Source organism: Bradyrhizobium sp. ORS 86 (assembly GCF_045571475.1).
GTDB lineage: Bacteria > Pseudomonadota > Alphaproteobacteria > Rhizobiales > Xanthobacteraceae > Bradyrhizobium.
Window position 1 is genome coordinate 7216752 of sequence record NZ_CP120699.1, and the last position, 113725, is coordinate 7330476.

Genomic DNA, 113725 nt, shown 5'->3' on the forward strand with positions numbered 1-113725 from the left:
AGGCCTACAAGGACAAGGTCAATTCGTTCACGCTCTACCAGGGCATCGTGATCGGCATCTCCGGCCTGCTGGCGCTCGTGCTCACGATATTGTTTGTGGTCAAGGGCAGCATCATGTTCCCGGCCGCCGCGGCGCTGGCCTGGGCGGTGCTGGTCTATATCGGCGTCGACTTCGGCTTCTGGGGCAAAGTGCTCGACATGTCGAACAACGCCGAGCGCGTCTGGCGCGCCGGCGGCGAGGCGATGCTGGCGGCGACCCTGCTCGTGTTCCTGTTCGCGTATCTCAACCTCAGTCGATGGCATGTGCGCTATTCGCACATCACGATCGGCTGGCTCGCCTTCCTCGGCTCGCTGGTGGCGCTGGCGCTGTTTGATCCGGCGGTCGCCTCCGGCATCGCGCGCATGTCGCTCGTGATGATCGCGTTCGCCGGCTTCGCCCTGATCGTCTATCTCTCGACCCACGGCTTCGACCGCGCGGTGCTGCTGATCCCGACCTGGTTCCTGCTGGTGGTCTGGGTGATCGCGGCCGGCATGACGGTGGCGGGCTCGGTTACCAACGACATCGTCGGTCCGGCCTTGCTCGGCGGCCTCGTGCTGATCGTCATGCTGATCGGATTCACGGTCATGCAGCACGCCTTCGCCGGCGGCGGCGCCACCACCGGCGTGGTCTCCGATGTCGAGCGCCGCGCGCTGGCGCTGACCGGCTCCGGCGACCTGATCTGGGACTGGGACGTCTCCGCCGACAAGGTGTTCACCAGCCCCGAGACCGAAGCCTTGCTCGGGCTGAAGCGCGGCACGCTGGAAGGCCCGGCCGCCAAATGGCTCGAGGTGCTGCACCCGCTCGACCAGGACCGCTTCCGCGCCGCGCTCGACAGCGTGCTCGACCAGCGCCGCGGCCGCCTGGTGCAGGATTTCCGGCTGCGCACGCCGGACGGCCACTTCATGTGGTTCGCGCTGAAGGCGCGACCCGTGGTCGGCTCCGACGGCGAGGTCTCGCGCGTGGTTGGCACGCTCACCGACGTCACCGAGTTCAAGAACTCGGAAGAGCGGATGCTGCATGACTCCGTGCACGACAATCTGACCGGCCTGCCGAACCGCAAGCTGTTCATGGATCGGCTCAGCGCGGTGGCGAACCTCGCCAAGACGATGCCGAACCTGCGGCCGACGCTGATGGTGATCGACCTCGACCGCTTCAAGCAGGTCAACGATTCCGTTGGCATCGCGGTCGGCGATTCCATCCTGCTCACGCTGGCGCGGCGCCTCACCCGCATCCTCAAGCCGCAGGACACGCTGGCACGGCTCGCCGGCGACCAGTTCGGCCTGATCCTGTTGTCCGAGCAGGACGCGGCGCGGATCACCAATTTCGCCGAGACCATCCGCAAGACCATCCGCGCGCCGATCGCGTTCAACGACCGTGAGATTTTCCTGACCGCCTCGATCGGCCTTGCCTTGTCCGATCCGCAGGCGCCGCTCACCGACGAGATCATCAAGGACGCCGAGCTCGCGATGTATCACTCCAAGCGAATCGGCGGCGACCGCATCGACGTCTACAAGCCGGCGATGCGCGCGCGGAAGACCGACCGCCTGACGCTGGAGAGTGATCTGCGCCGTGCCATCGAGCGCCAGGAGATCACCATCCTGTACCAGCCGATCGTGCGGCTGGAAGACCGTTCGATCGCGGGCTTCGAAGCGCTGGCGCGCTGGGATCATCCCAAGCTCGGCCGGATGTCTCCGTCCGAGTTCATCAACGTCGCCGAGGAGATCGGCCTGATCGTCGATCTCGGCATGTTCGTGATGGACCAGACCGCCCGCCAGCTCGCGGTGTGGCAGCGCGCGATGCGCGCCCGCGAGCCGATCTTCGCCTCCGTCAACGTCTCCTCGCGGCAATTGCTGCGCCACGATCTGATCCATGACATCCGCACGGTGCTGTCGCGCTCCACCGTGGCGCGCGGCACGCTGAAGATCGAATTGACGGAATCGCTGGTCATGGAGAATCCGGAGCACGCGGCCCAGATGCTGGCGCGGATCCGCGAGCTCGGCACCGGGCTGTCGCTCGACGATTTCGGCACCGGCCACTCCTCGCTGTCCTATCTGCAGCGCTTCCCGTTCGACACCATCAAGATCGATCAGTCCTTCGTCCGCACCACCAGCCGCGGCACACGTCCGGTGATCCTGAAGTCGATCATCGCGCTGGCGCACGATCTCGGCATGGAGGTGGTGGCCGAAGGCGCCGAGACGGATTCGGATGCGGTCGAGCTCTACCAGCTCGGCTGCGAATACGCGCAAGGCTTCGCCTTCGGCGAGCCAATGGATGCCGACGCCGCGACCCGCCTGCTGACCGAGGAACGGATGGAAGCGGCGAGCTAGGCTCGGGCGGAGGCACTCCGCCGCCGCTTTCGCGGACGTCATACTCCGCGAAAGCGGAGTATCCAGTACGCTGCAGCTTGTCCGTATTGCCCTGACATTTCTGGAAGACTGGATCGCCCGCTTTCGCGGGGCGGTGACGACCTAGGGAGTTGCCCCTCTCGCGCCCCGCGGTATGCGCTTGAACTTGACGCTCTTGCCGTCGGCCTGACGCGTGGCGATGTAGCCGCCGTCGAGACAGGCCTCGCGCTGCGGCATCTTCTCCTGCGGGCTGCGCAAGCTGTCCCACCACGATGCGCGCCGCGCGGCGCGTGGCAGCGACGCATCGATGATCGCCTCGATCTCGTCGAAGGTCAGCACGAATTCGGGGAGATGCTGCTTTTTCAGGTAATCGCGCAGCGCGTCGTAGTCGTTCACAGCGGCCTCGATGGCAGGATTCGACGTTCCAGCGACCACCGGTTAACTCATTCGGCGGGCGTTGTCGCCATTTTAGGCGATAACACGATTTCCGGAGGGCCATCGGCATCGGCATTAACCATTGTGGGTTATGGCGGTAGGCGGCCACCTGGTGTACGCTGATCATGGTGGGCGCTCATTCATCAACGGCAGCGGGGTGTCGCCATGCCATTGTTGGAATTGCCGCACTGGTTGATCATTTCCGGAATCCTTCTCGTGGTGATTGGACTCGTTGGCCTGGCCTTCAGGCCAAGGACGGACGCCGAACGCGAACCCGAGCTGCTTCCGGGTCACCTCGACGCCTGGAAGGCCGAGCAGCATCGATCCTCGGAAGACCAACACAAAAGCGCAGCTTGACCGCTGACGCGAAGACACTCCGCTGTGCAGCGAGCAGCGGACCACGCTTGCGCCGAGGTCGTTCGGGCGAAAGCCGAAAGCTGATGTCGTGCCAGACCCAGTCGTCCTGGCGAGTGTCGGGCCACCTGTCGCCACAGGGTCGAATTGGGGAAGAGGATTGTGGCTCCAGCATCGCGCGACAACTGACATTTGGGGTAATGGGTCCCGGCCCCCGTGCGCAATCGCGCACTCGGCCGGGACGACGGTGGGGGGATAGATCTCGCTCGATGCCTCAGACCGTCATCATCGACCCGCTCCGTGGTCATCCCGCGCATGCGGGGGATCCAGTACGCTGCGGCCTATCGGATCAATCACTGCTGCCTCTGGAATACTGGATCGCCCGCCTGCGCGGGCGATGACAGGCGTGGAGATATGGCTTTACGTTCTCGCGACATGAATAGTCCGAGCTTTGCATTTCGTTCCGCCCTCTCTTGGACAGAGGGCGCAGGGAAAGCCGGGTGCCGATCGCACCCATGGGCCCCGAGCATTGGTAGAAAGCTCGGGGGTAGGACCACAGGTGTAACCGGAGCAAGCCCGGCTTTCCCTGCGCGATGGGTTACGGCTTATACGTGCTCGCCCCGGCGAGACTGGGCTTGGTTGTCACCGCCGTTGCAAGACGCAATTGCGTCTTGCAACAGGACACCTGCCACTAGGGCGTCAGGCCTGCACGATTTCGCCGTCCGCCTTGCATGCGCTCGTCAGTCACACGCTCGGCGTCCACCGCATCCCGACCCGGCACTCGTGACGATCGCGAAGCGCCCCTCAGGCGGGTGAGACGGGGTTATTCATACACTGAGTTGCACTTCTTGAAAACCGAAATATTTTTTCGTGAGGATCTTGCGCCGTCGGGCAACTCAGTGATTGGCATGTGAGGAAGGCACCGGCAGGCGGGTTCCCCCTCCCCTCATGTCCGCCGAAGCCTGGCAAAGGCGGATGCGGGAGGAGGGAGCCCTTCCGCTAGTGCTTACCTCACACGAGCGAAAGCGGCACGACTCTGGAATGACAGCGACATCGCGGACCGCCGTCACTTCTCCAGATACTTCTTCATGTCCACGCGCAGGCCGTCGCGCAGATCGTCGCGCTTGAGGCCGAAGGCGATGTTGGCGCGCAGGAAGCCGGCTTTCGAGCCACAGTCGTGACGCTCGCCCTCGAACTCGAGGCCGTAGAATTTCTGCGTCTTCGCAAGTCCGATCATGGCGTCGGTGAGCTGAATCTCGCCGCCGGCGCCGCGCTCCTGCTTGGCGAGGATATCGAAGATCTCCGGCTGCAGGATGTAGCGGCCGGTGATCGAGAGGTTGGAGGGTGCAGTGCCCTTCGGCGGCTTCTCCACCATGCCATCGACCTCGAAGATCTTACCGGTGCGCTTGCCGACACCGCAGATGCCGTACTGATGGGTGAGATGATCGGGCACCGCCTCGACCGCGAGCACATTCGCCTTGTCGCCGAGCGTGGCTGCGGCTTCGATCATCTGCTTGAGGCAGCCCGGGGTGTTCAGCACCAGCTCATCCGGCAGCACCACGGCGAACGGCTCGTTGCCGACGATGTCGCGCGCGCACCACACGGCATGACCTAAACCCAGCGGCGCCTGTTGCCGGGTGAAGCTCATCGCGCCGGCCTCGGGTTGGTTCTGCGCCAGAATCTCCTGCTCGGCCTTCTTGCCACGCTGCGCGAGCGTGGTGTCGAGCTCGAACATGCGGTCGAAATGGTCTTCGATCACGCCCTTGTTGCGACCGGTCACGAACACGAAGTGCTCGATGCCGGCTTCCCTGGCCTCGTCGACCACGTACTGGATCAAGGGCTTGTCGACGATGGTCAACATCTCCTTCGGCATCGCCTTGGTGGCGGGCAGCACGCGGGTACCGAGACCGGCGACGGGAAAGACGGCTTTGCGGATTTTCATGGGATTATCGGAAGCCTTCAAACAAGTGGGAGGGGCAATCGACCCTTGGTAGCTCGTTTGCAGCCGCTAACAAAGGCAGATGAAAGGCAGATGTATGGTGCGGCTTATTTCCGCCGTTCCAATCGGCCAGATGACGCGTCATCAAAATCTCGCCTTTGTTAAGCCGTTGGAAACCGTGACGGGGCCTTCTGAAACGGCGGATTTTTAGGCAGGCGCATCATATGCGATCGACGGGAACATCGAGAACCTACCGGATCGGCGCGATCACGATCGCGCTGTCGCTGCTGATCCCTGTGCTGATACCCGGCAGCGCCCTTGCCCAATCGGCGAGCAACGGGCTGACCGACCTGATCGACAACATCTTCTCGAAAGCGAACCAGCCGCCGCAAGCCGCGACCGGATCGGACGGTGCTGCGCCACCCTGGAGCGGCGAGGATGGCGCCTCCGGCCATCCGCTGATGACCGCGGGCGCGATCCGTCAGGCGGCGGCGAATTTTCCGAACTGCATCGCGCAGATGTGGCCAGATGCCGCACGGCGGAACATCAGCCAGGAGAACTACGAGCGCTTCACCGCGAGCCTCCAGCCCGACCTGCGGATCATGGACCTCCTGGATTCGCAGCCGGAATTCACCAAGGCGATCTGGGACTATCTCGACATTCTCGTGAGCGACGCGCGGCTCGCCAAGGGCCGCGAGATCCTCGCGAAATACAAGCCGCAATTCGACACCACCGAGCGAGCCTACGGCGTCGACCGCTACATCATCGCGGCGATCTGGGGCATCGAGTCGAACTACTCGACCCAGATGGGCGACCGCAGCGTGGTGCAATCGACCGCGACGCTCGCCTGCATCGGCCGCCGCCAGGCCTACTTCAAGGACGAATTCCTGTCCGCGCTGGAGATTCTCAACCGCGGCGATCTGCGTCCCGAACAGATGCGCGGCTCCTGGGCCGGCGCCTTTGGCCCGACCCAGTTCATGCCGACCGCATTCAAGCGCTACGCCGTCGACGCCGATGGCGACGGCCGCCGCGACGTCGTCGACAATCCGGCCGACCTGATCGCTTCGACCGCCAACAACCTGAAGAAGGACGGCTGGCAGAACGGCGCGAGCTGGGGCTACGAGGTGGTGGTTCCCCAGGGCTTCAACTACATGCTGGCCGACCGCGCCAAGGCGATGCCGCTGTCGCAATGGGCGCATCTCGGCCTGAAGCGCGCCAACAACCAGCCGTTCCCGCGGCCATCCGAAAAAGCCTATCTGCTGGCGCCGGCCGGCACCGAGGGCCCAGCCTTCCTGATGTTGCAGAACTTCCGGGTGATCATGAAGTACAACCCGGCAGAAGCCTATGCGCTCGCTATCGGCCATTTCGCCGACCGCCTGCGCGGTGGGCAGCCTTTCGTGCAACCCTGGCCACGCCAGGAACGGGTGCTGTCCCGCGCAGAACGGCTGGAACTGCAACAACTGCTCGCCCAGCGTGGCTTCTACAAGGGCACCCCCGACGGCCAGATCGGCGGCCTGACCCGCGATGCCCTGCGCGGCTTCCAGGTCTCGATCGGGGCGCCCGCCGACGGATTCGCCACCTCCGAGGTGCTGGACCGGTTGCGGGGGCGGTAGCCCGCTGGCTTCACCTCTCCCGCTTGCGGGGGAGGTCAAATCGCATCGTTGATGCGATATGGGTGGGGTTCTCTCCACAATGTGACTCGCGGCAACACCCCCACCCCAGCCCTCCCCCGCAAGCGGGAGAGGGTGCGCGGTCCCGTCGCCGAGACGCTCCGGGTCCCCAAAGGTAACCCTGAGATTCGGTATTTTGCCCGCACCTTGACGGCGGCCGGACAAGCCCGATTTAAGGTGGAAAAGCTGCCCGCGTGCGGCCCGATTCCGCTAGTATGCTTGGGCACTTCCAGACTATTGCGACCGAAATTCATGCGAGAGCCGAGATCATTTTTGCGCAGCTTCACCGACGCCGGCCCGCTGGTCGCGCTGACGGTCGCGATTGTGCTCGTGCTTGGCCTCGCCGCACCCGCCTCGGCGCAGTTTTTCAACTTCCCTGGCTTCGGCGGCCCCCCGCAGCGACCGGCCCCACACCGTGGCGGCTGGTTCGGGTCTGACTTCTTCGCGCCATTCCAGCATCAGCCACCGCAGCAGGCCCAGCCGCAGCGGCCGCGCGAGGATTTCTCGCACGCCCCGCCGCCGGCCAAGCACGAGGCTGCGGCCGAACGTAATGTGCTGGTGCTCGGCGACGCCATGGCCGACTGGCTCGCCTACGGGCTCGAGGATGCCTATTCCGATCAGCCCGACATGGGCGTGATCCGCAAGCACAAGACGACGTCGGGCCTGATCCGCTATCAACCCAAGGGCGATCCGGCGGACTGGGCGGCGGCCGCCAAGGGCATTCTCGCCACCGAGAACCCCGACGCGATCGTCGTCATGCTCGGCCTCAACGATCGCACCGCAATCCGCGAGCCGGTGGTCGAGAAGAAAGCCGACAAGAAGGACGAGAAGGAAAAAAAGGACGCGCGCGCCAAGCCGGACGCGAAGCCCGGTGACGCCAAGCCCGATGCCGCTGCTAAGCCCGACGACAAGCCATCCGACTCCGAACCGTCGCCGGACGATGAGAGCGACACGCCGCAGCCCGCACCTGAAAAGGCTGCGCGCACGCCGAACGGGCTCTACGAATTCCGCGACGAGCGATGGGCCGAGCTCTACAGCAAGAAGATCGAAGAGATGATCAATGTGCTGAAGAGCAAGGGCGTGCCGGTGCTGTGGGTCGGCCTGCCCGCGATCCGCGGCCAGAAGGGCACCTCGGACATGCTGTTCCTCGACGCGCTCTATCGCGACGGGGCCGGCAAGGCCGGCATTACCTATGTCGATGTCTGGGACGGATTCGTCGACGAGTCCGGCCGCTTCCTGCAGAAAGGCCCCGACTTCGAAGGCCAGATCCGCCAGCTACGCACCTATGACGGCGTGTTCTTCACCAAGGCGGGCGCACGCAAGCTCGCCCATTATGTCGAACGCGAGGTCAACCGCCTGCTCGCTGCGCGCTCCGGCCCGATCGCACTGCCGAATGAGCCTGCGCCCTCCGACACCAACGCCGAACCCGGCAAACCCGCGCCGCGTCCGCTGGCCGGACCGGTGCTGCCGCTGGTCGCCTCCTCAGTCGGCTCCGATCAGTTGCTCGGCGGACCGGGCTCGCGGCCCGCCGCCGTCGATGCGCTGGCCGCGCGCACGCTGGTGAAGGGCGAACCGCTGGCGCCGCCCGCCGGCCGCGCCGACGATTTCGCCTGGCCGCGGCGCGAGATCGAACGCGAGCCGGCGAAGGGAGACACGCCGGTTGCCGCGGCGCCGGCGGCACCGACCACGCCGACGCCGGCCAATCCGCCGCCGACGACCACGGCGATCGCCCCCGACGGGTCGATCATCACGCGACCGCAAAGGCCTAAGCGGGCATTCCGTCCAGCCCAGATGCAACCGCCGCCGCCGCAGCCGCAACCCTGGTACCGCGAGTTCTTCGGCTTTGGCGCGCCACAGCGCCCGCTGCTGGCGCCGCCACGGCCGCCGCGACCGCTCGGCCGATCCGCGTCGGTGCCGCAGCGCAACCCCATGCAGTGAGTAGTGAGCGCTGCGTCGCGCGGGAACAGTTAAGGGCGGATAGCCGAAGCCAATCCGCTGATGCGCTCCGAGGTTTGAAAATGTCGACGGGTCGCCCGTTGAGCGGACCAGTTGGCTGATCCGACTGCGTCACAATCCTTATTATGGCAAGGAGCGCGGAACGCGCGTCGCTGGATGTCGCTGGACAATCCTGCGCATCGTCAGGCGAACCATCAGGCCTCATCTGTAGCCTACATCGTTCCAGACGCCCGCTTCGCGGTCTCCCCATGATGAGGAGATACAACGTTCGTGACGCAGCAAGACTAACCCCCACGCCTGCACAACCTCGCTTAGCCGAAATAGCGCCAGCGCGGCGGCGGACGGCGCGGCTGGCGGGTCATCAGCAGTGCAAGAGCAAATCCTATGCCGCCGGCGATCAATAGCGCGCCGAGCGGATTCTCCTGCACCGACCTCGCCACTGCCTTCTGTCCGCTGCGGATCGTCTCGCCGCGATGCTCATAGGCATCCTTCGCATAATTGGCTGCGGTATCGGCGGCGTCGCGCGCGGCATCCTTGGCCTGGCCGTAGAGATCCTGCACGGTGCCGGCAGCCTCGCGCATGCGGCCCGAGGCCTGCGTGCCGGCGTCACCGGTCGCATCACCGACCGCACTCTCGGCCTTGCCGGCGAACTCCTTGGCCGAACCGTAGATCCGATCCTTGTCCATCGCGTGCTCCCTTGATGTTTCAAGGCTAACCGGGCGCGCGCGAACGAGTTCCTAGAGCATCATCACACTAGAGAATGAGCCCGCCGTCGACGACGATGATCTGGCCGACGATGTAGGACGCCAGCGGCGAGGCGAGGAACAACGCGGCGCCGGCCATGTCGGCGGGCGTGCCGAGACGCTTCAATGGAATGCGCTCGAGCGCGCCTTCGAGACGCTTTGGATTTGATGTCGTCACCTTGGTCATCTTGGTGTCGACGAGGCCGGGCGCGATGCCGTTGACGCGGATGCCGTCCTCGGCCCAGGCCTCGCCGAGCGTGCGCGTCAAACCGACCGCGCCGGTCTTCGAGGCGTTGTAGGCCGGATTGCCCATCGTGGAATGATAGGCCGCGGTCGAGCTCACGATGATCAGCGAGCCCTTGCTCGCGCTTAGCATGTCGTGGAATTTGGTCGCGCAGGCCATCAGGCTCATCAGGTTGACCTCCATCACCTTGCGGAAGCCGTCCATCGCGAATTCCCCGCGGCGGTAAATCACCGCGCCCTGCGCCAGCACCAGCACGTCGAGCCGGTCGAAGGCCGGCTTGAACGCGTCGATCGCCTGCGGATTGCTGACATCGAGCTGCGCATAGGCGAGGCCTTCGAGCTGCGAACCATCCTCGGCGGAGTAATTGCTCGCCTGCGCACGTGTGCCGCACACCGCGACGCGCGCGCCCTTGGCGCGGAACGCCTGCGCGATGCCGTTGCCGATCCCGCTGGAGCCGCCGACCACCAGCACCTGCTTGCCTGAGAAATCGAGTTCGTTCATCGCGCGTTCCTCTCTCGCTTTGCTTTTGCCCGATTGAGCATGATCCTTTTCGAAAAGCCACCATCGGACTTGCGTTAACGCGCTGCCGACGCGCGCGGACCAAATGATCGGTTTGACGCGCTTGCGGATCGGTGTCAGCCTTGTCGGCCCCACAACGCATCACGCATTTTCCGCGAGCACCATCATGTCCGAATTCAAGCAGCTCAGCCGCTCGGTGAAGGGCCTCACCGTCCTCGTCACCGGCGCAGCCAGCGGCATGGGCCGCGCCACCGCCCGCGTGTTCGCCGATGAGGGCGCCAACGTCGCGGTCACCGACCTCACGGTTGAGGGCACGCAGGCCGTGGCGAACGAGATCACCGCAGCCGGCGGCTCGGCAAGAGCCTGGGTGCTTGACGTCGCCGACCGCGACGCGATCACGAGCGTAGTCAACGACGTCGCCGCGCATTTCGGCGGGCTCGACATCATCGTCAACAATGCCGGCATCTCGGTGCGCGTGCCGATCGACGATCCCGCTTACGAGGACGCCTGGGCCAAGGGCATCGCGGTGATGCTGACGGCGCATCCGCGCATCATCCGTGCCGCGCTGCCACACCTGCGCAAATCGGCTTCGCCGCGGATCGTCAACATCGCCTCGACCGAAGCGCTCGGCGCGACCGCGCTGCACAGCCCCTACTCCGCGGCCAAGGGCGGCGTGACCAGCCTGACCCGCTCGCTCGCGGTCGAACTGGGACGCGAAGGCATCACCGTGAACTGCATCTGCCCGGGGCCGATCCGCACCGCCATCACCGATCGCATCTCCGAGGAGCACAAGACGATCTACGCCAAGCGCCGCACCGCGCTTGGCCGTTACGGCGATCCGGAAGAGGTTGCGCATATGACGCTGAGCCTGTGCCTGCCCGCCGCCTCCTTCCTGACCGGTGCGGTCATTCCGGTGGACGGCGGCCTGATGGCCAGGAACGCGTGAAGCTGCTGCGATAGCTTGGGCCCGATGCGCAGCCACTGCACTGGAGCAGCGCAACCCCGCATGCGGTACGATGCGTTGACAGGCCGCGCGCCGGGAGTAGCCTTCCCGCAAACGAAAGCGGGTCAACCGCCCGCAAGGCACGGGGAGATACGCCATGACGGTCCTGATCCGGCAGCTTCACAAGCATTTCGTCGGCGAGGTCTCCGGCGTCGATCTGCGCAAGCCGCTGACGAAGCAGGAAGCGATCGACATCGAAGCCGGCATGGACAAATACGCGGTGCTGGTGTTCCACGGCCAGGACATTACCGACGAGCAGCAGCTCGCCTTCGCGCTGAATTTCGGCGAGCGGGAAAAATCCCGCGGCGGCACGGTGACGAAGAAGGAGGACTATCGCCTCAACTCCGGGCTCAACGACGTCGGCAACCTCGGCAAGGACGGCAAGCCGCTGCCGAAGGATCACCGCACCCATCTGTTCAATCTCGGCAACTGCCTGTGGCACTCCGACAGCTCGTTCCGCGTCATTCCCGCCAAGTTCTCGCTGCTGTCGGCGCGTGTCGTTAACCCGAAGGGCGGCAACACCGAATTCGCCGACATGCGCGCTGCCTATGACGCGCTCGACGACGAGACCAAGGCGGAGATCGATGATCTGATCTGCGAGCACTCGCTGATGTATTCGCGCGGCTCGCTCGGTTTCCTCGACTACTCCGACGAGGAGAAGGAGATGTTCAAGCCGGTGCTGCAGCGCCTGGTGCGCACCCACCCGGTGCATGGCCGCAAATCGCTGTATCTCTCATCGCACGCCGGCGCGATCAGGGGCATGAGCGTGCCGGAGGCGCGGCTCTTGCTGCGCGATCTCACCGAGCACGCCACCCAGCCCGAATTCGTCTATGTGCACAAATGGACGGTGCATGATCTCGTGATGTGGGACAACCGCCAGACCGTGCACCGCGTGCGCCGCTACGACCAGTCGCAACCCCGCGACATGCGCCGTGCCACGGTGGCGGGAACGGCACCGACAGTGGTGCAGGACGCGGCGGCGTAGCACGCGGTTTCTTGCGCTGCCGTCGCGGCATACTCCACCTCTCCCCTTGTGGGAGAGGTCGGATTGCATCGCAGATGCAATCCGGGTGAGGGGTTTAGGTCTATCGGCGAGTAGAGATCCCTCGAGAGACCGCGACCCCTCACCCGGACCGCATTTCGCTTCGCTGAATGCGATCCGGCCTCTCCCACAAGGGGAGAGGCGCGTTCGAGCAAGCGGCGGCTGCGCGGACTATCGCTTTCGCCGGGACGACATCGAGTATGCGGCATGTCCTGCGGCTGATTGGCAGCCACCCCTCAGGCGTGCCCAGCGTCGTTCGAGAGCATGCCGGGATCGATGCCGATCTTGCGCAGGGCGCGTGCGTATTTCTCGTCGACGTCGTCGCCGAAGATCAGATCCGGATCGGCGTCGCAATGCAGCCAGCCATTGTGCTGGATCTCGTTCTCGAGCTGGCCCGGCGCCCAGCCGGCGTAACCCAGCGCGAGGATCGCGTGCCTCGGACCGGCGCCCTTGGCGATCGCCTTGAGGATGTCGAGGGTCGCCGTCAGCGAGATGCCGTCGTCGATGTTCAGCGTCGCATCCTGGATGTAGAAATCGCTGGAATGCAGCACGAAGCCGCGGCCGGTGTCGACCGGGCCGCCCTTCATCACCTTCATCATCTCGGCATTCTCAGGCAGCTTGATCTGGTCCGCCTCCTTGATAATGTCGAGCTGAACCAGGAGTCCGGGGAAGTCGATGCTGCCCGCCGGGCGATTGACGATGATGCCCATGGCGCCCTCGGACGAGTGGGCGCACATGTAGATCACGGAGCGTTCGAACCGAGGATCGCTCATCACCGGCATCGCGATCAGCAACTGCCCATCGAGGTAGCCATCGTCGGCTGCGTTGTGACCGATGCCGGCGCTTCTGCCCGCGACGGTCTTGCGTGTTTTGCCTTCAGGGCTCATCGGCAGAGGCCTTTCCTGCTGATCCGGCATCCTGATATTGGGTGGCGGTTCTGTCAATCAACCTCCGCGCCGGGCGCGGCAATGCATCACAAGCAATTCAATGGTTTGCAACAAAAGTTGCAGGTAAAGACGTTTCATGATCGTTATAGTTCCATTGCGGGCCGCATTCGGCTTTGCCGCTATTTTGTCCGTCGCATGTATGGCAACCGAGGTCCGCGCCGATGACGCCTCGCCGTGGCAGCAGGATGCGCATTCCGCGGTGCGGCTGCTTGCGGGATCGCGCAGCGGTGCGGTGCTGCTCGGCGGCATCGCCTTCCAGCTCCAGGACGGTTGGAAGACCTATTGGCGCACACCTGGCGATTCCGGCGTGCCGCCCAGGTTCGACTTCTCCAAGTCGGACAATGTCGAAGCGGTGACCGTGATGTGGCCGGCGCCGCGGCAGTTCGACGACGGCGCCGGCGGCACGTCGCTCGGCTACAAGCATCAGGTGGTGCTGCCGCTGCGCATCGTCGCGAAGAATCCCGACAAGCCGCTGACGCTGCGCGCCGACATCAACTATGCGGTGTGCGAGCGGCTCTGCGTGCCGGTGGAGGCGAAGGCCGAGCTGACATTCGCGAGCGTCGCCAGCACCGAGGACGGCGCGCTGACGGAGGCCCTCAACGCGGTGCCGAAGCCCGCCAATCTGGGCGATCCGAACCCGGTCACGATCCGCGACGTCAAGCGGGATGGGAACAATGTGCTGGTCGATGTCGCCGCACCGGAGACCAAGGACCTAAGCCTGTTCGTCGAGGGGCCGACACCCGACTGGGCGCTCCCGGTGCCGAAGCTCGTCGAGCACGCGCCGCCCGGGGTGAAGCGCTTCACCTTCGCACTCGATGGCCTGCCGCCCGGCGCCAGGCCGGACGGCGCCGCACTGAAGCTGACGCTGGTCGGCGGCGACAAGAGCTACGAATTCAACATCAATCTGAACTGACCCCGAGGGGATGGTTCCGCGGCGCCGGGTGCCCGCGCCCAACCCAATGTTAACGTTTCGTTGATAGATCGAGCCATTGCCGCCGCCTCGCGGCGTCTTGGGAATTTCCCGCTTTGGCCGTGATGGATACCCAGTCCGCAACCACTGCGCCGTCAGGCCCGATCGCACGTCTGCGCGGCGTAACCTCGCGCCTGCTTGGCGGCACCAGCGAGGCTTCCGTCACCAAGCGGCTCGCCGGCACCATCTTCGTCATCCGCGTGATCAGCGCCGCCATTGCCTATCTGGCGCAGATCCTGCTGGCGCGCTGGATGAGCGGCTCCGACTACGGCATCTATGTGTATGTCTGGACCTGGGTGCTGCTGATCGGCAGCACGATGGATTTCGGTATCGCAGCCTCCGCGCAGAAGATCATCCCGGAGTACCGCACCAGCGGCGACTACGCCTTGCTGCGCGGCTTCCTCTCCGGCAGTCGCTGGATGACCTTTGCAGCCTCCTCGGTCGCCGCTCTGCTGCTCGCGGGCCTGGTCCGGCTGCTGTCACCCTGGATCGATGCCGATACGATCGTGCCGCTCTATATCGGTTGCCTGACGCTGCCGCCCTTCGTCGTCGCCAACACGCAGGACGGAATCTCGCGCGCGCATGACTGGATGCAGCTCGGCCTGATGCCACAATTCATCGTGCGCCAGGGACTGATCATCGCGCTCACCGCCGGGGCGCTAGCGCTTGGGCTGCATCTCGGCGCCACCGTCGCGATGGCCGCGAGCGCGGCAGCGGTATATGTCGCTGCGATCGGCCAGATGATCGTGCTGAACCGCCGCCTCGCCGCGCATGTCGAGCCGGGCGAGAAGGCCTACGACATCAGGGGCTGGCTTGCGATCGCGCTGCCGATCCTGCTGGTCGAAAGCTTCTACATGCTGCTGTCCTACACCGACGTGCTGATGCTGCAGCAGTTCCGTCCGTCCGAGGAGGTCGGCGTCTATTTTGCCGTGGTGAAGACGCTGGCGTTGGTCTCCTTCGTCCATTATGCGATGTCGGCGACGACGGCGCACCGCTTCGCCGAATACAACGCGCTCGGCGACAAGGACCGGCTGTCGGCCTATGTCGCGCACGCGATCAACTGGACGTTCTGGCCCTCGCTGCTCGCGACCATCGCCCTTCTCGCGTTCGGTGAGCCCCTCTTGTGGTTGTTCGGCCGAAACTTTGTGGCCGGCTACGACATCATGCTGATCGCCGCGATCGGGCTGGTCGTCCGCTCGGCGATCGGCCCGGTGGAGCGGCTGCTCAATATGCTCGGCCACCAGCATATCTGCGCGACCGCTTACGCCGTGGCGTTCCTGATGAATGTCGGGCTGTGCTTCGCGCTGGTGCCGCGCTACGGCGGCATGGGTGCAGCGGCGTCGACTTCGCTGTCGCTGACCTTCGAGACGGTCCTCTTGTTCTACATCGTGCGCTCCCGCCTCGGGCTGCACGTACTTGCCTTCGGCAAGGCGCGGCCGGCGCCATAGCTTTTCCGCTGGCCCCAACCAAAAGCCGGCCCTGGTCCAACAGAGCCGGCTGCGCGTGACTGACAAATCCCGCATCAGTCCGCGGGGAAGGACTTACTCCGCGGTCCAGCCGCCGTCGATCGACAGGTTGGCGCCGGTGATCTGCGCGGCGGCGTCGCTGCACAGGAACAGCGCAAGCGCTGCGACCTGCTCCGAGGTCACGAACTCCTTGGTCGGCTGCGCGGCCAACAGCACGTCCTTGATGACCTGCTCCTTGGTCATGTTGCGCGCCTTCATCGTGTCGGGGATCTGGTGTTCGACCAGCGGCGTCCAGACATAGCCGGGGCTGATGCAGTTGCAGGTGATCTTGTGCTGCGCGACCTCGAGCGCGACCGTCTTGGTGAGGCCGGCGATGCCGTGCTTGGCCGAGACGTAAGCCGACTTGAACGGCGAGGCCACCAGCGAATGCGCAGAGGCAGTGTTGATGATGCGGCCCCAGCCGCGCTTCTTCATGCCGGGCACCGCGGCGCGGATGCCGTAGAAGGCCGACGACAGGTTGATCGCGATGATCGCTTCCCACTTCTCCGGCGGGAACTCCTCGATCGGCGAGACGAACTGGATGCCGGCATTGTTGACGAGAATGTCGACCGAGCCGAAGGTCCTCTCGCCGAGCGCGACCATTTCGGCGATCTCCGCCGGCTTGGTCATGTCGGCCGGCGAATGCACCGCCTTCACCTTGAAGTCGGTCTCGATGCCCGAGCGCTCTCTCTCGATGTCGGCCGGAACGCCCATGCCATTAAGGACGATGTTGGCGCCGGCGCCGGCGAAGGCGCGGGCGTAAGCCAATCCGATGCCGCTGGTCGAGCCTGTCACAACGGCGGTCTTGCCTGTCAGCGTACCCATTCTTGTTCGCTCCTATCTGCTTTCGGGGGGCTTGGGTTCGTCCCCCGTGAGGTCGTAAGTCACCATCGTTTCCCCGGACTGCGGCCGTTCTAGCCATTCTTTGTGACGCATCGACAAATGGACATCACGGACACCGGCGTTCCAGTGCTCGACCATGGCGACATGGGAGAAGTCGTAGTCCTTGGAATTGGTCTCGTAGTTCTTGCTCTTGTAGATCAGGTGAACCACCGTGACGGTGTTCTCCTTCGAGGCCTTGCGCAACAGCTCGACCGACGGATCGTTCTTCAGGTAGTCCGGCAGCTTGCTGACGAGATCGCGCACGGCCATGCGGGCATTGTGGATCTGCTTGTTCTTGTCGGTGTTCATCCGCGTCCGGCTGGAGTAGCGGATGTCCTTTTCGCGCTCGGCGGCTTCCAGCAAGGTCTCCGGCAGCGGGCCTCGCGCGCTGAACAGGTCGACCTGGAAGATCAGCAGATCGCGATTGATCTCCTCGTCGAGCACGAAATCGAGCGGCGTATTGGAGGCGATGCCGCCGTCCCAATAGTACTCGCCTTCGATGACGACGGCGGGAAAGCCCGGCGGCAGCGCGCCGGACGCCATGATGTGCTCCGGGCCGATCGTCTTGCCGCGCTTCTTGAACTCGTAATTGTCGAAATAGCGGAAATTGCCCGAGGTGACGCTGACCGCGCCGACCGACAGGCGCGTCTTCAGATCGTTGATGCGATCGAAATCAACCAGGCGCTCGAGCGTCCTCTTCAGCGGCGCGGTGTCGTAATAGCTCAGCGATTGCGAGCTGCCGGGCGGCCACAGCGGCGCCGGCGGAATGCGCGGCGCGAAGAAGCCCGGCACGCCGAAGGTTGCGATGATCGCGGCGCTGGTCTCGTTGAACAGCGAGCGGGCGCGCTCATGGTTCGAGACCGGATTCCAGGGCACCGGCGACGACACCATCTCCCAGAATTCCTTCAGGCGCGGCACCCGCTTGCTCGGCTCGTTGCCGGCGATGATCGCGGCGTTGATGGCGCCGATCGAGATGCCTGCGATCCATTCCGGCTCGAAGCCCGCGTGACAGAGCGCCTGAAAGGCACCGGCCTGGTAGGAGCCGAGCGCACCGCCGCCCTGGAGCACCAGCACGCGCTGCGCTTGCGCGGGCGCCGAAGCTGGCGCGGAATCCGACATGTTCATTCGAAACCGTTCGGTCAGAAATGACTTCGGGCGGCACCGTGGCGAGAGTTCGCGACGGCGTCAATCGGTCAGATGCGAGGTCGGATCACGCTGAATTTATCGAAATCAGGTTGCCGCGAGAATGAGCGTCCAGAACACCTTGTATTTGGTGTTCGGAGCATAGACCGCCGCGATGCCCATCTTTGTGACACCGCTCTTCAGCATGTTGGCCTTGTGCGGCGGTGAATCGCGCCAGCCCGAAAATGCTTCCGCGAGCGTGTGGTATCCGGCGGAGATGTTCTCGACCGCGACGGTTGCGGGATAGCCGCCGGCCTCAAGCCGTTTGCCGAGGGGGGCCTTCACATCGTGGTCCATCTTGTTGCGGGCGGCCATTGCCTGCGACTGCTGCTCGGCAAGCCGCGTCAGGTCCGGATCCACCACGACGGTGCCGAGCCCGTTGTTCTGGCGGTATTGGGAGAACATGATCGCCGCCGCCTGGGTGTCCAGCACCGCGCCGGGCTGAGCCATGTTCAAATACATGGCCGGCTCTTCCGGGATTTTGGTCTCGGCGGCGCAGCCGGCAAGCACCAGAAGCCCGAAAAGGGCGACGATCGTCCGTGTCACTGAGAACCCCCAAGGTTGGAGCGCCGTTGTTGCATGCCAACCGTGGCTGAATGGTGAACAGGGGCTGACTTCGACCAGCAAAAGCCGCCATCTGGGCTACGTGGCCCACGGGGCCCCTTGCTTCTCCTTCCCCTGAAAGGGGGAAGGTCGGGATGGGGGTCAGCCACAGGCCACAGCAGATGTCGTGGAGACAGATCCCCACCCGCTTTGCTCTGGCGAGCAAAGCGACCTCCCCTTTTCAAGGGGAGGTTTAAGCCCGTAGCCCGGCGGAATTACCTCTGCGCCGCAAAGATGCGGTAGCGGCGGGGCTGCAGCGAGACGATTTCGCCGGCCTGCAGCTCCCGATCGCGCGGGGCGTCGATCTCGATCACGGTCTTGCCTTCGCTCCCGGCCAGCGTGACCTCCGCGCGCTGGATCGGGCCGAACGAGCGGACGTGCCGGATAGCGCCTTCCAGCGCGCCGGCTCCCGCCGGGCCGATCGCCATGTCATGGCGACGGATGAACAGGTTGGCCGCACCCGGCGCCACGCCATCGGCAAGAAGGTTCAGCGGGCGGCCGTCCAGCCGCACCGCGTCGCCGGCAACATCGACCGGCAGCACGATGGATTCGCCGATGAAGCCGTGCACGAAGGCGGTCGCCGGATTGTCATAGACGTCGCCGGGCGAGCCGATCTGCTCGATCCGGCCCTTGTCCATCACGACCACGCGGTTGGCGACCTCGAGCGCCTCCTCCTGGTCGTGGGTGACGAAGATCGAGGTGACGTGGATCTCGTTGTGCAGCGAGCGCAGCCATTGCCTCAGCTCCTTGCGCACCTTGGCATCGAGCGCGCCGAAGGGCTCGTCGAGCAGCAGGATCCGCGGCTCGATCGCGAGCGCGCGCGCCAGCGCGATGCGCTGACGCTGGCCGCCGGACAATTGATTGGGATAACGGTTGGCGAGCCAATCGAGTTGGACCAGATCAAGCAGCTCCTTGACGCGGGCACGGATCGTCGCCTCGTCCTTGCGGATCGCGCGCGGCTGCACGCGCAAGCCGAAGGCGACATTCTCGAACACCGTCATGTGGCGGAACAGCGCGTAGTGCTGGAACACGAAGCCGACCTGACGCTCGCTGGCGCCGCGGCTCAACGCATTCTCGCCGTCGATCGCGACCTCGCCGCTATCGGGCCAGTCCAGCCCGGCGATGATCCGCAGCAGCGTCGTCTTGCCGGAGCCGGAAGGCCCGAGCAGCGCCAGCAGTTCGCCGTCGGAGACTTTGAGATCGACATTGTCGAGCGCGGTAAAGCTGCCGAACGTCTTCACGATGTTCTTGACTTCAATCGCCATCGGGCGCCTCATTTTCATCCAGCCGCCGCTCGAGGATGGTCTTCACGACAAGCGTGATCAGCGCCAGCATCGCGAGCAGCGATGCGATCGCGAACGACGATACGAACTGATATTCGTTGTAGAGAATCTCGACCAGCAGCGGCATCGTGTTGGTCTCGCCGCGGATGTGGCCGGACACCACCGACACTGCGCCGAACTCGCCCATCGCGCGCGCGTTGCAGAGCAGGACGCCGTAGAGCAGACCCCATTTGATGTTGGGCAATGTGACGCGGAAGAAGGTCTGCAACCCCGATGCGCCGAGCGAGATCGCCGCCTCCTCCTCCTGCGTGCCCTGCTCCTGCATCAGCGGGATCAGCGCGCGCGCCACGAACGGGAAGGTGACGAACACGGTTGCCAGCGCAATGCCGGGCACCGCGAACAGGACCTGGACGTTATGCGCCTGCAGCCACGGGCCGTAGTAACCCTGCGCGCCGAACAGCAGCACGAAGACGAGGCCCGAGATCACCGGAGACACCGAGAACGGCAGATCGATCAGCGTGATCAGGAAGGTCTTGCCGGTGAACTCGAATTTCGAGATCGCCCAGGCCGCGATCACGCCGAACACGAGGTTGAGCGTGACCGAGATCGCCGCGACCAGCAGCGTCAGCCGGATCGCGGCCAGCGCCTCCGGCTCGGCCAGCGCGGCGAGATAGGCGCCGACACCCTTCGAGAAAGCCGAGGCAAAGACCACGACCAGCGGCAGCACGACGAACACACCGAGGAAGGTCAGCGCCAGCGCTATGATGATGAAGCGGACCGGCCCCGGCTCGGTGCGCAGATTGCGCGGCGCCATGACGGGCTGTGCGCGCGCGATCTCCAGACGCGGCGCCGGAGCCGCGACGCTGACGTCGGTCGCATAGCTCCGCAACTGCGGCGCGGAGGAGACCCATCCCGTTTGCATCGACATAGCCGGTCCTCAATGCACGGGAATGCGGGCCTGGGCCCAGCGCTGCAACCGGTTGATCAGGAAGATGATCAGGAAGGAGGCCACCAGCATCACGACCGCGATCGCGGTGGCATCGGCATAGCGGAATTCGGACAGCCGGATCACGATCAGAAGCGGCGCGATCTCGGAGACGTTGGGCAGATTGCCGGCGATGAAGATCACCGAGCCGTATTCTCCGATGGCGCGAGCAAAGGCGAGCGCGAACCCGGTGAGCAGCGCCGGGATCAGGCTCGGCAGGATGACGCGAAACACGGTGTGCCAGCGATTGGCGCCGAGGCTTGCCGCGGCCTCCTCAATCTCGGGATCGAGATCGATCAAGACGGGCTGCACCGTGCGCACGACGAAGGGGATGCCGATGAAGATCATCGCAACGAAGATGCCGATCGGCGTGAACGCGACCTTGATGCCGAGCTGTGCGAGCGGCGCGCCGAGCCAGCCCTTCTGCGCGAAGAGCTGAGTCAGTGCCACGCCGGCCACTGCGGTCGGCAGCGCGAACGGAATATCGACGATGGCATCGAACAGCCGCCGGCCCGGAAAGCGGTAGCGCACCAGCGCCCAGACAATGATGGTGCCCATCACCAGATTGACGCAAGCAGCGGCGAACGACAGCCCGAACGAGATTTTCAGCGCGCTAAAGGTGCGCCGGCTGGTGATGATGCCCCAGAACTGATCGAGGCTGAGCTCGAAAGTTTTCAGGAACAGGCCGGCCAGCGGGATCAGGATGATGACGGACAGCCATGTCAGGGTCAGTCCCATGGTGAGACCGAACCCGGGCAAGGTGCTGCGCCGTGCGACCGCTATGCTCACAAATCCCCCTGTTCGAACCGAAGCACGATCATCGCGCTTTGCCTTTTTTGTCTGCGCATGATCCCTTCAGGAAACCGCTTCACACTTTGCGCTAGCGCGGCCCTCCGGGTCCGGATCATGCGCCAGCCGATCAGTTCTTGTAGATCTGGTCGAAGATGCCGCCTTCGGCGAAGTGATCCTTCTGCGCCTTGGTCCAACCGCCGAAAACGTCGTCGATGGTGAAAAGTTCAACCTTGGCGAAGGATTTTTCGTACTCCTTGGCGATTTCAGGATCGCGCGGCCGATAGGAATTGCGCGCGGCGATCTCCTGGCCTTCCTTGGTGTACCAATACTTCAGATAGGCTTCGGCGACAGCGCGCGTGCCCTTCTTGTCGACGACCTTGTCGACCACCGCGACCGGCGGCTCGGCGAGGATCGACTGCGGCGGCGCCACGATCTCGAACTTGTCCTGGCCGAATTCGCGTTGCGCCAGGAAGGCTTCGTTCTCCCACGCCAGCAGCACGTCGCCGACACCGCGTTCGACGAAGGTCACCGTCGAGCCGCGCGCGCCGGTGTCGAGCACGGGGACGTTCTGGTAGAGATCTGCGACGAACTTCTTCGCCTTCTCGGCTGATCCATATTTCTTCAGCGCATAGCCCCAGGCGGCCAGATAGTTCCAGCGCGCGCCACCCGACGTCTTCGGGTTCGGCGTGACCACGGCGACGCTAGGCTTGATCAGATCGTCCCAATCCTTGATGCCCTTGGGATTGCCCTTGCGCACCAGGAACACGATGGTCGAGGTATAGGGCGAGGCGTTGAGCGGCAACCGCTTCTGCCAATCGGGAGCGACAAGGCCCTTCGCTGCAATCGCGTCGATGTCGTAAGCGAGCGCCAGCGTGACGACGTCCGCCTGCAACCCGTCGATCACCGAACGCGCCTGCGAGCCGGAGCCGCCATGCGACTGTTTGATCTCGACGGTCTTGCCGGTCTCCTTCTGATACGCCGCGGCGAACGCCTTGTTGAAGTCGACATAAAGCTCGCGGGTCGGATCATAGGACACGTTGAGCAGCGAATAGTCGGCGGCGAAAGCCGAGCTTGCCCACAGCAAACCCGCGATCAGCGGCAGGATACGACGGATCATTTCTGTCTCCATTCAACCCGAGAACGTCGGGGAACACGCCCGGACATAACTCGCGGTGAAGTGGTCTCAAGTCAACGAAACCGCTTTTCATTGTTTGCGGCCGCGCAGCGTAGCTGTGCTACGAAGCTGTCGCGCTGCGACGTCTTTGTCGTGTGAGCCTTTGTTTGGGCGTGATCTCTTCGGAAAACCGCTTCACACTTTTCCGGATCACGCCATCTTGGCCGTATGGATGCCGCATTCCGTCTTCGCCCGACCACGCCAGCGGCCGGCGCGTGCATCCTCGCCGGGGGCAGACCGGCTGCTGCAAGGCATACACCCGACCGAGAGATAACCCGATGCGACAAGTGGATGCGGCGGCAGCTTGCCGAGCGTGTAGATCGCCTCGATCTCCTCGCGGGAGACGTTGGCGAACGGGTTGAACTTCAGCCTGTTGCCGTCGTGCTCGACGACCGGGATGTCGGCACGGGCGCCGCCCTGGAACCGCTTGCGGCCATTGATCCAGGCCGAGAACGGCTTCAACGCCCGCGCCAGCGGCTCGACCTTGCGGATCCGGCAACAGGCGTCGGGATCGGTGAACCACAACTCGCGGTCGGGATCCTCGCGCGACAGCGTCTCGTCGAGCGGCTTGATCGAACGCACATCAGTGAGGCCGAGCGTCGCGATCAGCGTGTCGCGATAGGCCAGCGTCTCCTCGAACAGCCAGCCGGTGTCGAGGAAGACAACCGGAATCGATGGATCGACATCTGCCATCACCTTGAGCAGCGCGGCGGACTCGGTCCCGAACGACGATACCAGCGCGAGCCGCTCGCGGCCGACTGTCTTCAACGCAGTGGCGATCACCTCGGCGGGCGAGGCTGTGCGCAGCGCCTGATTGAGCGCATCGGCCGATGGCAACGTGCCGGGCGGCGGTAACGTCAGCTCTGGTGCGACGATACTCACTGGCCGGCACTCTCCGAGTGACGAAGCTGCATGCGGCGGTTGAGCGCGGTGACACGGCCGTCGCCGGTCGGCTGGTAGAACACCGAATAACGCTTCATGGTCTCGGCGAAGGCATCTGCATCCGCCTCCTTCTTCACCTCGAAGGCATCGAAGCCGGCACGCGTCATGAATACGAACTGGTCGCGCAGCACCTGGCCGGTGGCGCGCAGCTCGCCATCATAACCGTGACGCTCACGTAAGAGGCGCGCCTGGCTGTAGGCGCGGCCGTCGCGGAAGGTCGGGAACACCAGCGCGACCGCGGCGATGCGGTCGAGATGCGGCACCAGTTCGTCGAGGTCGCGGTTGTTCGGCCAGAGCACCCCTAGCTTGCCGGAGCGGCGCAGCAGCGCCTCCGGATCGGTGAGGAAACGCTCTGCCGTGACCAGAATCGCTCTGTCGCCCGGCAGCTCGGCGCCGTCGGCGACATGGACGAAGAGATCGGTGGTGATCCGTCCATTCTTAACGAGTGGCATAGACGCGCTCCCTGAAAGGCTCGACGCCCAAACGCTTCACCGTATCGACGAACAATTCCTCGGGACGGTCGCGCAGCGCGAGATAGGCTTCGACAATGTCTTCGATCACATCGGCGACTTCCGCGAACGGAACGGCCGGGCCGATCAGCGTGCCCATCTGCGCGTTCTCGTCGGCGCGGCCGCCGATCGTGATCTGGTAGAATTCCTCGCCGTTCTTCTCGACGCCGAGAATGCCGATATGGCCGACATGGTGATGGCCGCAGGCGTTGATGCAGCCGGAGATGTTGATGTGCAGCCGGCCGATCAGCTCGGCGGTGTCGTGGTTGGCGAACCGCCGCGTCAGCTCCTGCGCGATCGGGATCGAGCGCGCATTCGCCAGCGAGCAATAGTCCAGTCCCGGGCAGGCGATGATGTCGGTGACGAGATTGACGTTCGGCGTGGCGAGGCCGAGCCGCTCGAGCGCCTTGAACAACTGAGGCAGATCGCGCTTGGCGACATGCGGCAGCGCCAAGTTCTGCTCATGGCCGACGCGGATCTCGCCGAACGAGTATTTGTCGGCAAGGTCGGCGATCGCGTCCATCTGCTCGGCAGTGGCATCGCCGGGCGGTCCACCGACCGGCTTCAGCGACAGCGTCACGATCGAATAGCCCTGCACCTTGTGCGGCGCCACCGAGTTCTTGCGCCAGCGCTCGAACAGTGGATCATGCGCGGCCCGCTTCAATTCGTCCGGCATGTGCGGCAGCTTCTCGTAAGGCGGATAGGAAAAGCGCGAGCGAACCTCCTCGATGGCGACGCGCTCGAGCCGCAGCTCGCTGTCGCCCATCTGCTTCCACTCTTCCTCGACTTCCTTGGCGAACTTCTCGACGCCGAGCTCGTGCACCAGGATCTTGATCCGCGCCTTGTAGATGTTGTCGCGGCGGCCGTACTGGTTGTAGACGCGCAGGATCGCCTCGATGTAGCTGAGGATGTCGCGGCCGTGGACGAACGGCTTGATCGACTTGGCGATGAACGGCGTGCGGCCGAGGCCGCCGCCGACCAGCACCTCGAAGCCGGTCTCGCCGTCGGCGTTCTTGTGCAGGCGTAGGCCGATGTCGTGGATCTTGATCGCGGCGCGGTCGTGCTCGGAGGCCGTGATCGCGATCTTGAACTTGCGCGGCAGGAACGAGAATTCCGGATGCAACGTGGTGTGCTGGCGTATCAGCTCCGACCAGATGCGCGGATCCTCGATCTCGCCGGGCGCGACGCCGGCCCACTGGTCCGAGGTGACGTTGCGCATGTTGTTGCCGGAGGTCTGCATCGCGTGGATGCCGACCTCGGCGAGATCGGCCAGCGCATCCGGCAGCTCGGCGAGCTTGATCCAGTTGAACTGGATGTTCTGCCGCGTGGTGAAATGGCCGTAGCCGCGATCGTAGCGGCGGGCGACATGAGCGAGCCGGCGGAGTTGCTTCGAGGACAGCGTGCCGTAGGGAATTGCGACGCGGAACATGTAGGCATGCAGTTGCAAATACACGCCGTTCTGCAGCCGCAGCAGCTTGAATTCGTCCTCGGTGAGCTCGCCGGAGAGCCGGCGCTTCACCTGGTCGCGGAATTCCGAAACGCGCTCGTTGACGAGCGTGCGGTCGAGTTCGTCATAAGCATACATGATCGATGAACCTTACGCCGGCACCCGGAGATCGATGGTGACGCCCTTGGCGCGGATGTGTTCGCGGAGATTGCCGGGCCGGACCTTGCCGCCGTCCTTGAGCTCGACCGGTGCGATATAGGCGCCGACCGCACCGACATCGTCGGCCACCGCGTCAGCCAGCAACGCACGTGCATCATCTGATGTGCTGACGATCGCTGCATCAGGCAGATCGGTCGACCAGCCCTTTTGCGTGGTGCGGTACACCACAGCACCATCCCAGGTGCGGTTGGCGGTCACCACCGACGGCCCAGTGATCCGGATTTTCTTCTGTTCGAGCGGAGAGGTCATTGGGCAGCTTCCAGCAGTTCTGTGATGACTTGGGTGAGGTTGGATTGACGCCATGGCGCGGAATGCGCGACCACATCGCCAATGATGAGGATGGCGGGACCGCCATCGATTTTCTTGACCAGTTCGGGTAGCCGCGCGAGCGTGCCGACCGCGGCCTTGGCGTCGGAGCGCGTCACGCGCGCGAACACGCCGACCGGCGTTTCCGGCGAGCGGCCTGCGGCGAGCAGGCCGGCGCGGATCGCCGGCGCCGCGGTCATGCCCATGTAGACGACGACAGTCATCTTCCTGTCTGTCAGCACCGACCAATCGACGTTACAGGCGTCGCGCGCCTTGTGTGCGGTGAGGAACGTGATGCGCAGCGCCTCGTGCCGATAGGTCAACGGCGCCTCGAACTGCGCGGCAGCGCCAAGGCCCGCCGTGATGCCGGGAACGATCGAATAGGCGACGCCGGCGTCGCGCAGCGCCTCGATCTCCTCGCCGCCGCGGCCGAAGATGAAGGGATCGCCGCCCTTTAGCCGCACCGCGCGCTGGCCCGACTTCGCGGCCTCGATCATCAGCTTGTTGATCGCGTCCTGGCCGATGCCGGGCTTGCCGACACGACGGCCGACCGGAATTCGCGCGGCGTCGCGCCTGATCCGATCCAGAATCTCTGGTGACACCAGCTCGTCGTAGAACACGACGTCGGCGTCCTGCAGCGCGCGCAGCGCTTTGACGGTGAGCAAATCGGGATCGCCCGGACCGGCGCCGACCAGCGTCACATGCCCTTCGGCCTTGCCTTCCGCATTTGCGCCGGCAAAGGCGACCGGATCGGCGATGGCATCCAGCGCCTGCTCGGCCTCGTCGTTGTGGCCGGCCAGCACCAATGCACCGATCGGACCGTCGACGATGCGCTCCCAGAAGCGGCGGCGCAGCGAAAACTCGGGAATGTGGGCGTGGATCGACTTGCGGAAGCGTCCGATGAAACCGGCGAGATCGCCGATGCGCGCCGGCAGCACCGCCTCGATGCGCTCACGCACGCGTCGCGCCACCACGGGCGACGTGCCGCCGGTGCCGACCGCAACGATGACATCGCCGCGATCTACGATCGCCGGGAAGATGAAGCTGGAATGTGCGAGGTCATCCATCACGTTGACCGGCAGACCAACCGCCTTCGCACGAGCCGACATCGCGACACCGACGTCGCCTGCACCGGCGCATAGAATGGCGATGACATCGGAGAGATCGGCGGCGAGCGGATCGCCTTCGGCGCGCTCGATGCGCGCTGCTTCATCTGCGGCAAGACCGGCGAGATCATGATCGCCGTCGGTCGCATACCAGCGGATCTCGGCGCCGGCAGCAGCCAGCAAGCGCAGCTTGGCGCGCGCAAGCTCGCCGGCTCCGACGAGCAGCACTTTGCCGTGTTGCAGATCCAAAAAGACGGGCAGGTATCGCATCAGACACTCGCTTCCCCAACTTGGGGGTTGACTGAAATTATTTTCTATTTATCTCTCGATCAAGGCCAATAAAGAGAAAATTATTTCTTCTCTATTGCGGCGCAACTTTAGAATTTTCACCTCCACGGGCCAAGGGCCGATAGATGCATCTTCTCGACAACGAATCCGCCGCCGCCGGATCACGGCCCGTAGCCCTTTCGAAAGCATCTTCCGTGCCGAAATTTTCGGCCGAGCGAGGTGCCTCCGCGATGGATCACCTCGACGAGCTCGAGGCGCAGAGCATCTACATTTTGCGCGAAGCGTTCGCGCGGCTGAAGAAGCTGGCGCTGCTGTGGTCGCTCGGCAAGGATTCGAACGTGATGATCTGGCTGGCGCGGAAGGCGTTCTTCGGCCGCGTCCCGTTCCCCGCGCTGCATGTCGACACCGGCAAGAAGTTTCCGGAGATGTATGCTTTCCGCGATCATTTCGGAAAGGAATGGGGCCTCGACCTGCGCGTCGAACCCTGCCCGCCGATCGACAGCGTCGATCCGACGCTGCCCCCGGCCGCACGCTCCGCCGCGCGCAAGACCGAGGGCCTCAAATTGGCACTGGTCAAGCACGGCTTCGATGGATTGATCGCGGGCATCCGCCGCGACGAGGAGGCGACGCGCGCCAAGGAGCGCGTGTTCTCGCCGCGCGGCATCGAGGGCGGATGGGACGTGCGCGACCAGCCGCCGGAGTTCTGGGACCATTTCAATGCCTCGCCGCCGCAAGGCGCGCACTTGCGCATTCATCCGATCCTGCATTGGACCGAGGCCGACATCTGGGCCTACACCAAGCGTGAGAACATCCCGATCATTCCGCTCTATCTCGCCAGGGACGGCAAGCGCTATCGCTCGCTGGGCGATGCCGACATCACCTTCCCGGTCGCCTCGACTGCGTCGAACATCGACGAGATCCTGATCGAGCTCGACGGCACCAAGGTGCCGGAGCGCGCCGGCCGCGCGCTCGACCACGAGACCGAGGATGCGTTCGAGCGGCTGCGTGTCGCCGGTTATCTCTGATCTCATATTGGCGCGAGCGTTTCGATGAACATGATCCTTCCCACCGCCTCGATCTCGGCAACGCCCAACGGCACCACGCGGCCGCAGGTTCGCATCGTCATCGTCGGCCATGTCGATCACGGCAAATCCACTCTGGTCGGCCGCCTGCTGCACGAGACCGGTAGCCTGCCCGACGGCAAGCTGGAAATGCTGAAGGCGGTCAGCGCGCGGCGCGGCATGCCGTTCGAGTGGTCGTTCCTGCTCGATGCGCTGCAGACCGAACGCGACCAGGGCATCACCATCGACACCACGCAGATCCGCTTTCGCACCCGTTCGCGCGACGTCGTGCTGATCGACGCACCCGGCCACGCCGAGTTCCTGCGCAACATGATCACCGGCGCCTCGCAGGCCGACGGCGCGGTGCTGATCATCGATGCGCTCGAAGGCGTGCGCGACCAGACGCGGCGGCACGGCTATCTGCTGCATCTGCTCGGCGTGAAGCAGGTCGCGGTCGTCGTCAACAAGATGGACCGGGTCGATTTCAGCGCCAGCAGATTCAAGGAAATCAGCGACGAGATTTCGGCGCACCTGGTCGGCCTCGGCGTGACGCCGTCCGCCGTGATCCCGATCTCGGCGCGCGACGGCGACGGCGTCGCCGAGCACACCCCGCGGATCGGCTGGTACGCTGGGCCGAGCGTGGTCGAAGCGCTCGACGCACTGGAGCCGGCGCGGCCGCTGGCGCAGCTTCCGCTGCGGCTGCCGGTGCAGGCGATCTACAAGTTCGACGACCGCCGCATCGTGGCCGGCCGCATCGAGTCCGGCAGCCTCAAGGCGGGCGACGAGATCGTGATCATGCCGGCCGGCAAGATCGCCAGGATCAAGACGGTCGAGAGCTGGCCGGTGACGCCGGTCGACGGTCCGCAAAGTGCGGGGCGCTCGGTTGGCATTACGCTCGACCGCGAGCTGTTCCTCGAACGCGGCGACATCATCGGCCACCCCGGGCAGAGCCCGCGCGACACCCGCCGTATCCGCGCGCGGATCTTCTGGCTGCACGACAAGCCGCTCACCAAAGGCGAGCAGATCCTGATCCGGCTCGGCACCAAGGAGAGCCGTGCCACCGTCGTCGCAATCGAGAAGGCGATCGATCCCGGCGCGCTGTCGAATGAAGAGAACGCGGCGATCGCGCGCAACCATGTCGGCGAGATCGACATCTCGCTGGCGCAGCCGGTCGCCACCGATCCCTACACCGAGAATCCGCGCACCGGCCGCCTGGTGATCGAGGTCAACGGCCGCATCGCCGGCGGCGGCCTCGTGCTGTCGGTCGACGCCGGCCGTCCCGCCGTGCCCGTCGACATCGTGCCGGTGGAATCCGCGCTGCGTCCCGACGAGCGCTCCGCGCGCTATCGTCACAACGGCGCGGTGATCTGGCTGACCGGCCTGCCCGGCTCCGGCAAGTCGACGCTGGCACGTGCGCTGGAGCGGCGGTTGTTCGGCAATGGCGGCTCGCCGATCCTGCTCGACGGCGACACGCTGCGCGCCGGCCTGAACGGCGATCTCGGCTTCTCGCCGCAGGACCGCGCCGAGAACATCCGTCGTCTCGCCGAGGTCGCAACCCACCTCGCGCGCAACGGTCACATCGCGATCGTTGCCGCGGTGTCGCCGTCGGCAGCGGATCGCGCGGCCGCGCGTCGCATCGCCGACAGCGCGTTCCGCGAGATCTACGTCGCGACGCCGGCCGAGGTCTGCGAGACCCGCGACCCCAAGGGCCATTACGCCAAAGCGCGCTCGGGCGGGTTGCCATCCTTTACCGGCATCACCAATGATTACCAGCCGCCGACTGGCAACGAACTGACCATCGACACCTCGAACCGCTCGGTCGCCGACGCCACCGACGAGATCGAGCGGATGCTGGCAAGGACCGGCATCCTGTTCGACGAACTGACTGACCTCGCCGCGAATATTTGATCTCTCCACGTGTCATCGCCCGGCTTGACCGGGCGACCCAGTATTCCAGAGCTGGCGGTGAAAGAGCCGAGACGCCGCGGCGCACTGGATGCCCCGCACGCGCGGGGCATGACACCTGAGAGTGGGGCGACAGGGGCCTTCTCAGAGCCGTGTTTTTAGGGCTAAAAGAGCCGTGAACGCGGCCCTTTGGCGCGTTTTTTGCTATTTTCGCGTGAAAACAGCCTCGAAACGCCCGGTTCTCTTGAGAAAGCCCATCATGACTCGTGTCGACGCCCACGGACTGAAGATCGCCCCTGTCCTGTTCGATTTCATCGCCAAGGAGGCGACACCCAAAACCGGGATCGCGCCCGATGCGTTCTGGGCCGGACTGTCCGCCATCATCCAGAAGCTCGGGCCGCGGAACCGCGAACTGCTCGCTGTCCGCGACACGCTGCAGGCCAAGGTCGATGACTGGCATCGCGCCCACAAGGGCAAGGCGTTCGACATCAACGCCTACACCGCGTTCCTCAGGGAGATCGGCTATCTGCTGCCCGAGCCCGCGACCCACAAGGTCGAGACCGCCAATGTCGACGAGGAGATCGGCAAAATCTGCGGCCCGCAGCTCGTGGTGCCGCTGACCAATGCCCGCTATGCGCTGAACGCCGCGAACGCGCGCTGGGGCTCGCTCTACGACGCCTTCTACGGCACCGATGCGATCCCGCATGATCCGAGCGAGACCGGCAAGGGCTACAACAAGGCACGCGGCGACAAGGTGATCGCCAAGGCCAAGTCCTTTCTCGATGCCGCCGCTCCGCTTGCGAGCGGAAGCCACAGCGATGTCACCTCCTATGCCGTCGTCTCCGGGCAGCTCTCCGCCAAGCTGAAGAGCGGTAACGCCAGCGCATTGAAGAACGGCGCGCAGTTCGCCGGCTATCAGGGCGACACGGCCCAGCCGTCTGCGATCCTGCTGGTCAACAACGGCTTGCATATTGAGATCAAGATCGACCGCAACAATCCGATCGGCAAGGACGATCCGGCCGGCGTCGCCGACATGATCATGGAGGCTGCCGTCTCCACCATCCTCGACATGGAGGACTCGGTCGCCGCCGTCGATGCCGAGGACAAGGTGCTGGTTTATCGCAACACGCTCGGCCTGATGAACGGCACGCTGTCGGCAGATTTCGAGAAGGGCGGCAAGACCATGAGCCGCTCGCTCAATGCCGACCGCATCTACAAGACGCCCACGGGCGGCGAACTGAAGCTGCACGGCCGCAGCCTGCTCCTGATGCGCAATGTCGGCCACCACATGTTCACCGACGCCGTGCTCGACGCCAAGGGCGAGGAAATCCCGGAGGGCATCCTGGACGCGGCGGTCGCCGGCCTGCTCGCGATCCACGACCTCAAGGGCCATTCGAAGATCAAGAACAGCCGCACCGGGTCGGCCTACATTGTCAAGCCGAAGATGCACGGGCCGGACGAGGTGCAGCTCACCTGCGACCTGTTCGCCGAAGTCGAGAAAATGCTCGGATTGCCGGAGAACACGCTCAAGGTCGGCATCATGGACGAGGAGCGCCGCACCACGGTCAATCTCAAGGCGTGCATTCAGCGGGCCTCCAAGCGCATCATGTTCATCAACACCGGCTTCCTCGACCGCACCGGCGACGAGATCCATACCTCGATGGAAGCGGGTCCGATGATCCGCAAGAACGACATGAAGGCGCAGCCCTGGATCAAGGCCTATGAGGACTGGAACGTCGACATCGGCCTGATCGACGGCTTGCCCGGCCACGCCCAGATCGGCAAGGGCATGTGGGCCGCGCCCGACAAGATGGCGGACATGCTGGCACAGAAGCTCGGCCATCCGCAGGCCGGCGCCACCACCGCCTGGGTGCCGTCGCCGACCGCAGCGACACTGCATGCGCTGCACTACCATCAGGTCAACGTGCTCGCCCGCCAGCGGGAGCTCGCCAAGGGCGGCCAGCGCGCCAAGCTCTCCGACATCCTCACCATCCCGGTGTCGCAGTCGAACTGGGCGCCCGACGACGTGAAGCAGGAGATCGACAACAACTGCCAGGGCATCCTCGGCTACGTCGTGCGCTGGATCGATCAGGGCGTCGGCTGCTCCAAGGTGCCGGACATCCACGATGTCGGCCTGATGGAAGACCGCGCCACGCTGCGCATCTCGAGCCAGCATCTGGCCAATTGGCTGCATCAGGGCGTCGTCACCAAGGACCAGGTGATGGAGTCCTTGAGGCGCATGGCCGTCGTCGTCGACAAGCAGAATGCCAGCGATCCGCTCTACCGGCCGATGGCGCCCTCGTTCGACGGCGTCGCCTTCAAGGCCGCCTGCGACCTCGTCTTCAAGGGCCGCGAGCAGCCGAACGGCTACACCGAGTACATCCTCACCGCGCGCCGCCGCGAGGCGAAGGCCGCGGGCTGATCCGCGCGACCTCGGTTAACCAGCGCAAGCCCCGGCGTGAAGCCGGGGCTTTTTGTTGGAATGCGGCATCCGCGTCATTGCGAGCGAAGCGAAGCAATCCATGCTTCGGCATAACGGATAGATGGATCGCTTCGCTCCTCGCGATGACGAAACTAAAACACCGCGAGATACTTCAGCAGCGAGACGATGCCGATGATGATAACGACCACGCGGGCGATCTGTCTGGCGCGGCCGTCGAGTGGCAGCATGTTGATGAGATAAAGAACGAGAATGACGACAAGGAATGTGACGAGTACGCTGACCAGCATGCAGGCTCCCTGAAGACGTCGGTGAAAGGTAGCCGTCCCCAACGTGCGACATCCGGGGCCAGTTCCGACCCTGACATCATCCGGACAACTGACCGCGGACTACTGCCGCGCCATCACAGGCGGATGCCCATACCTGGCGCGGATGCGCTCCGGCACCGGGGTGAAGGCGAGTTGCGCACCGCGCCGGTCTGCACCGCGGGCGACCGACATCAGCCCATCCTTGCCGGCGACGATGTCGCCCTTGCGCAGGGTCGGATCGTCCTCGACCTTGATCGCGGCCAGCCCGACGGAATCCTTGCCGTTGCAGGTGCAGCCCGCGACGATCTCGTCGCGATAGCGGAACGCGTTCGGCAGTTCTGAATAGGGCTGTCCGTTTTGGGTGGCGGCATTGTCGATGCCGCTACCGTAGACGACCTTGGTCCCGCTCGCCGGACAGAAGCTGCTGCAGATCTCCGCCTTGCTCTCTTTCCCCGAGGCCGAGATCGGGAAGTAGCGGCCGTCGCAGGTCCGCACGCAATAGGCCTGGCCACCGCTATAGCGGGGACGCTCGACCCGCGGCACGACAGGCGTGAGTCCGTCGTCGAACGGCATCTGAATGACCGGCTGATGTCCCCGCATCAGGCTGCCGAACAGCGCCGAGAAGAAATCCTGGGCCCGCGCGGCGGGAGCAAGCGCGAGGCCGAATAACACGGCCGTCCCGAGCCCCCACCGCCTGGCATTCCGTTTCACCATGCAATCCTCAGTACAGCGTGGAGGAGAGCGGGATGTTCATCGCCTGCCGGCCCGCGCGCTGTGTCACCACCGCGGGGCGCGGCGACATCGGGCCCGGACGGACCGAGATTTCCGTCGTCGTCGGGCCGAGCTCACGTGCGGCGATGTGCGGCCCGTTCTTTGGCAGCACCACAACCTTGGTCCCGACATTGACGCGGTTGAACAGGTCGGTGACGTCCTCATTGGTCAGTCGGATGCAGCCCGACGACACGAACTTGCCGATCGTCGACGGATCGTTGGTGCCGTGAATGCGATATTCGCTCGCGCCGAGATACATCGCCCGCGCGCCGAGGGGATTGCCCGGACCGCCCGCCATGAAGCGCGGCAGATAGGGCTGGCGCTTGATCATCTGGGCCGGTGGATGCCAGTCCGGCCACTCCGCCTTGCGGCTGATGCTCTGCACTCCGGCCCAGGTGAAGCCCTCGCGGCCGACGCCGACGCCGTAGCGGATCGCGCGGCCGCCGCCGAGCACGTAATAGAGCGCGGTGTTGCCGGTATCGATGATAATAGTACCCGGCGCTTCGGTCGTGTTGAGCGCGACGGTGGTGCGGCGCAGACGCGCCGGCAGAGCACCGTCCCCGGTCGCGGGATCGTTCAACACCCCGTCGGTCGGAAACGCGTCGGGCTCGGTCGACGCATAGCCAAACGCCCGGGTGTTGGCCTGCGCATTGGCCGGGCTGGTGGCGATCAATGACGTCACGAACAGGACGCCGGCGAGGGCAAGAGTGCGGACAGAGGTGCGCGTGGCGCGCGACGAAAGCCGGCGGCTGACGAAAGACTGCTGTGTCATGTGCTGCCCCTGAAGGGATGCGCATCGTAGTGATGCGATGCGGGACAAACGCACGCAGCCACCCCGCGGTTCCGTCGCGAATCATCTCAAGGCCGCGACTGTCAACCCACGCGGCCTCACGATTCCGCGATGGAACCTTTATCGAAGCACGCGGTTGTCTTTTGAACAATTTCGACGCGCGGGACGACTTCGCGGCGCAGATACCTTCGTGCCCGCGCAGGAGAGGGCTGTGCGCGTCCTTCCAAGTGAACGTTTCCTCGCCGACACCCCGGAGGGCGCCCCGGTCCCCGACCGCAAGTCCGAACTGCCGCCGGTGATCCGCCGCACTGAGATCGTGGCCTTCGCGCTGGTCGCGCTTCTCGTGATCGCCGTCGTTACGGTGCTCGACCTGGCACGCGCATTCTTCCTGCCGATCACCATGGCGTTCGTCATCGGCACCATGTTGTCGCCGGCGGCGAGCTTCCTCGAACGCTATCGGATCCCGCGTCCGCTTGGTGCGGTGCTGATCGTGATCGCGTGCGCCGCGGCGGTCGCCGTCCTGGTCGGGTTGATCTCCTCGCCGATCGTCGAGTGGAGTTCGCGCCTACCCGAGCTCGGTGCGATCCTGAAGCAGAAGCTGCACGTGTTCGACCGCCCGCTTGCGCTGTGGCAGGAGCTGCAGAGCATGATCGGCGGCTCCGAGACGCTCCCCGCCTTCCAGCCACCGAAGTTCGAATGGGTGCAGCCGACGCTGGAATTCCTGTCACCGACCTTCACCGAATTCCTGTTGTTCATCGCGACCCTGATCCTGTTCATCGCGAGCTGGAAGGATCTGCGTCGCGCGCTGGTCATGACCTTCCGCGAACGGCAGGCGCGGCTGCGCGCGCTACGGATCCTGAACGAGGTCGAGACGCATCTCGGCAACTACCTGCTGACCGTGACCATGATCAATACCGGAGTCGGCATCGTCACCGGGGCGATCTGCGCAATGACCGGTTTGCCCCGTCCGGCAGGTCTCGGCGCGCTCGCCGCGACGCTGAACTTCATCCCGATCATCGGACCGGTCGCGACGTTCGTGGTGCTGGTCACGGTCGGTGTCATCGCTTTGCCGAGCATTGGTGCCGGACTGATCGCGCCGGCCTGCTTCACCGTCGTGACCTTCCTGGAAGGACATTTCGTCACCCCGACAATCGTCGGCCGCCGGCTGTCGTTGAATGCGCTCGCGGTCTTCCTCGCGCTGGCGTTCTGGACTTGGCTATGGGGTCCGATGGGCGCCTTCCTGTCGTCGCCGCTTTTGATCGTCGGGCTGATCGTGAAAGAGCATTTGATGCCGGTCAGTTCGTCGCAGTTACCGGAAGGCTAGAAGCGTATTCAAGCGAAGCGGGCAGCGGCTCGCGTGAAGAAAACCCGTTAGGCGAGAATGTGCGGTTTCACCGCGGGAACTTTGCCAACCACGGGGCGTTTTTTCAACGCCAGGCTCTCCCGCAGTGCTTTCGATGTCGGGCACGTCCAGCGCATTTGGGATCAAGAACATGACGGACAAAGCGACCTACGAACGTCTCGAGCAAGATGTCATCGCCGTGAAGAACGATATTGCCGCCCTCACCCAACAGATCACCGACGCGCTCAATTCCTTTGCCGGCAATGCCGGCAAGCAGGCCCGTCGCCGCTATACCGAGGCACGCGCCAACGCGGAATCGGCGCTCGACGACATGTCGGAGCGTGGCAGCGCGATGATGGGCGCGGCCCAGGATGCGGCCTCCTCGATCGAGGACACGCTGGAGGAGGTGATCACGCAGCGTCCGCTGGCGACCGTCGGGCTCGCGCTCGGCCTCGGCTTTCTGATCGGCGTCACCTGGCGCCGGTAGGCGTCCAATGGCTTTCAGCGAGTGAAGCGAGCGGTGGCCGTCATGCGCAAATCACGTCTCTTGGCGAGGTGGCGGCGCTGGCGCGTCGCCACCTCGTTTGTCGAAGCACTTTACCGGGCGAGGCATCGCAATGCTTCAACGGCTGATCGATGACGCCAAACAATCCGCCGGGAACGCCCTGCGGTTGACCTCGCTCGCCGGGGCCGTGGCCGTCGCGCTGTTCATCGCCATCGTCTTCCTGTGCGCGGCCGCCTTCGTGTTCGTGCTGCAACGCTACGGCCCGGTGGAGGCGTGCCTTGCGGGTGCCGCGCTGTTCTTCGTCATCACGGTGATCACCGCCGTCGCCTACACGATGCGCAAGCGCGAGATGAAACGGCATGCCGAAAAAATGGCCAAGGCCGCGGCGGCCAATGCATTCACCGATCCAGTGGTGATCGCCACCGGCTTGCAGATCGTCCGCGCGATCGGCGCCAAGCGACTGATCCCGATCCTGGCGATCGCCGGCCTCGCGCTCGGCCTGATGGCGAGCCGCGCGGAGGGCAACAGCAAACAAGCGAAGGAGTAGCGGCCCGCGCAGCCCAGGCCGATCGCACCCATGGGCTGGTACAACAAAAAAGCACCGGGGTAAGACCACAGGTGAAACCGGAACAATCCCGGCTTTCCCTGCGCGATGAAATACGGCTGATACGTGCTCGCCCCGGCGAGATTGGGCTTGGTTGTCACCGTTACCAGCGAGAAAACTTGCGGCGCAACCGGGCTCAGGTCACGCAGCGGCCGGGTTGCAGCAGTTTGGCCACATCGGTCAGCACGCTGACGACGGGCTCGCAGGCGATCTTGCGGGCTTCGCCCGGACGTGCCGGTCCGGGCCCCGCAGGACGGTTGCGCGCCTCTTCCTTGATCACGGGGACGAGGACCAGGACGGAGGTGGCTGGAAGCCCGTCGAACTTCAACGCGACGGTCTTGGTTTTCGCGCCGACCACCGGCGCCGCGACACGGTCGGCTTTGGTGGTGCGATTGACGGCGCTCTCGGGCGCCGGGGTGGTGGTGACCTGCTGACCGCCGATCAAATCATGGCCGGACGCGAGCTGAACGGCTCCAAGCGTCAGGCCGACAGCGAGCGCGCCGAAAATTCCCTTTTGAATCTGTGACATGGTGATGTCCTTCGCCCCGTGAAAAATTGGCTTTAAAATTCCCTTGGCGATCCCGGACACAACGCGAACAAAAGCTGTGGAGTTCTGGCCCTCCGCAATCACTTAACCGTGTACAAAAATTTTTTGACTCGCGAGGAACGACTCTGGGGGTTTCCGAGTCGTTACGGCAGCCGGTTATTCCCCCTGCCCCATTGACCGGCGACGTAGGGCGCGATCGTGGTGATGCCGGTCGCGCCCTGCTTTTGTCTGCACCGCCCTGAAGCGTTGAGCCGGCCGCTGTGCGCGCCGTGGTTACTTTCGCAAGCTCGCCCAGACGCCGCCGAGGATCAGCACGCCTCCGACCAGGTGGAGCATGGTCGGCGGCTCGCCGAGGATGATCCATGACAGGATCGCGCTTGCGATCGGCGCGACGTAGAGCACCAGTGACGTCCGTACCGAGCCGAACTTGCCGCCGAGCCAGGCGAACCCCGCATAGGCAAGCAGGCCGGGCACGAGGCCGGCGAAGACATAGGCCTCGGCCGCCCTGGCGTTGAAGACCTGTACCGGCTCGATCCAGATCTCGCGCAGCGCGGGCGGCAACGAGAACAGCGCGCCCGCCGCCGCGAACAGGCTGACCCGCGCCAGCAGCGAGGCCTGCGGCGCGACGCGCGATTGCACCAGCGTGTAGCCCGACCAGCCGAGCATCGCGAACACCACCAGCAGATCACCCCATGCCGCGCTCGATTGCGTCAGGGTTGCCAGATGGCCGCCCGAGACGATCAGAAGCGCGCCCGCGAGCGCGAGCGCCGTTCCAAGCCACTGCAGCGGGCCGATATGGTCGATGCCGAGCGCTGCCGAGATCAGCAGCACCATGATCGGCGACAGCGCGAAAATCAGCGCGATATGGATCGCGGTCGTCGTGATGCCCGCGATGTAGACCGGGCCGCCGCACAGGAACATGCCGAGGAACCCCGCGGCGAGGATCGGCCAGAGGTTCTGCGCCAACGGGATTTTTCCGTCCCGGATCGCCGCGACCGCAAAGGGCGCCAGCCCGATGGCGATGATGCTCCAGCGGAAGAACGCCAGCGAAAATGGCGGCACCGAGCCGGCAAGGCCCCGCGCCAGAACCTGATTGGAGGCCTGCCCGGCCGCAACCAGGATGAAGCCGGTCAGCGCGACCGCATCCTGCCAGCCCGTGGCCGGACGGCTCACCGATGCTTTCGGCAACTCCGCATCCATGACACCGCTCCCTCAGCCGGCGCGCAATCGATGAGGCCGGTTTGCGTCAGCGCAGGCGCCCACGGCGACGATCATCCGCTACTGCTCCGCCGCCTCGCGCTCCATGTCGCGGCCGGAGAGGTCCTCGCCATGCATGTTGGCGTATTCGCGCGCCATCTCGCGCATCAGGAATTTCGCCGGGATGTCGTGATAGGTGCCGTGGTCGTTGACATATTGCATGTAGGCGCGCCCGGCGCCGTCGAACGGATGCAGCAGCGCATCGGAGTGGCCGTCGAAATCGAGCGGCTTGACGCCGAGCTTGGCGCACAGCGTGTCGTTGAAGGTCGGCGTCGCCTTGCGCCAGGCGCCGTCGACGAACACCTCGGTGAAGCCGTGCCAGGTGAAGAGGTCGGTTCCCATGCTCTGGCGCAGCTTCTCGGTGCTGAGATGGTTGCGGACGTCGGCGAACCCGACACGGGCCGGAATGCCGTGGACACGGCAGGTGGCGGCGTAGAGCGCCGCCTTGCCGACGCAGTAGCCGTGACCGGCGGCGAGGACGCTGGACGCCCGGTAACTCTCGGGCGTGCGCATGCTGACATAGGGATTGTAGCGGATGCCGTCGCGCACCGCCTTGTACAGCAGGCTCGCCTTGTCGCGGGCGCTTGCACCGGCAGGGACCGCGGCGCGGGCGAATTGCTCGACGGCGGGATGATCGCTGTCGATATATTCGCCTGCTACGGTGTAGAGGCGGCTGATCGTATCGGGGAGTGTGTCGGCCATGCCGCGTACCCTTCGCCGTTGCGTTGTCCTCGTGCGAGCGGTTTTCACCTCGCTTGGCAACGCTATAGCAAGCCCCCTTGCCGCAGTTCAATGCAACAAGCGCACGCCTGCCCTGCCAGAGCCTAGCCTGTTCCGGAACGGGGCTCGAGGGCGAGATGAGTTTTGGTCGAGTCGGCTGGTCCGCAGGCTTGCTTCACCTCTCCGGCTTCCGGGGCCGAGACGAGCGAAGCTCGCCGTTGGGGTCGCCGCCCCCCAGCCCAGCCTCCTCGCAAGCGGGAGAGGGAGCGTGGTGCCAATTCCACCCATGGGGTGGATTCATAAATCCGGCTTGTCCGCCTTCGGCGGTAAAACAGGCGCGCGGCGCCGGACCAAGCATGTCGCCGCATGACCCAAAGCGGACGCGTTTGAGAGTCCAGAAGTTGCCATTTCTACGAGAACTCGCGTATGCACTACGTGCAGGATCGTAGGGCGAGAAAATCAAATGGCGATGGAGCTGAGGGGCGCGAGAGGCGAGGGATTTGCGACGATTGCCGCTGATGGTCGCGTGTTAGATTCCTGGTTTCTTCGGCTCCGCCTAGTTGTGGAGGCCGACAAGGCGGTAACGGTACGGCTGACGAGCGACGAGATCAACAGATCATTGGGTGAGTCGGCAGACGGATATGCGCGACACGACGACATCCGCAATGTCGACATCGTCTCCATTCGTACAGAAATTGACTCCCTTGCATCTGCGCCCATCGATGTACACGACGCATATCTTCGACTCCATCTACTGAGCCACCGGCTCGTCCAGCCAAATTGCGTGAACCTTGAAGGAATTTTCAGCCTGTTACCCAACGTTGCCTGGACGACACTTGGCCCCTGTGAATGCTCTCGTGTACCGGAAGCGCGAATCGTCGCGCGAAAGCGTGCCGTCGCGTTTGAGGTGACAGGCGTGGATAAGTTTCCGCGCATGACTGATTATGTGACGCCTGCGGACGTGCGAATTGCAGATGCAGATCGCGTGAGGCTCGGAGCCTACTTGGCTCCGGGCACAACCGTCATGCACGAAGGCTTCTGCAATTTTAATGCGGGTACGCTTGGTCCCTGCATGGTCGAAGGCCGGATCAGCGCCGGCGTGGTTGTGGGAAGCGGCAGCGACGTTGGTGGCGGAGCGTCGATCATGGGCACTCTGTCCGGAGGAGGGAAAGAGCGGATTACAGTTGGTGAGCGCTGCCTGATCGGAGCCAACGCCGGTATCGGCATTTCATTGGGTGACGATTGCATCGTCGAAGCGGGCTGTTATGTCACGGCGGGCGCGCGCATCCTTTTGGAAGATGGCCGGATACTGAAAGCTAAAGAGCTCTCGGGCCAGAAGGGCCTGCTTTTTCGTCGCAATTCCCAGAGCGGCGCTCTCGAGGCAACCAGACGGACACCAAATTGGGACGGCCTCAACTCGCAACTTCACAGCTAGGCGGCTCAATCGAAGAAGTCGTCGGTGACAATTGTAGCGTGTCAGTGATGTCGCCCCCTGGAAATCGCCTCCATCGATTTCGGGGACCGATCAAATGACGACAACACCGTGATGGTCCAAGATCCGAGTGGAAATCCGGTGACGCCGCGGGCGACGCTAGTCCTTGCGGCGCCTGCTATACGACTTGGATCGGAGGAGGCGGCCCCATGGCGACTAGAGAAATTCTTCGATGTGTTCTCACAGCAACGATTGCCGCTCTGAGTGGCTCAGTGACCCATGCCGCAGAAGTCACAATTCCTTGGAAGCAAAATTTTACGTACACCACGGATGAGGTGTTTGATTCCAAGAAGCCGGATACTGCAGGCCGAACGGGCCGAACCTTCCGCTTCATGAATGGTGCTCCGGAGGAAGGGAAGAAAGTAGAAAAAGCCGGCAATCTTAGAGGCGACTATATTCATCCTGACGGCATCACGGGGCCAGTCCCTGTCGTCATTCTGATGCACGGCTGCACCGGCTGGACAAAACCGGTGCTCGACTGGGCAAAAGAGAAAGGAAAAAAGCTACTCGATGAAGGCGTCGGCGTGCTCATCCTTGATAGCTTTGGTCCTCGCCAGGTTAAACGAACCTGCGGCGCCCCTAATTACCATTGGGGGTGGCGGCGAGTAGAGGACGCCTACTCTGCACTGGCGTGGCTTATCGAAAGCGATCGAGCTATCCCGGACAGAGTATTCGTAATGGGACGCAGCAATGGCGGCACCACCGCAATCATGCTTGCGACAAGGATGGCAGCGTCCGGTCATCGTGATCACAAATTTGCTGGATCGTTTGCTATTTCCCCGGCTTGCAACGAAATGGAAAAATTCGACTTTGCCGTTCCGGTCACGATCTTCACCGGTGACGAGGACATGGCCAACAATCCCAAGCTATGCGCGGCCATTGATGGAAAGAATGGTTTGATCAAAACGGTTATTTTCAAAGGAGTCCATCATGGCTTTGAGGATAGGACACCTACGTATGTCGAAAATGGCTGGCGCATGGAGCACAATCCAAAAGCCGACAAAGAAACCATGGACCAGATTTTGACGATCATTAAATCCAGCGATACAAAGAACGCAGCGAAATAAGGCCAATTCGGACGGCGCGCCAATTTTCAGTTTCTCAAGGACTGGCGGTGATCTGATCTGGCTCCTTCTGCGATGTTCGGGCTATCTCCACTTCTTCTCTTCTGTTGGGCGGTGAGCAGACATCGGTCGACCAATCGATTAACGAGTACAGGCCCCAATCTCATCGCACTCTAGACTCGAATTTTGAGCCGTTTGCTTTACGCGAACCGGCATTCATTTGCTCTGACGGTGATGAGATGAAGTCTTCACCTCACCGTTGGGAGAGGTCGGCGCGTAGCGCCGGGTGAGGGTTACGATCTCTCGTTGGAGCCGCGGCCCCGATTGCTGGGCAGATCGACCTCTCGCCGTCGGGGAGAGGTGAACAGCCTCTCTGGCCGAACTCTAGTTCCTGAAGCGCTCGTCCCATCGGGGCGGCGGCCGGTAGCTGCGCCGCTTCGCCTTGAAATATTCGCGCGCGAAATGGATGCCGATCCCGATCAGGAATGGCGGGGCGAGCGCGCCTGCAAGCATGAGCGCGGTGATGGATTTCGGCGTCAGGATGTCCAGCACCATCGACGCCAGCAGCCACAAGGTGGCAGCAATCACTGCGACGTCGATATGCTTCATTCCCCGTCTTTCCCTGGTCTTTCTTTGGAGCTGCCTTGGACTTGCTTCGGTCTTGCTTCGGTCTTGGGCCCCAAACGGGTTGCATACTACCGACTGGTCCTGCGTGAGCCAAGGATTCCGGGCCACGGATCACGCCTCCAGCCCTTCACATTTTTGGAACGGCACGCGAACAGGCCACGTTAATCCAGATATCAAGAACCGCAAGCGGAGCACGTCATGGACGATCCCAGCGATATCCACAGCGCCGCCCACGCCGGCGCCTCGGTGAGCCAGCACGGCGTTAACGATCCAGTCGATGGGACCGACGTGAAGCGGACATTCGACGACAACCAGACCTCGCACGAACGTGAGCAATGGGCGGCCGACGTGCGTGCCGACGCATCGCCCAAGCGCAGCGAGGCGTTCCTCCCCGAGGCACTGCGGCGGAAGCCGGCCGAGCCATTGAACGCGCGCGCCGGCCGCCGCCCGACCGATTAAAGGTGCGCCAAGACCCAATCGGTCTGGCCGCAGCCTCGGCTCACCTCTTCGCGATGAAAAGGGGTGATACGCGCAGCAAAGGGGCCGCGGCTCTAGCAAGAAAGCCTTCATCCGGCGCAATGCGCCGACCACTCCCAACGGAGAGTGAACCCCGCTGCCGTTCCAACCCAACCTCGCGCCGGCTTAAGAGCGCTACGGCGCGAACGCCCGTCGCTCGCGCCGCGGAAGACGCGTCTGACAAAGCGGGATGAAATTGGAATGGACTGATGAAGGCGCTCCGCTTCCTTCGTCTGCCTGCTTGCAGAGGAGCGGGATAGGACATCCGGCACCCGCGCCGATTCAAGTCTCATTGCTTCAGCATGTGCTGAATGCCGCAAACGCTGCGTTTGCTGAGCCAGCGCTCTTGCCAATCATCGCGACAGCATCGCATTCAGTTCGGCCGCGGCCCGCAATTGCTCGATGCGGGCGATAACCTGCTCACGTTTGGCACCGGCACCGGCGGGCAGCCGCGCCAGTTCACTCTCAAGCCGCAACCTGTGCTCCTGGAGACGCTGCTCGAATGTGTGCGGCTCAGATCGTTTCCGTTTGCGAATCGTCTTCTGCATCGTCCACCTTTGGCGGTTGAAGACCCGGACTATTGGCCCAGCGGTCCAATTGCTCGATGACCCGCGCGTGGCTCGGCCGCAGCGGCTCTGGCGCGGCAGGCTCATCGGATAATTTGCGGGGCAGCTTGATCTCGTCCGTCATGACCTCTCTCCATCATAGAAAGAGCCAGACACCAGATTCGTTCCGCTCAAAATACCTGCAAGCCATTGATATCACTTGATGATTTTACTAATTTGACTTTTTTGTCGGGGCTTGAGGAACCTGACGCGAATTGGTTTGTTCAGCAAATTGCTCAATTGGCTAAGTTTGGGTGGCTTGCAATGAGTGAGCTTCGCGCCGAGCGTCTTCAGGTCATGCTCTCACCCGAGGAATTGACGGCAATCGACGACTTCCGATTCAAGCACCGGATGCCGACCCGCGCTGCGGCGGTGCGTGAACTGCTCAAGCTCGGCCTCGCCGGCCCCCCGGTTGATGCCGCGGTCGGGGTGAAGTCCAGCGAATTTGGGGTATTCAATCGAGGGCCTGAAGGGCACACGCACAGCGAGCCGGACGTGCCCGCGAAGGATTGACGGCACGTCCGTGCACGGGGCACGATGCGGCGCTGGCTCAAGCTCCGCTGAAGAGGTCCACGATCCCCTTCAGGATGCAGACCACGAGCGCCGACGAAAACGTCGCCGTGCCGAGGTCCGCGATATAAAGTAGCTGCGCCCTCTGCTCTTCATCTAGCTGCGCGAGTGCCTTGCGCATGGCTAAGCTCCTCTCTTGCAAAGAACGCGCGCGGTCGACGGCGGTTCCGTTTCCGCTGTCAGAGGATGAGGCGCTGCATCAGGCCCGCTGCAGCGCCAGCGTCACGCCGCCGAGGGTGAGCACCATGGCGCCGATTTCGCGCAGGCCCAAGGGTTCGCCCAGGATGATCGCGGCGGAGACCACGCCGATCACGGGCACCAGCAGCATGCCCGTCGACGCCGAGGTCGGCGGCAGGCGGCGCAGCGTCTCGAACCAGGTGAGGTAGCAGATGCCCATCGGCATCAGCGTCATATAGACGAAGCAGCCGATGCCGAGCGGCGTGATCGCCGTGTAGTCCGGGTGCTCGAACAGCACACCCAGCACCAGCATCACGAGGCAACCGATGCCGACCTGCCAGGCGACCACGGTGAGCGGCGGCATCGGCAGCGGCTTGCGGTTCAGCACGTTGCCGAGCGCGAACAGGATCGCGCAGGAGAGCGCGAGCGCGATGCCGGTCAGCTTGCCTGCGGTGAAGGCCAAGCCGCCTCCGCCCAGCAGCAGCACGACGCCGGCGACGCCGAGCACCAGCGCCGCAAGGTCCCGCAGCGTCGGCGGGATATGGAGGGCCGGCCAGGCGAACAGCATCGCCCAGATCGGCATGGTGTAGGCCAGCAGCGCGCCCTCGCCGACGGTGACGAACTTCATCGCGATCGTGCCGAAGCCCATCCAGGCGAACACGTTGGTGAACGAGGCGAACAGCAGCCGCGGAATCGCATCGCGCGGCACGGCGAGCGACTGCCCGCGGACCAGCGCCAGCAGCCCAAGGATCGCCGCCGCGCAGGTCCCGGCCAGCCCGCGCGCGAACAGCGGCGGCCATTGCTGCAGCAACAGCTTCATCAGCGGCCAATTCAGCGCCCAGCCGCACGCCGTCACCACCAGGCAGAGAAAGCCGATCGATCTATCGCGCCGCGTCGTATCCATGGCATGCGCTTAGCAGGCGGACACACGAGGCTCCACCGCTTGCGCCGGATGTCGGGTCGCGAAAAATCCGCGGCCACGAAAAAAAACCGGCGCACCTTTCGGCGCGCCGGTACCAGGTTCTGCCAGCCTATCTGAATTCAGGACATCATGCCGACGCTGCGCGCGCGGTGCGGTTGCGCGAGTTGCGCTGGAAGAACAGCGCCTGGCTCGCGACCGCCGAGACCATCGCCGGCTGGAATGGCTTCGAGATCAGGAATGCCGGCTCCGGCCGCTCGCCGGTCAGGAAGCGCTCGGGATAGGCGGTGATGAACACCACCGGCACCTCGAAAGTGCGCAGCAGTTCGTTCACCGCATCGAGGCCCGACGAGCCGTCGGCAAGCTGGATGTCGGCGAGGATCAGGCCGGGTTTCTTGTTCTTGGCAAGCGCCACCGCATCTGAATGGGTGCGGGCGACGCCGATGACATTGTGGCCGAGATTCTTCACCAGGCTCTCGAGGTCCATCGCGATGAAGGTCTCATCCTCGATGATCAGCACGTCGGTGGCGATCTCGGCGGCCATTTCGCGGCCGGCGGCATCGGTGAGCTTGCGCGTCTCGGCGATGTCGGTGCCGAGGATGTAGCCCACCTCTTCCTCCGAGAAGCCTTCCAGCGACAGCAGCAGGAAGGCCTGGCGCGGCAAGGGCGTGATGTTGGAGAGCCTGCGCTCCGGCGGCAGCGACAGCGTCGCAACGTCGGCGTTGTCATTGTTCACCGACACCGAATTCCAGATCTGGGTGAACAGCCGGAACAGACCGGCGCGCGGGCCGTGCGTCTGATCCAGCAATGATCCATCCTGCAGCAGGGCCTCGAGCATGGCGCCCACATAGGCGTCTCCCGACGCCTGGTTTCCCGTCAGCGCGCGAGCATAGCGGCGCAGCAACGGAAGATGTTCAGCAACGACCTGCGATCGGGACATTCCCACTCCATCCTGTTCTTAAGCCCTGCGGCCTGAAATCCGTTGTCCTGCGCCGATGCACTAAGCGGCGACGTATCAAGCTCCTAGGGCAACCCCGGTTCCCCTGCATGCCCGACTACGCGCGAAAGGCAAAAAAGTTCCACGAAATTGTTCCAGCATCCCGGAACTTTCTGCGCAACTTTGCATTAGCTCCCAACCGACGAGGCGACGCGGCCAACCTCTCTGTTCGAGGAAATGACTTGGAAATCAGAGACTTAACTCTCGGGGAAACGTGGATCAGATCATGAAGGAAGTAAAGAAGCAGGGCGGTCTCAACGCCGAGATTCAATCAAGAATCGGCCACCAGCTTCGCGCCATGTATGACGACGTGGTGCGACAGGGAGTGCCCGACCGCTTTGCCGAGTTGATCCGCAAACTCGACGGACCGGAGGCTGCCGCGGCCGCGGTTGCCGGGGGCGACGCTGACAAGAACAATGGAGGGGACTAATGCCTCTCACGAATGAACTCCGCGACGACATCCTGGCGTCCGTGCCGAGTCTGCGTGCGTTCGCGATCTCGCTGTCCGGTAATGGCGACCGCGCCGACGATCTGGTGCAGGAGACGCTGCTGCGCGCGATCGCCAACATCGACTCGTTCCAGCCGGGCTCGAACCTGCCGGCGTGGCTGTTCACCATCCTGCGCAACCTGTTTCGCTCCGACTACCGGAAGCGGAGGCGCGAGGTGGAGGACGCCGAGGGCAACTATGCCAAGACGCTGAAGAGCCAGCCGTCGCAGGCCGCGCATCTGGAGTTCGAGGAATTTCGTGCCGCGCTCGACAAGCTGCCGCAGGACCAGCGCGAGGCGTTGATCCTGGTTGGCGCCTCCGGCTTCTCCTACGAGGACGCTGCGGCGATCTGTGGCTGCGCCGTCGGCACCATCAAGAGCCGCGTCAACCGCGCGCGATCGAAGCTGAGTGCCCTGCTCTACGTTGACAGCGCCGAGGATTTCGGCCCCGACAACACCGTACGCGCCGTGATCGGCGGCAATGGCGGCTAGGTACGAGACACGCTGAAGCAGAAAGGCGGCCCGATCAGGCCGCCTTTTCTTTTGGGGTGCAAGCGCGGTGGAATTCGCTCAGCGACCCGCACCAAGGGGAATATGCCGTAGCCATCACGGAGCCGGGAAATCCGGCAACGCGGGCGCGCCGCGAGTGTTGTGTCTCTGACAGTCCATTCCGTCATTCCGGGGCGCGACGAAGTCGAGAACCTCAGATGCGCAATCGCGCATCGGGGAATCCAGAGGTCGTGGATCGAGATTCCGGGTTCTCGCTTCGCGAGCCCCGGAATGACACTGAGTGGATCACGCGTCAGAGGCGCAACACGAGCTAGCTCGCCATCGCATTCCTGAATGCGTCGGCCTTGAAGCCGTTTCTCAGCTCCAGGATCTTTGCGGCGATTTCGGTCACCGGGACCGGGTGGCTGAAGAGGAAGCCCTGGGCCTCGTTACAGCCTTCAGCCCTCATGTGGTCGAGCTGCTCGACCGTCTCGACGCCCTCGGCGATCGTCGTCATGCCGAGGCTTCTGCCAAGGCTGATGACGGCGCGGACGATCGATTTCGATCCGTGGGCCGCGGTCGCGTCCCGGACGAACGACTTGTCGATCTTGAGCTTGTCGAAGGGAAAGCTGCGCAGATAGCTCAGCGATGAATAGCCGGTGCCGAAATCGTCCAACGCGATCCGAAGCCCCTGCGCCTTCAGCTTGTGCAGCGTTGCAATGGTCTCGCTGCTGTTGGCCAGGAAGACCGATTCGGTGATCTCGAGCTCGAGCCGGCGCGGCGACAATTTCGAAGCCGCGAGCGCGCCGGAAATGATGTCGATCAGACCCGGGTCGCGAAACTGCGCCGCGGAGACATTGACCGCAAGCTTCATCTCGCTCGGCCAGGTGACGGCCTGTTCGCAGGCGCGGTTGAGTACCCACTGTCCGAGCTGCACGATGAGCCCGATCTCTTCCGCAATCGGGATGAATTGGTCGGGCGGCACGAGCCCCCGCTTGGGATGATGCCAGCGCAGTAAGGCCTCGAAGCCGCAGATGCGGTCGAGATGCAGGTCATAGAGCGGCTGATAGAACAGCGCAAACTCGTCCCTCACCATCGCCTCGCGGAGATCGAGCTCGAGCGCGCGACGGCGCTGCAGGCTGGCGTCCATCGCAGGCTCGAAGAACCGCCAGGTCCCCCTGCCCTCCATCTTGGCGCGATACAACGCCACGTCGGCGTTCTTCAGCAGCTTCTCGCCGGTCGTGCCGTCGCCCGGCGACACCGACATTCCGACGCTGCATCCGACAACGACACGATGTCCGCTCAGCTCGTACGGGGCCCCGACGCACTCGACGATGCGCCGCGCAAGGCGCTCGGTGTCCTCGGCGTTCTGGATGCCGCATTGTATGACCGCGAACTCGTCACCGCCCAGGCGCGCCACGGTATCGACCTCGCGGACGCAGGCATTGAGCCGGTCGGCGACCGCGCACAGCAATTCGTCGCCCACCGGATGCCCGAGCGTGTCGTTGACCTGCTTGAAATTATCCAGGTCGAGGCAGAAGACGGCAAAGCCGAGACCGCGGCCGGCCTGCGCCACAGCCTGCTCGATCCGTTCGGCGAGCAAGGTTCGGTTCGGCAGCTTGGTCAGGGCATCGTGCCGGGCCATGAACGCGATCTGCGACTCGGCCCGTTGTTGCTCGGTCACGTCCTCGCAGGTGACGAGCCAGCCGTCGTCGGACGTCGGCCGCTGCGCGATCGAAATGATGCGCCCATCGCTCAGATGCTGGAGATAGTTGCCTCCTTCGCGCCCGTTGATCGACCGGTCGCGCTCCGCGAGCAGATCGGCCACGGTACGGCTGCCATGATTGCCTGCCGCAACGCTCATCTCGAGGACGTCCTCCAGCGTCATCCCCGGCACGATCAGTTCGGGCGAAACATCGAAGATCTCGCAAAAGCGCGGGTTGACGACCTGCAGCCGGCCGTCGCGGTCGTAGAGGCACAAGCCCTGCGACATGTGGGTCAGCGCCGCATCGAGCCGCAGATTGGTGGCGTGCAGCTCCGCCTTCTGCTCCTTCAGCGTGGTGATGTCGCTGTAGACGAGAACGACGCCGCCTTCCTGCGTCTCGCTCCTGCTCACGCGCAACCATCGGCCGTCGGAAAGCTGGGCTTCGCTCGCGAATCCATTGGCCTCGCCATCGGCCGGCGCCGCCGTATCGATGCGATCCGAACGCAGAAGCTGGGGCGAGAGGCGGATGAGCTCGCTTGCGCGCGAGTTCGCCAGGGCGATCTCGCCGTCCGCGTCCAGCAGCACGACGCCTTCGCGCGACGTCTCCAGCGCATCGGACAGCCTCGCCTGCGCCGAGCGGCGTTGCGACACTTCCTGATCGACCGTGCGCCTGATGTTGTCCCGCATGGTTTCCATGGCGGTCAGGAGGGTGCCGAGTTCGTCCGTGCCGCCCTTGGGAATCGTCGCGTCGAGATCGCCGCCGGCGATACGCCTTGCCGCCTTCGAGGCAATGGCAACCGGTCCGATGATGCGGCGCGCCAACAACCAGGAAAACAGCGCTGACAAGAACAGCGCCGCGGTCAACCCCGCGACGTTGAGCTGCAGATCGCGCTTGATCGTCGAGAGCGCCCGCTGCCGAAACAGAAAGCCGTCGCCCGCCGTATAGTTGACCAGCAATTCGACCTGCTGACTGACGATCTCGGAGTAACGGTCGACGTCGCCGACCGACGCGCGCGGTGCCCGCTCGCCCGACGCGGCTGCCCCCTCGGAAGATGATTCGACGGCGCGACGATGCAGTGCCATCCAGGCATCGGCGGCTTCCTGCACCTTGGCGGCGGCCTTCGCGGCCCGCGAGGATTGCGATCGATCGGCCGCAACGCTGAGATCCTCGGAAAGCGTCTTCGCCAGCGATTCGATCTGGCTGTCGAGCCTGGCGCGGGCCGCCGGGTCGGTGGTCAGCAGGCGTTGCGACGATGCCACCCGCATGGCGGCAAAGTCGGCGCCAGCGGCGCGCGCGTAGTTGATCGACATCAACGATTTGTCGAATGTCCTGGCCACCAGATCGCCGGCATGGCGGATCCCAAGCACCGAGTATCCGCCGAGCGCGACCGCAATGGCGCTCATCGCCAGCGAGAAAATGAGAATTTGAGTACGAATTGAGCCTTTGGTCAAAGCGACACGCGACACGCAGGCGGCAACAAACCGAAACACTGCAACACTTCCCGTTCTCAGGCTGGAGCGAAGGTCCATGTCCGTGTCCCGCCGCAGTACACGTTACTCAAGCCACGCAGAACACCTGACGCAGTGGAAAGAAAACTGCATGCGTAAATAGCGCTAGTTGTGACGGCAACTCATGCCAAAATCGTTAAGATCAACCACCGATAATCATCATCGCGGGTAATCCTGGACGCACCATTTGCGCCGTAGGATGCCTGATGTCCGACTTTCAAGCGGGGGTCACATGCAGTCAGGCTTGTTGCGCGATTTGAGGCTGGGCAGGTTTGGCGGCGTGCAGGTTGCGGCCGCAATGATCGCAGGAGCGCTGGTCGGAACGGCACTGGGCGCGAGCCCCCTTGCCATCTCACAGAAGGATCGGGAATTCAGGCCCGCGGAGATCTCGATCAAGCGTGGCGAAACTTTACGTTTCATTAACGACGACGGCGAACTCCTGCATCACGCATATTTGAGCTCGGACAAGTTCAGCTTCGACTCCGGCGATCAGCAGCCGGGCAGCAAATATGACGTCGTCTTTCCCGTCTCCGGTGACTACACGGTGTTGTGCGGCATTCATCCGAAGATGAAGCTGACCGTCCACGTCGCCAAATAGCGGTCTCAAGCGATCCTACAAGATCGACGTGTTGAACAGCGCGGCGTGACCGGCATAGTAGACGAACAACGTCACGGTCAGCGCCGCGCAAAGGCTAACAGGTGCGAGCCACGCCGCACGAACGTCGCGCGCGGACGTCCGATCGTCGCAGGCGATCGCGAGCAGGACGGCGACGATCGCGGAGTGCCCGATCGCGTCGATCTTTCCGAATTCGAAGCACGCGCTGATGAACATCCCGGTCAGCACCACGGCCGCACAGCGCCGGATCAGCGGCGTCCATAGCAGAGCGAAGGCCAGCGTAAATTCCACCATGCCCGCGGCGCGCATGTAGAATTCGTTGTCAAAGCCGAGCGTGATGGTGGCGTGCTCGACGAGCAGCGGGAAGCTCCATTCCGGGTAAGCCCATTTTTCGATCGAGGCCCACATCAACGTCACGCCGGCCGAATACCTGACCACATCGAGCGGCGAAATTCCGAACAGATCCTTCTTGAGCCCGACCAGCGCCAGATAGGCTGCGATGCCGAGAAAAATCGGATAGTCGGCAAGGTGAAAGACGCCGTAGTCGTGCACGCCGATTCCGAACAGGATCACGATCCCGACTGCGGACAGCGGCAGTGTACGTCGCGACAGCATGCCGGCGGCGATGCCAAGCTGCAGCACGCCCACGAGGGGCGACGTCGTCTTCAACTCCGGGGTCAGCAGGATTCCGCCGACGGCCCAGATCGAGATGAAGAAGAAAGCACAGACGGCGCGGATCATCGTCTCCGTGCGCAGCCGTAGCGGCTCGGTGATCCGGTCGAGGGCGTGGATCGTTGCCGTACCCAGCGCGGTCGGCTCGATCAGACAGCCGGCGAACAGCCAGAAGACGGCTACGCCCAGCAGCAGTTCGAAATCCTGGCAGAGCACATTCTCGAGACCGCGGGGCTGCCCGGCGACATCATAGGCACAGAACCATTTGACATGCGCCTCGGCCTCTTGCGCCGCTACGACGCAAAACAGAATCCCGAGAATGCATTTGGCGAACACGGAGCGCCCAACCGGTGCCGAACTGGCACCGCGCCCCCACCCACTAAACATTTTAACTACCGCCCAACATCAACGATTTATTCATCTTACATCAAATTTTAACGATTTTTTCCAGCCAACACCCACTGGTTGTTTCGTGGTTAACGATGGTCCGGGGGGCGCCTTCCGGCGCTTTCCGTCAGTTATCTCGGATTTTAGCTAATTCCGGCACGGAGCCTCAATTCGACCTGTCGTAATGAAGCGCCGACAAGGCGGACAGGGAGGCCGGTACATGCTCGGAGCGTTGAGCGTCGTGAGTGTCGGGGTAGGGTCGGTGCTGGCCCTCGGAGCAAAACGGTATCCGGAGCGGACCGACGCCCTGGAAATCTGCGCGGGCGCGCTTCTGGTCGTGGGTCTCGGCCTGATGGGCTGGGTGCTGCCGAGCGTATCCTGACGCGAGTCAGTCGGCCGTCAGCGCGGCAGCCTTGGCACGGCGGACGGTGGCGAGGATGCAGTCAGCGTCTGAAGGAAGGCGATCAGGTCCTTCTTCTCGGTTGCCGTCAGGGACAGCGGCTTGATGTCCGGCGACCGGCTCGGCCGATCGATCCCACCCTTGTTGTACAGCTCGATGACGTCTTCCAGGGTCGCGACCGATCCGTCGTGCATATACGGCCCGCGGCGCGCAACGTCGCGCAATGTCGGCGTCTTGAATGCGTACCGCAGCTTCACGGAGGTCGGAAAGAAGCTGCCCCGCCCGATGTCTTTACCCTTGGCAGTACCGATGTCCTGAAAGGATCCGTCCGAGAAGGACGGGCCGCTGTGGCAGGACGAGCAGCGCGCCTTGCCGTTGAAGATTCGAAAGCCGTGCTGCGCGGCCGCGCTGATTGCCGCATCGTCTCCGTTGATCCAGCGGTCGAACGGCGCCTCGCCGGCCAGGATGGAGCGCTCAAAGGTCGCCAATGAGGCTTCGATCCGCGGCCGCGTGATCGCGCCGTCGCCAAAGGCACGGGAGAACGCATCGACATAACCGGGGATCGCCGAGAGGCGGGCAATCAATTCCGGCTCCGTCATGTTCATGTTGGCCGGGCTCTCGATAGGTCCGAATGCGACGGACTCGAGAGTCCTGAACTTGCCGTCCCACCCGAGCGGTTCGATGAAGGCCACGTCGATCAGGGTTGGTGCGCGAAGCGGCAGCCCCTTGGGGTCCTCCCCGATGGCGCGCGGAAGGCCGTCGCCCCAGGACAGCGATGGGTTGTGGCAGGACGCGCATGAGTGCGTCTTCGACCGCGAGAACAGCGGGTCAAAGAACAGCATTTCTCCAAGATCGGATTTTGCCTTGGAATAGGGGTTGCTGCTTGGGAAGGGAACGGCATCTGGCCGGCGATAGCTGGCCCGGACCTTCGCAAGGTCGTCCGGCGTCTCCGTCCCGGTCAAGGCGAACGACAGCCCTGCCGGCAAAATTGCCGCCAGCAAAGCCAGGCTGACCCAAAGCCGCATCGGGGTCCTCAGACGGTATCCTGCTCCATTAGCCCCAAGCATGCTCAATGAAGGTTTAACAATGAGTTGCAAAGCAGCCGGGAGGGCGGCGGATGTCCCACGGGCAGGTTCCGTGGACCGCTCATGGCTGCATCGTCGCAACACGGAACGATGGCCACTCCCCCATGATTGCAGCCGGCGAGATGCTGCCAGCGCGCTATTTGATTTTGATGGGGCGCACCGGGGCGGAGAACTGCTCGGTGCGGTCGCGCTCGGTCATGTCGACGACGGTATCCATCGGCGCGATCAGCTCATAGACATAGGAGACGTCGGTGAAATAGCGCTTCGCCGTACCGCCAAGCGCTTCCGGCGCGACACGGTCGAGCAGAATGAGGCCGAAGTCGCTGTCCGGCCGCCGCGTGGCCTCGCTGGTGTTGAACTCCTCCCAGCGGAAATGGAAGATCGCGTCCGCTGCGTCGCCGTTGACCTCCCAATTGGCGACGATGTGCGGGTGCTTGCCGACCAGCGACAGACCCTCGTCGGAATGCGAGGCAAGCTCGAAGAACAACAGCGACAGCGATTGCGCCGCGCGGGCGCTGACCGTGATGTCGGGGCCGTTCACCGCGATCCGATCGGCATGCGGGATCGATCGCGACTCGAACAGGCCCTTCAGCTTGACGCCCTGCCACTGGCTCTCGCTGAGCAGCGTCACGACATTCGACATTGCGTGGATGCGGCCGATCAGAAGCTCGCGTGCAACCTCGACGTCGGAACCGTGGCGCAGCGTGCGCGTCACGATCGACTGGATCACCGCGAGGATGTTCTTGACGCGATGGTTGAGCTCATCGATGACAGCGGTCAGCCGGCGCTCGAAGCCGATCCGCACCTCGATCTCGCGGCTCAGACGCAGGTTGTTGTAGGCGACATAGCCGAAGAGGCCGCACACAATGCCGGTCAGTGCCAGTCCGATCGCGGCGACGATCGTCGCGGTCTGCTGTGCGCGCATCGTGGCGTTGCTCTTGGCGTAGTAATCCAGTGACCAGTCGCGCCCGCCGAAGGTCACGGTGCGGACCATCGACGGCGCCGGTCCATCCTGGCGCACCGCGCGCGAGGTGACGACGCCCTGCTCGTTGGCGATGAACTCGTCGTTGGAATCGCGCGGGTCCTTCAGCGCCACCGAAAACAGCGAGGTGTCGTCATTGGTCAGCATCAGCGACGACAGCTCGTACGAAAAGGTGATGAAGCCGGCCGGCTCCGACGCATGCTCCTGGAACACCGGGGCGGCGAGCGCGACACCGACCGGGCCATTCTGTCGCAGCAGCGGGATCGGGTCCGACGCAACCGGCTTGGCCTCCGCCATCGCCCGTGCCAGCATCGGCCCGACCACTGAATGGCGATCGAACGCGCGGCCCGGGATGCTCAGGGTTTCCTGATTGCGCGGCTCGACGTCCATCAGCACGTTGATTGGCCGGTCGAGCGCCTTGAGATCGAGCGGCTGGTCATCGAAGTCGCGGATCGACGGGTTGGTGAAGCCGGCGGCTTTCAGCTCCGCCTCAGCCGCCGGCAGCTCAGTCGGCTTCAGCCGCGCAATCCAGGCGGCGACAACGAAATCGGTCTTGAAGGCGTAGATCGCCGAGCGCAGCGGCTGCAGCATGTTGGCCTTCACCGTCGAGGGCGAGCGGAACAGGCCGGAAGCCACCCGTGCCAGCAACTCGCGCTCGGTCAGACGGTCCTGCACCAGGCTGGCGTGGACATCGATCGCCCGCGCCAGCGCGATGCTGTCGAGCGCGAGCTCCTGATCGTGCACACGATAGGCCGCGAGACCGGAAAGCAGCACTCCGATCAGCGCGATCAAGGCAACGATAAAGCCCAGCCGAACCACTCGCTTACTCGGCAATCAAGGGGTGACAGAAGGCGATGGAAGGCATCTGAAGTCTGCGGGGGCGGCGACAAATCAGGGTGCGATGAACGCCAATCGCTGCGGAATATGGAGTAGCGATCATCGGTACGCAACAAGAGCTGCTCGGCAACATTAACGCCGACGCCACTGGCTGATCTGTGGCGACGCCAGAGATTGCTAATCGGCGAACTGGGAAATTGTTCCGGCGATTGCGCAGCTTTTTTGCGGCAAGCAGATCCGCGGACTGCTAATTCCGTCACGCTGGAGAGGCCGCGCAAGCGGCCGGCCCAAAGCGCGACGGGCACCGACCGGGCCGTTCATCCTTCGAGACGCGCGTGCCAGCTCCTGCAGCGACAAAGGCGAAGCCTTTGCGCGGGGGATGACGGAACGGCCCCAGCGGCCGCCACAATGATTAACGGCTAGCCCGCCTTGGCGGCCTCGCCTGCCGCCTGCGACCGAAGGCCGCCCTTGCTCTCGATGAAGCTTATGATGCGGTCGAGGCCGTCACTCTTCTTCAGGTTGGTCATCACGAAGGGCCGCTCGCCGCGCATCCGCCTGGCGTCGGTGTCCATTTTTTCCAGCGATGCGCCGACATAGGGAGCGAGGTCGATCTTGTTGATCACCAGCAGGTCGGACCGCGTGATCCCGGGGCCGCCCTTGGAGGGAATCTTGTCGCCTGCGGCGACGTCGATGACATAGATCGTCAGGTCGGCCAATTCCGGCGAGAACGTCGCGGCGAGGTTGTCGCCGCCGGATTCGATCAGCACCAGATCAAGGTTGGGAAACTTGGCCCGCATGTCGGCGACCGCCGCGAGATTCATCGAGGCATCCTCGCGGATCGCGGTGTGCGGGCAGCCGCCGGTCTCGACACCCACGATGCGATCCGATGTCAGCGATCCCGAGCGCACCAGGAACTCGGCATCCCATTTGGTGTAGATGTCGTTGGTGATCGCGGCGATGTCGTAGCGCTCGCGCATGGCCTTGCAGAGCAGGTCCATCAGCGCGGTCTTGCCGGAGCCGACCGGGCCACCGACACCGACGCGCAACGGACCGTGGGAAGTGGGCATGTCAGAAGCTCTCTCTGTTGTCGTCGCACATCATGACCGGAACAACCTCGTATACTGCGTCTCGTGACGCAAGCTTGCGAGATCGGCGCGGAAGGTCGCGCTGCCGAGATCGTCGAGCGACGCTGCCTCGGCGCGACTTGCAGTCGCCGCGACATCAGGCTCGAGATCGGCCAGCACGCGCTGGCTGTCGGTTTGCCCGAGCGGGATCAGCCGGCTGCCCGCAGAAATCCAGCTCGACACTACCGCGTGGAGGAAAGCGCGCAGCGACGGCGCGAGCCGGATGCCGTGTGCCGCGCTGACGAGGCCGACGGCGACCGGATAGACGATTGGGGTGCCGCACGCCGCAACGATCGCGTCAAGGCCGGGTGAATTCCAGGCCGCCCGCGCAATGTCGATGAAGGCGCGGCCCTGCGTCGTGGTCTCGAGCTGCCGTTCGCGCGACGGTGCAAGCGCAGCAGCGAGCTCGGCGACTACGCTCAATGCGGCATGATCCTGATCGGACACCGCCCGATGGCTCTGCGCCAGCAAGACGCCGTCGCAGAAGCCGCTGCCGTCGGTTAGCATCGCAGCCAGCCAGCCGCGAAGCGATGCGGCGTCCGTGACGTCGCCGGCCTCCACCGCCCATTCGATGCCGCTGGAATAGGAGAACGCGCCGACTGGAAATGACGGCGACAACCACGTCATCAATCGGTACAGCGCCCCCGACTCGCCCTCCGTCATCCCGTCGCTGACCGCGGCGGGAGCCGGCTCATTTGTGGTCATGAGCATGGGAGTGGTCGTGATGGTGATCGTGACCGCAATGGGCGTCGTGGTGGTGATCATCGCCGTGATGATAATCATGGGAATGATGGTGATCATGGCCATGATCATGCGCATGGCCGTGGGCGTGATCGTGCCCGGTATGGCCGTGTGCATGCGGCTCCTCGGCATGCGCGTGGCCAGCATAAGCACCGCCTTCGGGATCGAACGGCGCTTCGATCTCGATGACGCGGGCGCCCAGTCCCTTCACCATCGCCTCGATCACGTGATCCCTGCGGATGCGCAGGCCCTTCGGCATGATCTGCGTCGGCAGATGGCGGTTGCCGAGATGCCAGGCGACTCGGATCAGATGGTGCGGATCGCTGCCGCGGATTTCCACGAGCGGCTCCGGAGCGGCGACCACCTCGATGAGGCGGCCGTCCTCCAGCACCAGCGCATCGCCGCCGCGCAACGCGACAGCGGCCTCGAGATCGAGCAGGAACTCGAGCCCGCGCGTCCCCGTCATCGCCATCCGCCGCCGGTGCCGGTCGTCGAAATCGAGCACAACGGTGTCGGCCGGCAGCTCCTTCCAGCGGTAAAGTCCCAGAACCTTGGTCGCGCGGATCATGCTCGTCTGCCTCGATATCTCGACGTTCGGTGGCTTCATCCTTCGAGACGACGCTTCGCGCCTCTTCAGGATGAGATCTTAGATCCTCATGGTGAGGAGCGCGACGCCGCCGCGCGTCTCGAACCATGAGGCCACTAAACGGGACCACATTAGAACTTCTCGACCTTGCCGTCGCTGATGATCTCGATCACCGTCGGCCCGGTCTTCATTTGCGACGAATATTCCCGCCACACCTTCATGTGCGGTGCGCGAGCGTGCGCGTTGAGATCCTCGCGGCTTTCCCAACGTTCGACCACCACGTAGAGGTTGGGATCGTTGACGCTGACATGGCCGTCATAAGCGACGCAGCCCTTCTCCTTGCGGGTCTCGGCTGTGCAGGCCTTGTGCCCCTTGATGAAGTCCTCGCGGCTCTCCGGCTTCATCGGCGTGGTGGCGATGACATAGATCATGGATTGGCTCCTTGTTCTTCTTGACTAGCGGACGTCGACCTTCTCGGGCGTGATCACCTCGATCTTCGGCGGCGCGGCCATGCATTTCACCGCGACCCGGCCGAACGTCTTCATGTGCTCGGCGGCGCGATGCGGCACCAGCGCCTCGGCATTTTCCCACTGCTCGACGAACACCATCTTGCTGTTGTCGGTGACGCTCTCATGCAGGTCGTAGGCGATATTGCCCGCCTCCTTGCGGGTCTCCTTGATGCAGGCCGTTGCCGCGGCGATGAATTCGGCGCGGGTCTCGGGCTTGATGGTCAGCGTGGCAACGACGTAAATCACGGAAATTCCTCCCGGTTTTCTTTTCTGGCTCGAGTCTTATTTTGGCGCGTTTTCTTTCCGCGAACCGGAAATCCACTTCGCTCGAAAACGCTCTGGTTACCGGGAGCGGTTTTAGAACATAAAGTAACGCTGTGCCATGGGCAGCACCTCCGCCGGCGCGCAGGTCAGCAGCTCGCCGTCTGCGCGGACCTCATAGGTCTCGGGATCGACCTCGATCTCGGGGGTGGCGTCATTGTGGATCATGCTCTTCTTGGAGATCTTGCCGCGGGTGTTCTGCACCGCGTAGAGCTTTTTGCTGATGCCGAGCTTGCGGGCGAGGCCGCCCGCTGCGGCGGCCTTCGACGTGAACACCACCGATGATGCGGTAAGCGACTTGCCGAATGCGGCGAACATCGGACGGTAGTGCACCGGCTGCGGCGTCGGGATCGACGCGTTGGGATCCCCCATCGGCGCGGCCACGATCGAGCCGCCCTTGATGATGCAGTCCGGCTTGACGCCGAAGAAGGCCGGCGACCACAGCACGAGGTCGGCGAGCTTGCCCTTCTCGATCGAGCCGATCAGCTTCGACACGCCATGCGCGATCGCGGGATTGATGGTGTATTTGGCGATGTAGCGCTTGACGCGGAAATTGTCGTTGTCGTTGCCCTTGTCCTGCGGCAGCGCCCCGCGCTGCTTCTTCATCTTGTCGGCGGTCTGCCACGTGCGGATAATGACTTCGCCAAGCCGGCCCATCGCCTGCGAGTCCGATGACATCATCGAGAGCGCGCCGAGATCGTGCAGGATGTCTTCGGCAGCGATGGTCTCCTTGCGGATCCGGCTCTCGGCGAAGGCGAGGTCTTCGGCGATCGAGGGATCGAGATGATGGCACACCATCAGCATGTCCAGATGTTCGTCGATGGTGTTGCGGGTGAACGGCCGGGTCGGGTTGGTCGAGGACGGCAGCACGTTCTTCAGGCCGGCGATCTTGATGATATCGGGCGCATGGCCGCCGCCGGCGCCTTCGGTATGGAAGGCATGGATGGTGCGACCCTTGAACGCCTTCACCGTATCCTCGACGAAGCCGGATTCATTGAGCGTGTCCGAATGCAGCATCACCTGGACATCGTGATCGTCGGCGACCGAGAGGCAGGTGTCGATTGCCGACGGCGTGGTGCCCCAGTCCTCGTGCAGCTTCAGCGCGCAGGCGCCGGCCTTGACCATCTCGACCAGCGCCGCCGGGCGCGACGCGTTGCCCTTGCCCGAGATGCCGAGATTGACCGGAAAGGCATCGAACGACTGGATCATCCGGCCCATGTGCCACGGGCCGGGCGTGCAAGTGGTGGCGAAGGTGCCGTGCGACGGGCCGGTGCCGCCCCCCAACATCGAGGTGACACCGCTCATCAGCGCATGCTCGATCTGCTGCGGGCAGATGAAATGGATGTGGCTGTCGAATCCGCCGGCGGTGAGGATCTTGCCCTCGCCCGCGATCACATCGGTGCCCGGACCGATCACGATGGTGACGTTGGGCTGGATGTCGGGATTGCCGGCCTTGCCGATCGCCGCGATCATCCCGTCCTTGATCGCAACGTCAGCCTTGACGATGCCCCAGTGGTCGACGACCAGCGCGTTGGTGATGACGGTGTCGGCGGCGCCCTGCGCGTTGGTCACCTGCGACTGCCCCATGCCGTCGCGGATCACCTTGCCGCCGCCGAACTTCACCTCCTCGCCGTAGGTGGTGAGATCCTTCTCGACCTCGATGATGAGGTCGGTGTCGGCGAGCCGTACCCTGTCGCCGGTGGTCGGGCCGAACATGTCGGCATAGACGGAACGCTTGGTCTTGACGGCCATGTCAGCCCCCTGCTTCTGTGAGCGCAGCCCTCGCGCGCGCAATGGTGTCGTCGAAAATGCGGTCAAGCCGCGGATTGATGCCCCGGCAACCTGCGACCACCTGCTCGGCCCAGCCTGCATAATCGGCGAGATCGTCGCGCTCGTCCTGGCCTGGATGCGGCACGATCCGCGCGCCGATATTGCTGACCTTGTCGGCGATCTTGATCAGCTTGGCGCCGGGCGTTTTGTGCGGGGCGTCCGCGATCTGCTTTTGCCGGCGCACGGCCTTGGGCAGGTTCATGTCGTCGGTGCATTCGACGACGAGCGAGGCGACGCGCTCGCTGAATTCACGCGCCAGCTCCTCGCGGGTGGTCCCGGTGTCCTCGATGCTGTCGTGCAGCCAGCCGGCCGCGACCAGCTCGGCATCGGCGCCATCGGTGACGGCGGCGAGCAGGTTCGCAACCTCGGCAAGATGGTTGATATAGGGCTCGCTCCCCCGCCCCTTGCGCGCCATCCCGTTATGACGGCGCGCAGCGAACTCGGCAGCTTCAGAGATCAGACGGATCGCGGGAAGCATCGGCTTACGGCGCTCCGTTTCGATAGTACTCGCACTTGGCGCAGGATCGAGAAGCCGTCAACGCTCGGAGCTTACCCCTCTCCCCACCCCTCCCCCGCATCCGCCTTCGCCGAGGCTTCGGCGAACAAGAGGGGGGAGGAAGCCTGACCGACGGGCTCACCTCACGATCAATCACAACGAAACCAAGATCGTCTCTGGCCCGGATCACAGCTTGCCCTTCACCTCGGCGCGGAAGCCGTGGATCACACGCTTGCCGGCGAGTGCGACGAGTTGCACGTCGCGGGTTTGGCCGGGCTCGAAGCGGACGGCGGTGCCGGCGGCGATGTCGAGGCGCATGCCGCGGGCTTTCTTTCGGTCGAATTTCAGCGCCGGGTTGGTCTCGAAGAAATGATAGTGCGAGCCGACCTGGATCGGTCGGTCGCCGGTATTGGCGACCGACAGCGTCACCGTCTTGCGGCCGGCATTGAGCTCGATCTCGCCGTCCTTGATGAAGAGTTCGCCGGGGATCATCTGTCTCTCCTGTCATTCCGGGGCGATGCGCAGCATCGAACCTGGAATCTCGATCAACAATCTCTGGATTCCGGGCTCGGCTTCCGGCCGCCCCGGAATGACGGTTCGTGGCTAGCGGATCGGCTCGTGCACGGTGACGAGCTTGGTCCCGTCGGGGAATGTCGCCTCCACCTGGATGTCGTGGATCATCTCCGGAATGCCGTCCATCACCTGATCGCGCGTCAGCACCTTGGCGCCGGCCTGCATTAGCTCGGCGACCGTGCGCCCGTCGCGCGCGCCCTCGACGATGAAGTCGGTGATCAACGCGATAGCCTCGGGATGGTTCAGCTTGACGCCGCGCTCGAGCCGACGGCGCGCCACCATGGCCGCCATCGAGACCAGGAGCTTGTCCTTTTCACGGGGAGACAAATTCATGCGAGCACTCTGTCGTTCAGGAATTCAGTTGAGCCACAGCCGCGGCAGCGGCGCGGCGGAGGCACGGCTCAGCAGCGTCATCATGTCGGCGCGCAGCCGGGCGGCATCTTGGGCACAGAAGCGCGCCATTGCAAAGCCATTCCAGGCGGAGATGCCGACTTCGCCGCCGAAGCCCTCGGATGCCTCGCGGAGGCGCTCGACCAGAACGGCATCGCCCGGCACGATCAGCGCGGTACCGATCGCTGTACCTCCGCCCGCGACCGCAGGCTTGGCGAGCTTCTTGCCGATCTCGCCGTCGAGACGGACCGTCTCGGCAAACACCAGTCGGCCGCCGCGGCGCATCCGCCAGCGGTCGACGAACTCGCCATGGCGCATGGTCTCGCCCATCGCGGCGCGGCCGAACACCGCGATCTCGCAGAGCAAGAGCGAGGCATCTTCGGCAAGATCGATGTCGAAGCGCCGCTGGATGCGGGCGCGGTCGAACAGGATCGTTTCCTGCGGCAGCCAGGCGAGATGTGCGCCCGTATCCACCTTCAGCGCGATATTCAGCCGCGCGGGCGCGCTCTCATTTTGTTTGGACGCGTTTTCTTCACGCGAACCGGTACCTACTTCGCTCGAAGACGCTGTCGATGCACGATAGACCTTTTCTGCCGCGGCCGTGGTCAGCGTCAGGCGAGCCCCCTCGCCGGCCGTGATCGCGATCTCGAAGTGGTCACCGCCGGCAATGCCGCCGGCGGTGTTGACGAGCATCGCGGACAGGCCCTCGTGCTCCGGTGACGGGAAGCGCACGCGCAGCGAGCCCGACTCGTGCAGATCGCCGCGCCGGGTGACGCCGTCCTTGCTGTGCACGTCGAACCGCACCGTGCCCTGGGCGCGGTTGGCCGCAAACGTCGCCGCCGCTGCACCTGCGATCCCGGTCCGCATTCCCCCAAACGCTCCCTTGCGCGCGCCGCAAGACGCGGCGTCACATCGTACTCACAGCGCCATCTGGCGGCTGATCTCGGCGGGATCGAGGTTCGCGCGGTCGCAGGCATATTTCACCGCACCCCGGTCCATCACGGCAAAACTGTCGCCGAGTTCGCAGGCAAAGTCGAGATATTGTTCGACCAAGACGATCGCGATGTTGCCGAGGTTGCGCAAGTAAGAGATAGCGCGGCCGATATCCTTGATGATCGAGGGCTGAATGCCTTCGGTCGGCTCGTCGAGCAGCAGCAGCTTCGGCCGCATCACCAGCGCGCGGCCGATCGCGAGCTGCTGCTGCTGGCCGCCGGAGAGGTCGCCGCCGCGCCGGCCGAGCATGGTCTCCAGCACCGGAAACAGCGAGAACACGTCGTCGGGGATATTGCGGTCCTCGCGCTTCAGCGGGCCGAAACCGGTCCGCAGGTTCTCTTCCACCGTGAGCAGCGGAAAGATCTCACGGCCCTGCGGCACGAAGCCGATGCCGCGCCGCGCCCTTTCATAGGGCTTCAGCGCGGTGATGTCTTTGCCGTCGAAATTGATCGCGCCGGAGGCGATCGGATACTGCCCGACCATGGCGCGCAACAGCGAGGTCTTGCCGACGCCGTTACGCCCGAGCACGCAGGTCACCTTGCCGGGCTCAGCGGTGAGCGAGACGCCGCGCAAGGCCTGCGCTGCGCCGTAATAGAGGTTGATGTTGTCGACCTTCAGCATCGCTTAACGCCCCAGATACACTTCGACGACCCGCTCGTTCGACGACACTTGGTCGATGGTGCCTTCCGCCAGCACCGAGCCCTCGTGCAGGCAGGTCACCTTGACGCCGAGCTCGCGCACGAAGGTCATGTCGTGCTCGACCACCACGATGGTGTGGTTCTTGTTGATCTGCTTGAGCAGCTCGGCGGTCAGATGGGTTTCGACGTCGGTCATACCGGCGACCGGCTCGTCGACCAGCAGCACCTTCGGGTCCTGCGCCAGCAGCATGCCGATCTCCAGCCACTGCTTCTGGCCGTGCGACAGACTGCCGGCAAGCCGGTTGCGCGCATCGGTGAGACGAATGGTCTCGAGCACCTTGTCGATCCGCTCGGACTCGGCCTTGCTGCCGCGCCAGAACAGGGTGCCGCGCACGGAGTGATCGACATTGAGCGCGAGCAGCAGGTTGTCCTGCACGGTCTGGCTCTCGAACACGGTCGGCTTCTGGAACTTGCGACCGATGCCGAGTTCGGCGATGCGGGTCTCATCGAGCCGGGTCAGATCGACAGTGCCGTCGAACAGCACCGTGCCCTCGTCCGGCTTGGTCTTGCCGGTGATGATGTCCATCATCGTTGTCTTGCCGGCGCCGTTCGGACCGATGATCGCGCGCATCTCGCCGGGCTCTAGCGTCAGCGACAAGTTGTTGATGGCGTGGAAGCCGTCGAAGGAGACGTGCACGCCGTCGAGATAGAGCATGGCCGAGGTAGCGCGGGTATCCATCACGTTCATGAGCCTACTCCGCCATCTTCGGCGCGCCGACGCCGTCTTCGCGCGCGGCACTCTCGGCATCGGGCGAGCTGGGCTGCGCCCTCCACGGCTCCCACCAGGAGTTGAAGGTGCCGACGATGCCCTTGGGCAAGAGCAGCGTGACCAGGATGAACAGCGCGCCCAGCATGAACAGCCAGTACGGCGCCAGCGGCCCTGAGGTGAAGTAGGTCTTGGCGTAGTTGACGACGATCGCGCCGATCGCCGCACCGACCAGCGTGCCGCGGCCGCCGACCGCGACCCAGATCACGGCCTCGATCGAATTGCCCGGCGCGAACTCGCTCGGATTGATGATGCCGACCTGCGGCACATAGAGCGCGCCGGCGACGCCGGCCATGCAGGCCGACAGCGTGAACACGAACAGCTTGTAGGATTCGACCCGATAGCCGAGGAAGCGGGTGCGGCTCTCGGCGTCGCGCACCGCGATCAGCACCTTGCCGAGCTTCGAGGTCACCACCGCGCGGCAGATCGCGAAAGCGACGATCAGCGCGAGGCAGCTCAAAAGGAACAGCGCGCAGCGCGTGCCCTCGGCCTGGACATTGAAGCCGAGGATGTCCTTGAAATCGGTCAGGCCGTTGTTGCCGCCGAAGCCGAAATCGTTGCGGAAGAAGCCGAGCAGCAGCGCATAGGTCATCGCCTGCGTGATGATCGAGAGATAGACACCGGTGACGCGGGAGCGGAAGGCGAGCCAGCCGAAGCAAAAGGCCAGCAGGCCCGGCACCAGCAGCACCATCAGTGCCGCGAACCAAAACTTGTCGAAGCCGTACCAGTACCAGGGCAACTTGTCCCAGTTCAGGAACACCATGAAGTCGGGCAGGATCGGGTTGCCGTAGACGCCGCGGCTGCCGATCTGGCGCATCAGGTACATGCCCATGGCGTAGCCGCCGAGCGCGAAGAACGCGCCGTGGCCGAGCGAGAGGATGCCGCAATAGCCCCAGATCAGATCGATCGAGAGCGCCAGGATGGCGTAGCAGACATACTTGCCCCACAGCGCCACCAGATAGGTCGGCACGTGGAACACCGAGCCCTGCGGCAACAGCAGGTTCGATAGCGGGATCAGCACGCCGAAGCCAGCGACGATCAGGATGAAGCTGGTCGCGGCGCGGTCCAGAGAACGGGTGAGGATGTGCGGGCTCATGCTTCCACCGCCCGTCCCTTGAGCGCGAACAGGCCGCGCGGCCGCTTCTGGATGAACAGGATGATCAGGACCAGGATCGCGATCTTGCCGAGCACCGCGCCGGCCACCGGCTCCAGGAACTTGTTGGCGATGCCGAGCGTGAAGGCGCCAACCAGCGTGCCCCAGAGATTGCCAACGCCGCCGAACACCACGACCATGAAGCTGTCGATGATGTAGCTCTGGCCGAGATTGGGGCTGACATTGTCGATCTGCGACAGCGCCACGCCGGCAATGCCGGCGATCCCTGAGCCGAGCCCGAAGGTCAGGGCATCGACCCGCGAGGTGGCGATCCCCATCGAGGCCGCCATGCGCCGGTTCTGCGTCACCGCACGCATCTCGAGTCCGAGCGCCGTGTAGCGCAGCATTGCAAGCAGGATGGCAAACACCGCGAGTGTGAAGCAGAGAATCCAGAGCCGGTTGTAGGTGATGGTGATCTGGCCGAGTTCGAACGCGCCGCTCATCCAGGAGGGATTGCCGACCTCGCGGTTGGTCGGCCCGAACATCGTGCGCACCGCCTGTTGCAGTACCAGCGACAGGCCCCAGGTCGCCAGCAGGGTTTCCAACGGCCGGCCGTAAAGGAAGCGAATGATGGTGCGTTCGATCAACACGCCGATGCCGCCCGCGACCAGGAACGCGAGCGGCACGGAGATAAACAGCGAATAGTCGAACAGAGCGGGATAGCGGCCGCGGATCACCTCCTGAACCACGAAGGTGGTGTAGGCGCCGAGCATCACCATCTCGCCATGGGCCATGTTGATGACGCCCATCACGCCGAAGGTGATGGCAAGCCCGATCGCAGCGAGCAGCAGCACCGAGCCTAGCGAGATGCCATACCAGGCGTTCTGCACCGCCGACCACATCGCGAGATTGTTCTGGATCGAGGAGATCGCGGAGCTGGCAGCTTTTGCGACCAGCGGCGGCTGATCGGTGCCGACGTCATTGAGCAGCGCCAGCGCCTCCTGGTCGCCGCGCGCCTTGATCACGGCGACGGCGTCGAGCTTGTCGCTGTCGGAGGCATCGGACTTGAACAGGATGATCGCGGCGCGCGCCTCGGCGAAGGCCTGCTTGATCGATTTGTTGGTCTCCTTGGCAAGCGCGCTGTCCACCGTCGGCAGCAGGTTCTCCTCGTGGCTCTTAAGCACAGATTGCGCGGCAGCGAGGCGCTTGGCCGGATCCGGTGACAGCAGCGTCAGGCCGCCGAGCGCCGCCGCTATGGTGCGACGCAGGCGATTGTTGACGCGGACGTCCGCGACGTTATCCGGCAGCTTGTCGACGGCGGCCCCCGTTGCGGCGTCGATGATCTTGCCGTCGCTCCGCGTGACGAACACCTTCTTGGTGTCCGGGTCGGCCGACAGCCGGCCATCCTGCAGCGCGCCGAGGATCGCCGACGCCAGCGGATTGCCTGAGGATGCGACCTCGCCGATCGCCGTCTCCGTGTCGGAGAAGTCGTCATTGGCGAATTTGGCGACCGAGTCCTCGAACGGCCCGGCGAGGGCCGGGACGACGAGGCAGGTCAGCAGCAGAATGGATAGCAGCAGCGCGCGAACGCGATCAAAACAATAAACAAGCACGTCGATAACCCCGGCAGGAGTGTGAGGAGAAGGCGGCGAGCGATGCCGCCTTCTCCAGTGTCTTGGAAGGTCGTGTTGTGTCGTGGATCAGCTCAGAAGTTCCCGTTTGAGCACGATCTTTTCGGAAAAACCGCTACGCAGTTTTCCGGATCATGCGTCGTATCAGGAGCCCTGGCCGCCGCACTTGTTGGTCTTGGTGTTCCAGTTGCCGCACTTTTTGCCGACCCAATCGCCGATCAGGTCCTTGGAGCCCTCGAGCTCTTTCGACCAGGCATCGCCGGCCACCAGGCCCGGAGTCTTCCAGACCACATCGAACTGGCCGTTGCCCTTGATCTCGCCGATGAACACCGGCTTGGTGATGTGGTGATTGGGCAGCATCTTCGACACACCGCCGGTGAGGTTCGGCGCCTCGATACCGGGGAGCGCGTCGATCACCTTGTCCGGATCGGTCGACTTCACCTTCTCGACCGCCTTCACCCACATGTTGAAGCCGATGTAGTGCGCTTCCATCGGATCGTTGGTCACGCGCTTCGGGTTCTTGGTGTAGGCCTGCCACTCCTTGATGAACTTCTCGTTCGCCGGCGTCTTGATCGACTCGAAGTAGTTCCAGGCGGCGAGATGGCCGACCAGCGGCTTGGTGTCGATACCGGCGAGCTCTTCCTCACCGACCGAGAACGCGACCACCGGAATGTCGGTCGCCTTGATGCCCTGGTTGCCGAGCTCCTTGTAGAACGGAACGTTGGCATCGCCGTTGATGGTGGAGACCACGGCGGTTTTCTTGCCGGCTGAGCCGAAGGTCTTGATCTTGGAGACTTCGGTCTGCCAGTCGGAGAAGCCGAACGGCGTGTAGTTGATCATGATGTCATCGGGCGCAACGCCCTTCGACTTCAGATAGGCCTCGAGGATCTTGTTGGTGGTGCGCGGGTAGACATAGTCGGTGCCTTCAAGCACCCAGCGCTTCACCTTCTCTTCCTTCATCAAATAGTCGACGGCCGGGATCGCCTGCTGGTTCGGCGCCGCACCGGTGTAGAACACGTTGCGCTCGGACTCTTCGCCCTCGTACTGCACGGGATAGAACAGGATGTTGTTCAGCTCCTTGAACACCGGGAGCACGGACTTGCGCGACACCGAGGTCCAGCAGCCGAACACGACCGCGACCTTGTCCTTGGTGATCAGCTCACGCGCTTTTTCCGCAAACAGCGGCCAGTTCGATGCGGGGTCGACCACGACGGCCTCGAGCTTCTTGCCGAGCACGCCGCCCTTCTTGTTCTGCTCGTCGATCAGGAAAAGAATCGTGTCCTTCAGCGTGGTCTCGCTGATGGCCATGGTGCCGGAGAGCGAATGGAGAACGCCAACCTTGATGGTGTCATCGGCCGCTTGCGCGGGCGAGAACGGCGAGGACGCAGCCAGACCCAAAACCAGGCCGGCCGTCGCCGCGAGGGCGCGGCGACGAGTCATCGTCGCTATATCGTGAGTAAGCTGAGTAAGCATGAAATGTCATCTCCCTGACGCAGGCGTGAACGCTGCGAAACGGCCCGTCTGGCCGCCTGCGGTTAACGGAATCGCAAGAACCGTGCCACGGGCTGTGCACCCGATAAGCCAATGAACCGGCTAGACAATTTCGCGAGTTCCGGGGAAGTACGGAAATCGACTGCCCAATGATTAAGCCACGCCGATGGATGCCGAAGAAGCAATCTGATTATTTAATAAGCAAACTTGGCGTTTTGGCTAAATTTCCGGCACGAACCCGCGTCAGTGTGCACGATGATCGGGCTGCCCGTCAGCGTTCTCGCACTTGCGGCATCTTGAAAGCGCCGTGTTCCTGGGCCATATCTGAGGCGTCGCCGCGAGAATCGCGGAGCGACCCGCGAGCTGCGTGTTCTTGGCCGTCTCAACGGCTTCTGGCTCGCCTTATCAGCCAACTCAGCTAGATGCCCTAGACACGCGGGTGTCCCGATGCCCTCGTGCGATCCCGGCGATATCGGCTGGGACGACGACTGCTTTTATGGAAAGACCAATCTTTTGACTTCCTTTCAGGATTTCGGCCTCGCCGATCCCATCGCGCGCGCGCTGCGCGAGGAAAACTATCTCACGCCGACGCCAATCCAGGCCCAGACTATCCCGCTTGCGCTCGCCGGCCGTGACGTTGTCGGCATCGCCCAGACCGGGACCGGCAAGACGGCCTCTTTCGCGCTGCCGATCCTGCATAGGCTGCTCGAGAACCGGGTCCGCCCGCAGCCCAAGAGCTGCCGCGTGCTGGTGCTTTCGCCCACCCGTGAGTTGTCCGGGCAGATCCTCGACAGCTTCAACGCCTATGGCCGCCACATCCGCCTCACCTCAGCGCTCGCAATCGGCGGCGTGCCGATGGGCCGTCAGGTCCGTGCGGTAATGCAGGGCGTCGAGGTCATGGTGGCGACCCCCGGCCGCCTACTCGACCTCGTGCAGAGCAACGGACTGAAGCTCAATCAGGTCGAGTTCCTTGTGCTCGATGAGGCCGACCGCATGCTCGACATGGGCTTCATCAACGACATCCGGAAGATCGTCGCCAAGCTGCCGATCCGGCGGCAGACGCTGTTCTTCTCGGCTACCATGCCCAAGGACATCGCCGAGCTCGCCGAGGCGATGCTGCGCGACCCCGCCCGTGTGGCGGTGACGCCGGTGTCCTCCACCGCCGACCGGATCGCCCAGCGCGCGATCCAGGTCGATTTCGCCGCCAAGCCGGCGGTGCTGGCCCAGCTCCTGAAGCAGGAGCCGGTCGACCGCGCCCTGGTCTTCACCCGCACCAAGCATGGCGCGGACAAGGTGGTGAAGGGTCTCGCCAAGGCCGGCATCGAGGCCAACGCCATTCACGGCAACAAATCGCAAAACCACAGGGAACGCGTATTGGCGGCGTTTCGTTCCGGCGAGGTCCGCACGCTGGTCGCGACCGATATCGCCGCGCGCGGCATCGATGTCGACGGCATCAGCCATGTCGTGAATTTCGACTTGCCCAACGTGCCGGAAACCTACGTCCACCGCATCGGCCGCACCGCACGGGCCGGTGCCGACGGGGTCGCGATCTCGCTGATCGCGGGCGCCGAGGAAATGGGCTATCTGCGCGATATCGAGCGGTTGATCCGCATCGCGGTCCCGCGGGAAGACCGCCGCACGCCGGGCAACCGCGACGCTGCGGCGCCGGCGCAGCCTTCCCAACCGCACCGCGGCGGCCGCTCTGCGCCGCGCGCACATAATGTCCGTGGGAATGAGGCCACTCCAGGCGCAAAAGGCCCTCGCCGTCGCCGCCGTCGAGGTGGTAATAATGGGGCGCCGCAGACGAACCGGGGCGAGTCGCCACGTCCGTCGCAGGCCGGCAGCAGCGAAAGCATTCAGGGCGTCGCCTTCTTGCATCGCGAGAGCCGGCCGAAATCGCAACCCAACCGCAACAAGCAACCGCAGCACTAGCCGTCGCTCGATCTGGAGAAACACATGGCTAAGGAAGAGCTGATCCAGTTCGAAGGACTGGTGACCGAAATCCTCCCCGACGCTCGTTATCGGGTCCAACTCGATGCCGGACACGAGATCGTTGCCTACACCGCCGGCAAAATGAAGAAGAACCGCATCAAGACGCTGGCCGGCGACCGCGTGACGATCGAGATGTCGCCCTACGATCTCGAAAAGGGCCGACTGATCTTCCGTCACAAGGACGAGCGCCCGAGCTCCCCCGGCGGTCCGCCGCGGGGTGGCCAGCAGCGTGGCGGCCAGTTCCGCCGCCGCTGAGCGAAACTTCTGCAACTGCTGCGCGCATGACACCCCGATGTCCTGCGCAATTAATGGCCGGCGCGGGCGCCGGCCAAAAAATCGCGCACGTCAGGATTGTTTTGAACCGTTCTATCGAATAATATCAGGCATCGATTTTCGGCCGGACGACATTAGCTAACACCGGTACAGCCGGTTCAGACGCTGACGACCCTTCCAAAAATTCGATCTCACCACCCCGCTGACCAAGCGGGTCTTGAACTGTCTATCTGAGAAGGGACTACCCACGTGAGCATGGGAACCGTGAAGTGGTTTAACGCGACCAAGGGTTACGGCTTCATCCAGCCGGATGAAGGCGGGAACGACGTGTTCGTGCACATCAGTGCTGTCGAGCGCGCCGGCCTTGGCACTCTGCGTGAAGGCCAGAAGATCTCCTACGAGATCGTGGCTGACCGCCGTTCCGGCAAATCCTCGGCCGACAACCTCCGCGCCGCCGGATAAGCCGGTTTCCGGAGCGCGTGAAGCTCCGGCAATTGCCGTCCAAGACAACAAAGGCCGCATCCTCGGATGCGGCCTTTTTTGTCTGGCTCACTGACGAACCGTCGCGTCAGCGACCTGGAGGCATTTTCGGTTCTGACTGAAGCTTCACGCGAACCGGTGTGCACTCCGGCCGAAAGCGCCCTAATTGGTCGGACAACCCGTCGTCGGCACAGTTCCGGAGCTTCCGGTATAGTAGACGCACCTCGACTGGCGGGGGCGGGTATAGGCGACGTCGCTGAGTTTGATGCCAGCCGATGTCATCACCCAGCCGACTGTCGGCTTGTAGAGGTAGTTCACCTCGCTGAAGATCAGATAGGTGTCTCCGACCTGCAGCGCGGGAGGGATCGTGACGGTGCTGGTCGGGGCGCGCGGTTCCGCGCCCTGGCTCCACTGCACGCGGGCGGCGAGCGTGTTGGGATCGACATAGAGCTCTGAAATCGTCATGTTCGCCGGCGTCGCCGAATAGGGCGTCATGATGCCGATGCTGGCATTGAAGAAGTTGCTGAGATCGCTGTCCGCCACCGCGGTCGACTGCGAGGTCAAATCGGACAACGTTCGCGCCACCAGCGTCACCTTGCGGTCGACGGCGACACCGGACGAGAACTCGACGGTGCCGAAGAACATCACCAGCATCACCGGCAGCACCATCGCGAATTCGACGGCCGCGAGCCCGCGTCCGTCGCGCGCGAAGCGGCGCAGGCGAAGCCGGATGCGTGATACCCGCTGCATGGTCCGCATCAGAAGGGCTCGTTCTTGAAAGCTGCGGTCGCCGTCAAGAGCCGCTTGTTGTTGTTCAGGTTGGCGGCGTTGAAGCCGAGCCCGGTCACGAACAGGGGCCATTGATAGAACAGGCGGACCACGACGATGTTGCCGGCGCCACCGATATTGTATTGCATGGCCGGAAGGAAGTTGCCGCTCGAATCGATCGGCGGAGTGATGTTGACGGAGCCGAACTGGTTCGCCGGGTAGCTGCGAACGTCGACATAGATGCCGTTCTGGCAGTCGAACAGGATGTTGATCTGCTTGCAGACAAAGGCCTTGAACTGCGCCTGCGTGCAGGGCGTCGAACAACCCGTGACCTGACCGTTCTGCGCCTGACCGGTCAGGATCGTGCGCGCGGAGTCCTGCGTCACTGTCTCCAGCACCTGGCCGGCGAAGAACATCATCGCCGTCTCGATGATCGCGAAAAGCAACCCAAAGAACAGCGGCGCGACCAGCGCAAACTCGACGACGGCCGAACCGCGGCGGTTGCGGTGAAAGCGTCGGAGACGTTTGAAGGAAAAACGACCGGGCAGCGACATCAACGACCCCAGATGACTGGCGGCAACAACTAGCGAAGACTCATTGTTGAAGTGTTTCCCCAGATCGAGACAGGGCGGCCCGTTCCGTTAAGTCAATCCTAACCGTGTCGGATTGCCGGCCCGCGATCGACGGTGCCACGGCGTCCGCGAATGCGCCGGGGGTTAAGGAAGGCTCAGTTCGTCGGTTTGGCCGCAGCGCCCGAACCGGCGGCCTGGCTGCTCAGCGTGCCGGCCTGGTCCATCGTCGCCTTGAAGTAGGTCTCGCCGTCGCCGAGGGTGATGCGGCGCTGGCAGACCGGCATGCAGCTATAAGTCTCGCGGTCGACCCCACGATAGACAGTGACGAGCTGATCGGTCGGGCCTTCGACCTGGATCTGACGATCCACGAGCACCTGGCCGGTGCGGTCGAGCGCGATGAAGTTGGTCGCGCCATAGCCCTTGCCGGTAACGACGACGACCCCGCCATTCTGCAGCGTCACGTCGGCGATCAGCGGGTTGCCGACGACGATGGTGGCGATACCCGAGGGCAGCTTGACGAGCTTGGCCTGGTCAACATTGACCGCGATCCGGTCAGGATCCGGCGCAGCCGTGGAGACGGTGGGCCACAGCAGCATGGCCGCGACCAGAGAGAAAAATCCAACGCGCGTGACGGCGCGAGTACAGTGGGACTGAAACGACATACTCTACCCCGGGACGTTGACAAGCCGGCAAAAGCGATACGCAGCGGACCGGCGCCCGACGTGGCAAATCTGACCGCAATTCATTTAAGAAGAGCAAAAATGGCTCCGCCAATTGAAGCGGATGCCGCGGCGCCTCGGTCGACTATCGTCTAGCCGAGTCCTGCCCCCGGCAACACGATAGGCCGGCGCGCGACGCCGGGCCAGTCGCATCTCGTCGCGCTTTGGGACGGCACGGATCGGGATGGCTGGGCCTGGAAGACTGCTCACACAATGCCGTCGAGCAGCGCCGCCACCTGAACCTTACGTTTCAGATTATAGCAATCTTAAGGGGTCTCGCGCAGCTTCCGCCGAGCAAACCGCGAGGGGGCTCACGTGTCGTCGATAGGGATCGAGAAGCGCACCGCCAGCTCCGGCATCCGCGGCCTGACGCTCGATCCGGTCCGGATCCGGGCCGCCCTGGGACGCTGGTTCATGTTCAGCGACTACGGTGCAGCCGCGCAGCGACATATGGCCATCGTCTGGTCCTGCGTGCTGGGGTACGTCCTCGTCGACGTGATCTGGCTGCAAGGCTCGAGACTTGAGTTTGCACCCTCGAACTGGATCGTCCTTCTGCAAGGCGTCGCCTGCACAGCGCTCGCCGGCCTCTTTATCGCCGTCGCATCCGCCCGCCTTGCCGGAGACGATCGGCGCTCGGCGGTTCTGCTGAGACGGGTGCTGCTCCTCACGGAGTTGCTGTGGCGTGCCGTCCTGCCCATCGGCGGACTGCTGGTCGCCGGGGCGCTGTTGACCTACTTGATCACCGCCGCGAACCTGCCCGCGAAGGACGACGTGTTGGCGGATATCGATCACTTGCTCGGCTTCGACTGGCCGGGCTTCCTGCAGGCAACGAACGCGAGCCCGCTGGTCGTGAAACTGCTGGTCAGGGCCTACAACGCCCTCGGTCTGATCTCCGAATTGGTCCTCATCTCGATGGTGCTGCGGCGACGCGGGGACAGGATCGCGGAATTCCTGGCCGTGCTCAGTCTGAGCACCGTGGCGGTATGCATCGGCATGGCGTTGGTGCCGGCAGCCGGCGCCTTCGCGCACTTTCACCCGGCCCCGCACCTGTTCGCGAACTTTTCGGCCACGCGCGAGATGTGGCCGTTCTATCGAAGCTTCGTCGCTCTCCGCGACGGAACGCTTTCCGTCTTCGACCTGGCGGCCCTTGACGGCATCGTCAGCTTTCCTTCGTTCCACACCATGCTGGGGGTGATGACGGCCTATGCCGCGCGCGATACGCGCTGGCTCCTGATCCCCGTACTGGCGGTGAATGGAACGATGATCCTGGCAACGATGCCGGTCGGAGGTCATCACCTCTGCGACGTGCTGGCCGGCGCCGCCCTGACCATCGGTGCAATCCTTCTGGTCCGTCGCCAGAATACGGCGACGCCGATCCAGGCTCAGCAAGCGCTGCCGGCCGGCGCCTGACCGATCGACGCAGATCGCGAGTATGTCGAAGCGCCCGCATCGGTGCGGCAGCAGCAGCCACAGCCAGGAGTGGTCAATTGGCGGTGCGCGCGTAAACCACCGCGTGATCGTCAGCGTAGACACGCTGCCAGCCGCCGATGTGATCCAGCAGCTTGATCGCGGGCGTCGTCGGCTCGAGCATCACGGCATCGATGCCGTAAGTGCGGAGCAGATCGATGAAACAATCGACATCCTTTAGCTGTAGCGCACGGTAATAAGCGACATCGAACGTCTCGCCATACAGCTCGGCGCGGCCGTCGACGAACACCGGCACCTGTCGCCAGATCAGGTAGCCGCCGAACGGAAGGTCGTTGAGGACCCGCTTGACGTTGCGCGCCTTCAACACGTCGACCGCGGCCACAGGCGATTGCGCGCGAGGCGGCGCGATGCGATCGCTTCCGGCAACAACCCAGGTCGAACCGCAGAGCGCCACCAGCAGCGCGACTGCCGGTGCGGCCCTGAGCCGGACCACGCGAGCCGCCTGCAAGCCGAACTGGGCCGCCACCGGCGTCAGGACGACCATCGGCAGCAACAGGGCGAAGATCTCGATATTCCGGACGTGGGACAACGCCATGTACAGCAGGCCGAGCACCAGGGCGATCCGCGGCGGCGGCAGCCTCACGCCGCGGTAGAGCGCAGCGGCGATCAGGGCGAGAATGGTAAACTCGAAACCGCCGATGCGGCCGAAATCCGCCGGCATCCATTCCCCGATGAGATGCAGCAGTTCACCGAGACTTAGAATCTTCAGCGAAGCGAGGATCGAACCCCAACCATAGGGCGTCGCACAGCACGCGGCCAGCGCGGCGATCCCGAAGCCGGTCCAGCGCAGCGCCAGCGGCGGCCGCTGCGCCGGCGCGGCGCTCCAGATGGCGTCGAGTGCGAATGCGCCGACCAGCACCAGGCCGAACAGGAATCCGCCGTGTAGATTGGCCCAGAGCGCAATCAACGGCAGCAGCCAGAACGACGGCGCCTCGCGGCGCTCGCTGGCGCCCATCAGACCATTGGTCCAGGCGATCATGACCGGCAGCACCAGAACGTGCGGACGGGCCAGCAGGTGCGGGGTCGACAGCGCAAATGCGGCAAGCGCAACCACGCTCGCAGAGATCGAGGGTATCCGGCCGCTCAGTATGGCGGTGAGTTGCGCGAATGCAGCGGCGATGCAAATCGCGGCCAGCGCCGCGGGTCCGGTCCATCCGGCCAGATCGTAGGCCAACGCGTACAGAACCTGCGAAAGCCATGACGACGACATCCATGGTTCGCCGGCCCTGGTGAACGAATAGATATCGACCGACGGCACCGTGCCGTGATCCAGAATCCATCGGCCGACGGCGATCTGCCAGTAGGTGTCTGAGTCGGCAAGCATGCTGCTGCCGGCGAACAGCAGCAGCCCATAGATGCCGCACGCCACCAGAAACCAGGCGGGCACCTCGCCGAAGACCGAGGCTCTCTCCCGTGGAATGGTGGCGATCTCTGAGCTCATGGCGGCATAGGCCGGACAATCAACTCATTGACGAAACGGGTAGGCCAGTTGTCCGCCGATCTCGGCGGGAATTGCCTTGTCGTCGGCACCGTAATTCTCGGGCAGCACGTTGGCGGGCATCCGGAATGTTCCGAACAGGATATCCCAGATCGGAAAGGTGCCGGCAAAGTTGGTGTCGCCGCCTTCATCGGCGCTGGTGTGATGCCAGCGGTGGAAGACCGGCGTCGCGATTACGTATTTGAACGGACCCAACGTCCAGTTCAGGTTGGCGTGGACAAAGGCCGAGTGGAATGTGGTGAACGGGCCGACCCACAGCATGATATTCGGCGAGATGCCCGCCATCAGCAGGATGACATCAACCGAGATCGTGCCGATCAGCAAGTTCACGGGGTGGAAGCGCGCCGCGGAAATCCACTCGAGATCCTCTGACGAATGATGGATCGCATGGTATTTCCAGAAGTCACCGCCGTGAAACATCCGGTGCAGCCAGTAGAGCATGAAGTCGGACGCAACCAGGAAGAGGATCGCTTGCAGCACAAGCGGAAGCTTCGACAGAGGTCCGTGTCCGTTATCGTAGAATGCGACCAATTCGTCCGCGCCGTGCACGTTGAAGACCGCCGCGGCGCCAACCACCAGCAGCCCGATGCGAAACACGCGCGCGAACACCGGCACGAAGAACCAGTAGCAGATATCGGTGACGAGCTCGCGCTTCTGCCACCAGGGCTTGCCGGGATTGCAGGCCCAGAAGTGGGTCAGCACGGTGAAGATGACCGCCAGCATTGCCGTGATCGGCATGACCTTGATCATGGTCTGGCCGAGCATCTCGATGACTTCAAGGGGAAGTGAGGGCATGGCGGTCTCGTTCAATGGCAGCCCTGATGGGTATCGAGTTGCGCTTAAAGACCCGTGAATCCTGATCGACCCTGAGATCCCGGAAACTAGCGCGATTTTCGCAATCGGCTTAATGCCAAATTTACTGTGCGCAACAACTGCGGGGTCCGGCCACTTTTGCGCGATCAAATTAACTGCGCTGCAATTGTCGAAACCTAGGGTGCCGCAATGGTCACGGTGCTGAGAACGCCGGCCAGACCAACTATAGTTCGACCAGCCACGTGTACACAGGAGTCATTTATGAAGAACCTTGTTTCGCGCTTCGCGAAGGATGAGTCCGGCGCGACCGCCATCGAGTATGGACTGATCGCAACCGGCATCGCGATCGCGATCATCGCTGCGGTCAACGGCGTCGGCAAGGCGCTGTCCGGCACCTTCAGCACAATCTCGACCTCGCTCAAGTAAGCAGTTTCCGCGAGTTCGCCTCAAAGGTCCCGGCGCTCCCGGGACCTTTACTGTTTCGGGACCATCGTCCTCGTCTTCAAAGGCTGCGAACGGTCCTTTCCCGATTGTTCACCATTGGCAGCTAGCGTCGGGTTTCGATCCCAGCCCCAGCTTGATGGCGTTTCATCCATGATCATCGACATCGCGCGCTTGATGCTGTTTCCGGCCTTGATGGCATTCGCGGCGGCGAGCGATCTGCTGACCATGACGATCCCGAACCGGGTGTCTCTGGCGCTGCTCGCCGGCTTCGCAGTCCTGGCGCCGCTCTCCGGGATGGGAGTTCACGACATCCTCAGCCATGTCGGCGCCGGAGCGCTGGTGCTCGCGGTGGCGTTCGCCATGTTTGCGATGGGATGGGTCGGCGGCGGCGACGCCAAGATCGCGGCGGCGGTCGGCCTCTGGTTCGGCTTCGAGCACCTGCTCGAATACCTGGTCCTGGCATCGCTGTTCGGCGGCGCGCTGACCATGCTGCTCCTGCAGTTCAGGCTGTGGCCGCTGCCCTACCAGCTCGCCTCCCAGACGTGGCTCGCCCGCCTGCACGACAAGCGGACCGGCATCCCGTACGGGATCGCGCTCGCGCTCGGCGCATTGCTCGTCTATCCGGAGACCGTCTGGATCAAGACGATCGATCTCGCCCATCTCGCCATGCGCTGAGAACGACGGGTAACCAGCCGTTAAGCCGATTTAGATACGCCTCATTAACCATGCTTTGACGAATAGCTGGTCAACTCCCATCACGGCGGCGGCAGCGTCGCGGTGTCATGTGGAAAGTGAAGCGTGATGAATACGGCCCGCATTGTCGTCCTCGCCATCGCAGGCTGCGCCGGCCTCGCGGCGCTCTATCTCGCGAGCGGAAGCGACAACAAGCCCGCCCCGGTCGCAGCGCCCGTCGCCCAGTTGCCGACGGTCGATATTCTGGTCGCACGGTCCGACATCGGTCTCGGCCAGACCGTGAAGCCTGACGACCTGCAGTGGCAGACCTGGCCGGCGGCGACCGCCAGCAACAGCTTCATGCGCCGCGACACCCGGGCCGACGCCATCAAGGACGTGACGGGCTCGATTGCCCGCGCCCCGTTCATCCAGGGCGAGCCGATCCGCGAGCAGAAGCTCGTCAAGGCCGACGGAAGCGGATTCATGGCGGCAATCCTGCCGAGCGGCATGCGCGCCGTATCAACCGAAATATCGCCTGAGACGGCAGCCGGCGGCTTCATCCTGCCGAACGACCGGGTCGATGTCCTGCTGTCCCGGCGCGACAAGAATCCCGACCGCGCCGGCACCGACGTCGTCAACTCCGAGGTGATTCTGACCAATGTCCGCGTGCTCGCGATCGATCAGGCTCCGAAGGAGAAGGACGGCACCAACGCAGTGATCGGCAAGACCGTGACGCTGGAGCTGAAGCCCGAGCAGACCGAGACGCTGGCGCGCGCGCGCCAGAGCGGCACGCTGTCGCTCGCGCTGCGGAGCATCGCGGATCTCAACGCGACCGACCTGCCGACCGATGACAACCACAACAGACGCGGCGAGACGGTGAACGTCATCCGCTACGGCGTTGCCAGCCAGGCAACGATGCAGAAGTGACGATGAGGGCACAGGGGATGAGCTGCGGGGCAACTCAACGGGCGATGCGGACTTCTATGGTCCGTGCCCTGTCGTTTTCGGCGATCGCAGCATTCACGCTCAACCCGGCGCTGATCCCGGTTATGGCAAGCGATTATCGCGTCCCGGCGCCGATTTCCGCCGACGGCCAGATGAATGCGCGCTTCCTGTCGCTGGGCATCGGCAAGTCCGTGGTGATCGATCTGCCGCGGGACATCAAGGACGTGCTGGTCGCCGATCCCAAGATCGCCAATGCCGTCGTCCGCTCGGCGCAGCGCGCCTACATCATCGGCGCGACGGTCGGGCAGACCAACATCGTGTTCTTCGACGCCGCCGGCCAGCAGATCGCCGCCTATGACATCGCAGTCAAGCGCGACCTGAACGGCATACGCGCCGCATTGCGGCAGGTGATGCCCAACGCCGATATCCAGGTCGAGGGCATCGGCGACAGTATCATGCTGTCGGGCACCGCATCGAGCCCGATCGAGGCGCAGCAGGCCAATGACATCGCAACGCGGCTCGCCGGCAGCGCCGACAAGGTCGTTAACTCCATCGCGGTCCGCGGCCGCGACCAGGTGATGCTGAAGGTCACCGTTGCCGAGGTCTCCCGCAGCCTTGTCAAGCAGCTCGGCATCGACCTTACCGCCAACCTCAACTACGGCACCGCGGTCGTTAAGTTCAACAACAGCAATCCGTTCACGGCGAACACCGCGCCGCTGGTGCCGACAAACGAGATCACCACCTCGTTCGGCGCGACGCCCTCGGTCTCGGCGACGCTCCGCGCGATGGAAAGCGCGGGTATCGTACGGACGCTCGCCGAGCCGAACCTGACGGCGATCTCCGGTGAATCGGCGACCTTCATCTCGGGCGGGGAATTTCCAATTCCGACCGGCGTGACCTGTCAGACGTCGTCGACGGGCACGATCGGCAATTGTGTCCAGACGGTCAGCTTCAAGAAATTCGGTATCTCGCTGAACTTCACGCCGGTGGTGCTCACCGAGGGGCGGATCAGCTTGCGGGTGATGACGGAAGTCTCGGAAGTATCGAACGAGAATGCGCTGACCGGCGGCCAGGGCGGAACGACGATTCCCTCGATCAAGACCCGGCGCGCCGAAACCACGCTGGAAATTCCATCGGGCGGTTCGATGGCGATGGCGGGCCTGATCCAGGACCAGACCAAGCAGGCGATCAACGGCCTTCCCGGCCTCGCCTCGCTCCCGGTGCTCGGCACGCTGTTCCGCAGCCGTGACTTCGTCAACAAGCAGACCGAACTGATGGTGCTGGTCACGCCCTACGTCGTCCGCGCGGTGGCACAGAAGGATTTGTCGCGACCGGATGACGGCTTCGCCAATGCGTCCGATCCGCAGGCCGACCTGCTGGGCAGCATCAATCGCATTTACGGCGTACCGGGACGTACCGAGCCGGCGCGGAATTACCGCGGCACTTACGGCTTCATTACCGACTGAGGCGGGGACGATGACGCAGACGACATTCATGACACCCGCCGGTTGGAAGCGCGCCCTCTGTCTCAGCGGGGCGCTCCTCGGCCTTTCCGTGGCGCTCGGCGCCTGTCAGCACACCAACGACGACAGCCTCGCGATGATCAATGCGCCGGCCGACTACCGCCAGCGTCATCCGATCGCGGTCACCGAGGCTGATCGCTCGATCGTGGTCTTCGTCGGCCGCGGCCGCGGCGGCCTGACCGCCGAGCAGCGCGCCGAAGTGATGGGCATGGCGCGGGACTGGATGCGTGAAGGCACCGGCGCCGTCAGTATCGACCTGCCCGTCGACACGCCGAACGCCCGCGCCGCCCAGGATTCGTTGCGCGAGATCCAGGCCACGTTCGCCGCCGCCGGCGTGCCACCGCGCGGGGTCGCCGTCCGCAAATATCATCCCGACGATCCGCGCCAGATGCCGGCGATCCGGGTGAACTATCCGAAGATGACGGCGGTCGCCGGACCGTGCGGGCTGTGGCCGGAAGACCTCGGCCCGTCGATCCACAACAAGTCCTACATCGAGAACAAGCAGTATTACAATTTTGGCTGCGCCACACAGCGCAACTTCGCGGCCATGGTCGAGGATCCGACGGATATCGTGCAGCCGCGCGCCGAAACTCCGGCCTATGCGCCGCGTCGTAACATCGCGTTCGACAAGTACCGCAAGGGGACCACCACCGCGACGACGTATCCCGAGTCCGACAGGGCCAAACTCAGCGACACTGGCAAATGATCACCTACGCGAGACAAAACTCCGAAGAGCAGCCGGACGTCACGTCGCCCGCGGAGGATCATATCGCGCCGGCGCCGCGGGTTTCGGTCCAGGCGTTCTGCGAGACGGTCGAGACTGCTGCCGCCGTGCAGTCGGCGGGCGAAGATCGCCGCCTGGCCAAGGCCCACCTCAAGATCCAGATGGGCGGGATGGCGGCAGCCATCGAGGCCTATCGCTCGGCGCCGACGCCCAACGTCATCGTTCTCGAAACCGAAGCCCGCAACGACATCCTGGCCGGCCTCGATCAGCTCGCCACGGTCTGCGACGCCGGCACCCGCGTGATCGTGATCGGCCGCGTCAACGACGTCTCGCTGTATCGCGAGCTGGTTCGCCGCGGCGTCAGCGACTATGTGATCGCGCCGGCGCAGGCGATCGACGTGGTGCGCGCGATCTGCAACCTGTTCTCGGCGCCGGAAGCCAAGGCGGTCGGCCGCATCGTTGCCATCGTCGGTGCCAAGGGTGGCGTCGGCGCCTCCACGATCGCTCACAACGTCGCCTGGGCGATCGCCCGCGATCTGGCGCTGGATTCCGTCGTCGCCGATCTCGATCTCGCATTCGGTACCGCCGGCCTCAACTATAATCAGGACCCGGCGCAAGGCATCGCGGATGCTGTGTTCTCGCCCGACCGCGTCGATACCGCCTTCATCGACCGCCTGCTGTCGAAATGCACCGACCATTTGAGCCTGCTGGCGGCGCCGGCGACGCTCGACAAGGTCTACGATTTCGGATCCGAAGCGTTCGACGCGATCTTTGATACACTGCGCACCACGATGCCTTGCATCGTTCTCGATGTACCCCATCAATGGTCGGGCTGGACCAAGCGAGCGCTGATCGCGGCCGACGACATCCTGATCGTGGCCGCGCCCGACCTTGCCAATCTGCGCAACGCCAAGAACATGTTCGACCTGCTGAAGGCGGCGCGGCCGAACGACCGCGCCCCGCTGTACTGCCTGAACCAGGTCGGTGTGCCGAAACGCCCTGAGATCGCGGCCGGCGAGTTCGCCAAGGCGATCGAAAGCCAGCCGATCGTCGCCATCCCGTTCGATCCGCAAATCTTCGGTTCGGCCGCCAACAACGGCCAAATGATCGCGGAGATCTCCGCCAATCATCGCGCCGTCGAGATGTTCCTGCAAATGGCGCAGCGGCTGACCGGCCGCGGCGAGACCAAGAAGCCGAAGAGTTCGTTCCTGTCACCCCTGCTCGACAAGTTGCGGGCGAAGTAGCGGCCCGCGTGGAGTCAAGACGTCGTGTTTGGTAAGCGTAGCGGAAGCGATTCGGACCTGCGGGCGCCCAAGCCCGCATTCCAGACCCCGGAGCCCTCCGGGCCGTCGGCCATGCCGCGCGAGTCCACCGCACCGGCGATATCGTCGCCGCCGCTCGCCCCGGCCAAGGTGGCGCCGGCGCCCGCCGTCGAAACGCGCCGCTCGGACAACTACTATCAGGTCAAGGCGACGATCTTCGGCGCCCTGATCGAGGCGATCGACCTCGCCCAGCTCGCCAAGCTGGACAGCGAATCGGCGCGCGAGGAAATTCGCGACATCGTCAACGAGATCATTGCGATCAAGAACATCGTGATGTCGATCGCCGAGCAGGAGGAGCTGCTCGACGACATCTGCAACGACGTGCTCGGCTACGGACCGCTGGAGCCCCTCTTGTCGCGCGACGACATCGCCGACATCATGGTCAACGGCGCGGGCACCGTGTTCATCGAAGTCGGCGGCAAGATCCAGCGCACCGGCATCCGCTTCCGCGACAATCAGCAGCTTCTGAACATCTGCCAGCGCATCGTCAGCCAGGTCGGCCGGCGCGTCGACGAATCCTCGCCGATCTGCGACGCACGTCTCGCCGACGGCTCCCGCGTCAACGCCATCGTCCCGCCGCTGGCGATCGATGGCCCCGCGCTCACCATCCGCAAGTTCAAGAAGGACAAGCTGACGCTGGAGCAGCTCGTCAAGTTCGGCGCGATCACGCCGGAAGGGGCGACCATCCTGCAGATCATCGGCCGAGTCCGCTGCAACGTGCTGATTTCCGGCGGCACCGGCTCCGGCAAGACCACGCTGCTGAACTGCCTGACCAATTACATCGAGCACGACGAGCGCGTCATCACCTGCGAAGACGCCGCCGAGCTTCAACTGCAACAGCCGCACGTGGTGCGGCTGGAAACCCGCCCGCCGAACATCGAGGGCGAAGGCCAGGTCACGATGCGCGAACTGGTCCGCAACTGCCTGCGTATGCGCCCGGAGCGCATCATCGTCGGTGAAGTCCGCGGACCCGAGGCGTTCGACCTGTTGCAGGCCATGAACACCGGCCATGACGGCTCGATGGGCACGCTGCACGCAAACAACCCGCGAGAGGCGCTGTCGCGCTGCGAATCGATGATCACCATGGGCGGATTCTCGCTTCCATCCCGCACGATCCGCGAGATGATCTGCGCCTCGATCGACGTCATCATCCAGGCCGCTCGCCTGCGCGACGGCTCGCGCCGCATCACCCACATCACAGAGGTAATGGGTATGGAAGGCGACACCATCATCACCCAGGACATCTTCCTCTACGACATGATCGGCGAGGACGCCAACGGCAAGATCATCGGCAGGCACCGCTCGACCGGCATCGGCCGGCCGAAATTCTGGGAACGCGCGCGCTACTACAACGAAGAGAAGCGGCTTGCGGCGGCGCTCGATGCCTCCGAAGCGCCGCCGCCGACCTGAGGAAGCGCAAGATGCAGATGCAAACCCTTGCCATGGCGTTCCTTGCCGCCACAACCGTGGGCGGCCTCGCCTGGGTCTTCCTGTATCCCTATCTGTCCGGGGAAAAGAAGGCCGAGTCCCGTCGCGCGTCGGTGGCGCGCTCCGAGGCGAGCACCGCGCGCGGTCCCGAACGGTCGCAGCGCTCACGCCGCGAGCAGGTCGAGGGATCGCTGAAGGAGCTGGAGGCGCGGAGCCAGAAGGACAAGAAGATTCCGCTCGGCATGCGCATCTCGCAGGCCGGGCTGGAATGGTCCGAACAGAAATTCTGGATCATCTCCGGCGTGCTCGGCTTGTTCGGATTCGGCGCTACATTCCTGGCCGGCGGCGGCCTGCTCGGCGCGGCCGGCATCGGCTTTGCGATGGGTTTCGGCCTGCCGCGCTGGCTCCTCAGCTTCCTGAAGAAGCGGCGGGAAAAGGCATTTCTGAAGGCGCTGCCCGATGCCGTCGACGTCATCGTGCGCGGCATCAAGGCCGGTCTGCCGCTGTTCGAATCGATCAAAGTGGTCGCCGCCGATTCGCCGGAACCGCTGCGCAGCGAATTTCTCGCCATCATCGAAACCCAGGCGATCGGCATGCCGCTCGCCGAGGCTTGCTCCCGACTCTATGAACGCATGCCGCTGCCGGAAGCGAACTTCTTCGGCATCGTGATCGCGATCCAGCAGAAATCCGGCGGCAACCTGTCGGAAGCACTCGGCAACCTGTCGAGAGTGCTGCGCGACCGCAAGAAGATGGCCGAAAAGATCCAAGCGATGTCGATGGAAGCCAAGGCTTCGGCCGGCATCATCGGATCGCTGCCGCCGATCGTCATGCTGCTCGTGTTCATCACGACGCCCGACTACATCGCGCTGCTGTGGACCCATCCGACCGGCCAGTTGATGCTGGTGTGCTGCGCCGTCTGGATGTCGATCGGCGTTCTCGTGATGAAGAAGATGATCAACTTCGATTTCTGACGGTGCAGCATGATCGAGTTCCTTGTCGCCAAGCTCCACGACGTCAGGTTCATGACCATGCTGCTTGCCTTCTTCGCGGCAAGCGCCACGGTCTATACGCTGGTGATGCCGCTGTTCGCCGGAGGCAATCTCAACAAGCGCATGAAGGCCGTCGCCAGCGAGCGCGAGCGCATCCGGCAGCGTGAGCGCGACCGCTTGGCCAAGACGGAGAAGGTGGCGCTGCGGCAGACGCCGAAGCAGATCGTCTCCAAGGTGGTCGACGACCTGAACCTCACCAAATGGCTGGCTCAGGAGGCCGCGCTCGAGAAGCTGGTGATGGCGGGCTATCGCGGCCACGCACCGTATGTGACGTTCCTGTTCGCGCGCGCGGTCGCTCCGATCGTGATTCTGCTGGCCGCCATCGTCTACACATTCTTCATCGTGGGCGCCGGCTGGTCGATGCCGATCAAGATCGGCATCTGCGTCGCGGCTGCCTATGCCGGCCTCCAGGCTCCGATGCTGTTCCTGAAGAACGCCATCGCCAAGCGTCAGCTCTCGATCAAGCGCGCCTTCCCCGACTCGCTCGACTTGCTGCTGATCTGCATCGAGTCGGGCATGTCGGTCGAGGTCGCCTTCCGCAAGGTGGCCCAGGAGATCGCCGGACAGTCACTGGCGTTGTCGGAGGAATTCGCGCTGACCACGGCCGAACTCTCCTACCTGCAGGATCGCAAGGCCGCCTATGAGAACCTGGCGCGTCGCGTCGGGCTCGAGGGCGTCAAGTCGGTGTGCCTCGCCCTGCAGCAATCCGAACGCTACGGCACGCCGCTCGGCCAGAGCTTGCGCGTGATGGCGCAGGAAAATCGCGACATGCGGATGAACGAGGCCGAGAAAAAGGCGGCGGCGCTGCCGCCCAAGCTGACCGTGCCGATGATCCTGTTCTTCCTGCCCTGCCTGTTCATCGTGATCCTCGGGCCGTCCTACATCAAGTTGACGGCGATCTATTAGGACGCGCGGGAGATACGGAAACGACGACGCCCGGCTTGGCCGGGCGTTGCTTTTGCGGGTTACGTCCGACAGACGGCAGCCTGCTGATCGCCTCTGCTTCAGTCGTCCTGGGCGACTACCGGCGCGGATTTCGACGCGGTGCGCGGGCCGTCCTTGCGGTTCAGCATGTCGCGCAGATAGGCGACATTGGCCTCCGCCTCGCCCGGTGGCAGATCGGCCTTGACGATGCTTTCGGCTTCCGTGAAGCGACCCTGCAGGCCGACGACGAGCGCGAGGTTTTGCCGTATCCGCCCGTCGCTGCGCGCGCCGGCATAGGCGCGGCGCAGAGTCTCCTCAGCCTTGGGCAGATCCTTAGTCAGCATGTAGGAGAGGCCGAGATTGGAGAGCACCGACGGTTCGTCCGGGGCGATCCTCAGCGCGCTGGCGTAGTAGCGGCGCGCCTCGTCGTGGCGGCCCATCTTGTCGAGTGTCGTGCCCTGCACCGACAGAATGCGCCAGTCCGGATTGTCCGGGCTGTGCGCGCGGCTCAGCACGTCGAAAGCGGCCTGCGAATTGCCGTTGTCGGCGAGCGCACGGCCGTAGGCGGCAAGCAGCAGCCGGTTGCCCGGATTGGCGATGGTCGCCTGTTCCAGCACGGCGCAGGCCTGCGCGCGTTGGCCGGTGGCCCGCAATGCCTGGCCGTAGGCTAACGCAGCGTCGACATCCTTCGGATTCTTGCGGTAGCGCTCGCCATAAACTTCCGCGGCCCGGTGCGGATCATCAGGCGCGGATGGCGTCCGGGTCGCCAGGGATCCCGTCACGTCGGACATGGTCTGACAACCGCCGAGGCCCGCTGCCAGGATCACCACGACGGCCGCGGAAGCGAAATGCCGGGCAGCAAGCCGGCCCAGACTGGACTGTCCACGCATGGCAATTTGACTCACGAAATCGGGCAAATGGAACGAGCCGAATGGGCCAGCAATAGACTGTTAACCCTAACGTCCGGTTAATTTGGTTCCCGCCAACGCGGCGACGGGTTCTGTTACTGCCGATGCCGCCAACCGCTGCCGCGCTACCATCCACACCGAAAGGCGTGTAGTAGCGACCTACGACGCCAGAACAGCCGAGAATCACATGTCATCCGTGTTCGAAACCGCACCCGTAGCCGACGCGATCCCGATCACTTTCGTCACCAAGACGACATGGGATGCGATCCGGAGCGAGTTGCCCGCGCCGGCGCGGCAGTTCGCCGACGCCAACGGCTTTGCAGCCAAGCCCGGCAAATGCCTGGTCTTGCCAGCCCCCGACGGCAGCATTGCGCAGGTGCTGTTCGGTCTCGAGGACGACAGCCACAAGGCGCGCGATCCGTTCCGGCCGGGCGCGTTGCCCAGCCTGCTGCCGCCGGGCGTTTACCGCTTCGCCAACGCGCCGCATGACATCAGGCTTGCCGCGCTCGCCTTCGCGCTCGGCTGTTACCGCTTCGGCCGCTATCGCAAGAACGAGGCGCCTGGCGTGCGGCTGGTGCGGCCCGACGGGGTCGACACCGCCGACATCACGCGCATGGCAAATGCGGCGGCACTCGCCCGAGACCTCATCAATACGCCGTCCAACGACATGGGTCCGGCCGAGCTTGCCGGCGCGGCGCAGGAACTGGCGACGCGGTTCGGCGCCGGCTTCAACTGCATCACCGGCGCGGCGCTGGAGCAGGGTTTTCCGCTGATCCACGCCGTCGGCATGGCTTCGGCGCGCGCGCCCCGGCTGATCGAGCTGACCTGGGGCGATCCGGCGCATCCGAAGGTGACGCTGGTCGGCAAGGGCGTCTGCTTCGACACCGGCGGGCTCGATCTCAAGCCGTCGAGCGGCATGCTGCTGATGAAGAAGGACATGGGCGGCGCCGCCAACGTGCTGGCGCTGGCGCAGATGGTGATGGACGCCAAGCTGAAGGTGCGGCTGCGCGTGCTGATCCCGGCGGTCGAGAACGCGGTCGCCAGCAACGCGTTCCGCCCGCTCGACGTCTTCCGGTCGCGCAAGGGCATCACCGTCGAGATCGGCAACACCGATGCCGAGGGACGGCTGGTGCTCGCCGACGCGCTGGCGCTGGCCGATGAGGAGAAGCCCGATCTGCTGGTCGATCTGGGCACGCTCACCGGCGCGGCGCGCGTGGCGCTGGGACCGGATCTTCCGCCGTTCTATACCAACGACGAGGCGCTCGCTGGTGACATCGCCGCCCTCGCCAAAAGCGAGAACGATCCGCTGTGGCGCCTGCCGCTGTGGCCCGCCTACGACGCCTGGCTCGACTCCAAGACCGCCGACATCACCAACGCGCCGTCAGGCGGCTTCGCCGGCTCGATCACCTGCGCGCTGTTCCTGCAACGCTTTGTCGAGCACGCGAAAGCGTGGCTGCATGTCGATATCTATGGCTGGACGCCGACCGCGAAGCCCGGCCGCCCCGAGGGCGGCGAGTGCCAAGCCGCGCGTGCGATCTACAAACTGCTGAGCCAGCGTTATGCATGACCCGCGCCTGACCCCGGTCCGCGATGACCTTGCCGCGAAATATCTCGAGGGCAGAGTCCAGGCGGCACGCTTCGTCGAGGGCGAGGAATTCGAGGTCGGCGAGGCCATTGCTCCGCTCCGCAGCGCGCCGGCCGCCGATGCCGAACAGATGACGCAGGCGCTGAAGGGCGAGCGCATCGCCATCTACGACCGCAATGGCGAAGGCTGGGCGTGGGGCCAACTTGCCGATGATGGCTATGTCGGCTGGATCCCCGAGGCTGCGCTGACCAGGCCCCTCGCTGCGGCGACCCACAAGGTGACAGCGCTGCGCACGCTTGCCTTTCCAGGACCGTCGATCAAGCTGCCGCCGGCCGACGCGCTGGCGATGGGAACGAAGCTGACTATCGTCCGCGAGGACGGCCCTTTCGCCGTGACCCGCGAAGGCTGGCACCTGCCGCGCCTGCATCTCGGCCCGCTCGATTCGATGGAACGGGATTTTGTCGCGATAGCCGAGCGTTTCGTCGGGGCGCCCTATCTCTGGGGCGGCAAGTCGAGCCTCGGCATCGATTGCTCCGGCCTCGTGCAGGTCGCGCTGACCGCGGCCGGCACCGGCTGCCCACGCGACAGCGACATGCAGCAGGAGGGACTTGGCAGGGACCTGAGCGCGGCCGAGCAGAAGCGTCTGCAGCGTGGCGACCTGATCTTCTGGAAAGGCCATGTCGCTATCGTGCGCGACGCCTCCACCATCGTGCACGCCAACGCGCATCATATGGCAACTGTGATCGAGCCCACGCAAGCCGCCATCGCGCGGATCAAGGCCGCCGGCAGCGAGGTCGCCGCGATCAAGCGGCTAGCCTAGGCCTCGCAGCGGCTTGCGCCATTGCCGGAGATCGGCATTGGTTGCCCAATGAAGATTTGCCAGCGCGCGTTCCGCTCAGCCTGGACCAACCTTCTGTTGGTCCTGTTCCCCAGGCTTCGGCCGTTGTGCTGGAACAGGCTTCTGAATTGGGGTGGGTGGGGTTGTTGGCATCGATCATCTCCTACTTCACGAACTTCCCTGACAATAGGATCAGCAGGCCGACGACAGTTGCGCTCGGAACAGCAATTGCCGTGAGAAGTAGTGCGGTTCTCAGCAATACCGCATTGCCGGATAGGGTTTGAATGTTAAGCCGAGCTTGCCCTTCGTAGACCGATGCTTGCGACAAGAGGGCATCAACCAACGATCCCCGAAGTTCTGTGTCCGACCAGCCGCTCTTCAGATTTCCCGCGATGTTGAAGTTGCGCGGCCGAACACTGCGAACCGAGAAAATCAGAGCCGCAGCGAACATGCCGCCACACCACAAAGCGGCGATACCGAGCGCAACCTTCTGATGGTCGAATGCCGTCAGCGTCAGCAATGTGGACGCCCCGTAGCCCACGAGCAGCGTTGAAGCTGCCGCGAGCATGCTCGAGATACTCAGAGCCCTGCTGTCCGCTGCAAGTGATAGGCGAAGGGTGCCGTCAACGTAGAGTTCGCTGAGCCTCAGAACTTCCTTGGCAACATCAGGCGTTATCTCGCCCTGGGTGGTCATAGCGAAATGTCCTATAATATCATCAGAAACTGCAAATGTGCTTCACTCTAACACGGGTTGCAGTATCCGGCTAGAGCCAACTCGCTTGCCGACGTCAGAACCAGCGGGAACGAGCGTCCATCTGCTGCGCGCTCGGACAATGGAGCTGAATATTGGAGCTCGCGCCTTGCGCTACGTCGCCACCGCTCCCTCGCCGTCTGTCTCCAGCCGGAATGCGGCCGCGAACAGTGCGCGGGTGTAGTCGCTCTTCGGGTTCTTGAACAGCGCGGAGGCCGGCCCCTCCTCCTCGACCTTGCCGGACTTCATCACGATCAGGTGGCTTGCGAGCGAGGCCACCACGCGCAGATCGTGCGAGATGAACATGTAAGTGAGATCGCGTTTGCGCTGCAAATCGCGCAACAGGTCGACCATCTGCGCCTGGAGCAACATGTCGAGCGCCGAGGTCGGCTCGTCCAGCACGATGAAGTTCGGCTCCAGCACCACCGCGCGCGCGATCGAGATGCGCTGGCGCTGACCACCAGAGAATTCATGCGGATAGCGGAAGCGCCACTCGGGATCGAGGCCGACATCTCTCAGCGCCTTCACCACCCGCGCCTCGCGCTCCTCGCGCGATAGCTCCCGCTGGTGCACTTCGAGCCCCTCGGCGATGATATCGGCTACCGACATGCGCGGGCTGAGCGAGCCGAACGGGTCCTGGAATACGATCTGCATGTCGCGGCGGAACGGCCGCATCTGCTTGAAGCGCAGGCCCTGGATCTCGTTGCCGAGGAATACGATCGGTCCGTCTGATGAGATCAGCCTGAGCAGCGCCAGCCCCAGCGTGGTCTTGCCGGAGCCGGACTCGCCGACGACGCCGAGCGTCTCGCCCTTGCGCACCGCAAGGCTGACGCCGTCGACCGCCTTGATGTGGCCGACGGTGGAGCGCAACAGGCCGCGCTTGATCGGAAACCAGACCTTGAGATTGTCCGCCGACATCACGACCGGCGCTCCGGGCTGCGGCGGTGCCGGATCGGGCTTCGGCTCGGCCGCGAGCAGCGCGCGGGTGTAGGCGTGCTTCGGCGCCGTGAAGACCTGCTCGACCGGGCCCTGCTCGACGATCTTGCCGTTGTTCATCACGCAGACCGTGTCAGCGATGCGGCGGACGATGCCGAGATCGTGGGTGATGAACAGCAGGCTCATGCCAAGCCGGGTGCGGATTTCCGCGAGCAGCGTCAGGATCTGCGCCTGCACGGTGACGTCGAGCGCCGTGGTCGGCTCGTCCGCGATCAACAGATCTGGCTCGTTGGCGAGCGCCATCGCAATCATCACCCGCTGGCGCTGACCGCCCGACAATTGGTGCGGATAGCTCTTGAGCCGCGTCTCCGGTTCGGGGATGCCGACCTGCCGCAGCAGTTCCAGCGTCCGCGCCCGAGCCGCCGCGCCGCCGATGCCCCGGTGCAGCGACAGGATCTCGCCGATCTGTGCTTCGATGGTGTGAAGCGGATTGAGCGAGGTCATCGGCTCCTGGAAGATGATCGAGATGTCGTTGCCGCGAACCTCGCGCATCTCCCGGTCGGACGCGGTCAAAAGATCGCGGCCGCGAAAGCGGATCGCACCGGAGGGATGCGACGCCACGGGATAGGGCAGCAGCCGCAGGATCGACAGCGCGCTGACGGATTTTCCCGAGCCGGACTCGCCGACCAGGGCGACGCACTCCCCGCGCTTGATCGAGAACGAGATCCGGTCGACCGCGACCGAGGGACCGAACGCAACCGAGAGTTCGGAAACATCGAGCAGCGGCTGGTTGATGGCATCCATGCGTCAGCCCTTCGAGAACGTCTTGCGCGGATCGAAGGCATCGCGCGCGGCTTCGCCAATGAAGATCAGCAGCGACAGCATGATCGCGACCGAGAAGAAGCCGGTGAGACCGAGCCACGGCGCCTGCACGTTGGCCTTGCCCTGCGACAACAATTCGCCGAGCGACGGCGATCCGGGCGGCAGACCGAAGCCGAGGAAGTCCAGCGCCGTCAACGTCATCACCGAGGAGGACACGATGAAGGGCAGGAACGTCATGGTCGCGACCATCGCGTTCGGCAGCAGGTGGCGGAACATGATCACCGCATTGGAGACACCGAGGGCTCGCGCCGCCTGGATGTATTCGAAGTTGCGCCCGCGCAAAAACTCGGCGCGCACCAGGCCGACCAGCGAGACCCATGAGAACAACAGCAGGATGCCGAGCAGGATGAAGAAGCCGGGCGGCAGCACCGCCGAGATGATCAGGAGCAGATAGAGCGAGGGAATCGCGGTCCAGACCTCGATCAGCCGCTGGAAGGTGAGGTCGATCCAGCCGCCGAAATAGCCTTGCACGCCGCCGGCGGCGACGCCGACGATCGAGGACAGGATGCTCAGCGTCAGACCGAACAGCACCGAGATGCGGAAGCCATAGATCAGCCGCGCGAGGACGTCGCGGCCCTGATCGTCGGTGCCGAGCCAGTTATATTCGAGGTCGCGGCAGCTCTTCAGGCCCTTCCGCTGCACCACGTCCTTGCACTGCGCCTCGGTCAACCACCAGGTGGGCGGCGATGGCGCCGGGGTCGGCAGATCGAGGTTGCGGGTGTCGTAGGAATAGCGGATCGGCGGCCAGATCATGCTGCCGCCCTTGGCGGCGATCTGCTTCTGCAGATAGGGATCGCGATAGTCGGCCGCGGTCTCGAAGTCGCCGCCGAAGGTGGTCTCGGCATAGCTGAACAGCACCGGCCAATAGTAATGGCCGTCATACTTGACGACGAGCGGCTTGTCGCTGGCAATGACGTTGGCGAACAGCGACACCACGAACAGCACGAGGAATATCCAGAACGACCAGTAGCCGCGGCGGTTCGCCTTGAAGTTCAGCCAGCGCCGCTTGTTCAGCGGCGACGGCGCAAAGCCGTGGCGCGTGGCAGGCACTGCCTCGCCGAGCGGCGATTGCGTCGAGGTCTCGACCGGCTTTGGCGCGAGCATCGTCATCAGACCTCCCGCGCCTCGAAATCGATCCGCGGATCGATCCACATATAGGTGAGATCGGAGATCAGATTGACCACGAGCCCGACCAGCGAAAAGATGAACAGCGTGCCGAACACCACCGGATAGTCGCGATTGAGGACGCTCTCGAAGCTGAGCAGGCCGAGCCCGTCGAGCGAGAAGATGGTCTCGATCAGGAGCGAGCCGGAGAAGAAGGCGTGGATGAACGCGGCCGGGAAGCCCGCGATCACGATCAGCATGGCGTTGCGGAAGACGTGACCATAGAGCACCTGCCGCTCGCTGCAGCCCTTGGCCCGCGCCGTCATCACATATTGCTTGCGGATCTCGTCGAGAAACGAGTTCTTGGTGAGCAACGTCATGGTGGCGAAGGCGCCGAGAGCCATCGAGATGATCGGCAGCGTGATGTGCCAGAAATAGTCGATGATCTTCCAGTACCAGGGGAATTGCGACCAGCCGTCGGAGGTCAGTCCGCGCAGCGGGAAGATGTTGAAGAACGAGCCGCCGGCGAACAGGATGATCAAAAGGATCGCGAACAGGAAGCCCGGAATGGCGAAGCCGATGATGATCACCGCCGAGGTCCAGGTGTCGAACCGTGATCCGTCCTGGACTGCCTTGCGAATTCCGAGCGGGATCGAGATCAGATAGGTCAACAGCGTCATCCAGATCCCGAGCGAGATCGAGACCGGCAGCTTCTCCTTGATGAGCTGGATCACGCTGATGTCGCGGAAATAGCTCTTGCCGAAATCGAAGCGGGCGAAATTCCAGACCATCAGCGCGAAGCGCTCCGGCGCCGGCTTGTCGAAGCCGAACTGGACCTCGAGTTTCTTGATGAAGTCCGGATCGAGGCCCTGCGCGCCCCGGTATTTCGAGTTGATCGCGCTGGCCGCGCCGCTGTTCTGGCCGCGCTGTGCGGCGAAATCGCCGCCGCCGCCGGACACGCGCGAGGTGCCGCCGGTGTCGGCGCCGTTGATCTGCGCGATGACGCGCTCGACCGGTCCGCCCGGAGCAAACTGCACGACCACGAAGGAGACGAACAGGATGCCCAGCAGCGTCGGCAACATCAGGAGAATGCGACGGGCGATATAGGCGCTCATCGGCTACTTCGCCTGTTCGAGCTTCGCGGCCTTGGCCGCATCGAACCACCAGTTGTCAGGCGCGCCGACGCCCGACGCATATTTCGCCGGCTTCTCCGGATGATCGAACTGATCCCAATAGGCGATCGGGTGCGTGTTGCGGTACCACTGCGGCACCCAATAGCGGCCGGCACGAAACACGCGATCGAAGGCGCGGCAGGCGACCGTCAGCTCATGGCGGCTGTTCGCGCCGATGATCTTTTCGATCAATGCGTCGATCACGGGGCTGGAGATGCCCGCCAGATTGTAGGAGCCCTTGGTCTTGGCCGCCTGCGAGGAAAAGAACGGACGCATGCTGTCGCCGGGTGTTGCCGACGAGCTGAAACGCTGCATGGTCAGGTCGAAGTCGAAATCCTCCACCCGCGCACGATACTGCACGGCATCGACCAGGCGGAACGTCGCATCGATGCCGAGCGTCCCGAGATTCTTGATGAAGGGCCCGTGGTGCGGCTGGAGCGAGGGCTCGTCGGCCAGGAATTCGATGGTGAATGCCTCACCGTTCGGCAGCACCCGCTTGCCGTCCTTGATGACACATCCGGCCTCGTTGAGCAGTTGCGCCGCCTTGCGTAGCAGCGTGCGATCCTGGCCTGAACCGTCCGACATCGGCGGCACGAACGGCAGCGCGAACACCTCGTCCGGCATCTGGCCACGGAACGGCTCGAGCAGCGCGAGCTCTTCCGACGAGGGCGGTCCTTCCGCCACCATGTCCGAATTCTGGAACGGCGAGACCGTTCGCGCATAGGCATCGTACATGATGGTCTTGTTGGTCCACTCGAAGTCGAAGGCGTTGATCAGCGCCTCGCGCACGCGCGAATCCTTAAACTTGTCGCGGCGAGTATTGATGAACCAGCCCTGTGCGCCGGACGGCGTGTCGTCGGGCAGCGTCTCGCGCCTGACGCGGCCGTCCTTCACCGCGGGGAAATCGTAGCGGGTCGCCCAGACGCGCGCGGTGAACTCCTCGCGGAACAAGTAGCTCTTGGCGGTGAAGCCTTCGAAGGCGACATCGCGATCGCGATAGAATTCGTAGCGTACGGTGTCGAAATTGTAGCTGCCGCGATTGACCGGCAGGTCGGTCGCCCACCAGTCCTTGACGCGGTCAAACTCGATAAAGCGATTGACCTCGAACTTGCCGACCTTGTACGGCCCCGAGCCCAGCGGCGTATCGAGCGTCGATTCATCGAACGGCCGCGTCGCGTAATAGGCCTTCGAGAAGATCGGCAGGCCCGCGACGAAGAGCGGCACGTCGCGCGCGCGATTGGGCGCGAAGGTCACGACGACGGTCGCATCGTCGGAGGCCTCCGCCTTCACGAAGTCGCGCAACTGCACGATGATCAGCGGATGGCCCTTCTCCTTCAGCACGTTGAGCGAGAAGGCGACGTCCTGCGCGGTCAGCTTCGAGCCGTCGTGGAAGCGCGCCTCGGGCCGCATGGTGAAGCGGTAGATGAGCTTGTCCGGCGAGATCTGCACCGATTTCGCGGCATAGCCATACATCGCATCGGGCTCGTCATTGGCGCGCGACATCAGCGTCGCGAAGGTCATGTCCATGCCCTGCGCGCCCTCGCCTTTCAGGATGTAGGCGTTGAGCGAGTTGAAGGTGTAGTAGGACTGGTTGTTGCTGCGCACCGACGGGATCAGCGAAAACAGCCCGCCCTTCGGCGCCTTCGTATTGACATAGCCGAACTGCTGAAAGTCCGCCGGATACTTCAGGTCGCCGAACACCGACATGCCGTGCATCTCGGTTCCGTTGTCGGCGGCTGCAGGGGCTGCGCGAAATCCTGCAGCACTCAACGCACCGATGCCGAGACCGAGTGCGTGCCGACGGGTAAGTAGCGCCATGCGCAAATCCTTAAACCTATGAACTCTTGAGCTTGGCCGCCTTGTCGGCGTCGTACCACCAGATCAACGGGAATCCCGAAAGACCGTATTTCGGCAACTCGGCCGGGCGACCGAACCGATCCCAGCGCGCCGTGCGCACCTTCGGATAGTTCCATTGCGGGACCACGTAATGATTCCACAACAACACGCGGTCGAGCGCTTTGGTTGCAGCGACGAGATCTTCGCGGTCCGTCGCAAAGATCACCCGCTCGATCAGCTTGTCGATCGCCGGGTTCTTGATGCCGACGATATTGCGGGATCCCGGCGCGTCGGCGGCCTTCGTTCCCCAGAATTCGCGCTGCTCGTTGCCGGGAGACAAGGATTCCGGCCAGGATGCGACGACGATGTCGAAATCCCAATCGCGAAGTCGGTTCTCATATTGAATTGGATCGATCGTTCGCACACTGACCGACATTCCAAGCCGCTCGAGTGAGGGCTTGTAGGCCAGCATGACCCTTTCAAAATTCGGATCTTCGCTGAGCAATTCGATCGAGAACGGCTCGCCGCTCTTTGCATTCACCAGCTTGCGGTCGCGCACCTCGTAGCCGGCCTCCTTGAGCAGGCGCAATGCCTCTCGAAGATTGTCGCGCACGGCTTCGGGATTTCCACCAACCGGATTCGTGTAGGCCGTCGTGAATACCTCGGCCGGCACCTGCCCACGCAGCGGTTCGAGAATGGCGAGCTCCTTGCCCTGTGGCAGGCCTGTCGCCATCAGCTCCTCGGCACCGTCGAAATAGCTGGAGATCCGCTTGTACTGCCCGAAGAACAGTTGCTTGTTTATCTCCTCGAAATCGAAGGCAAAGTTCAAAGCCCGCCGGACCCGCGGATCAGCGAACTTGGCGCGACGCAGGTTCGGCGCGAAGGCCTGCATGATGCCGGAGCTGCGGTTGGGAAATTCCTCCAGCACCACGCGCTTGTCGGTGACTGCCGGAAAATCATAGGCGGTCGCCCAAGCCTTCGCGCTGTTCTCGGTACGCCAATCGATCTGATCGCCCTTGAACGCTTCGATCGCAACCGTGGGGTCTCTGAAGTACTCGTAGCGCAGCTCGTCGAAATTGTAGCAGCCGACATTGGTCGGGAGGTCGCGCGCCCAGTGATCCTTGACCCGCTCCAGAGTAATTGTCCGTCCCGCGACGAACTCCTTGATGCGATATGGTCCCGACCCGAGCGGCTTCTCCAGCGTCGTCGCGGAAACGTCACGCTTGCGGCCTTGGCTGTCGGTGCCCTCCCACCAGTGCTTGGGCAGGATCGTCAACTGGCCCACGATCTGCGGCAGTTCGCGATTGCCCGGCATATCGAAGACAAACTTCACTTCGCGATCGCTGACCTTCTCCGCTCGCACCACGTGGCTGTAGTAGGCAGAAAACATCGGATGGTGTGTCTTGAAGGCGCCGAGCGAAAAGATCACGTCTTCCGGAGTAACGGGCACTCCGTCATCCCACTTGGCCTGAGGGCGCAGACGATAAACGACATAGGAGAAATCGTCGGGATAGCTTGCAGCCTCCGCCAGCAATCCATACTCGGTCGAGACTTCGTCGAGCGAAGGCGTCGTCAGCGATTGATAGATCTGCGCGACGCCGCCGGCGATCGATCCCTTCACGCCCGAGACGACGATGTTGAAATTGTCGAAGGTGCCGATGGCGATTTGCCGGACAAGGCCGCCCTTCGGGGCATCCGGATTGACATAGTCAAATCGCTTGAAGTCGGCGGGGTATTTGACGTTGCCGAACAGCGACAGGCCATGCCGCCATTTGAGCCCGCTCGGGGCGTCATCCGCGAAGGCCGGCGTGACCGACAAGCCGGAGTTGAGCCCAAGCGCGGGAGCCATCGCGGCCAGCGCGCTACCTTGAAGAAGATGTCGTCGGGTGATCGCCAAATTCGTCTTTCCTGCTTGCGGCCCCCGGTTACATGGGACCCAATATAAGGCAACGGTTCGACAAATTACGTTGCTTTTTCCTCATGATAATAACCCAGGAACCGTCCCGCTGCGGCGAAACGTCCCGATAACAAGCCCGCGACACCGGACGCTCATGCAAAAACGGCCAGGCATTGCCTGGCCGTTTCGTTCCCGCTTGATCGCGAAAACCAAACCGCTACTTCGAAGCCGTCGGGAGCGGAGCGGGATGCTCCGAATTCGAGTTCAGATAGGCGATGATGTCGGCGCGCTCGCTGTCCTTCGGAACGCCGGCGAAGCCCATCGCGGTGCCGGGGATGAAGCCCTTCGGGTTGGTGAGGAACTTGTTGAGGTCGTCAAAGGTCCAGGTGCCGCCCTTGGCCTTCATCGCGGCCGAGAAGTTGAAGCCGCGGCCCTCGCCCCTGGGCTCGTTGACGATGCCGTAGAGGTTCGGGCCGACGCGGTTCGGACCGCCCTTCTCGAAGGTGTGGCAGGCCTGGCACTTCTTGGCCGCGGCGGCGCCCTTCTCGACCGAGGCAGTCTGTAGGAGCTTCTCGATCGGCTCCGACTTGGCCGCGGCAGCCTCGCCGCCACCAGCAGGGGCCTCCTCCTTCACCGCGATCTCAAAGCCCGGCTTCTCCGGCACCTTCGGCGTGAACACCGCGCCAGCGGCAAAGCTCGTCACCAAGACAACAATGCAGGTGCCGAGAAGCGCACCGAGAATCTTATTGAGTTCGAAGGAGTCCATTTCGGGTCAGGCTCCGGGCCTTGAATGTCGACTTCAGGCCGGGAATACGGCCGCGCGGAAGGACCTGGGAATCGGCCTATCGCACCGCCCCCCAAGCAGCGTTTGAGATATCGGTTTGCCCGCGCTCTGGCAACCCGTATAAACGCGCCGGATTCAACCCCCTCCCCATCAATTTCCGTAGGCCGGACGGGCCCCGACACGAATGACCGAACCGCGTACCCTGGTGCTGATTCCCGCCCGCCTGGCCGCCACGCGGCTGCCCCGAAAACCGCTCTTGGACATCGCGGGCCAGCCCATGATCGTCCATGTGCTGCGGCGAGCGGAGGCGGCCGGTATCGGCCGGGTTGCGGTCGCCACCGACACATCGGAGATCGCCGACGCGGTGAAGGCGGCAGGCGGCGAGGTTGTGATGACCCGCGCCGACCATCCGTCGGGCTCGGACCGGGTCCACGAGGCGATGACGATCCTGGATCCGGACGGCACGGCCGAGATCGTGGTCAATCTGCAGGGCGATTTCCCGACCATCACGCCCGAAACCATTCGCAGCGTGATGCCGGCGCTGGCTGACCCCGCCGTCGATATTTCGACGCTGGCCTCGCAGATCCACACTGAGGACGAGGACCGGGCCCCCAGCGTGGTGAAGGCGGTCGGTTCGCCGATCGGGGCGAACCGGCTGCGCGCGCTTTATTTCACCCGCGCCACCGCGCCCTATGGCGACGGGCCGCGCTACCATCACATCGGCCTCTATGCCTACCGGCGTGCCGCGCTGGAGCGCTTCGTGCGGCTGCCGCCTTCGCCGCTGGAATTGCAGGAGAAGCTCGAGCAGCTTCGCGCGCTGGAGGCCGGGATGCGGATCGACGTCACCATCGTCGACACCGTCCCGCGGGGCGTCGACACCCCCGCCGACCTCGAAACCGCCCGGCGGATACTTTCCAAAGCCTGACCGGGTGCTAAAAGGCCCGCAGGAAAGACACATGACCAAGAAGCTGAAAATCGCGTTCCAGGGCGAGCCTGGCGCCAATTCCCATATCGCGATCGTCGAGGCCTATCCCGACGCCGAGCCGATGCCCTGTGCGACGTTCGAGGACGCGCTGGCCGCGATCTCCTCGGGCGAGGCCGATCTTGGCATGATCCCGATCGAGAATTCGGTCGCCGGCCGCGTCGCCGACATCCACCATCTGCTGCCGGACTCCGGCCTGTTCATCGTCGGCGAGTGGTTCCTGCCGGTCCGCCATCAGTTGATGGCGATCAAGGGCATCAAGCTCGCCGATATCAAGACCGTGGAGAGCCATGTCCACGCGCTCGGACAGTGCCGGCGCATGATCCGCAAGCTCGGCATCCGGCCGCTCGTCGCCGGCGACACCGCCGGCAGCGCGCGCGACATCGCCCACCGCGGCGACCGCAGCGTGGCGGCGATCGCCTCGCGGCTCGCTGCCGAGATCTACGGTCTCGATATCCTCGCCGAGGACATCGAGGATGAGGCCCACAACACCACCCGCTTCGTGGTGCTGGCGCGTGAGGCCAAATGGGCCGAGCAGGGCTCGGGGCCGCTGGTCACCACGTTTGTTTTCCGGGTACGCAATCTGCCCGCGGCGCTCTACAAGGCGCTGGGCGGCTTTGCCACCAACGGCGTCAACATGACCAAGCTCGAGAGCTACATGGTCGACGGCAACTTCTTCGCCACGCAATTCTATGCCGACGTCGACGGTCACCCCAACGACCGCGGCCTCGCCTTTGCGCTGGAGGAATTGAAGTTCTTCTCGCGCGAATTCCGCATCGTCGGCGTCTATCCCGGCCATCCGTTCCGCGCGACCTTCAGCGAGATACGGGATTAGGCTCCACGGGCCGCCCTTCCAAACGTCGTCCCGGCGAAGGCCGGGACCCATACGCCGCAGCGGACGTTGCGGGTGGGACTCGTCGTTCAAGAATGACGCAACAATCACCATAGGTGGTTATGGGTCCCGGCCTTCGCCGGGACGACGATCATTACGCCGCCTTCTTCTGCAGCCCGAACGCCTCGGCGAGCAGGCTGTAGGACTTCTTCCGCGCCGCGTGGTCGTAGACCGCGGTGACCACCATCAACTCGTCTGCCTGGGTCGCCGCGATGAGCGGCTGTAGCTTGGCCATCACGGTCGCGGGGCTGCCGACGAAGAACCGGGAGCGGTTGCGTGCGATCGAGGCGCGATCGGCATCGGTGTAGGGATAGGCCTCGGCCTCCTCCACGCTCGGCAGCGGCAAATACTGGCCGCGGTCGCGGCGCAGCCGGTTCAGATCCATCGACCTCGCGAGCTTCTCGGCCTCCGCATCGGTCTCGGCCGCGACGACGGCCACGGCCAGAATCGCCTGCGGCGCGGTGCGCCAACCGGACGGCGTGAAATGCGCGCGATAGCCGGTCATCGCGGCAACCGCATCATGGGTCGCGAAATGATGCGCGAAGGCAAAGCCCATCCCGACCTGCGCCGCGAGCTCGGCGGAGTAATCGCTCGAGCCGAGCAGCCAGATCGGCGGCAGCGGCGTATCGTCCGGCATCGCCACCACCTTGTTGTAGGGATGTCCGGCGGGGAAATCGCGCGTCTCCCACAAGGTCAGCTCATGCAACCGCTCGAGGAAATCATCACCCTCGCGGCGGTCGAGCCGGCTGCGCAGCGCGTAGGCCGTGGCGCCGTCGGTGCCGGGTGCGCGGCCGAGGCCGAGATCAATCCGGCCGGGGAACAGCGCCTCCAGCATCTTGAAGCGTTCGGCGACCACGAGTGGTGCGTGATTCGGCAGCATCACACCGCCGGAGCCGACACGGATGTTCTGCGTCACCGCCGCAATCTGCCCAATCATCAGGTCGGGCGCAGGACTCGCAACGGAAGCAAGGTTGTGGTGCTCGGCAAGCCAGTACCTGGTATAGCCGAGCTCATCGACATGGCGCGCCAGGTCGATGCTGTTGCGCAGTGCGGCGGCCGGCTTGGTGCCTGACGTGACGACCGACAGGTCGAGGACGGACAGCGGGATCATGGCGAACAACCTAGTGTGGCTGGCAGCGCCGACAAAGGCCCCGGCCGCGCAGGTCGGTCCCGCTACGAACGGTCGATACCCATGGCAGCGGCCGTCGCGTGGATTGGGACGAATTATAATAATTCTCTGATGGGATCATCCTCCCCACCACCTATAGCCAACAATGGTCGCACGACCAATCCTTTTCATACAATATTTTCAATAAGTTAACTATTCGACGAACGACAACCTTATCTACCCACTCTCTTCGTTTGCCGAGAGGATCGAACCACATATCAGCCCATAGTGGGCAATTTCCCATACCCGATGGGCTGTATGGAGAGGACCATTTCGCTTATGTTGAGGCCTCCATATTCGAGCCAGACGCCTGCCCACGTGTTGCGGAGCCCTTGCGTATCATGACCGAGATCACCTCGCCCGCCTCGAGCGGGCACCGCGCACCCAAAACCCCCAAGATCTCCTTCGAGTTCTTCCCGCCAAAGACCGAGGAGATGGAGCGCAATCTGTGGGAGACCATCAACCGCCTTGCGCCGCTGACGCCGAACTTCGTCTCGGTGACTTACGGCGCCGGCGGCTCGACTCGCGAGCGCACCCATTCGACCATCACCCGCATACTGCGGGAGACCGCGCTGCTGCCGGCCGCGCATCTGACCTGCGTCGGCGCCGCGCGCGGCGAGATCGACGAGATCGTCGATCGCTATCACGAAGTTGGCGTCCGCCACATCGTGGCGCTCCGCGGCGATCCGCCCGGCGGCATCGGCACGCCCTACTTCACCCATCCGGACGGCTACCAGAGCTCGCCCGAGCTCGTCGCCGGGATCAAGAAGCGCCATAGCGATATCGAGATCTCGGTTTCGGCCTATCCCGAGAAGCATCCGGAAGCCGCCAGCTTCGAGGCCGACATCGACACGCTGAAGGCCAAGGTCGATGCCGGCGCTACGCGCGCGATTACCCAGGTGTTCTTCGACAATGACCTCTACCACCGCTACGTCGACAGGGTGCGAGCGCGTGGCATCGAGATCCCGATCGTGCCGGGCATCATGCCGATGCACAATTTCAAGCAGGCCCGCAATTTCGTGACCCGCGCCGGCACCAGCGTGCCGGACTGGCTCGCCGAAAAATTTGACGGCCTCGACAATGATGCCGAGACTCGCAAGCTGGTTGCCGCCACCGTGGCTGCCGGCCAGGTGCAGAAGCTGTTCAAGCATGGCGTCGACACCTTCCACTTCTACACCATGAACCGCGCGGACCTCGTGTTCGCAATCAGCCATCTGCTCGGCATCCGGCCGAACGGTGCCCAGAAAGCTGCCTGACCCATGAGAGTGCCTGTTTCTCCCAAGCGTAACGCTTTGCTTGCGGCCGCCCGCGAGCGCATCCTGGTGCTCGACGGCGCCATGGGCACCATGATCCAGGGCCTGCAGTTCGACGAGGCTGCCTTTCGCGGCGCGCGCTTCAAGGACTTCCACCGCGACATCAAGGGCAACAACGACGTCCTGATCCTCACCCAGCCCAAAGCGATCGAGGACATCCACGCCGCTTACTTGCGTGCCGGTGCCGACATCGTCGCGACCAACACCTTCTCCTCGACCTCGATCGCGCAGGCCGACTACGACATGTCGGACCTCGCCTACGAACTGAACCGCGAGGGCGCGAGGCTGGCGCGCGCCGCCGCCGAACGCGTCTCGGCCGAGGACGGCAAGCAGCGCTTCGTCGCCGGTGCGCTCGGCCCGACCAACCGCACCGCCTCGATCTCGCCCGACGTCTCCAATCCCGGCTACCGCGCGGTGACCTTCGACGATTTGCGTAAGGCTTACGGCGAACAGGCGCGCGGTTTGCTCGACGGCGGCGCCGATATGCTGCTGGTCGAGACCATCTTCGACACGCTGAACGCCAAGGCCGCGCTCTACGCGATCGCCGAGATCATCGAGGAGCGCGGCATCGACGTGCCCGTGATGATCTCCGGCACCATCACCGACAAGTCCGGCCGCTTGCTCTCCGGGCAATTGCCGGAAGCGTTCTGGCACTCGGTGCGTCACGCCAGGCCCATCACCATCGGCTTCAACTGCGCGCTCGGCGCCGAAGATCTGCGCGCGCACATCGCCGATATCGGCCGCGTCGCCGACACGCTCGTTTGTGCCTATCCGAATGCCGGCCTGCCCAACGAGTTCGGCCAGTACGACGAGACGCCGGAGTACATGGCGCGGCTGATCGGCGAGTTTGCTGCAGCCGGCCTCGTCAACATCGTCGGCGGCTGCTGCGGCACCACGCCCGACCATATCGCCGCGATCGCACGGGCCGTTGCCCCGCACAGGCCGCGCGCGGTGCCCGAGATCGCACCGCGGCTGCGGTTGTCCGGCCTCGAGCCGTTCACGCTGACCGACGCCATTCCGTTCGTGAATGTCGGCGAACGCACCAACGTCACGGGATCGGCGCGCTTCCGCAAGCTGATCACCGCCGGCGATTACACAGCAGCCCTTCAGGTCGCGCGCGACCAGGTCGAGAACGGCGCCCAGGTGATCGACGTCAACATGGACGAGGGCCTGCTCGATTCCGAAGCGGCGATGGTGACGTTCCTCAACCTCGTCGCCGCCGAGCCCGACATCGCCCGGGTGCCTGTGATGGTCGACTCCTCGAAATTCCACGTCATCGAGGCCGGTCTGAAATGCATCCAGGGCAAGCCGATCGTGAACTCGATCTCGCTGAAGGAAGGTGAGGAGAAGTTCATCCACGAAGCGACGGTCGCCAAGCGCCACGGCGCCGCCGTGGTGGTGATGGCGTTCGACGAGAGTGGGCAGGCCGACACGTTCACGCGCAAGACCGAGATCAGCAAGCGCGCCTACGACATCCTGGTCAATCGCCTCGACTTCCCGCCCGAGGACATCATCTTCGATCCGAACATCTTCGCGATCGCGACCGGCCTCGAGGAGCACAACAATTACGGCGTCGACTTCATCGAGGCGACGCGCTGGATCCGGCAGAACCTGCCGGGCGCCCACATCTCGGGCGGCGTCTCCAATCTGTCGTTCTCGTTCCGCGGCAACGAGCCGGTGCGCGAGGCGATGCACTCGGTGTTCCTGTATCACGCGATTCACGCCGGCATGGACATGGGCATCGTCAATGCCGGACAGATGATCGTCTATGACGACATCGACCCCGAGCTGCGCCAGGTGTGCGAGGACGTCATCCTCAACCGCGATCCTGGCGCCTCGGAGCGGCTGCTGGCGCTCGCCGAGAAATTCCGCGGCAAGGAGAAGCAGGCCAAGGAGGCCGATCTCGCCTGGCGCGAATGGCCGGTCGAGAAGCGGCTGAGCCATGCGCTGGTGCACGGCATCACCGAGTTCATCGAAGAGGACACCGAGGCCGCCCGGCAGAACGCGTCCCGTCCGCTCGACGTCATCGAGGGGCCGTTGATGGCCGGCATGAACGTGGTCGGCGATCTCTTCGGCGACGGCAAGATGTTCCTGCCGCAGGTGGTGAAGTCCGCGCGCGTGATGAAGCAGGCGGTCGCCTATCTGATGCCGTTCATGGAGGAGGAGAAGGCGCGTAACCTCGCCAACGGCGTCACTGGCGACGGCCGCAGCGCCGCCGGTAAGATCGTGCTGGCGACCGTGAAGGGCGACGTCCACGACATCGGCAAGAACATCGTCGGCATCGTGCTCCAGTGCAACAATTTCGAGGTCATCGACCTCGGCGTCATGGTGCCCGCCAACAAGATCATCGAGACCGCGAAGGCGGAGGGTGCCGACATCATCGGCCTGTCCGGCCTGATCACGCCCTCGCTCGACGAGATGAGTTTCCTCGCCGGCGAGCTGGAGCGGCAGGGCCTGAAGCTGCCGCTTTTGATCGGCGGCGCCACCACCAGCCGGGTGCACACCGCGGTGAAGATCGACCCGAACTATCGCAGCGGGCCTGTGGTGCACGTCAATGACGCGAGCCGCGCAGTCGGCGTCGCCTCCTCGCTGCTGTCGCCCGAGAAGAATCAGGCCTATGCCGCCGAGGTGCGCGCCGAATACGCCAAGATCTCGGCGGCGCATTTCCGCGCTCAGGCCGACAAGAAGCGGCTGAAGCTCGCTGACGCCCGTGCCAACAAGGTCGCGGTCGACTTTGCCGCCGCGCCGCCGAAGCAGCCGGCCTTCTTCGGCCTGAAGAGCTTCGATGCCTACGACCTCGCCGAGCTTGCGGAATTCATCGACTGGACGCCGTTCTTCCAGACCTGGGAGCTGGCTGGCCGCTTCCCGGCGATCCTCGACGATCCCAAGATCGGCGAAGTCGCCCGCTCGCTCCATGACGACGCGCGCAAGATGCTCGACAGGATCATCAAGGAGAAGTGGTTCACCGCCCGCGCCACCATCGGCTTCTGGCCGGCCAACACGAGCGGCGACGACATCGAGGTCTATGCCGACGAGAGCCGCAAAGAGAAGATCGCGACCTTCCACACACTGCGCCAGCAGCTCGAGAAGCGCGAGGGCCGCTTCAACGCCGCGCTGTCGGACTTCATCGCGCCGAAGGAGTCGGGCGTAGCCGACTATATCGGCGGCTTCGTCGTCACCGCGGGCATCGGGGAGGATGCGGTCGCCGACCGCTTCAAGAACGCCAATGACGACTATTCCTCGATCCTGTGCAAGGCGCTGGCCGACCGCCTGGCCGAGGCCTTTGCCGAGCGCATGCACCAGCGCGTGCGCAAGGAGTTCTGGGGCTATGCGCCCGACGAGGCCTGGACGTCGGAGGAGCTGATCCTCGAGAAATATGACGGCATCCGCCCCGCACCTGGCTACCCGGCGCAACCCGACCACACCGAGAAGCGGACATTGTTTGCGCTGCTCGATGCCGAGAACACCGCCGGCGTGAAGCTCACCGAGAGCTTTGCGATGTGGCCGGGCTCCTCGGTCTCGGGGCTCTACTTCTCGCACCCCGAGAGCTTCTACTTCGGCGTCGGCAAGATCGAGCGCGACCAGGTCGAGGATTACGCCGCGCGCAAGGACATGACGCCCGCCGAGATCGAGCGCTGGCTCGCGCCGATCCTGAACTACATCCCGTCGGCCGATGGCGCGAAGGAGCCTGCGATCGCGCCGGCCGCCACCCCGGCCAACGACGTTGCCGAAGCTGATCTCGCCTCGCACCCGCAGGGCTGCACCTGCGCCGTGCACCTGGCCTGGCGAAAGAAGAAGGTGGGCGCGGGGTAACTCTTCCTTCCCTTCTCCCCTTGTGGGAGAAGGTGTCGCGGACCCAGTCCGCGACGGATGAGGGGTCTCTATCCACGGACACGAACCCCTCACCCGTCCGCGATGCTTCGCATCGCGTCCACTCTCTCCCATAAGGGGAGAGGGGAAGAATCGCGGAGTGAGCTGGCCATGCAATTCTTCTCCTTCTGGCGGTCGCTGGCGAGCTTTCGGGTGCGGATCGCGCTCAACCTGAAGCAGGTGCCGGCCGAGGTGATCCTGGTCGACCTCGACGCCGATGCGCATCGCGCTGATGCCTACCGCAAGCTCAATCCGCAGATGGCGCTGCCCGCGCTGGTGACCGACGACGGCAGCGTGCTAGTGCAGTCGCTCGCGATCATCGACTATCTCGACGAGACCCATCCGGCTCCGCCGCTGCTGCCGGCCGACGCACTCGGCCGGGCGCGGGTGCGCGCGCTGGCGCTGATGGTCGCCTGCGAGGGCCATCCGCTGCTGACACCGCGGGTGCGGCGCTATCTCGACCGCGAGCTCGATTTGCGCGACAGCCAGCAAAACGCCTGGCGGCGGCACTGGACGGTCGAGACGCTGGTCGCGCTCGAAGGCCATCTCGCTCGTGACAAGGCGACCGGTCAGTTCTGCCACGGCGATGCCCCCGGCCTCGCTGACATCTGTCTGGTCAGCCATGTCACCGCGGCGATCAACCAGCAGATCAGCCTGTCGCCCTGGCCGACCGTAAAGCGCATCCACGAGACCGCGATGGCGCTGCCGGCCTTCGCCAAGGCACATCCGTCCGCGCAGCCCGACACGCCAGAGGCGATGCGGGCGAAGTAGGCGCGGGCGAGCCGCAGCTTTTGCATACAGACCTCTCCGCCCGTCGTCTCTACGAAAGCAGGGACCCATACTCCGCAGCGGATATTGTGAACGGGGCTCGTCGTTCCGGCCTCGCACAACTATGACCATTCGTGGTTATGGGTCCCGGCCTTCGCCGGGACGACGCCGCGGATAGTTCTCACGCGAAGTCTCAACACCATCATTGCGATGAGCCAACGGGTCGCGCGACCGCGCGCCCGATGACAGGCTCCGCGACGAAGCAATCCATGCTTCCGCCTATGTCGCACCTCCACAGTCTTCGTCATTCCGGGGGCTCGCGAAGCGAGAACCCCGGAATCCATCGGGCGCATAACCAGTGGATCAATGGATTCCGGGTTCGACGCTGACGCATCGCCCGGGGATGACGAGTGGAGAGATTTCCCCGGAGCCTACCCCTTCGGCGGCGCCAGCGGCTGGACGATCTCCTTGAACGCCGGCAATGCCTCGCAGCGCTCGGCGTGGGCCTTCAGCGCCTGGTAGCGAGTGTCGAACAGATGCGGATGCGCCTCGCCGGTGAAGCGCAGCGCGCAGGCCACCGCGATGTCGGAATGCCCGATCCGCTCGCCGAACAGCCAGGGCGTCGTGATCGTGCGACGCTCCTTCTCAAGCGCGTCGAGCGCGCCCGTGATCTGCGCCTCGCAACGGTCGACCCAGAGCTTGAGCTGCTCCTTGCGCAGCACGCTCTCATAGACGAGGCTGACCGACTTGTCGCCGAGCCCGGTGGCGATCGCGCAGATCCGGAGCTGGTGGCGCCGCTCCGCTCCCCTCGACGGCAGCATCGCGCGCTCGGGTCCGACGGTCTCGTCGAGATAATCGAGGATCGCCGCCGAATCGATCAGCGCCTCGCCATCGTCGAGCACCAAGGTCGGCACCCGCCGCAGCGGGTTATAAGGTGCGATCAGCTCGGCATCGCCGAAGGTCGACCACGGCTTATGCTGAAACGTGAAGCCATAGAGCTTGAGCGCGATCGCCGTGCGGCGAACGAAGGGCGAGTCATATTGGCCGATCAGGAACATTGTTCAACACTCGTCATTGCCGGGCTTGACCCGGCAATCCATCGCTCCAGGAGATTCCTTGAAGATGGATGCCCGGGTCAGACCCGGGCATGACGATGCGATCGGCGGGTTACGCTTCGCACCATCCTAGCCGAGCGGCGCCGCGTTGCAATATACGACACGAAGCGTGCAGCTACTCACTCGATCACCGGCACATGCCGCGCCACATCGCGCGGCGCGGTGCCATCGAGCCGTGGATCATCCGCCACTTCGATCTGCCGGCGGAACGGACGGAAGCCCGAGCGCTGGTAGAAGGCGAGCGCGGATGGATGATCGAAGGTGCAGGTGTGCACCCAGACGCGCACGACGTCGTTCCTCCAGGCGAGTTCGAGCGCGCGGTTCATCAGGTAGCGGCCCGCGCCGGTGCCGATCAGCTTTGAGCTGACGCCGAAGAAGACGAGCTCGCACTGGCCGGGCTCGCGGAAATCGAGCTCGAGCAGGCCTTCGTCGCTTCCATCAGCGCTCAGCGCATGGACCTCGACGCCGGGCGCGTGGTTCAGCGCGGCGAGTGTCGCATCGCTCATCCGCGCGCGGGAGAACCACAGCCACTCCTCGCCGACGCGGCGATAGAGATCGCGGTACCAGTCGAGCGCGGGCCGCTCAACCCGGCGCAGGCGCCATACGCCGGGCGGGTCGTGGCGCCGCGGTGGACGCGCGGTCATCTCAAGATGCGTGACGACGGCGGCGATCCTGCCGGCGGGGACATCGGAGTAGCCATCGGGCAGCAGCATTGCGCGACCTCTGTTTCCACGTTGCAGGCGATGCTCGACCTGCAGGAGCAGGTGAAGCAAGCCGAGGTATCAGCCAAATGTTCGCAGTCGTCCCTGCGAAAGCAGGGACCCATAACCTGGCCACAGCGTTGCCAATCAATTCGCAATCGTGGTTATAGGTCCCGCGTCGCGCTTGCGCTTGCCCGGGACGACAGCAGAGTTTTTGCGGGCGTCCCCTAACTCACCTCGGCGTCAGCGTGATCGCTTCGGCGGTCGCGGCCTCCACGGCGCCGCGGCTGTAGAGCAGCGGCACGTATTGGCCGGTGGCCCATAGCGGCGCGAGGTCGCGGTAGTGGCCGCTGAAGGGATCGCCGGATTGACCGGGAGTGTTGATGGTGCGGCTGGCGTCCCAATTGCCGACGTCGAGCACCATGCGGAACGAGGCGCCGGAGATCAGGTGATAGTCGGAACGGCGGTAGGTGGCCGCGCGCGGCACGTTGGCGGCGCCGCCGAAGGCGAGCGGGCCGACCTGCATCTGCGTGGCGGTCGCCTTGTCGGCGAGCGGCATCAGTGCGTGACTGAACTGTGCGACGTGCAGGCGGCCCCAGCGCCAGGTCGACGCATCGGGCCCGAGCTTGGAGATGACATCGGCGACGGCCTCGCCGAGGCTATCGCGCAGCACGCGATCGCGCTCGCCTGCGGGATCGCTGCCCAGCGCGCTATCGGGCTTTTCGAGATAGGCCACGATCGCGGAGATGCTGGAGGCTTCAGGCGCGATCAGATCAGCGGCCTTCGGGGCCGTGGTCTTGAGCAGCACCGGGCCGAGGTGGTTTGCGATCCAGACCTCATAGACCGCGGCCGCGGCGCTATCCGCTGTGTCGCGCGCGTCCCATGTCTTCAGCAGATCAAGGCCCTTCCTGACGTTGGCATCGTCGGAGGACAGCGGCTTGAGCAGCGCAACCAGCCGGCGCGCCAACATGCCGGTGTCGTCGTTCTGCAGGTTCATCGAATCCGCCAGCGACACCTTGTTGTTGTTCTCCAGCACCTCGGTGATGCGCTGCCAGCGCGCGCTGTCGGCCCATTCGAAGCCGACCCGGCGCTCATCGACCGGATAGTCCGCCGGCAGGTTCATCTGGTTGGCGGTGGCGATGAAGCCCTGCTTCGGGCGGTAGAGCTTCGGTAGATCGTCGAGCGACAGAAAGCCCTGCCACTCGTAGCGGCCGTCGCCGGGCACTGGCATCAGGCCGTCATAGCTGACGCGACGCGGCGTCTTGCCGGCGGCGACCCAGCCGATATTGCCTGACGTGTCGGCGTAGACCTGGTTCTCCGACGGCGCGCCCCAGCGGCGCATCGCAGCGAGAAAGCCGTTCCAGTTCTTCGCAGTCATGTAATCCGACGAGCCGAAATAGGCCGAGGTGCCCGGCTCGAACCAGATCGAGCGTACCGCGAAGGCGCGCTTGTTGGCGGCGTCGACATAGATCACCGGGCCGTGGCGGGTGAACTTGAGCTCAAGGTCGCGGGTCTCCTCGCCCTTCACCTGCTCTTTCTCGTGGACGATGCGCATGTCCTCCCAGCCCGAGCCATAGCGATACTGGTTCGGATTGTCGGGATTGAGCTCATAGACGTAGAGATCTTCCTGATCGACGTTGAAGATGGTGAGGCCGAACGCGATGGTGTCGTTGTGGCCGATCGAGATGCCGGGCAGCGCCGGCTCGCCGGCGCCGATCACGGAGATGCCGGGCGCGTTGAGGCCGACGATGTAGCGCAGCGACGGCACCGAGTGCTCGCGGTGCGGATCGTTGGCGAGGATCGGTCGGCCGGTCGCGGTGCGCGACGGCGCGATCACCCAGTTGTTGGAGCCGATGGTGTCGCGCTGCCGGTCGGCCTCGCTAAGGAACGTGTCGGGATCATGCGCCAGCGCAGCCTTCTGGTCCTTTGGCGCGGCGAACTTCACCGGGCGCGTGGCGAGATCGTAAGCCGCGAGCACCGCCTTCGGCACGCTACAGGGATCGAGGCCATCGGGGATCTTCGTGGTCCAGGCCGGCTCCAGCTTGACGCGGAAGCGATCGGCATCGAGGCCGGCGGCGCAGGCGACCAGCGAGCGCTTCACCTCGGAGGCGACGTTGCGCGTCAGGCCATGGCTGCGGATGCGGACGACGTCCTCCGCCGACCATAGATCGGGCATGGTGCCGGCGATGCGGAATTCGATCGGCAGCGCGCGCTTGCCGGCTCGGACGTCGGCGACATAGGCGTTCACGCCGGCGACGAAGGCCTCCGCATAGGATTTCGCCTTGGGGCCGTAGGCGGCCCACTCGGCTTTCATATCGCCGCGATAGAGGAACAGGCGCAGCGCCTTGTCCTGCTCGGCATAAGCGGGGCCGAAATCCTTCGCCAGCAGGCCGAGCCCGCGCTTGCGCCAGAGATCGATCTGCCAGAGCCGGTCGCGCGCGACGTTGAAGCCTTGCAGGAAGAACAGGTCGTGCTCGTTGCCGGCATAGATATGCGGAATGCCCCAGACATCGACCAGGATCTGACCCGGCGCCTTCAGCCCGGCGACGTCGGTCTTGACCTGGCGCGCCGAGACGAGCGGGTTCTCCTTTTCACGCGCGGCTGCGGGCACAGTCAGCATCGCGGCGCAGATCGCGGCGCTCAGCAGTTTTGCGACCCGGTTGAGATCCGTGTTCATGTTGTTCTCTCCGATGGTTGTTGTTGATTATGGACCGCAGCGGGGCGGCTCCCTCTCCCGCTCGCGGGGGAGGGCTGGGGTGGGGGTGTCGCCGCGATGGGACTAATCATTACGCGGAGAAAGCCCCACCCGTATCGCATCTACGATGCGATCCGGCCTCCCCCGCAAGCGGGAGAGGCGTAGGCAGCGTGCTCGCGCCACTATTCCCCCTCGTCGCTCGCCAGCACGCCCTTCACCGCGCGGGCCCAGCCGGCGAGCTTGCGCTCGCGGGTGGCCTGGCTCATCGCCGGCTTGAAGCGGTGCTCGAGCCGCCAGTTGTCGGCGAATTTCGCGGGCTCCGGATAGACGCCGGCGTTGAGGCCGGCGAGATAGGCGGCGCCGAGCGCCGTGGTCTCCTGGATCATCGGGCGATCGACCGGCGCGTTGAGCAGATCGGCGAGGCGCTGCATGGTCCAGTCGGATGCCGTCATGCCGCCGTCGACGCGCAGTACGGTGTTGGCGGCGTTCGCCTCCGGCCAGTCGGTGCGCATCGCGGCCCACAGATCGAAGGTCTGGTAGCAGACGCTCTCCAAGGTCGCATGCGCGAGCTCGGCCGGGCCGGTGTTGCGGGTCAGCCCGAACAGCGCGCCGCGCACGCGCGGATTCCAGTAGGGTGCGCCCATGCCGACGAAGGCCGGCACCAGATAGACGCTCTGCATCGAATCCGACTTGTCGGCGAGCGGGCCCGTTTCGGCCGCGTGCTTGATGATGCCGAGCCCGTCGCGCAGCCACTGCACCGCGCTTCCCGCGACGAAGATCGAGCCTTCGAGGGCATACGTGCGTTGGCCCCCGAGCTGATAGGCGATGGTGGTGAGCA

108 protein-coding genes (2 of these 108 only partly in view) are annotated in these 113725 nt (G+C 64.2%); 41 read left to right on the top strand and 67 right to left on the bottom strand.

Features of this window, described 5'->3' with window-relative positions; genetic code table 11:
• Positions 1-2366, top strand: partial view of an EAL domain-containing protein gene (locus P6U25_RS33380; protein ID WP_407148981.1) — the 3' portion only. It extends 511 nt beyond the left edge of the window; only the last 2366 of its 2877 coding nucleotides appear in the window; the start codon falls outside the window, past its left edge; the stop codon is at positions 2364-2366.
• 141 nt (positions 2367-2507) lie between these two features.
• Here P6U25_RS33380 and P6U25_RS33385 read toward each other — a convergent pair whose 3' ends face one another.
• The 3 genes from P6U25_RS33385 to galU all read right to left on the bottom strand — a co-directional run bounded on the left by P6U25_RS33385 (position 2508) and on the right by galU (position 5115).
• Positions 2508-2780: a hypothetical protein gene (locus P6U25_RS33385; protein WP_407148982.1), complete on the bottom strand. Its 273-nt coding sequence runs from the start codon at positions 2778-2780 to the stop codon at positions 2508-2510.
• Between the two features lie 162 nt (positions 2781-2942).
• On the bottom strand, positions 2943-3140 hold the full coding sequence (locus P6U25_RS33390) for a hypothetical protein (protein WP_407148983.1): 198 nt from the start codon (positions 3138-3140) through the stop codon (positions 2943-2945).
• 1099 nt (positions 3141-4239) lie between these two features.
• On the bottom strand, positions 4240-5115 hold the full coding sequence (gene galU, locus P6U25_RS33395; protein WP_407148984.1) for a UTP--glucose-1-phosphate uridylyltransferase GalU: 876 nt from the start codon (positions 5113-5115) through the stop codon (positions 4240-4242).
• A gap of 221 nt (positions 5116-5336) precedes the next feature.
• Between galU and P6U25_RS33400 the strand changes: the two genes are divergently transcribed.
• Complete coding sequence (locus P6U25_RS33400) at positions 5337-6725, top strand: lytic murein transglycosylase (protein ID WP_407148985.1); 1389 nt, start codon at positions 5337-5339, stop codon at positions 6723-6725.
• Positions 6726-7034: 309 nt separating this feature from the next.
• Complete coding sequence (locus P6U25_RS33405) at positions 7035-8720, top strand: SGNH family hydrolase (RefSeq protein ID WP_407148986.1); 1686 nt, start codon at positions 7035-7037, stop codon at positions 8718-8720.
• A gap of 329 nt (positions 8721-9049) precedes the next feature.
• Here P6U25_RS33405 and P6U25_RS33410 read toward each other — a convergent pair whose 3' ends face one another.
• Together P6U25_RS33410 and P6U25_RS33415 are read right to left on the bottom strand one after the other, a co-directional pair.
• Positions 9050-9424 carry a CsbD family protein gene (locus P6U25_RS33410; RefSeq protein ID WP_407148987.1) on the bottom strand — a complete coding sequence of 125 codons (375 nt, stop codon included), beginning with the start codon at positions 9422-9424 and terminating at the stop codon, positions 9050-9052.
• A 67-nt stretch (positions 9425-9491) separates the two neighbouring features.
• On the bottom strand, positions 9492-10226 hold the full coding sequence (locus P6U25_RS33415; protein ID WP_407148989.1) for an SDR family NAD(P)-dependent oxidoreductase: 735 nt from the start codon (positions 10224-10226) through the stop codon (positions 9492-9494).
• Positions 10227-10410: 184 nt separating this feature from the next.
• Here P6U25_RS33415 and P6U25_RS33420 point away from each other — a divergent pair, with 184 nt between their 5' ends.
• Both P6U25_RS33420 and P6U25_RS33425 read left to right on the top strand, forming a co-directional pair.
• A complete protein-coding gene (locus tag P6U25_RS33420; RefSeq protein ID WP_407148990.1) occupies positions 10411-11190 on the top strand; it encodes an SDR family NAD(P)-dependent oxidoreductase in 780 nt (259 codons plus the stop codon).
• Positions 11191-11344: 154 nt separating this feature from the next.
• Positions 11345-12232: a TauD/TfdA dioxygenase family protein gene (locus P6U25_RS33425; protein WP_407148991.1), complete on the top strand. Its 888-nt coding sequence runs from the start codon at positions 11345-11347 to the stop codon at positions 12230-12232.
• Between the two features lie 293 nt (positions 12233-12525).
• On the opposite strand, the gene P6U25_RS33430 is transcribed toward P6U25_RS33425, so the two are convergent.
• Positions 12526-13176: a YqgE/AlgH family protein gene (locus tag P6U25_RS33430; RefSeq protein WP_407148992.1), complete on the bottom strand. Its 651-nt coding sequence runs from the start codon at positions 13174-13176 to the stop codon at positions 12526-12528.
• 136 nt (positions 13177-13312) lie between these two features.
• Between P6U25_RS33430 and P6U25_RS33435 the strand changes: the two genes are divergently transcribed.
• Both P6U25_RS33435 and P6U25_RS33440 read left to right on the top strand, forming a co-directional pair.
• Complete coding sequence (locus tag P6U25_RS33435; protein WP_407148993.1) at positions 13313-14149, top strand: protein-disulfide reductase DsbD domain-containing protein; 837 nt, start codon at positions 13313-13315, stop codon at positions 14147-14149.
• A gap of 122 nt (positions 14150-14271) precedes the next feature.
• Complete coding sequence (locus P6U25_RS33440; protein ID WP_407148994.1) at positions 14272-15654, top strand: lipopolysaccharide biosynthesis protein; 1383 nt, start codon at positions 14272-14274, stop codon at positions 15652-15654.
• Positions 15655-15747: 93 nt separating this feature from the next.
• Here the strand turns inward: P6U25_RS33440 and P6U25_RS33445 are convergent, their stop codons facing one another.
• The 12 genes from P6U25_RS33445 to cysG form a co-directional block, all read right to left on the bottom strand.
• On the bottom strand, positions 15748-16536 hold the full coding sequence (locus tag P6U25_RS33445; RefSeq protein WP_407148995.1) for a 3-hydroxybutyrate dehydrogenase: 789 nt from the start codon (positions 16534-16536) through the stop codon (positions 15748-15750).
• A 12-nt stretch (positions 16537-16548) separates the two neighbouring features.
• Entirely contained in the window at positions 16549-17712 is a 1164-nt protein-coding gene (locus tag P6U25_RS33450) for a DUF3734 domain-containing protein (RefSeq protein WP_407148996.1), read from the bottom strand.
• A gap of 111 nt (positions 17713-17823) precedes the next feature.
• Positions 17824-18321 carry a CAP domain-containing protein gene (locus P6U25_RS33455; protein WP_407152682.1) on the bottom strand — a complete coding sequence of 166 codons (498 nt, stop codon included), beginning with the start codon at positions 18319-18321 and terminating at the stop codon, positions 17824-17826.
• 272 nt (positions 18322-18593) lie between these two features.
• Complete coding sequence (locus tag P6U25_RS33460; RefSeq protein ID WP_407148997.1) at positions 18594-19643, bottom strand: sulfate/molybdate ABC transporter ATP-binding protein; 1050 nt, start codon at positions 19641-19643, stop codon at positions 18594-18596.
• Entirely contained in the window at positions 19633-20475 is an 843-nt protein-coding gene (cysW, locus tag P6U25_RS33465; RefSeq protein ID WP_407152683.1) for a sulfate ABC transporter permease subunit CysW, read from the bottom strand. The genes P6U25_RS33460 and cysW overlap by 11 nt, the downstream gene beginning before the upstream one ends.
• Before the next feature lie 123 nt (positions 20476-20598).
• A complete protein-coding gene (cysT, locus tag P6U25_RS33470; RefSeq protein WP_407152684.1) occupies positions 20599-21384 on the bottom strand; it encodes a sulfate ABC transporter permease subunit CysT in 786 nt (261 codons plus the stop codon).
• Positions 21385-21565: 181 nt separating this feature from the next.
• Positions 21566-22555 (bottom strand): sulfate ABC transporter substrate-binding protein, encoded by a 990-nt coding sequence (locus tag P6U25_RS33475; protein WP_407148998.1) that lies wholly within the window; start codon positions 22553-22555, stop codon positions 21566-21568.
• Positions 22556-22762: 207 nt separating this feature from the next.
• Positions 22763-23488, bottom strand: coding sequence for a phosphoadenylyl-sulfate reductase (locus P6U25_RS33480; RefSeq protein ID WP_407152685.1), 726 nt, complete (start codon positions 23486-23488; stop codon positions 22763-22765).
• 2 nt (positions 23489-23490) lie between these two features.
• Positions 23491-24006: a DUF934 domain-containing protein gene (locus P6U25_RS33485; RefSeq protein WP_407148999.1), complete on the bottom strand. Its 516-nt coding sequence runs from the start codon at positions 24004-24006 to the stop codon at positions 23491-23493.
• Positions 23993-25648, bottom strand: a complete 1656-nt coding sequence (locus P6U25_RS33490; protein WP_407149000.1) for a nitrite/sulfite reductase — start codon at positions 25646-25648, stop codon at positions 23993-23995. The genes P6U25_RS33485 and P6U25_RS33490 overlap by 14 nt, the downstream gene beginning before the upstream one ends.
• Positions 25649-25660: 12 nt before the next feature.
• Positions 25661-25978: a DUF2849 domain-containing protein gene (locus P6U25_RS33495; protein ID WP_407149001.1), complete on the bottom strand. Its 318-nt coding sequence runs from the start codon at positions 25976-25978 to the stop codon at positions 25661-25663.
• Positions 25975-27411, bottom strand: coding sequence for a siroheme synthase CysG (cysG, locus tag P6U25_RS33500; protein ID WP_407149002.1), 1437 nt, complete (start codon positions 27409-27411; stop codon positions 25975-25977). The genes P6U25_RS33495 and cysG overlap by 4 nt, the downstream gene beginning before the upstream one ends.
• Positions 27412-27659: 248 nt before the next feature.
• Here cysG and cysD point away from each other — a divergent pair, with 248 nt between their 5' ends.
• From cysD to P6U25_RS33515, 3 genes are all read left to right on the top strand, one after another.
• On the top strand, positions 27660-28454 hold the full coding sequence (gene cysD / locus P6U25_RS33505) for a sulfate adenylyltransferase subunit CysD (RefSeq protein ID WP_407149003.1): 795 nt from the start codon (positions 27660-27662) through the stop codon (positions 28452-28454).
• Between the two features lie 24 nt (positions 28455-28478).
• The gene (cysC, locus tag P6U25_RS33510; RefSeq protein WP_407149004.1) at positions 28479-30398 is read left to right on the top strand and encodes an adenylyl-sulfate kinase; all 1920 of its coding nucleotides are present in this window, start codon (positions 28479-28481) and stop codon (positions 30396-30398) included.
• A 256-nt stretch (positions 30399-30654) separates the two neighbouring features.
• On the top strand, positions 30655-32817 hold the full coding sequence (locus tag P6U25_RS33515; protein ID WP_407149005.1) for a malate synthase G: 2163 nt from the start codon (positions 30655-30657) through the stop codon (positions 32815-32817).
• A gap of 152 nt (positions 32818-32969) precedes the next feature.
• On the opposite strand, the gene P6U25_RS33520 is transcribed toward P6U25_RS33515, so the two are convergent.
• The 3 genes from P6U25_RS33520 to P6U25_RS33530 form a co-directional block, all read right to left on the bottom strand.
• A complete protein-coding gene (locus tag P6U25_RS33520) occupies positions 32970-33125 on the bottom strand; it encodes a Thivi_2564 family membrane protein (RefSeq protein ID WP_407149006.1) in 156 nt (51 codons plus the stop codon).
• Positions 33126-33224: 99 nt separating this feature from the next.
• Positions 33225-33857, bottom strand: a complete 633-nt coding sequence (locus P6U25_RS33525) for a DUF2865 domain-containing protein (RefSeq protein WP_407149007.1) — start codon at positions 33855-33857, stop codon at positions 33225-33227.
• 7 nt (positions 33858-33864) lie between these two features.
• Positions 33865-34686, bottom strand: coding sequence for a L,D-transpeptidase (locus P6U25_RS33530; protein ID WP_407149008.1), 822 nt, complete (start codon positions 34684-34686; stop codon positions 33865-33867).
• 229 nt (positions 34687-34915) lie between these two features.
• On the opposite strand from P6U25_RS33530, the gene P6U25_RS33535 reads away from it, so the two are divergent.
• From P6U25_RS33535 to P6U25_RS33545, 3 genes are all read left to right on the top strand, one after another.
• Positions 34916-36028, top strand: coding sequence for an AI-2E family transporter (locus P6U25_RS33535; protein ID WP_407149009.1), 1113 nt, complete (start codon positions 34916-34918; stop codon positions 36026-36028).
• A 133-nt stretch (positions 36029-36161) separates the two neighbouring features.
• The gene (locus tag P6U25_RS33540; protein WP_407149010.1) at positions 36162-36533 is read left to right on the top strand and encodes a YqjD family protein; all 372 of its coding nucleotides are present in this window, start codon (positions 36162-36164) and stop codon (positions 36531-36533) included.
• 130 nt (positions 36534-36663) lie between these two features.
• Positions 36664-37098, top strand: coding sequence for a hypothetical protein (locus P6U25_RS33545; protein ID WP_407149011.1), 435 nt, complete (start codon positions 36664-36666; stop codon positions 37096-37098).
• 193 nt (positions 37099-37291) lie between these two features.
• On the opposite strand, the gene P6U25_RS33550 is transcribed toward P6U25_RS33545, so the two are convergent.
• The 3 genes from P6U25_RS33550 to P6U25_RS33560 form a co-directional block, all read right to left on the bottom strand.
• Positions 37292-37744: a hypothetical protein gene (locus P6U25_RS33550; RefSeq protein WP_407149012.1), complete on the bottom strand. Its 453-nt coding sequence runs from the start codon at positions 37742-37744 to the stop codon at positions 37292-37294.
• Positions 37745-37975: 231 nt separating this feature from the next.
• Complete coding sequence (locus P6U25_RS33555) at positions 37976-38902, bottom strand: DMT family transporter (protein ID WP_407149013.1); 927 nt, start codon at positions 38900-38902, stop codon at positions 37976-37978.
• Positions 38903-38980: 78 nt separating this feature from the next.
• Positions 38981-39661 (bottom strand): transglutaminase family protein, encoded by a 681-nt coding sequence (locus P6U25_RS33560; RefSeq protein ID WP_407149014.1) that lies wholly within the window; start codon positions 39659-39661, stop codon positions 38981-38983.
• Between the two features lie 481 nt (positions 39662-40142).
• On the opposite strand from P6U25_RS33560, the gene dapD reads away from it, so the two are divergent.
• Together dapD and P6U25_RS33570 are read left to right on the top strand one after the other, a co-directional pair.
• Positions 40143-41114 carry a 2,3,4,5-tetrahydropyridine-2,6-dicarboxylate N-succinyltransferase gene (gene dapD, locus P6U25_RS33565; protein ID WP_407149015.1) on the top strand — a complete coding sequence of 324 codons (972 nt, stop codon included), beginning with the start codon at positions 40143-40145 and terminating at the stop codon, positions 41112-41114.
• Positions 41115-41320: 206 nt separating this feature from the next.
• On the top strand, positions 41321-42238 hold the full coding sequence (locus P6U25_RS33570; RefSeq protein ID WP_407149016.1) for a dienelactone hydrolase family protein: 918 nt from the start codon (positions 41321-41323) through the stop codon (positions 42236-42238).
• Positions 42239-42619: 381 nt separating this feature from the next.
• Here P6U25_RS33570 and P6U25_RS33575 read toward each other — a convergent pair whose 3' ends face one another.
• Complete coding sequence (locus P6U25_RS33575) at positions 42620-42844, bottom strand: hypothetical protein (RefSeq protein ID WP_407149017.1); 225 nt, start codon at positions 42842-42844, stop codon at positions 42620-42622.
• Between the two features lie 216 nt (positions 42845-43060).
• Here P6U25_RS33575 and P6U25_RS33580 point away from each other — a divergent pair, with 216 nt between their 5' ends.
• Positions 43061-43321 carry a hypothetical protein gene (locus P6U25_RS33580; protein WP_407149018.1) on the top strand — a complete coding sequence of 87 codons (261 nt, stop codon included), beginning with the start codon at positions 43061-43063 and terminating at the stop codon, positions 43319-43321.
• 410 nt (positions 43322-43731) lie between these two features.
• Here the strand turns inward: P6U25_RS33580 and P6U25_RS33585 are convergent, their stop codons facing one another.
• Both P6U25_RS33585 and P6U25_RS33590 read right to left on the bottom strand, forming a co-directional pair.
• Positions 43732-43926, bottom strand: coding sequence for a hypothetical protein (locus tag P6U25_RS33585; RefSeq protein WP_407149019.1), 195 nt, complete (start codon positions 43924-43926; stop codon positions 43732-43734).
• Positions 43892-44068: a hypothetical protein gene (locus P6U25_RS33590; protein WP_407149020.1), complete on the bottom strand. Its 177-nt coding sequence runs from the start codon at positions 44066-44068 to the stop codon at positions 43892-43894. The genes P6U25_RS33585 and P6U25_RS33590 overlap by 35 nt, the downstream gene beginning before the upstream one ends.
• Positions 44069-44247: 179 nt before the next feature.
• Here P6U25_RS33590 and P6U25_RS33595 point away from each other — a divergent pair, with 179 nt between their 5' ends.
• Entirely contained in the window at positions 44248-44496 is a 249-nt protein-coding gene (locus P6U25_RS33595; RefSeq protein ID WP_407149021.1) for a hypothetical protein, read from the top strand.
• A gap of 37 nt (positions 44497-44533) precedes the next feature.
• Here P6U25_RS33595 and P6U25_RS33600 read toward each other — a convergent pair whose 3' ends face one another.
• The 3 genes from P6U25_RS33600 to P6U25_RS33610 all read right to left on the bottom strand — a co-directional run bounded on the left by P6U25_RS33600 (position 44534) and on the right by P6U25_RS33610 (position 46589).
• Positions 44534-44674, bottom strand: coding sequence for a hypothetical protein (locus P6U25_RS33600; RefSeq protein ID WP_407149022.1), 141 nt, complete (start codon positions 44672-44674; stop codon positions 44534-44536).
• Between the two features lie 78 nt (positions 44675-44752).
• A complete protein-coding gene (locus tag P6U25_RS33605; RefSeq protein ID WP_407149023.1) occupies positions 44753-45634 on the bottom strand; it encodes a DMT family transporter in 882 nt (293 codons plus the stop codon).
• A gap of 145 nt (positions 45635-45779) precedes the next feature.
• Complete coding sequence (locus tag P6U25_RS33610) at positions 45780-46589, bottom strand: response regulator (protein WP_280982628.1); 810 nt, start codon at positions 46587-46589, stop codon at positions 45780-45782.
• Between the two features lie 283 nt (positions 46590-46872).
• On the opposite strand from P6U25_RS33610, the gene P6U25_RS33615 reads away from it, so the two are divergent.
• A complete protein-coding gene (locus P6U25_RS33615) occupies positions 46873-47076 on the top strand; it encodes a NepR family anti-sigma factor (RefSeq protein ID WP_280974221.1) in 204 nt (67 codons plus the stop codon).
• The gene (locus tag P6U25_RS33620; RefSeq protein WP_066515735.1) at positions 47076-47624 is read left to right on the top strand and encodes a sigma-70 family RNA polymerase sigma factor; all 549 of its coding nucleotides are present in this window, start codon (positions 47076-47078) and stop codon (positions 47622-47624) included. Before P6U25_RS33615 ends, P6U25_RS33620 begins: the two co-directional genes overlap by 1 nt.
• A 328-nt stretch (positions 47625-47952) precedes the next feature.
• On the opposite strand, the gene P6U25_RS33625 is transcribed toward P6U25_RS33620, so the two are convergent.
• The gene (locus P6U25_RS33625; RefSeq protein WP_407149024.1) at positions 47953-50856 is read right to left on the bottom strand and encodes an EAL domain-containing protein; all 2904 of its coding nucleotides are present in this window, start codon (positions 50854-50856) and stop codon (positions 47953-47955) included.
• Positions 50857-51067: 211 nt separating this feature from the next.
• Between P6U25_RS33625 and P6U25_RS33630 the strand changes: the two genes are divergently transcribed.
• Complete coding sequence (locus tag P6U25_RS33630) at positions 51068-51433, top strand: methylamine utilization protein (protein WP_407149025.1); 366 nt, start codon at positions 51068-51070, stop codon at positions 51431-51433.
• Positions 51434-51448: 15 nt separating this feature from the next.
• Here the strand turns inward: P6U25_RS33630 and P6U25_RS33635 are convergent, their stop codons facing one another.
• Positions 51449-52432, bottom strand: coding sequence for a hypothetical protein (locus tag P6U25_RS33635; RefSeq protein ID WP_407152686.1), 984 nt, complete (start codon positions 52430-52432; stop codon positions 51449-51451).
• A gap of 298 nt (positions 52433-52730) precedes the next feature.
• Here P6U25_RS33635 and P6U25_RS33640 point away from each other — a divergent pair, with 298 nt between their 5' ends.
• A complete protein-coding gene (locus P6U25_RS33640; protein ID WP_407149026.1) occupies positions 52731-52892 on the top strand; it encodes a hypothetical protein in 162 nt (53 codons plus the stop codon).
• Positions 52893-52909: 17 nt separating this feature from the next.
• Here P6U25_RS33640 and P6U25_RS33645 read toward each other — a convergent pair whose 3' ends face one another.
• The 17 genes from P6U25_RS33645 to urtA form a co-directional block, all read right to left on the bottom strand.
• Positions 52910-53935 carry a cytochrome-c peroxidase gene (locus P6U25_RS33645; protein WP_407149027.1) on the bottom strand — a complete coding sequence of 342 codons (1026 nt, stop codon included), beginning with the start codon at positions 53933-53935 and terminating at the stop codon, positions 52910-52912.
• Positions 53936-54131: 196 nt separating this feature from the next.
• Complete coding sequence (locus tag P6U25_RS33650) at positions 54132-55796, bottom strand: HWE histidine kinase domain-containing protein (protein WP_407149028.1); 1665 nt, start codon at positions 55794-55796, stop codon at positions 54132-54134.
• Between the two features lie 437 nt (positions 55797-56233).
• Positions 56234-56881: an urease accessory protein UreG gene (gene ureG, locus P6U25_RS33655; protein WP_407149029.1), complete on the bottom strand. Its 648-nt coding sequence runs from the start codon at positions 56879-56881 to the stop codon at positions 56234-56236.
• Between the two features lie 30 nt (positions 56882-56911).
• A complete protein-coding gene (locus P6U25_RS33660; RefSeq protein ID WP_407152687.1) occupies positions 56912-57649 on the bottom strand; it encodes an urease accessory protein UreF in 738 nt (245 codons plus the stop codon).
• Entirely contained in the window at positions 57630-58247 is a 618-nt protein-coding gene (locus P6U25_RS33665) for an urease accessory protein UreE (protein ID WP_407149030.1), read from the bottom strand. Before P6U25_RS33665 ends, P6U25_RS33660 begins: the two co-directional genes overlap by 20 nt.
• 149 nt (positions 58248-58396) lie before the next feature.
• Complete coding sequence (locus tag P6U25_RS33670; protein ID WP_407149031.1) at positions 58397-58696, bottom strand: putative quinol monooxygenase; 300 nt, start codon at positions 58694-58696, stop codon at positions 58397-58399.
• A gap of 24 nt (positions 58697-58720) precedes the next feature.
• The gene (locus P6U25_RS33675; RefSeq protein ID WP_407149032.1) at positions 58721-59020 is read right to left on the bottom strand and encodes a putative quinol monooxygenase; all 300 of its coding nucleotides are present in this window, start codon (positions 59018-59020) and stop codon (positions 58721-58723) included.
• A gap of 111 nt (positions 59021-59131) precedes the next feature.
• A complete protein-coding gene (ureC, locus tag P6U25_RS33680; RefSeq protein ID WP_407149033.1) occupies positions 59132-60847 on the bottom strand; it encodes an urease subunit alpha in 1716 nt (571 codons plus the stop codon).
• 1 nt (position 60848) lies between these two features.
• Positions 60849-61403, bottom strand: coding sequence for an HD domain-containing protein (locus P6U25_RS33685; protein ID WP_407149034.1), 555 nt, complete (start codon positions 61401-61403; stop codon positions 60849-60851).
• A gap of 204 nt (positions 61404-61607) precedes the next feature.
• Positions 61608-61913, bottom strand: coding sequence for an urease subunit beta (locus P6U25_RS33690; protein WP_016847280.1), 306 nt, complete (start codon positions 61911-61913; stop codon positions 61608-61610).
• 111 nt (positions 61914-62024) lie between these two features.
• Positions 62025-62327: an urease subunit gamma gene (locus P6U25_RS33695; RefSeq protein WP_407149035.1), complete on the bottom strand. Its 303-nt coding sequence runs from the start codon at positions 62325-62327 to the stop codon at positions 62025-62027.
• A gap of 24 nt (positions 62328-62351) precedes the next feature.
• A complete protein-coding gene (locus P6U25_RS33700; protein WP_407149036.1) occupies positions 62352-63251 on the bottom strand; it encodes an urease accessory protein UreD in 900 nt (299 codons plus the stop codon).
• A gap of 51 nt (positions 63252-63302) precedes the next feature.
• Entirely contained in the window at positions 63303-63998 is a 696-nt protein-coding gene (gene urtE / locus P6U25_RS33705) for an urea ABC transporter ATP-binding subunit UrtE (RefSeq protein WP_280982619.1), read from the bottom strand.
• A 3-nt stretch (positions 63999-64001) separates the two neighbouring features.
• A complete protein-coding gene (gene urtD, locus P6U25_RS33710) occupies positions 64002-64763 on the bottom strand; it encodes an urea ABC transporter ATP-binding protein UrtD (protein ID WP_407149037.1) in 762 nt (253 codons plus the stop codon).
• A 4-nt stretch (positions 64764-64767) separates the two neighbouring features.
• The gene (urtC, locus tag P6U25_RS33715; protein ID WP_407149038.1) at positions 64768-65937 is read right to left on the bottom strand and encodes an urea ABC transporter permease subunit UrtC; all 1170 of its coding nucleotides are present in this window, start codon (positions 65935-65937) and stop codon (positions 64768-64770) included.
• Positions 65934-67514, bottom strand: coding sequence for an urea ABC transporter permease subunit UrtB (gene urtB, locus P6U25_RS33720; RefSeq protein WP_407152688.1), 1581 nt, complete (start codon positions 67512-67514; stop codon positions 65934-65936). Before urtB ends, urtC begins: the two co-directional genes overlap by 4 nt.
• A 195-nt stretch (positions 67515-67709) precedes the next feature.
• Positions 67710-69038, bottom strand: coding sequence for an urea ABC transporter substrate-binding protein (gene urtA, locus P6U25_RS33725; RefSeq protein WP_407149039.1), 1329 nt, complete (start codon positions 69036-69038; stop codon positions 67710-67712).
• 531 nt (positions 69039-69569) lie between these two features.
• Here urtA and P6U25_RS33730 point away from each other — a divergent pair.
• The 3 genes from P6U25_RS33730 (at position 69570) to P6U25_RS33740 (ending at position 71783) form a co-directional block, all read left to right on the top strand.
• Complete coding sequence (locus tag P6U25_RS33730) at positions 69570-70988, top strand: DEAD/DEAH box helicase (protein ID WP_407152689.1); 1419 nt, start codon at positions 69570-69572, stop codon at positions 70986-70988.
• A 24-nt stretch (positions 70989-71012) separates the two neighbouring features.
• Positions 71013-71303 carry a translation initiation factor IF-1 gene (gene infA / locus P6U25_RS33735; RefSeq protein WP_066515688.1) on the top strand — a complete coding sequence of 97 codons (291 nt, stop codon included), beginning with the start codon at positions 71013-71015 and terminating at the stop codon, positions 71301-71303.
• A 267-nt stretch (positions 71304-71570) separates the two neighbouring features.
• Positions 71571-71783: a cold-shock protein gene (locus P6U25_RS33740; protein WP_016842648.1), complete on the top strand. Its 213-nt coding sequence runs from the start codon at positions 71571-71573 to the stop codon at positions 71781-71783.
• A gap of 180 nt (positions 71784-71963) precedes the next feature.
• On the opposite strand, the gene P6U25_RS33745 is transcribed toward P6U25_RS33740, so the two are convergent.
• The 3 genes from P6U25_RS33745 to P6U25_RS33755 all read right to left on the bottom strand — a co-directional run bounded on the left by P6U25_RS33745 (position 71964) and on the right by P6U25_RS33755 (position 73803).
• On the bottom strand, positions 71964-72551 hold the full coding sequence (locus tag P6U25_RS33745; protein WP_407149040.1) for a TadE/TadG family type IV pilus assembly protein: 588 nt from the start codon (positions 72549-72551) through the stop codon (positions 71964-71966).
• A gap of 8 nt (positions 72552-72559) precedes the next feature.
• Complete coding sequence (locus tag P6U25_RS33750) at positions 72560-73123, bottom strand: TadE/TadG family type IV pilus assembly protein (protein ID WP_407149041.1); 564 nt, start codon at positions 73121-73123, stop codon at positions 72560-72562.
• 173 nt (positions 73124-73296) lie between these two features.
• The gene (locus tag P6U25_RS33755) at positions 73297-73803 is read right to left on the bottom strand and encodes a pilus assembly protein N-terminal domain-containing protein (RefSeq protein WP_407149042.1); all 507 of its coding nucleotides are present in this window, start codon (positions 73801-73803) and stop codon (positions 73297-73299) included.
• Positions 73804-74175: 372 nt separating this feature from the next.
• Here P6U25_RS33755 and P6U25_RS33760 point away from each other — a divergent pair, with 372 nt between their 5' ends.
• Positions 74176-75270: a phosphatase PAP2 family protein gene (locus tag P6U25_RS33760; protein WP_407149044.1), complete on the top strand. Its 1095-nt coding sequence runs from the start codon at positions 74176-74178 to the stop codon at positions 75268-75270.
• Positions 75271-75343: 73 nt separating this feature from the next.
• Here P6U25_RS33760 and P6U25_RS33765 read toward each other — a convergent pair whose 3' ends face one another.
• Both P6U25_RS33765 and P6U25_RS33770 read right to left on the bottom strand, forming a co-directional pair.
• Positions 75344-76789, bottom strand: a complete 1446-nt coding sequence (locus P6U25_RS33765) for a hypothetical protein (RefSeq protein WP_407149045.1) — start codon at positions 76787-76789, stop codon at positions 75344-75346.
• A gap of 24 nt (positions 76790-76813) precedes the next feature.
• Positions 76814-77641: a sterol desaturase family protein gene (locus P6U25_RS33770; RefSeq protein WP_407149046.1), complete on the bottom strand. Its 828-nt coding sequence runs from the start codon at positions 77639-77641 to the stop codon at positions 76814-76816.
• 279 nt (positions 77642-77920) lie between these two features.
• Between P6U25_RS33770 and P6U25_RS33775 the strand changes: the two genes are divergently transcribed.
• The 9 genes from P6U25_RS33775 to P6U25_RS33815 all read left to right on the top strand — a co-directional run bounded on the left by P6U25_RS33775 (position 77921) and on the right by P6U25_RS33815 (position 86672).
• Complete coding sequence (locus tag P6U25_RS33775; protein WP_407149047.1) at positions 77921-78085, top strand: Flp family type IVb pilin; 165 nt, start codon at positions 77921-77923, stop codon at positions 78083-78085.
• 168 nt (positions 78086-78253) lie between these two features.
• A complete protein-coding gene (locus P6U25_RS33780) occupies positions 78254-78778 on the top strand; it encodes a prepilin peptidase (RefSeq protein ID WP_407149049.1) in 525 nt (174 codons plus the stop codon).
• 126 nt (positions 78779-78904) lie between these two features.
• The gene (cpaB, locus tag P6U25_RS33785) at positions 78905-79702 is read left to right on the top strand and encodes a Flp pilus assembly protein CpaB (protein WP_407152690.1); all 798 of its coding nucleotides are present in this window, start codon (positions 78905-78907) and stop codon (positions 79700-79702) included.
• Positions 79703-79719: 17 nt separating this feature from the next.
• The gene (locus P6U25_RS33790; protein WP_407152691.1) at positions 79720-81186 is read left to right on the top strand and encodes a type II and III secretion system protein family protein; all 1467 of its coding nucleotides are present in this window, start codon (positions 79720-79722) and stop codon (positions 81184-81186) included.
• A gap of 10 nt (positions 81187-81196) precedes the next feature.
• Positions 81197-81949 carry a CpaD family pilus assembly protein gene (locus P6U25_RS33795; protein WP_407149050.1) on the top strand — a complete coding sequence of 251 codons (753 nt, stop codon included), beginning with the start codon at positions 81197-81199 and terminating at the stop codon, positions 81947-81949.
• On the top strand, positions 81946-83211 hold the full coding sequence (locus P6U25_RS33800; RefSeq protein WP_407149051.1) for a CpaE family protein: 1266 nt from the start codon (positions 81946-81948) through the stop codon (positions 83209-83211). Before P6U25_RS33795 ends, P6U25_RS33800 begins: the two co-directional genes overlap by 4 nt.
• A 24-nt stretch (positions 83212-83235) precedes the next feature.
• On the top strand, positions 83236-84699 hold the full coding sequence (locus P6U25_RS33805; protein ID WP_407149052.1) for a CpaF family protein: 1464 nt from the start codon (positions 83236-83238) through the stop codon (positions 84697-84699).
• Positions 84700-84710: 11 nt separating this feature from the next.
• Positions 84711-85688 (top strand): type II secretion system F family protein, encoded by a 978-nt coding sequence (locus P6U25_RS33810; protein WP_407149053.1) that lies wholly within the window; start codon positions 84711-84713, stop codon positions 85686-85688.
• 9 nt (positions 85689-85697) lie between these two features.
• A complete protein-coding gene (locus P6U25_RS33815; RefSeq protein ID WP_407149054.1) occupies positions 85698-86672 on the top strand; it encodes a type II secretion system F family protein in 975 nt (324 codons plus the stop codon).
• A 98-nt stretch (positions 86673-86770) separates the two neighbouring features.
• Here the strand turns inward: P6U25_RS33815 and P6U25_RS33820 are convergent, their stop codons facing one another.
• On the bottom strand, positions 86771-87580 hold the full coding sequence (locus tag P6U25_RS33820) for a tetratricopeptide repeat protein (RefSeq protein ID WP_407152692.1): 810 nt from the start codon (positions 87578-87580) through the stop codon (positions 86771-86773).
• 205 nt (positions 87581-87785) lie between these two features.
• Here P6U25_RS33820 and P6U25_RS33825 point away from each other — a divergent pair, with 205 nt between their 5' ends.
• Both P6U25_RS33825 and P6U25_RS33830 read left to right on the top strand, forming a co-directional pair.
• Positions 87786-89165 (top strand): leucyl aminopeptidase family protein, encoded by a 1380-nt coding sequence (locus P6U25_RS33825; protein ID WP_407149055.1) that lies wholly within the window; start codon positions 87786-87788, stop codon positions 89163-89165.
• Positions 89158-90003, top strand: a complete 846-nt coding sequence (locus tag P6U25_RS33830; RefSeq protein WP_407149056.1) for an NlpC/P60 family protein — start codon at positions 89158-89160, stop codon at positions 90001-90003. The genes P6U25_RS33825 and P6U25_RS33830 overlap by 8 nt, the downstream gene beginning before the upstream one ends.
• Before the next feature lie 181 nt (positions 90004-90184).
• Here P6U25_RS33830 and P6U25_RS33835 read toward each other — a convergent pair whose 3' ends face one another.
• The 7 genes from P6U25_RS33835 to P6U25_RS33865 all read right to left on the bottom strand — a co-directional run bounded on the left by P6U25_RS33835 (position 90185) and on the right by P6U25_RS33865 (position 99365).
• On the bottom strand, positions 90185-90715 hold the full coding sequence (locus tag P6U25_RS33835; RefSeq protein WP_407149057.1) for a hypothetical protein: 531 nt from the start codon (positions 90713-90715) through the stop codon (positions 90185-90187).
• 171 nt (positions 90716-90886) lie between these two features.
• The gene (locus tag P6U25_RS33840; protein ID WP_407149058.1) at positions 90887-92512 is read right to left on the bottom strand and encodes an ABC transporter ATP-binding protein; all 1626 of its coding nucleotides are present in this window, start codon (positions 92510-92512) and stop codon (positions 90887-90889) included.
• A 3-nt stretch (positions 92513-92515) separates the two neighbouring features.
• The gene (locus P6U25_RS33845) at positions 92516-93700 is read right to left on the bottom strand and encodes an ABC transporter permease (RefSeq protein ID WP_407149059.1); all 1185 of its coding nucleotides are present in this window, start codon (positions 93698-93700) and stop codon (positions 92516-92518) included.
• Positions 93700-94809: a microcin C ABC transporter permease YejB gene (locus tag P6U25_RS33850; RefSeq protein WP_407149060.1), complete on the bottom strand. Its 1110-nt coding sequence runs from the start codon at positions 94807-94809 to the stop codon at positions 93700-93702. The genes P6U25_RS33845 and P6U25_RS33850 overlap by 1 nt, the downstream gene beginning before the upstream one ends.
• Before the next feature lie 3 nt (positions 94810-94812).
• Positions 94813-96684 (bottom strand): extracellular solute-binding protein, encoded by a 1872-nt coding sequence (locus P6U25_RS33855; protein WP_407149061.1) that lies wholly within the window; start codon positions 96682-96684, stop codon positions 94813-94815.
• Between the two features lie 16 nt (positions 96685-96700).
• Positions 96701-98599 (bottom strand): extracellular solute-binding protein, encoded by a 1899-nt coding sequence (locus P6U25_RS33860; RefSeq protein ID WP_407149062.1) that lies wholly within the window; start codon positions 98597-98599, stop codon positions 96701-96703.
• A gap of 217 nt (positions 98600-98816) precedes the next feature.
• Complete coding sequence (locus tag P6U25_RS33865; RefSeq protein WP_407149063.1) at positions 98817-99365, bottom strand: c-type cytochrome; 549 nt, start codon at positions 99363-99365, stop codon at positions 98817-98819.
• A gap of 202 nt (positions 99366-99567) precedes the next feature.
• On the opposite strand from P6U25_RS33865, the gene P6U25_RS33870 reads away from it, so the two are divergent.
• Both P6U25_RS33870 and P6U25_RS33875 read left to right on the top strand, forming a co-directional pair.
• Positions 99568-100308 carry a 3-deoxy-manno-octulosonate cytidylyltransferase gene (locus P6U25_RS33870; RefSeq protein WP_407149064.1) on the top strand — a complete coding sequence of 247 codons (741 nt, stop codon included), beginning with the start codon at positions 99568-99570 and terminating at the stop codon, positions 100306-100308.
• A 31-nt stretch (positions 100309-100339) separates the two neighbouring features.
• The gene (locus P6U25_RS33875) at positions 100340-101200 is read left to right on the top strand and encodes a prephenate dehydratase (protein ID WP_407149065.1); all 861 of its coding nucleotides are present in this window, start codon (positions 100340-100342) and stop codon (positions 101198-101200) included.
• A gap of 151 nt (positions 101201-101351) precedes the next feature.
• On the opposite strand, the gene P6U25_RS33880 is transcribed toward P6U25_RS33875, so the two are convergent.
• Positions 101352-102368: an LLM class flavin-dependent oxidoreductase gene (locus P6U25_RS33880; RefSeq protein WP_407149066.1), complete on the bottom strand. Its 1017-nt coding sequence runs from the start codon at positions 102366-102368 to the stop codon at positions 101352-101354.
• Positions 102369-102766: 398 nt separating this feature from the next.
• Between P6U25_RS33880 and metF the strand changes: the two genes are divergently transcribed.
• The 3 genes from metF (at position 102767) to maiA (ending at position 108379) form a co-directional block, all read left to right on the top strand.
• Positions 102767-103681 carry a methylenetetrahydrofolate reductase [NAD(P)H] gene (metF, locus tag P6U25_RS33885; protein WP_407149067.1) on the top strand — a complete coding sequence of 305 codons (915 nt, stop codon included), beginning with the start codon at positions 102767-102769 and terminating at the stop codon, positions 103679-103681.
• Between the two features lie 3 nt (positions 103682-103684).
• On the top strand, positions 103685-107551 hold the full coding sequence (metH, locus tag P6U25_RS33890) for a methionine synthase (RefSeq protein ID WP_407149068.1): 3867 nt from the start codon (positions 103685-103687) through the stop codon (positions 107549-107551).
• Between the two features lie 168 nt (positions 107552-107719).
• Positions 107720-108379 (top strand): maleylacetoacetate isomerase, encoded by a 660-nt coding sequence (maiA, locus tag P6U25_RS33895; protein ID WP_407149069.1) that lies wholly within the window; start codon positions 107720-107722, stop codon positions 108377-108379.
• A gap of 428 nt (positions 108380-108807) precedes the next feature.
• Here maiA and P6U25_RS33900 read toward each other — a convergent pair whose 3' ends face one another.
• The 4 genes from P6U25_RS33900 to glpK form a co-directional block, all read right to left on the bottom strand.
• On the bottom strand, positions 108808-109434 hold the full coding sequence (locus tag P6U25_RS33900; protein WP_407149070.1) for a glutathione S-transferase family protein: 627 nt from the start codon (positions 109432-109434) through the stop codon (positions 108808-108810).
• A gap of 176 nt (positions 109435-109610) precedes the next feature.
• Entirely contained in the window at positions 109611-110204 is a 594-nt protein-coding gene (locus P6U25_RS33905; RefSeq protein ID WP_407149071.1) for a GNAT family N-acetyltransferase, read from the bottom strand.
• A 220-nt stretch (positions 110205-110424) separates the two neighbouring features.
• On the bottom strand, positions 110425-112869 hold the full coding sequence (locus P6U25_RS33910; RefSeq protein ID WP_407149072.1) for a penicillin acylase family protein: 2445 nt from the start codon (positions 112867-112869) through the stop codon (positions 110425-110427).
• Positions 112870-113069: 200 nt separating this feature from the next.
• A protein-coding gene (glpK, locus tag P6U25_RS33915) for a glycerol kinase GlpK (protein ID WP_407149073.1) crosses the window boundary here: on the bottom strand, positions 113070-113725 show its final stretch. Its footprint extends 847 nt past the window's final position; the window shows 656 of its 1503 coding nt (coding positions 848-1503); its start codon lies beyond the right edge, outside the window; it ends in the stop codon at positions 113070-113072.

What these genes read in the sequence shown, in the direction of transcription:
- P6U25_RS33780 (WP_407149049.1), top strand. Translation starts at nt 78,254, where the DNA reads ATGATCATCGACATCGCGCGCTTGATGCTGTTTCCGGCCTTGATGGCA.
- P6U25_RS33750 (WP_407149041.1), bottom strand. Translation starts at nt 73,123, where the DNA reads ATGTCGCTGCCCGGTCGTTTTTCCTTCAAACGTCTCCGACGCTTTCAC.
- P6U25_RS33445 (WP_407148995.1), bottom strand. Translation starts at nt 16,536, where the DNA reads ATGGGTACGCTGACAGGCAAGACCGCCGTTGTGACAGGCTCGACCAGC.
- metH (WP_407149068.1), top strand. Translation starts at nt 103,685, where the DNA reads ATGAGAGTGCCTGTTTCTCCCAAGCGTAACGCTTTGCTTGCGGCCGCC.
- P6U25_RS33520 (WP_407149006.1), bottom strand. Translation starts at nt 33,125, where the DNA reads ATGCTGGTCAGCGTACTCGTCACATTCCTTGTCGTCATTCTCGTTCTT.
- ureG (WP_407149029.1), bottom strand. Translation starts at nt 56,881, where the DNA reads ATGCCCACTTCCCACGGTCCGTTGCGCGTCGGTGTCGGTGGCCCGGTC.
- P6U25_RS33625 (WP_407149024.1), bottom strand. Translation starts at nt 50,856, where the DNA reads ATGGACCTTCGCTCCAGCCTGAGAACGGGAAGTGTTGCAGTGTTTCGG.
- cpaB (WP_407152690.1), top strand. Translation starts at nt 78,905, where the DNA reads ATGAATACGGCCCGCATTGTCGTCCTCGCCATCGCAGGCTGCGCCGGC.
- P6U25_RS33880 (WP_407149066.1), bottom strand. Translation starts at nt 102,368, where the DNA reads ATGATCCCGCTGTCCGTCCTCGACCTGTCGGTCGTCACGTCAGGCACC.
- P6U25_RS33585 (WP_407149019.1), bottom strand. Translation starts at nt 43,926, where the DNA reads ATGCAGAAGACGATTCGCAAACGGAAACGATCTGAGCCGCACACATTC.
- P6U25_RS33595 (WP_407149021.1), top strand. Translation starts at nt 44,248, where the DNA reads ATGAGTGAGCTTCGCGCCGAGCGTCTTCAGGTCATGCTCTCACCCGAG.
- P6U25_RS33495 (WP_407149001.1), bottom strand. Translation starts at nt 25,978, where the DNA reads ATGACCTCTCCGCTCGAACAGAAGAAAATCCGGATCACTGGGCCGTCG.
- P6U25_RS33390 (WP_407148983.1), bottom strand. Translation starts at nt 3,140, where the DNA reads ATGCTGCTCGGCCTTCCAGGCGTCGAGGTGACCCGGAAGCAGCTCGGG.
- P6U25_RS33825 (WP_407149055.1), top strand. Translation starts at nt 87,786, where the DNA reads ATGTCATCCGTGTTCGAAACCGCACCCGTAGCCGACGCGATCCCGATC.
- urtC (WP_407149038.1), bottom strand. Translation starts at nt 65,937, where the DNA reads ATGAGCCCGCACATCCTCACCCGTTCTCTGGACCGCGCCGCGACCAGC.
- P6U25_RS33815 (WP_407149054.1), top strand. Translation starts at nt 85,698, where the DNA reads ATGATCGAGTTCCTTGTCGCCAAGCTCCACGACGTCAGGTTCATGACC.
- P6U25_RS33855 (WP_407149061.1), bottom strand. Translation starts at nt 96,684, where the DNA reads ATGGCGCTACTTACCCGTCGGCACGCACTCGGTCTCGGCATCGGTGCG.
- P6U25_RS33910 (WP_407149072.1), bottom strand. Translation starts at nt 112,869, where the DNA reads ATGAACACGGATCTCAACCGGGTCGCAAAACTGCTGAGCGCCGCGATC.
- cysT (WP_407152684.1), bottom strand. Translation starts at nt 21,384, where the DNA reads ATGGGACTGACCCTGACATGGCTGTCCGTCATCATCCTGATCCCGCTG.
- P6U25_RS33870 (WP_407149064.1), top strand. Translation starts at nt 99,568, where the DNA reads ATGACCGAACCGCGTACCCTGGTGCTGATTCCCGCCCGCCTGGCCGCC.
- infA (WP_066515688.1), top strand. Translation starts at nt 71,013, where the DNA reads ATGGCTAAGGAAGAGCTGATCCAGTTCGAAGGACTGGTGACCGAAATC.
- P6U25_RS33555 (WP_407149013.1), bottom strand. Translation starts at nt 38,902, where the DNA reads ATGGATGCGGAGTTGCCGAAAGCATCGGTGAGCCGTCCGGCCACGGGC.
- P6U25_RS33660 (WP_407152687.1), bottom strand. Translation starts at nt 57,649, where the DNA reads ATGCTCATGACCACAAATGAGCCGGCTCCCGCCGCGGTCAGCGACGGG.
- P6U25_RS33540 (WP_407149010.1), top strand. Translation starts at nt 36,162, where the DNA reads ATGTCGGGCACGTCCAGCGCATTTGGGATCAAGAACATGACGGACAAA.
- P6U25_RS33580 (WP_407149018.1), top strand. Translation starts at nt 43,061, where the DNA reads ATGGACGATCCCAGCGATATCCACAGCGCCGCCCACGCCGGCGCCTCG.
- P6U25_RS33695 (WP_407149035.1), bottom strand. Translation starts at nt 62,327, where the DNA reads ATGAATTTGTCTCCCCGTGAAAAGGACAAGCTCCTGGTCTCGATGGCG.
- dapD (WP_407149015.1), top strand. Translation starts at nt 40,143, where the DNA reads ATGGCGATGGAGCTGAGGGGCGCGAGAGGCGAGGGATTTGCGACGATT.
- P6U25_RS33830 (WP_407149056.1), top strand. Translation starts at nt 89,158, where the DNA reads ATGCATGACCCGCGCCTGACCCCGGTCCGCGATGACCTTGCCGCGAAA.
- P6U25_RS33590 (WP_407149020.1), bottom strand. Translation starts at nt 44,068, where the DNA reads ATGACGGACGAGATCAAGCTGCCCCGCAAATTATCCGATGAGCCTGCC.
- P6U25_RS33765 (WP_407149045.1), bottom strand. Translation starts at nt 76,789, where the DNA reads ATGAGCTCAGAGATCGCCACCATTCCACGGGAGAGAGCCTCGGTCTTC.
- cysD (WP_407149003.1), top strand. Translation starts at nt 27,660, where the DNA reads ATGGATCACCTCGACGAGCTCGAGGCGCAGAGCATCTACATTTTGCGC.
- P6U25_RS33745 (WP_407149040.1), bottom strand. Translation starts at nt 72,551, where the DNA reads ATGCAGCGGGTATCACGCATCCGGCTTCGCCTGCGCCGCTTCGCGCGC.
- P6U25_RS33600 (WP_407149022.1), bottom strand. Translation starts at nt 44,674, where the DNA reads ATGCGCAAGGCACTCGCGCAGCTAGATGAAGAGCAGAGGGCGCAGCTA.
- P6U25_RS33620 (WP_066515735.1), top strand. Translation starts at nt 47,076, where the DNA reads ATGCCTCTCACGAATGAACTCCGCGACGACATCCTGGCGTCCGTGCCG.
- P6U25_RS33405 (WP_407148986.1), top strand. Translation starts at nt 7,035, where the DNA reads ATGCGAGAGCCGAGATCATTTTTGCGCAGCTTCACCGACGCCGGCCCG.
- P6U25_RS33645 (WP_407149027.1), bottom strand. Translation starts at nt 53,935, where the DNA reads ATGCGGCTTTGGGTCAGCCTGGCTTTGCTGGCGGCAATTTTGCCGGCA.
- P6U25_RS33685 (WP_407149034.1), bottom strand. Translation starts at nt 61,403, where the DNA reads ATGCTTCCCGCGATCCGTCTGATCTCTGAAGCTGCCGAGTTCGCTGCG.
- P6U25_RS33850 (WP_407149060.1), bottom strand. Translation starts at nt 94,809, where the DNA reads ATGAGCGCCTATATCGCCCGTCGCATTCTCCTGATGTTGCCGACGCTG.
- P6U25_RS33905 (WP_407149071.1), bottom strand. Translation starts at nt 110,204, where the DNA reads ATGCTGCTGCCCGATGGCTACTCCGATGTCCCCGCCGGCAGGATCGCC.
- P6U25_RS33410 (WP_407148987.1), bottom strand. Translation starts at nt 9,424, where the DNA reads ATGGACAAGGATCGGATCTACGGTTCGGCCAAGGAGTTCGCCGGCAAG.
- P6U25_RS33770 (WP_407149046.1), bottom strand. Translation starts at nt 77,641, where the DNA reads ATGCCCTCACTTCCCCTTGAAGTCATCGAGATGCTCGGCCAGACCATG.
- P6U25_RS33670 (WP_407149031.1), bottom strand. Translation starts at nt 58,696, where the DNA reads ATGATCTATGTCATCGCCACCACGCCGATGAAGCCGGAGAGCCGCGAG.
- P6U25_RS33835 (WP_407149057.1), bottom strand. Translation starts at nt 90,715, where the DNA reads ATGACCACCCAGGGCGAGATAACGCCTGATGTTGCCAAGGAAGTTCTG.
- P6U25_RS33560 (WP_407149014.1), bottom strand. Translation starts at nt 39,661, where the DNA reads ATGGCCGACACACTCCCCGATACGATCAGCCGCCTCTACACCGTAGCA.
- P6U25_RS33530 (WP_407149008.1), bottom strand. Translation starts at nt 34,686, where the DNA reads ATGACACAGCAGTCTTTCGTCAGCCGCCGGCTTTCGTCGCGCGCCACG.
- P6U25_RS33700 (WP_407149036.1), bottom strand. Translation starts at nt 63,251, where the DNA reads ATGCGGACCGGGATCGCAGGTGCAGCGGCGGCGACGTTTGCGGCCAAC.
- P6U25_RS33475 (WP_407148998.1), bottom strand. Translation starts at nt 22,555, where the DNA reads ATGATCCGTCGTATCCTGCCGCTGATCGCGGGTTTGCTGTGGGCAAGC.
- P6U25_RS33615 (WP_280974221.1), top strand. Translation starts at nt 46,873, where the DNA reads ATGAAGGAAGTAAAGAAGCAGGGCGGTCTCAACGCCGAGATTCAATCA.
- P6U25_RS33450 (WP_407148996.1), bottom strand. Translation starts at nt 17,712, where the DNA reads ATGTCGGATTCCGCGCCAGCTTCGGCGCCCGCGCAAGCGCAGCGCGTG.
- urtD (WP_407149037.1), bottom strand. Translation starts at nt 64,763, where the DNA reads ATGAACGTGATGGATACCCGCGCTACCTCGGCCATGCTCTATCTCGAC.
- P6U25_RS33460 (WP_407148997.1), bottom strand. Translation starts at nt 19,643, where the DNA reads ATGGCGATTGAAGTCAAGAACATCGTGAAGACGTTCGGCAGCTTTACC.
- P6U25_RS33690 (WP_016847280.1), bottom strand. Translation starts at nt 61,913, where the DNA reads ATGATCCCCGGCGAACTCTTCATCAAGGACGGCGAGATCGAGCTCAAT.
- P6U25_RS33800 (WP_407149051.1), top strand. Translation starts at nt 81,946, where the DNA reads ATGATCACCTACGCGAGACAAAACTCCGAAGAGCAGCCGGACGTCACG.
- P6U25_RS33820 (WP_407152692.1), bottom strand. Translation starts at nt 87,580, where the DNA reads ATGCGTGGACAGTCCAGTCTGGGCCGGCTTGCTGCCCGGCATTTCGCT.
- P6U25_RS33605 (WP_407149023.1), bottom strand. Translation starts at nt 45,634, where the DNA reads ATGGATACGACGCGGCGCGATAGATCGATCGGCTTTCTCTGCCTGGTG.
- P6U25_RS33775 (WP_407149047.1), top strand. Translation starts at nt 77,921, where the DNA reads ATGAAGAACCTTGTTTCGCGCTTCGCGAAGGATGAGTCCGGCGCGACC.
- ureC (WP_407149033.1), bottom strand. Translation starts at nt 60,847, where the DNA reads ATGGCCGTCAAGACCAAGCGTTCCGTCTATGCCGACATGTTCGGCCCG.
- cysG (WP_407149002.1), bottom strand. Translation starts at nt 27,411, where the DNA reads ATGCGATACCTGCCCGTCTTTTTGGATCTGCAACACGGCAAAGTGCTG.
- P6U25_RS33630 (WP_407149025.1), top strand. Translation starts at nt 51,068, where the DNA reads ATGCAGTCAGGCTTGTTGCGCGATTTGAGGCTGGGCAGGTTTGGCGGC.
- galU (WP_407148984.1), bottom strand. Translation starts at nt 5,115, where the DNA reads ATGAAAATCCGCAAAGCCGTCTTTCCCGTCGCCGGTCTCGGTACCCGC.
- P6U25_RS33790 (WP_407152691.1), top strand. Translation starts at nt 79,720, where the DNA reads ATGAGCTGCGGGGCAACTCAACGGGCGATGCGGACTTCTATGGTCCGT.
- P6U25_RS33435 (WP_407148993.1), top strand. Translation starts at nt 13,313, where the DNA reads ATGATCGTTATAGTTCCATTGCGGGCCGCATTCGGCTTTGCCGCTATT.
- P6U25_RS33440 (WP_407148994.1), top strand. Translation starts at nt 14,272, where the DNA reads ATGGATACCCAGTCCGCAACCACTGCGCCGTCAGGCCCGATCGCACGT.
- P6U25_RS33840 (WP_407149058.1), bottom strand. Translation starts at nt 92,512, where the DNA reads ATGGATGCCATCAACCAGCCGCTGCTCGATGTTTCCGAACTCTCGGTT.
- P6U25_RS33515 (WP_407149005.1), top strand. Translation starts at nt 30,655, where the DNA reads ATGACTCGTGTCGACGCCCACGGACTGAAGATCGCCCCTGTCCTGTTC.
- urtA (WP_407149039.1), bottom strand. Translation starts at nt 69,038, where the DNA reads ATGCTTACTCAGCTTACTCACGATATAGCGACGATGACTCGTCGCCGC.
- P6U25_RS33640 (WP_407149026.1), top strand. Translation starts at nt 52,731, where the DNA reads ATGCTCGGAGCGTTGAGCGTCGTGAGTGTCGGGGTAGGGTCGGTGCTG.
- metF (WP_407149067.1), top strand. Translation starts at nt 102,767, where the DNA reads ATGACCGAGATCACCTCGCCCGCCTCGAGCGGGCACCGCGCACCCAAA.
- P6U25_RS33415 (WP_407148989.1), bottom strand. Translation starts at nt 10,226, where the DNA reads ATGAACGAACTCGATTTCTCAGGCAAGCAGGTGCTGGTGGTCGGCGGC.
- P6U25_RS33420 (WP_407148990.1), top strand. Translation starts at nt 10,411, where the DNA reads ATGTCCGAATTCAAGCAGCTCAGCCGCTCGGTGAAGGGCCTCACCGTC.
- P6U25_RS33400 (WP_407148985.1), top strand. Translation starts at nt 5,337, where the DNA reads ATGCGATCGACGGGAACATCGAGAACCTACCGGATCGGCGCGATCACG.
- P6U25_RS33525 (WP_407149007.1), bottom strand. Translation starts at nt 33,857, where the DNA reads ATGGTGAAACGGAATGCCAGGCGGTGGGGGCTCGGGACGGCCGTGTTA.
- urtE (WP_280982619.1), bottom strand. Translation starts at nt 63,998, where the DNA reads ATGCTGAAGGTCGACAACATCAACCTCTATTACGGCGCAGCGCAGGCC.
- P6U25_RS33430 (WP_407148992.1), bottom strand. Translation starts at nt 13,176, where the DNA reads ATGAGCCCTGAAGGCAAAACACGCAAGACCGTCGCGGGCAGAAGCGCC.
- P6U25_RS33485 (WP_407148999.1), bottom strand. Translation starts at nt 24,006, where the DNA reads ATGCCACTCGTTAAGAATGGACGGATCACCACCGATCTCTTCGTCCAT.
- P6U25_RS33755 (WP_407149042.1), bottom strand. Translation starts at nt 73,803, where the DNA reads ATGTCGTTTCAGTCCCACTGTACTCGCGCCGTCACGCGCGTTGGATTT.
- P6U25_RS33810 (WP_407149053.1), top strand. Translation starts at nt 84,711, where the DNA reads ATGCAGATGCAAACCCTTGCCATGGCGTTCCTTGCCGCCACAACCGTG.
- P6U25_RS33570 (WP_407149016.1), top strand. Translation starts at nt 41,321, where the DNA reads ATGGCGACTAGAGAAATTCTTCGATGTGTTCTCACAGCAACGATTGCC.
- P6U25_RS33665 (WP_407149030.1), bottom strand. Translation starts at nt 58,247, where the DNA reads ATGATCCGCGCGACCAAGGTTCTGGGACTTTACCGCTGGAAGGAGCTG.
- cysW (WP_407152683.1), bottom strand. Translation starts at nt 20,475, where the DNA reads ATGGCGCCGCGCAATCTGCGCACCGAGCCGGGGCCGGTCCGCTTCATC.
- P6U25_RS33490 (WP_407149000.1), bottom strand. Translation starts at nt 25,648, where the DNA reads ATGTATGCTTATGACGAACTCGACCGCACGCTCGTCAACGAGCGCGTT.
- P6U25_RS33845 (WP_407149059.1), bottom strand. Translation starts at nt 93,700, where the DNA reads ATGACGATGCTCGCGCCAAAGCCGGTCGAGACCTCGACGCAATCGCCG.
- P6U25_RS33865 (WP_407149063.1), bottom strand. Translation starts at nt 99,365, where the DNA reads ATGGACTCCTTCGAACTCAATAAGATTCTCGGTGCGCTTCTCGGCACC.
- P6U25_RS33875 (WP_407149065.1), top strand. Translation starts at nt 100,340, where the DNA reads ATGACCAAGAAGCTGAAAATCGCGTTCCAGGGCGAGCCTGGCGCCAAT.
- maiA (WP_407149069.1), top strand. Translation starts at nt 107,720, where the DNA reads ATGCAATTCTTCTCCTTCTGGCGGTCGCTGGCGAGCTTTCGGGTGCGG.
- P6U25_RS33575 (WP_407149017.1), bottom strand. Translation starts at nt 42,844, where the DNA reads ATGAAGCATATCGACGTCGCAGTGATTGCTGCCACCTTGTGGCTGCTG.
- P6U25_RS33545 (WP_407149011.1), top strand. Translation starts at nt 36,664, where the DNA reads ATGCTTCAACGGCTGATCGATGACGCCAAACAATCCGCCGGGAACGCC.
- P6U25_RS33610 (WP_280982628.1), bottom strand. Translation starts at nt 46,589, where the DNA reads ATGTCCCGATCGCAGGTCGTTGCTGAACATCTTCCGTTGCTGCGCCGC.
- P6U25_RS33795 (WP_407149050.1), top strand. Translation starts at nt 81,197, where the DNA reads ATGACGCAGACGACATTCATGACACCCGCCGGTTGGAAGCGCGCCCTC.
- cysC (WP_407149004.1), top strand. Translation starts at nt 28,479, where the DNA reads ATGAACATGATCCTTCCCACCGCCTCGATCTCGGCAACGCCCAACGGC.
- P6U25_RS33900 (WP_407149070.1), bottom strand. Translation starts at nt 109,434, where the DNA reads ATGTTCCTGATCGGCCAATATGACTCGCCCTTCGTTCGCCGCACGGCG.
- P6U25_RS33425 (WP_407148991.1), top strand. Translation starts at nt 11,345, where the DNA reads ATGACGGTCCTGATCCGGCAGCTTCACAAGCATTTCGTCGGCGAGGTC.